At 34.6% G+C, this 115343-nt stretch carries 109 protein-coding genes (1 of these 109 cut by a window edge); 28 read left to right on the forward strand and 81 right to left on the reverse strand.

Annotation, left to right across the window (positions count from 1 at the left end):
- Positions 1–48: 48 nt before the first annotated feature.
- A complete protein-coding gene (locus ACJJVJ_RS06080) occupies positions 49–588 on the reverse strand; it encodes a hypothetical protein (protein ID WP_405369537.1) in 540 nt (179 codons plus the stop codon).
- Between the two features lie 144 nt (positions 589–732).
- Here ACJJVJ_RS06080 and rluF point away from each other — a divergent pair, with 144 nt between their 5' ends.
- Positions 733–1488: a 23S rRNA pseudouridine(2604) synthase RluF gene (gene rluF / locus ACJJVJ_RS06085; RefSeq protein ID WP_104515496.1), complete on the forward strand. Its 756-nt coding sequence runs from the start codon at positions 733–735 to the stop codon at positions 1486–1488.
- 16 nt (positions 1489–1504) lie between these two features.
- On the opposite strand, the gene ACJJVJ_RS06090 is transcribed toward rluF, so the two are convergent.
- Genes ACJJVJ_RS06090 through ACJJVJ_RS06105 form a run of 4 tightly spaced genes read right to left on the reverse strand, consistent with a single transcriptional unit; the run spans position 1505 to position 6659 of the window.
- The gene (locus ACJJVJ_RS06090; protein WP_104515497.1) at positions 1505–2968 is read right to left on the reverse strand and encodes a TolC family protein; all 1464 of its coding nucleotides are present in this window, start codon (positions 2966–2968) and stop codon (positions 1505–1507) included.
- Positions 2955–4310 (reverse strand): HlyD family secretion protein, encoded by a 1356-nt coding sequence (locus ACJJVJ_RS06095; RefSeq protein ID WP_104515498.1) that lies wholly within the window; start codon positions 4308–4310, stop codon positions 2955–2957. Before ACJJVJ_RS06095 ends, ACJJVJ_RS06090 begins: the two co-directional genes overlap by 14 nt.
- A gap of 2 nt (positions 4311–4312) precedes the next feature.
- The gene (locus tag ACJJVJ_RS06100) at positions 4313–5986 is read right to left on the reverse strand and encodes a peptidase domain-containing ABC transporter (RefSeq protein ID WP_405369538.1); all 1674 of its coding nucleotides are present in this window, start codon (positions 5984–5986) and stop codon (positions 4313–4315) included.
- Positions 5973–6659, reverse strand: a complete 687-nt coding sequence (locus ACJJVJ_RS06105; RefSeq protein ID WP_104515500.1) for a TetR/AcrR family transcriptional regulator — start codon at positions 6657–6659, stop codon at positions 5973–5975. The genes ACJJVJ_RS06100 and ACJJVJ_RS06105 overlap by 14 nt, the downstream gene beginning before the upstream one ends.
- A gap of 172 nt (positions 6660–6831) precedes the next feature.
- Here ACJJVJ_RS06105 and ACJJVJ_RS06110 point away from each other — a divergent pair, with 172 nt between their 5' ends.
- Positions 6832–7509 carry a M24 family metallopeptidase gene (locus tag ACJJVJ_RS06110; RefSeq protein WP_104515501.1) on the forward strand — a complete coding sequence of 226 codons (678 nt, stop codon included), beginning with the start codon at positions 6832–6834 and terminating at the stop codon, positions 7507–7509.
- A 99-nt stretch (positions 7510–7608) separates the two neighbouring features.
- On the opposite strand, the gene ACJJVJ_RS06115 is transcribed toward ACJJVJ_RS06110, so the two are convergent.
- The 7 genes from ACJJVJ_RS06115 to ACJJVJ_RS06145 form a co-directional block, all read right to left on the reverse strand.
- On the reverse strand, positions 7609–7884 hold the full coding sequence (locus ACJJVJ_RS06115) for an ATP-dependent Clp protease adaptor ClpS (protein ID WP_405369539.1): 276 nt from the start codon (positions 7882–7884) through the stop codon (positions 7609–7611).
- 58 nt (positions 7885–7942) lie between these two features.
- Positions 7943–8794 carry a 50S ribosomal protein L11 methyltransferase gene (gene prmA / locus ACJJVJ_RS06120; protein WP_405369540.1) on the reverse strand — a complete coding sequence of 284 codons (852 nt, stop codon included), beginning with the start codon at positions 8792–8794 and terminating at the stop codon, positions 7943–7945.
- Positions 8784–9368, reverse strand: a complete 585-nt coding sequence (locus ACJJVJ_RS06125) for a DUF1287 domain-containing protein (protein ID WP_405369541.1) — start codon at positions 9366–9368, stop codon at positions 8784–8786. The genes prmA and ACJJVJ_RS06125 overlap by 11 nt, the downstream gene beginning before the upstream one ends.
- Positions 9358–10110 carry a triose-phosphate isomerase gene (gene tpiA, locus ACJJVJ_RS06130; protein WP_405369542.1) on the reverse strand — a complete coding sequence of 251 codons (753 nt, stop codon included), beginning with the start codon at positions 10108–10110 and terminating at the stop codon, positions 9358–9360. Before tpiA ends, ACJJVJ_RS06125 begins: the two co-directional genes overlap by 11 nt.
- Positions 10111–10262: 152 nt before the next feature.
- Positions 10263–11336, reverse strand: a complete 1074-nt coding sequence (locus tag ACJJVJ_RS06135) for an ABC transporter permease (RefSeq protein WP_405369543.1) — start codon at positions 11334–11336, stop codon at positions 10263–10265.
- The gene (locus tag ACJJVJ_RS06140; RefSeq protein ID WP_405369544.1) at positions 11333–12424 is read right to left on the reverse strand and encodes a BT_3928 family protein; all 1092 of its coding nucleotides are present in this window, start codon (positions 12422–12424) and stop codon (positions 11333–11335) included. The genes ACJJVJ_RS06135 and ACJJVJ_RS06140 overlap by 4 nt, the downstream gene beginning before the upstream one ends.
- A 348-nt stretch (positions 12425–12772) precedes the next feature.
- On the reverse strand, positions 12773–13705 hold the full coding sequence (locus ACJJVJ_RS06145; protein WP_405369545.1) for a peptidylprolyl isomerase: 933 nt from the start codon (positions 13703–13705) through the stop codon (positions 12773–12775).
- Between the two features lie 127 nt (positions 13706–13832).
- On the opposite strand from ACJJVJ_RS06145, the gene ACJJVJ_RS06150 reads away from it, so the two are divergent.
- Positions 13833–14495 carry a hypothetical protein gene (locus ACJJVJ_RS06150; protein ID WP_405369546.1) on the forward strand — a complete coding sequence of 221 codons (663 nt, stop codon included), beginning with the start codon at positions 13833–13835 and terminating at the stop codon, positions 14493–14495.
- 84 nt (positions 14496–14579) lie between these two features.
- Here ACJJVJ_RS06150 and ACJJVJ_RS06155 read toward each other — a convergent pair whose 3' ends face one another.
- Both ACJJVJ_RS06155 and recQ read right to left on the reverse strand, forming a co-directional pair.
- Positions 14580–15188 (reverse strand): hypothetical protein, encoded by a 609-nt coding sequence (locus tag ACJJVJ_RS06155; RefSeq protein WP_104515508.1) that lies wholly within the window; start codon positions 15186–15188, stop codon positions 14580–14582.
- A 265-nt stretch (positions 15189–15453) separates the two neighbouring features.
- Complete coding sequence (gene recQ / locus ACJJVJ_RS06160) at positions 15454–17646, reverse strand: DNA helicase RecQ (RefSeq protein WP_405369547.1); 2193 nt, start codon at positions 17644–17646, stop codon at positions 15454–15456.
- An 86-nt stretch (positions 17647–17732) separates the two neighbouring features.
- Here recQ and ACJJVJ_RS06165 point away from each other — a divergent pair, with 86 nt between their 5' ends.
- The 3 genes from ACJJVJ_RS06165 to ACJJVJ_RS06175 are packed head-to-tail and all read left to right on the forward strand — an operon-like array spanning position 17733 to position 19904.
- Positions 17733–18698: an SIS domain-containing protein gene (locus ACJJVJ_RS06165; RefSeq protein WP_405369548.1), complete on the forward strand. Its 966-nt coding sequence runs from the start codon at positions 17733–17735 to the stop codon at positions 18696–18698.
- A 2-nt stretch (positions 18699–18700) separates the two neighbouring features.
- Positions 18701–19537: a twin-arginine translocase subunit TatC gene (tatC, locus tag ACJJVJ_RS06170; RefSeq protein ID WP_104515511.1), complete on the forward strand. Its 837-nt coding sequence runs from the start codon at positions 18701–18703 to the stop codon at positions 19535–19537.
- A gap of 4 nt (positions 19538–19541) precedes the next feature.
- Entirely contained in the window at positions 19542–19904 is a 363-nt protein-coding gene (locus ACJJVJ_RS06175; RefSeq protein WP_104515512.1) for a carboxymuconolactone decarboxylase family protein, read from the forward strand.
- An 81-nt stretch (positions 19905–19985) separates the two neighbouring features.
- On the opposite strand, the gene ACJJVJ_RS06180 is transcribed toward ACJJVJ_RS06175, so the two are convergent.
- From ACJJVJ_RS06180 to ACJJVJ_RS06295, 24 genes are all read right to left on the reverse strand, one after another.
- Positions 19986–21056, reverse strand: coding sequence for a glycosyltransferase (locus ACJJVJ_RS06180; RefSeq protein ID WP_405369549.1), 1071 nt, complete (start codon positions 21054–21056; stop codon positions 19986–19988).
- Positions 21053–22198, reverse strand: a complete 1146-nt coding sequence (locus ACJJVJ_RS06185) for a glycosyltransferase family 4 protein (RefSeq protein ID WP_405369550.1) — start codon at positions 22196–22198, stop codon at positions 21053–21055. The genes ACJJVJ_RS06180 and ACJJVJ_RS06185 overlap by 4 nt, the downstream gene beginning before the upstream one ends.
- A complete protein-coding gene (locus ACJJVJ_RS06190; protein ID WP_405369551.1) occupies positions 22195–22743 on the reverse strand; it encodes a serine O-acetyltransferase in 549 nt (182 codons plus the stop codon). Before ACJJVJ_RS06190 ends, ACJJVJ_RS06185 begins: the two co-directional genes overlap by 4 nt.
- The gene (locus ACJJVJ_RS06195; protein ID WP_405369552.1) at positions 22743–23744 is read right to left on the reverse strand and encodes a glycosyltransferase family 2 protein; all 1002 of its coding nucleotides are present in this window, start codon (positions 23742–23744) and stop codon (positions 22743–22745) included. Before ACJJVJ_RS06195 ends, ACJJVJ_RS06190 begins: the two co-directional genes overlap by 1 nt.
- Positions 23731–25215, reverse strand: a complete 1485-nt coding sequence (locus ACJJVJ_RS06200) for a glycosyltransferase family 2 protein (RefSeq protein WP_405369553.1) — start codon at positions 25213–25215, stop codon at positions 23731–23733. The genes ACJJVJ_RS06195 and ACJJVJ_RS06200 overlap by 14 nt, the downstream gene beginning before the upstream one ends.
- The gene (locus ACJJVJ_RS06205) at positions 25212–26354 is read right to left on the reverse strand and encodes a glycosyltransferase family 4 protein (RefSeq protein WP_405369554.1); all 1143 of its coding nucleotides are present in this window, start codon (positions 26352–26354) and stop codon (positions 25212–25214) included. The genes ACJJVJ_RS06200 and ACJJVJ_RS06205 overlap by 4 nt, the downstream gene beginning before the upstream one ends.
- A 5-nt stretch (positions 26355–26359) precedes the next feature.
- Complete coding sequence (locus tag ACJJVJ_RS06210; RefSeq protein ID WP_405369555.1) at positions 26360–27187, reverse strand: hypothetical protein; 828 nt, start codon at positions 27185–27187, stop codon at positions 26360–26362.
- Between the two features lie 38 nt (positions 27188–27225).
- Positions 27226–28659, reverse strand: coding sequence for an MBOAT family O-acyltransferase (locus ACJJVJ_RS06215; RefSeq protein ID WP_405369556.1), 1434 nt, complete (start codon positions 28657–28659; stop codon positions 27226–27228).
- 1 nt (position 28660) lies between these two features.
- Positions 28661–30067: a UDP-glycosyltransferase gene (locus ACJJVJ_RS06220; protein ID WP_405369557.1), complete on the reverse strand. Its 1407-nt coding sequence runs from the start codon at positions 30065–30067 to the stop codon at positions 28661–28663.
- Positions 30054–31187, reverse strand: a complete 1134-nt coding sequence (gene neuC / locus ACJJVJ_RS06225; protein ID WP_405369558.1) for a UDP-N-acetylglucosamine 2-epimerase — start codon at positions 31185–31187, stop codon at positions 30054–30056. The genes ACJJVJ_RS06220 and neuC overlap by 14 nt, the downstream gene beginning before the upstream one ends.
- Complete coding sequence (locus ACJJVJ_RS06230; RefSeq protein WP_405369559.1) at positions 31184–32230, reverse strand: N-acetylneuraminate synthase family protein; 1047 nt, start codon at positions 32228–32230, stop codon at positions 31184–31186. Before ACJJVJ_RS06230 ends, neuC begins: the two co-directional genes overlap by 4 nt.
- Before the next feature lie 9 nt (positions 32231–32239).
- The gene (locus ACJJVJ_RS06235; protein ID WP_405369560.1) at positions 32240–33172 is read right to left on the reverse strand and encodes a polysaccharide deacetylase family protein; all 933 of its coding nucleotides are present in this window, start codon (positions 33170–33172) and stop codon (positions 32240–32242) included.
- Positions 33169–33981, reverse strand: a complete 813-nt coding sequence (locus ACJJVJ_RS06240) for a formyl transferase (protein WP_405369561.1) — start codon at positions 33979–33981, stop codon at positions 33169–33171. The genes ACJJVJ_RS06235 and ACJJVJ_RS06240 overlap by 4 nt, the downstream gene beginning before the upstream one ends.
- Complete coding sequence (locus tag ACJJVJ_RS06245; protein WP_405369562.1) at positions 33978–34649, reverse strand: cytidylyltransferase domain-containing protein; 672 nt, start codon at positions 34647–34649, stop codon at positions 33978–33980. Before ACJJVJ_RS06245 ends, ACJJVJ_RS06240 begins: the two co-directional genes overlap by 4 nt.
- Positions 34636–35781 carry a glycosyltransferase gene (locus ACJJVJ_RS06250; protein ID WP_405369563.1) on the reverse strand — a complete coding sequence of 382 codons (1146 nt, stop codon included), beginning with the start codon at positions 35779–35781 and terminating at the stop codon, positions 34636–34638. Before ACJJVJ_RS06250 ends, ACJJVJ_RS06245 begins: the two co-directional genes overlap by 14 nt.
- An 8-nt stretch (positions 35782–35789) precedes the next feature.
- Complete coding sequence (locus tag ACJJVJ_RS06255; protein ID WP_405369564.1) at positions 35790–37274, reverse strand: hypothetical protein; 1485 nt, start codon at positions 37272–37274, stop codon at positions 35790–35792.
- Positions 37275–37410: 136 nt separating this feature from the next.
- Complete coding sequence (locus ACJJVJ_RS06260; protein WP_405369565.1) at positions 37411–38475, reverse strand: glycosyltransferase family 2 protein; 1065 nt, start codon at positions 38473–38475, stop codon at positions 37411–37413.
- A gap of 74 nt (positions 38476–38549) precedes the next feature.
- On the reverse strand, positions 38550–39329 hold the full coding sequence (locus ACJJVJ_RS06265) for a glycosyltransferase (RefSeq protein ID WP_405369566.1): 780 nt from the start codon (positions 39327–39329) through the stop codon (positions 38550–38552).
- The gene (locus ACJJVJ_RS06270) at positions 39326–40198 is read right to left on the reverse strand and encodes a glycosyltransferase family 2 protein (RefSeq protein ID WP_405369567.1); all 873 of its coding nucleotides are present in this window, start codon (positions 40196–40198) and stop codon (positions 39326–39328) included. Before ACJJVJ_RS06270 ends, ACJJVJ_RS06265 begins: the two co-directional genes overlap by 4 nt.
- Positions 40199–40287: 89 nt before the next feature.
- Positions 40288–41403 carry a non-hydrolyzing UDP-N-acetylglucosamine 2-epimerase gene (wecB, locus tag ACJJVJ_RS06275; RefSeq protein ID WP_405369568.1) on the reverse strand — a complete coding sequence of 372 codons (1116 nt, stop codon included), beginning with the start codon at positions 41401–41403 and terminating at the stop codon, positions 40288–40290.
- A 177-nt stretch (positions 41404–41580) separates the two neighbouring features.
- Complete coding sequence (locus tag ACJJVJ_RS06280) at positions 41581–42585, reverse strand: glycosyltransferase family 2 protein (protein WP_405369569.1); 1005 nt, start codon at positions 42583–42585, stop codon at positions 41581–41583.
- 179 nt (positions 42586–42764) lie between these two features.
- Positions 42765–43697 (reverse strand): glycosyltransferase family 2 protein, encoded by a 933-nt coding sequence (locus ACJJVJ_RS06285; protein ID WP_405369570.1) that lies wholly within the window; start codon positions 43695–43697, stop codon positions 42765–42767.
- Positions 43698–43701: 4 nt separating this feature from the next.
- Positions 43702–44538, reverse strand: a complete 837-nt coding sequence (locus tag ACJJVJ_RS06290) for a glycosyltransferase family 2 protein (protein ID WP_405369571.1) — start codon at positions 44536–44538, stop codon at positions 43702–43704.
- Positions 44539–44649: 111 nt separating this feature from the next.
- Positions 44650–45489, reverse strand: coding sequence for a glycosyltransferase family 2 protein (locus ACJJVJ_RS06295; protein WP_405369572.1), 840 nt, complete (start codon positions 45487–45489; stop codon positions 44650–44652).
- A 134-nt stretch (positions 45490–45623) separates the two neighbouring features.
- Here ACJJVJ_RS06295 and ACJJVJ_RS06300 point away from each other — a divergent pair, with 134 nt between their 5' ends.
- Positions 45624–46385, forward strand: coding sequence for an FkbM family methyltransferase (locus tag ACJJVJ_RS06300; RefSeq protein ID WP_405369573.1), 762 nt, complete (start codon positions 45624–45626; stop codon positions 46383–46385).
- Positions 46386–46413: 28 nt separating this feature from the next.
- Here the strand turns inward: ACJJVJ_RS06300 and ACJJVJ_RS06305 are convergent, their stop codons facing one another.
- Genes ACJJVJ_RS06305 through ACJJVJ_RS06325 form a run of 5 tightly spaced genes read right to left on the reverse strand, consistent with a single transcriptional unit; the run spans position 46414 to position 52658 of the window.
- Positions 46414–47706, reverse strand: coding sequence for a polysaccharide ABC transporter ATP-binding protein (locus ACJJVJ_RS06305; RefSeq protein ID WP_405369574.1), 1293 nt, complete (start codon positions 47704–47706; stop codon positions 46414–46416).
- Positions 47699–48526, reverse strand: a complete 828-nt coding sequence (locus ACJJVJ_RS06310; protein WP_405369575.1) for a polysaccharide pyruvyl transferase family protein — start codon at positions 48524–48526, stop codon at positions 47699–47701. Before ACJJVJ_RS06310 ends, ACJJVJ_RS06305 begins: the two co-directional genes overlap by 8 nt.
- The gene (locus ACJJVJ_RS06315; RefSeq protein ID WP_405369576.1) at positions 48526–49383 is read right to left on the reverse strand and encodes an ABC transporter permease; all 858 of its coding nucleotides are present in this window, start codon (positions 49381–49383) and stop codon (positions 48526–48528) included. The genes ACJJVJ_RS06310 and ACJJVJ_RS06315 overlap by 1 nt, the downstream gene beginning before the upstream one ends.
- Before the next feature lie 3 nt (positions 49384–49386).
- Complete coding sequence (locus tag ACJJVJ_RS06320) at positions 49387–51846, reverse strand: polysaccharide biosynthesis tyrosine autokinase (RefSeq protein ID WP_405369577.1); 2460 nt, start codon at positions 51844–51846, stop codon at positions 49387–49389.
- A 2-nt stretch (positions 51847–51848) separates the two neighbouring features.
- Complete coding sequence (locus tag ACJJVJ_RS06325) at positions 51849–52658, reverse strand: polysaccharide biosynthesis/export family protein (RefSeq protein WP_405369578.1); 810 nt, start codon at positions 52656–52658, stop codon at positions 51849–51851.
- 294 nt (positions 52659–52952) lie between these two features.
- Here ACJJVJ_RS06325 and ACJJVJ_RS06330 point away from each other — a divergent pair, with 294 nt between their 5' ends.
- Positions 52953–54839, forward strand: coding sequence for an ABC-F family ATP-binding cassette domain-containing protein (locus ACJJVJ_RS06330; protein ID WP_405369579.1), 1887 nt, complete (start codon positions 52953–52955; stop codon positions 54837–54839).
- 465 nt (positions 54840–55304) lie between these two features.
- Here ACJJVJ_RS06330 and rimO read toward each other — a convergent pair whose 3' ends face one another.
- Positions 55305–56615 carry a 30S ribosomal protein S12 methylthiotransferase RimO gene (gene rimO, locus ACJJVJ_RS06335; RefSeq protein WP_405369580.1) on the reverse strand — a complete coding sequence of 437 codons (1311 nt, stop codon included), beginning with the start codon at positions 56613–56615 and terminating at the stop codon, positions 55305–55307.
- A gap of 261 nt (positions 56616–56876) precedes the next feature.
- Between rimO and ACJJVJ_RS06340 the strand changes: the two genes are divergently transcribed.
- From ACJJVJ_RS06340 to ACJJVJ_RS06350, 3 genes are all read left to right on the forward strand, one after another.
- Positions 56877–58055: a hypothetical protein gene (locus ACJJVJ_RS06340; RefSeq protein WP_405369581.1), complete on the forward strand. Its 1179-nt coding sequence runs from the start codon at positions 56877–56879 to the stop codon at positions 58053–58055.
- A 123-nt stretch (positions 58056–58178) separates the two neighbouring features.
- Positions 58179–59042, forward strand: coding sequence for a carboxypeptidase-like regulatory domain-containing protein (locus ACJJVJ_RS06345; RefSeq protein WP_405369582.1), 864 nt, complete (start codon positions 58179–58181; stop codon positions 59040–59042).
- 13 nt (positions 59043–59055) lie between these two features.
- A complete protein-coding gene (locus ACJJVJ_RS06350) occupies positions 59056–59910 on the forward strand; it encodes a carboxypeptidase-like regulatory domain-containing protein (protein WP_405369583.1) in 855 nt (284 codons plus the stop codon).
- Here ACJJVJ_RS06350 and ACJJVJ_RS06355 read toward each other — a convergent pair.
- From ACJJVJ_RS06355 to guaB, 11 genes are all read right to left on the reverse strand, one after another.
- Complete coding sequence (locus ACJJVJ_RS06355; RefSeq protein ID WP_405369584.1) at positions 59907–60518, reverse strand: DUF1684 domain-containing protein; 612 nt, start codon at positions 60516–60518, stop codon at positions 59907–59909. The genes ACJJVJ_RS06350 and ACJJVJ_RS06355 overlap by 4 nt on opposite strands.
- A gap of 8 nt (positions 60519–60526) precedes the next feature.
- Positions 60527–60868: a hypothetical protein gene (locus ACJJVJ_RS06360; RefSeq protein ID WP_405369585.1), complete on the reverse strand. Its 342-nt coding sequence runs from the start codon at positions 60866–60868 to the stop codon at positions 60527–60529.
- 35 nt (positions 60869–60903) lie between these two features.
- Entirely contained in the window at positions 60904–62502 is a 1599-nt protein-coding gene (locus ACJJVJ_RS06365; protein ID WP_405369586.1) for an amidase family protein, read from the reverse strand.
- Between the two features lie 82 nt (positions 62503–62584).
- On the reverse strand, positions 62585–63538 hold the full coding sequence (ftsY, locus tag ACJJVJ_RS06370) for a signal recognition particle-docking protein FtsY (protein WP_104515549.1): 954 nt from the start codon (positions 63536–63538) through the stop codon (positions 62585–62587).
- 595 nt (positions 63539–64133) lie between these two features.
- The gene (locus ACJJVJ_RS06375; RefSeq protein WP_101012092.1) at positions 64134–64286 is read right to left on the reverse strand and encodes a DUF4295 domain-containing protein; all 153 of its coding nucleotides are present in this window, start codon (positions 64284–64286) and stop codon (positions 64134–64136) included.
- 8 nt (positions 64287–64294) lie between these two features.
- Positions 64295–64480, reverse strand: a complete 186-nt coding sequence (gene rpmG / locus ACJJVJ_RS06380) for a 50S ribosomal protein L33 (protein ID WP_104515550.1) — start codon at positions 64478–64480, stop codon at positions 64295–64297.
- Between the two features lie 20 nt (positions 64481–64500).
- Positions 64501–64740, reverse strand: coding sequence for a 50S ribosomal protein L28 (gene rpmB, locus ACJJVJ_RS06385; RefSeq protein ID WP_104515551.1), 240 nt, complete (start codon positions 64738–64740; stop codon positions 64501–64503).
- 59 nt (positions 64741–64799) lie between these two features.
- Positions 64800–66056, reverse strand: coding sequence for a CinA family nicotinamide mononucleotide deamidase-related protein (locus tag ACJJVJ_RS06390; RefSeq protein ID WP_405369587.1), 1257 nt, complete (start codon positions 66054–66056; stop codon positions 64800–64802).
- Positions 66057–66392 carry an Hpt domain-containing protein gene (locus tag ACJJVJ_RS06395; RefSeq protein ID WP_405369588.1) on the reverse strand — a complete coding sequence of 112 codons (336 nt, stop codon included), beginning with the start codon at positions 66390–66392 and terminating at the stop codon, positions 66057–66059.
- Positions 66389–67003, reverse strand: a complete 615-nt coding sequence (locus tag ACJJVJ_RS06400) for a fumarylacetoacetate hydrolase family protein (RefSeq protein ID WP_104515554.1) — start codon at positions 67001–67003, stop codon at positions 66389–66391. Before ACJJVJ_RS06400 ends, ACJJVJ_RS06395 begins: the two co-directional genes overlap by 4 nt.
- 3 nt (positions 67004–67006) lie before the next feature.
- Entirely contained in the window at positions 67007–68479 is a 1473-nt protein-coding gene (gene guaB, locus ACJJVJ_RS06405; protein ID WP_104515555.1) for an IMP dehydrogenase, read from the reverse strand.
- A 189-nt stretch (positions 68480–68668) separates the two neighbouring features.
- On the opposite strand from guaB, the gene ACJJVJ_RS06410 reads away from it, so the two are divergent.
- The gene (locus ACJJVJ_RS06410) at positions 68669–69757 is read left to right on the forward strand and encodes a DNA topoisomerase IB (protein ID WP_405369589.1); all 1089 of its coding nucleotides are present in this window, start codon (positions 68669–68671) and stop codon (positions 69755–69757) included.
- Positions 69758–69768: 11 nt separating this feature from the next.
- Here the strand turns inward: ACJJVJ_RS06410 and ACJJVJ_RS06415 are convergent, their stop codons facing one another.
- Both ACJJVJ_RS06415 and ACJJVJ_RS06420 read right to left on the reverse strand, forming a co-directional pair.
- The gene (locus ACJJVJ_RS06415; RefSeq protein WP_405369590.1) at positions 69769–72201 is read right to left on the reverse strand and encodes a hypothetical protein; all 2433 of its coding nucleotides are present in this window, start codon (positions 72199–72201) and stop codon (positions 69769–69771) included.
- 83 nt (positions 72202–72284) lie between these two features.
- A complete protein-coding gene (locus ACJJVJ_RS06420; RefSeq protein ID WP_405371234.1) occupies positions 72285–72866 on the reverse strand; it encodes a ribonuclease HII in 582 nt (193 codons plus the stop codon).
- A gap of 77 nt (positions 72867–72943) precedes the next feature.
- Here ACJJVJ_RS06420 and ACJJVJ_RS06425 point away from each other — a divergent pair, with 77 nt between their 5' ends.
- The 5 genes from ACJJVJ_RS06425 (at position 72944) to ACJJVJ_RS06445 (ending at position 79574) form a co-directional block, all read left to right on the forward strand.
- Positions 72944–74917, forward strand: a complete 1974-nt coding sequence (locus ACJJVJ_RS06425) for a putative porin (RefSeq protein ID WP_405369591.1) — start codon at positions 72944–72946, stop codon at positions 74915–74917.
- 169 nt (positions 74918–75086) lie between these two features.
- Positions 75087–76097: a hypothetical protein gene (locus ACJJVJ_RS06430; RefSeq protein ID WP_405369592.1), complete on the forward strand. Its 1011-nt coding sequence runs from the start codon at positions 75087–75089 to the stop codon at positions 76095–76097.
- Between the two features lie 99 nt (positions 76098–76196).
- Positions 76197–76484 (forward strand): hypothetical protein, encoded by a 288-nt coding sequence (locus tag ACJJVJ_RS06435; protein WP_146080406.1) that lies wholly within the window; start codon positions 76197–76199, stop codon positions 76482–76484.
- A 53-nt stretch (positions 76485–76537) separates the two neighbouring features.
- Positions 76538–79003, forward strand: coding sequence for a TonB-dependent receptor (locus ACJJVJ_RS06440; protein ID WP_405369593.1), 2466 nt, complete (start codon positions 76538–76540; stop codon positions 79001–79003).
- A gap of 19 nt (positions 79004–79022) precedes the next feature.
- Positions 79023–79574 carry a type 1 periplasmic binding fold superfamily protein gene (locus ACJJVJ_RS06445; RefSeq protein WP_405369594.1) on the forward strand — a complete coding sequence of 184 codons (552 nt, stop codon included), beginning with the start codon at positions 79023–79025 and terminating at the stop codon, positions 79572–79574.
- Between the two features lie 120 nt (positions 79575–79694).
- Here the strand turns inward: ACJJVJ_RS06445 and ACJJVJ_RS06450 are convergent, their stop codons facing one another.
- From ACJJVJ_RS06450 to ACJJVJ_RS06475, 6 genes are all read right to left on the reverse strand, one after another.
- Positions 79695–79826, reverse strand: coding sequence for a hypothetical protein (locus tag ACJJVJ_RS06450; protein WP_262497513.1), 132 nt, complete (start codon positions 79824–79826; stop codon positions 79695–79697).
- A gap of 36 nt (positions 79827–79862) precedes the next feature.
- Complete coding sequence (locus ACJJVJ_RS06455) at positions 79863–80030, reverse strand: lmo0937 family membrane protein (protein ID WP_104515563.1); 168 nt, start codon at positions 80028–80030, stop codon at positions 79863–79865.
- Between the two features lie 171 nt (positions 80031–80201).
- Positions 80202–81743, reverse strand: a complete 1542-nt coding sequence (locus ACJJVJ_RS06460) for a cryptochrome/photolyase family protein (RefSeq protein ID WP_405369595.1) — start codon at positions 81741–81743, stop codon at positions 80202–80204.
- 178 nt (positions 81744–81921) lie between these two features.
- Complete coding sequence (locus tag ACJJVJ_RS06465) at positions 81922–83250, reverse strand: DASH family cryptochrome (RefSeq protein ID WP_405369596.1); 1329 nt, start codon at positions 83248–83250, stop codon at positions 81922–81924.
- Between the two features lie 145 nt (positions 83251–83395).
- The gene (locus ACJJVJ_RS06470; RefSeq protein ID WP_104515565.1) at positions 83396–83527 is read right to left on the reverse strand and encodes a DUF2256 domain-containing protein; all 132 of its coding nucleotides are present in this window, start codon (positions 83525–83527) and stop codon (positions 83396–83398) included.
- A 3-nt stretch (positions 83528–83530) separates the two neighbouring features.
- Positions 83531–84166 carry a flavin reductase family protein gene (locus ACJJVJ_RS06475; RefSeq protein ID WP_104515566.1) on the reverse strand — a complete coding sequence of 212 codons (636 nt, stop codon included), beginning with the start codon at positions 84164–84166 and terminating at the stop codon, positions 83531–83533.
- 84 nt (positions 84167–84250) lie between these two features.
- Between ACJJVJ_RS06475 and ACJJVJ_RS06480 the strand changes: the two genes are divergently transcribed.
- Together ACJJVJ_RS06480 and ACJJVJ_RS06485 are read left to right on the forward strand one after the other, a co-directional pair.
- Complete coding sequence (locus ACJJVJ_RS06480; RefSeq protein WP_405369597.1) at positions 84251–85051, forward strand: class I SAM-dependent methyltransferase; 801 nt, start codon at positions 84251–84253, stop codon at positions 85049–85051.
- A gap of 23 nt (positions 85052–85074) precedes the next feature.
- Positions 85075–85671 (forward strand): hypothetical protein, encoded by a 597-nt coding sequence (locus ACJJVJ_RS06485; RefSeq protein WP_405369598.1) that lies wholly within the window; start codon positions 85075–85077, stop codon positions 85669–85671.
- 70 nt (positions 85672–85741) lie between these two features.
- On the opposite strand, the gene ACJJVJ_RS06490 is transcribed toward ACJJVJ_RS06485, so the two are convergent.
- The 7 genes from ACJJVJ_RS06490 to ACJJVJ_RS06520 form a co-directional block, all read right to left on the reverse strand.
- A complete protein-coding gene (locus ACJJVJ_RS06490) occupies positions 85742–86068 on the reverse strand; it encodes a YegP family protein (RefSeq protein ID WP_104515569.1) in 327 nt (108 codons plus the stop codon).
- 143 nt (positions 86069–86211) lie between these two features.
- Positions 86212–88638, reverse strand: coding sequence for a TonB-dependent receptor domain-containing protein (locus ACJJVJ_RS06495; protein ID WP_405369599.1), 2427 nt, complete (start codon positions 88636–88638; stop codon positions 86212–86214).
- Complete coding sequence (locus ACJJVJ_RS06500) at positions 88619–90010, reverse strand: HTTM domain-containing protein (protein WP_405369600.1); 1392 nt, start codon at positions 90008–90010, stop codon at positions 88619–88621. The genes ACJJVJ_RS06495 and ACJJVJ_RS06500 overlap by 20 nt, the downstream gene beginning before the upstream one ends.
- Positions 90011–90066: 56 nt before the next feature.
- Entirely contained in the window at positions 90067–91185 is a 1119-nt protein-coding gene (locus ACJJVJ_RS06505) for an imelysin family protein (RefSeq protein WP_405369601.1), read from the reverse strand.
- 150 nt (positions 91186–91335) lie between these two features.
- Positions 91336–92541, reverse strand: a complete 1206-nt coding sequence (locus ACJJVJ_RS06510) for a DUF4856 domain-containing protein (RefSeq protein ID WP_405369602.1) — start codon at positions 92539–92541, stop codon at positions 91336–91338.
- A 287-nt stretch (positions 92542–92828) separates the two neighbouring features.
- Positions 92829–93524 (reverse strand): lipoyl(octanoyl) transferase LipB, encoded by a 696-nt coding sequence (gene lipB / locus ACJJVJ_RS06515; RefSeq protein WP_405369603.1) that lies wholly within the window; start codon positions 93522–93524, stop codon positions 92829–92831.
- 52 nt (positions 93525–93576) lie between these two features.
- Positions 93577–93735: a YqaE/Pmp3 family membrane protein gene (locus tag ACJJVJ_RS06520; RefSeq protein ID WP_015362843.1), complete on the reverse strand. Its 159-nt coding sequence runs from the start codon at positions 93733–93735 to the stop codon at positions 93577–93579.
- A gap of 168 nt (positions 93736–93903) precedes the next feature.
- Between ACJJVJ_RS06520 and lysS the strand changes: the two genes are divergently transcribed.
- From lysS to ACJJVJ_RS06540, 4 genes are all read left to right on the forward strand, one after another.
- A complete protein-coding gene (lysS, locus tag ACJJVJ_RS06525; protein WP_104515575.1) occupies positions 93904–95595 on the forward strand; it encodes a lysine--tRNA ligase in 1692 nt (563 codons plus the stop codon).
- A 213-nt stretch (positions 95596–95808) separates the two neighbouring features.
- Positions 95809–96375 (forward strand): OmpH family outer membrane protein, encoded by a 567-nt coding sequence (locus ACJJVJ_RS06530; RefSeq protein ID WP_405369604.1) that lies wholly within the window; start codon positions 95809–95811, stop codon positions 96373–96375.
- Between the two features lie 143 nt (positions 96376–96518).
- A complete protein-coding gene (locus ACJJVJ_RS06535; RefSeq protein WP_405369605.1) occupies positions 96519–96941 on the forward strand; it encodes a hypothetical protein in 423 nt (140 codons plus the stop codon).
- 131 nt (positions 96942–97072) lie between these two features.
- A complete protein-coding gene (locus ACJJVJ_RS06540) occupies positions 97073–97444 on the forward strand; it encodes a hypothetical protein (RefSeq protein ID WP_405369606.1) in 372 nt (123 codons plus the stop codon).
- Positions 97445–97523: 79 nt separating this feature from the next.
- Here ACJJVJ_RS06540 and hemL read toward each other — a convergent pair whose 3' ends face one another.
- The 4 genes from hemL to ACJJVJ_RS06560 are packed head-to-tail and all read right to left on the reverse strand — an operon-like array spanning position 97524 to position 100937.
- Entirely contained in the window at positions 97524–98816 is a 1293-nt protein-coding gene (hemL, locus tag ACJJVJ_RS06545) for a glutamate-1-semialdehyde 2,1-aminomutase (protein WP_405369607.1), read from the reverse strand.
- Positions 98817–98829: 13 nt separating this feature from the next.
- Positions 98830–99672 carry a glucosaminidase domain-containing protein gene (locus ACJJVJ_RS06550; protein WP_405369608.1) on the reverse strand — a complete coding sequence of 281 codons (843 nt, stop codon included), beginning with the start codon at positions 99670–99672 and terminating at the stop codon, positions 98830–98832.
- Positions 99656–100603, reverse strand: coding sequence for a 1-aminocyclopropane-1-carboxylate deaminase/D-cysteine desulfhydrase (locus tag ACJJVJ_RS06555; RefSeq protein ID WP_405369609.1), 948 nt, complete (start codon positions 100601–100603; stop codon positions 99656–99658). Before ACJJVJ_RS06555 ends, ACJJVJ_RS06550 begins: the two co-directional genes overlap by 17 nt.
- Positions 100596–100937, reverse strand: coding sequence for a hypothetical protein (locus ACJJVJ_RS06560; protein WP_405369610.1), 342 nt, complete (start codon positions 100935–100937; stop codon positions 100596–100598). The genes ACJJVJ_RS06555 and ACJJVJ_RS06560 overlap by 8 nt, the downstream gene beginning before the upstream one ends.
- A gap of 118 nt (positions 100938–101055) precedes the next feature.
- Between ACJJVJ_RS06560 and ACJJVJ_RS06565 the strand changes: the two genes are divergently transcribed.
- The 3 genes from ACJJVJ_RS06565 to ACJJVJ_RS06575 are packed head-to-tail and all read left to right on the forward strand — an operon-like array spanning position 101056 to position 103824.
- Positions 101056–101217, forward strand: a complete 162-nt coding sequence (locus ACJJVJ_RS06565; protein WP_170034585.1) for a DUF5522 domain-containing protein — start codon at positions 101056–101058, stop codon at positions 101215–101217.
- A gap of 6 nt (positions 101218–101223) precedes the next feature.
- The gene (locus ACJJVJ_RS06570) at positions 101224–103227 is read left to right on the forward strand and encodes a urocanate hydratase (RefSeq protein ID WP_405369611.1); all 2004 of its coding nucleotides are present in this window, start codon (positions 101224–101226) and stop codon (positions 103225–103227) included.
- A gap of 60 nt (positions 103228–103287) precedes the next feature.
- The gene (locus ACJJVJ_RS06575) at positions 103288–103824 is read left to right on the forward strand and encodes a DUF4136 domain-containing protein (RefSeq protein ID WP_405369612.1); all 537 of its coding nucleotides are present in this window, start codon (positions 103288–103290) and stop codon (positions 103822–103824) included.
- Positions 103825–103881: 57 nt separating this feature from the next.
- On the opposite strand, the gene ACJJVJ_RS06580 is transcribed toward ACJJVJ_RS06575, so the two are convergent.
- The 6 genes from ACJJVJ_RS06580 to ACJJVJ_RS06605 form a co-directional block, all read right to left on the reverse strand.
- Positions 103882–106290 carry a hypothetical protein gene (locus ACJJVJ_RS06580; RefSeq protein WP_405369613.1) on the reverse strand — a complete coding sequence of 803 codons (2409 nt, stop codon included), beginning with the start codon at positions 106288–106290 and terminating at the stop codon, positions 103882–103884.
- The gene (locus tag ACJJVJ_RS06585; protein ID WP_405369614.1) at positions 106262–107299 is read right to left on the reverse strand and encodes a hypothetical protein; all 1038 of its coding nucleotides are present in this window, start codon (positions 107297–107299) and stop codon (positions 106262–106264) included. Before ACJJVJ_RS06585 ends, ACJJVJ_RS06580 begins: the two co-directional genes overlap by 29 nt.
- A 96-nt stretch (positions 107300–107395) precedes the next feature.
- On the reverse strand, positions 107396–107803 hold the full coding sequence (locus ACJJVJ_RS06590) for an OsmC family protein (protein ID WP_405369615.1): 408 nt from the start codon (positions 107801–107803) through the stop codon (positions 107396–107398).
- Between the two features lie 9 nt (positions 107804–107812).
- A complete protein-coding gene (locus ACJJVJ_RS06595) occupies positions 107813–109897 on the reverse strand; it encodes a thiamine pyrophosphate-dependent enzyme (protein WP_405369616.1) in 2085 nt (694 codons plus the stop codon).
- 56 nt (positions 109898–109953) lie between these two features.
- Entirely contained in the window at positions 109954–110271 is a 318-nt protein-coding gene (locus ACJJVJ_RS06600) for a GIY-YIG nuclease family protein (protein ID WP_042271818.1), read from the reverse strand.
- A gap of 47 nt (positions 110272–110318) precedes the next feature.
- Positions 110319–111632 (reverse strand): dihydrolipoamide acetyltransferase family protein, encoded by a 1314-nt coding sequence (locus ACJJVJ_RS06605; protein WP_405369617.1) that lies wholly within the window; start codon positions 111630–111632, stop codon positions 110319–110321.
- Between the two features lie 240 nt (positions 111633–111872).
- Here ACJJVJ_RS06605 and ACJJVJ_RS06610 point away from each other — a divergent pair, with 240 nt between their 5' ends.
- Positions 111873–114473, forward strand: coding sequence for a T9SS type B sorting domain-containing protein (locus tag ACJJVJ_RS06610; RefSeq protein ID WP_405369618.1), 2601 nt, complete (start codon positions 111873–111875; stop codon positions 114471–114473).
- Between the two features lie 159 nt (positions 114474–114632).
- Positions 114633–115001: a hypothetical protein gene (locus ACJJVJ_RS06615; protein WP_405369619.1), complete on the forward strand. Its 369-nt coding sequence runs from the start codon at positions 114633–114635 to the stop codon at positions 114999–115001.
- A gap of 1 nt (position 115002) precedes the next feature.
- On the opposite strand, the gene ACJJVJ_RS06620 is transcribed toward ACJJVJ_RS06615, so the two are convergent.
- A protein-coding gene (locus ACJJVJ_RS06620; RefSeq protein ID WP_405369620.1) for a transferase hexapeptide repeat family protein crosses the window boundary here: on the reverse strand, positions 115003–115343 show its 3' portion. Its footprint extends 256 nt past the window's final position; 341 of the gene's 597 nt are visible here — the last part of the coding sequence; the start codon falls outside the window, past its right edge; the stop codon is at positions 115003–115005.

Below are 115343 nucleotides of genomic sequence, written 5' to 3' on the forward strand. Positions count from 1 at the left end.
ATTAAAGATGGATGTAGATTCCGCTTTCGCGAAAGCGAAACACAAATATTACTGAATATTACCTAACGGATTTAAGGGATCATAACCAGGTTGAAACTGAGCTTGTACATGAGGTTTATTCAAATCTAATATGGTAAAAATACCTAAGACAATACCCAAAACTCCTGTGATACAGTTAATGATAGCTATCGCAAAAATGAAGTTGTAATTGCGTCTTTCCTTAATGTATTTACCTGCGAGGAGTGTCAAGATCCCAATAGTCACTGTTATTAAAAACCCTATCCCACCTATAATAACGAATATATTACCTGGATGAAAAGGCATATCTACATCGCCTTGCATAGGTGCAAACGTCATTGCAGTACCTATAAACATATATAATAGAAAGAATAATGAAAATAGTATGGTTAAGATACCTTTTACGAGGTGTAAAGTCGCAAAGGTGCTTAAATTATCTGTAGGCATGTAATTATAATAATGCTGCTGGTATTGCTGTGAACCAGAAGGTTGCCCATATTGTTGTTGTTGTTGTTGTTGTTGTTGTTGTTGTTGTTGTTGATTTGGATTGTTGTTTTGGTTCGTTTCCATAATGATAGCGTTTAACTATAAGTAGTCGCGATACTTATTTTGTTACATGGGTATATTAATGATCAAGGATTTATCAATTATATATAATCCTTAAAGTGTAAAAAGTAGAATGTAAAATATGGTACAAAATCCTACCTTTGCAACATGTCAGAAACTACAGGAATACGTATTAATAAATACTTAAGTGAGCAAGGGTTTTGCTCTCGTCGCGCTGCAGATAAATTAATCGAGCAAGAACGTGTAACTATTAATGGTAAAGTACCAGAAATGGGGACTAAAGTAATGCCCAATGATGCTGTTGCTGTAGATGGAGAATCTATCTCTAAGAAGAAAGAAAAGCCTGTTTACATAGCTTTTAACAAGCCTGTAGGTATTGTGTGTACTACAGACACACGTGTTGAAAAAGACAATATTATAGATTTTATCAACTACCCTACGCGTATTTTTCCTATCGGTAGACTGGATAAAATGAGTGAAGGATTAATTTTACTTACTAATGACGGCGATATCGTGAACAAGATATTGCGCTCTCGTAACAACCATGGTAAGGAATACATAGTTACCGTAGACCGTACAATTAATGAGGATTTTATTAGAAAAATGGCATCTGGAATACCTATTCTCGATACGGTTACTAAAGAATGTGAAGTGGAACAAATAGGTCGCAAGACTTTTAAAATAATTCTCACACAAGGACTTAACAGACAGATACGTCGCATGTGTGAATATCTAGACTATCGCGTGACTAAATTAAAACGTGTGCGCATCATGAATATTCCTCTAGATGTAGCGCATGGTACATATAGAGACCTGACTAAAGAAGAGTTAAATAAACTTAACGAGCTGACTAGTGAGAGTTCTAAAGAATACCATAGACAAAAAGCGCAAGGAAATAACTAACTGTTTAAACAGCTAGTTATAAATTCTCTGGCACTATAGCTAGGCTATTAAATAATCGAGCTTTTGAGCCCAATAATTTCATACCTACTTCTAGCCTTTTAAGACTGGCTTCTATTAATTTAGTCTCTCTAGAGTTGATTAAAAATAGAGAGCTATCTCCTAATTCAAATTTACGCTCCTCTGCAGTGAGCATGAGTCTAGAATCTTGCTCGATCTCTTGTGTGATTTCATTTTGCACGAGATAAGAATCGATCTCACTAAATATTCCTTTTATTTTATTCTCTATCGCTAGACTAGAAGATAGAATATCATATTCTGCATCCTGTAATTTAATTTGAGCTAGCTTTAAATCACCACGTTCTTTCCTTAAAAATAAAGGTACAGAAAATTTCACCCCAGCTTTATAATCACTTAATTTATATGAGCTTGCGTTATTCCAGTCTGGTGATAAAACATCATATTTTGCTTCTATTTTAGGCAACAATTTATTTGCTTTGAGTTTTTTATCTACCTCTAACTGATCCATTTTAAGATTTAATGCTAGAATTTTAGGATGATTATCTACCGTAAAAAGATCTAGAGACTGTCCCATGATTTCTAGTGCAGCATCTATTTGAGAAATAAGTTCTTCTTCTGGAATCACATTTTCTTGCAATTCTACTGGTACGTCATCTATCCATAGATAATTTGATAATTCTAGGCTTTTCTTTATAAAATCTATCTTTGCCTGCTCATAGCCCAAGAGTCTTTTTTTAACCGCAATGCGCGCTTCTACAGAATCTATAACGGCCTTATCTCCAGTTTCTACACTGCGTTTTACACCTCTTAATCTAGTTTTGGCATTTTTTAAAATACCATTAAATAGATCTATTTCTTGCGATGCTTGCCACCATTCAAAGTAAACTTGTGTCGCGTCATATATAACAGCATTAACTAGTAAATCTTTTTCTGACTGGGTTTGTTGTTTAAATAACTTTGCTTTTCTCAAAGTTGCCATACGGTCATTAATCCATAATCCCTGACCTAATTGTACACTAACACCAGCACTGTAAAGCCCATCTTCTGGAACAGTAAGTGATGGATCTAGAAACTCCCCTTTATTACGCTCTGCACCGGCTTTAAACTCTACACCGTACCATGTCGGAATTTTAAATGCGCCGCTTAACTCGTCATAATATTCTGTTCCTTTAAAATCTTTACGATTATAATCTACCTCTATTTTAGGGTCAAAACCACCACGAGCTTTTAACAATTGTGCCTGACCTTCGTCTATTACTAGATTTGCTTGTTTTACAACTGGGTGGTGCTTTTTTACGTAGCCTAAAAACTCTCTAAGACTCATTACCGTAGTATCTAGAGATATAGTTTCTGGAGGTTGTTGTAGGTCTCGCTTTCGCGAAAGCGGAGCCGCCATCACACTTAAGGAAACCATTAATAACACTATCGTAAAACAAATAGAGAATGATTTATTTCTTCCCATTCTGATCTTTTTTAGTAGTTTGAGGTGTGTAATAATTAGGTGGAAAACCGTTGAGTTTACGCCACAATTCATACCAGATAGGCACATCTTCTAACAAGGCAATGGTGCGCGCACCAGAACCTGGACGCAACGCATCTGGCCACTCATGGTCTTCCTCATCTGGAGCAAGTAGCACACGGTATTTACCATTGTTACTTATAAAGGTCTCTACAGCAACGACTTTTGCACCATAGGTTCCATAAGATGCGTTAGGCCATCCTGAAAATATAATCACTGGCCAGCCGTCAAATTGCACACGCACTTCTTCTCCTACGTGCATAAGTGGTAAATCTATAGGCTCGATAAATGTTTCTACAGCCAGATCATAATTAGTAGGCATGATATTGATAAGCGCCTCTCCATCCTTAAAAGTCTCACCTATACCACCTTTTATTGCTTTATTTATAAAACCATCTTGTGGTGCGGTAACAAAGTACAAGTCGTTTCTGATTTGATAATTAGTACGATCTGTCTCTAGTTTACTGACCTGCGCTTCTACATCTAACTGACTCGATTGTGCTGTGAACTGATCACTTCTCGCCTTTGCTATCTTCTCAGCATATTCTTGTCTTATGCGGTTAAGCTCTATCTCTGCATTAATTAATGAATTTCTACTTTGCAATAACTTTTGCTGCTGAGATATTGTTTTAGATTGGGTTGTTCTAGCTTTTAGGTTTTTCTCTTCTACGTCTGCCTGAGATTTGAAACCTTCTTTTTCTAACGTCTCTGTACGAGTTAATTGTGTTTGAGCAATTTGCTCGTCGTTTTTTGCTGCTTCTAGATCTGTACTGTCTTGAATAATTTTAAGTCGGGACTGGATCAACTTATTTTTTGCTTGATCTAACTTTAACTCGCGCTCTCTTCTTATAGCTACTATCTGGTTATCTAGCGCGGCTATTTTCTCACGATACGATTCTACACTAGCAGATTTTGCGTCTATTTGTTGTCCTGTACGATCTACTAGATTAGGGTCAAAGTATTCACTTTTAACCTCGCTTATTTTTAAAATGGTATCCCCTTTTACCACTCTATCACCTTCTTTTACATACCACTCTACAATACGACCTGCAATAGGAGACTGCAGCGTTAATGGTCTTTGATCTGGTGTTAATGTGGTAATAAATCCATTACTACTCACATTTTGAGTCCAAGGAAAAAACATTAATATGATGGCAAATATGGCAAAACCACCTAAAAATCTGTTGAAGAATTTAAAATGCTTGCGCTTCAATACTCTTCTACCAGCCTTAAAGTTATTTAAGTCCAGCTGTTCTGAAAGTTTATTTTTAGAAATATTAAGCATAGTTATTGATCTAAGATTAATTTACCGTTGTGTAATGTGATCATTCTACCACATCGTTTCATCCATTCTCTATTCTGACTAACCACTACAATAGACCAGCCATTAGACTTATCAGTTAAAAAGTCCATAATTCTAGCAGACTCTTCCTTTTCAAATTGATCTAACGGATCTTTGAGAATAAGCATCTTAGGATATCTAACGATACTGCGCGCCAAAACAATTTTCTTTGCTACCGTATAACTTAATTGTTTACCCTCTGGAAATATGACCGTATCCAGTCCTTTAGGTAATTTTTTAAGATAATTAACCAGTCCTAATTTTTCTAGTGCCCAGTATATACGCTCGTCATTAACTGAAGCATCTCCAAATGTTATGTTATCCCTCAAAGTACCTTCAAATGGGCTTTCTTCACTTAAGGATTGCCCTAAATTTGCTCTATAATAATTAAGATCTAGACCTCTTAAGTCTGAATTATTCACATAAATACTACCTTGAGTAGGCTCTATGATACCAGCTATTAACCTTAATAGGGTGGCTTTACCGCTACCGTTTGCGCCGTTTACTAAAATGGTACAGTTCTCTGATATTTTTAAAGATATATTATTAAGAATAGGTTGTGTTCTTTCTGGTACTGTAAAAGTTACTTGATCCAACTCTACACTAAAACTTTGATCCTGAGCAAAGGGATGCTCTCCTGATTGAGGTTCTAATTCTTTGTCTACGACTTCCCCTAATTTTTCTAATGAAGTAAGCATATCATAAAATGACTCTAGACCAGAGATTATTTTTTCAACCGCACCTATAATGATTAGGATAATAAGTTCTGCTGCGACAAATTGACCAATATTCATCTCCTGACTTAAAACTAATAAACCACCTATAATTAATAACCCTGCAGTGATTAAAACTTTAAATCCTATTAATTGAATGGCCTGTCGTACTAAAACTTTAAAATGTTGCTCTCTATAATTAAGGTAATTTGAAACTAAAGCATCATTTTTTTCCACGGCATGATTAGTCACTCCTGAGAGTTTAAAACTAACTAGTGACCTTGCAATTTCTTGTAGCCAGTGCGCTACTCTATACTTACTTTTTGACTCTAGAATACTGGTTTCTAGACCTTTTTCGGCTGTAAATTTAAATAATATATAAGCCAGACCTACTAGTAAAACACCGTAAACGATAAAGAATGGGTGATAAAACGATAGTAAAAGCAATCCTAATAAAATTTGTAATAACGCCGTAGGATAATCTACTAATAATTTAGAAAGACTTTTCTGTATAGTAAGGGTATCAAAAAATCTATTAGCTAGTTCTGGTGGGTACGTGCCGCGCAGCTCACTCATTCTAATTTTAGGAAATCTGAAAGCAAAATCAAATGAAGATCTTGTGAAAATCTTCTGCTGAATGTTTTCTGTAATTCTTATTTGCATAATTTGCAGCACACCACCAAAGGCAACACCAGCAGTTACCAAAACTACAAGAAGTATCCATGAGGTACTTATTTGCGCACCTTGTATAAGGTTAATAATAGCTTGTATCCCTAGTGGTAAGGATAACCCTACTATTCCTGCAAAAATAGCATAGTAAAAAATCTGTCTAATATCTTTTCTATCAACTTCTAACATGCGCATTAAACGCTGCCATGCTGTGAGTATATTTTTATCTTTTTTCATTTGTGATAATAAGTTGATTAATTAAGTTTAAAAAGTAATGTGTAGGTGTGGTATGACTATTACAGTCTGTGATTGCCGCAAAATGATCTTTAAGAAAATGTTGATGTAAAGCACCGTCTATAATCATACTACTTAAAGAAGAAGGGAATTTATACGTAGCATCTACTGCAGTAATTAAATCCTTAAGTCGCACCACGAGACGTTTGTAAATAGCAAAAAAACCTTCTTTATTCTCTTGATCTACCGATTTAGTCAGATATGATTTTGAGAACTCTGAAATGATTATTTTATTTAAAAGGACTTCATTTATATGACTGAAGTTAGAATCTTGAGAAACTTCTTGAGTTAAAATCTCTACCGCTTTAATTAACTTATCCTGGTCGGTAGTCATTACCATGGTTTCTAAAATCAACTGGTATTCTATCCAGCTCCAGTACCATGAGGTGAGATATAGTAAGAGTTTATGCTTACTCTCAAAATACCTATAAATAGAACTCTCGTTAGATTTTATAACAACACCTAACTTCTTAAAAGTAAATTGTTCAAAACCCAATTCATAAATCATTTCTATACTGTGACTTACTATGCGCTTACCTAAGTCAGAGCTTTCTGGATCTTTAAGATATAATTTATCATTAATCTCAACCTTTAGATTTTTAAGAAGTGAATGCATATTTTTCAATTATTAAACAAACATAATAGTATTACTATTAATCATAGTTAGTTTATATATTAATTAACACCTTAAGTGTTTTAGCTTAATGAATTAAAATAACAGAATCCCAGCTTAGTTAATTTAAAGCAAATTATAATGCTGCATATTAATGGAACATTATTTTTACTTTATGACAGACACCTTACTAGAACTTCAAAAAGCTGAAGAGAAAGCAGCGATTTTATTTCAAGAAATTGAAAATAAAGAACTTATAAAACCAGGTAAAACTGAAAAGCAAATTAATACTGAAGTTTTTGAACTAGCAGATGAGTTGTTCGGAATCAAAAAATACTGGCACAAACGCATAGTTAGAGCAGGTAAAAACACGCTACATCCTTATGATGAAAATCCAGAAGATCTTACTATTAAAGAGGACGACATACTATTTATAGACTTTGGTCCTATTATAGAAGATTGGGAGGCAGACTTTGGTAGAACTTATGTAGTGGGTAATGACATACGTAAGATAAAATTAATGCACGATGTAGAAAGCATGTGGAAAGATGCCAATGACTATCTAATTAAAAACCCAGATATCACTGGCGCACAACTCTACCAGTATTGCACCATTCTAGCTCTAAACAATGGATGGGAATACGGTGGTCCTATCGCCGGTCATTTAATAGGTCACTTCCCACATGAACAACTGGATGGTGAGGATAAGACTAATTACATACATCCTGAAAATCATACACCTATGAATCAAAAAGACACGAGCGGTAAGGATCGCTACTGGATTATAGAGATTCACCTCATTGATAGTAAGAATGAGATCGGTGCTTTTTATGAACAACTAGCAGGTTTTTAAAAATCTATCCTGAAATCACGTGACACACAAAATGCCTGCTATAAACAGGCATTTTTTATGTTTTTATTCTAATTGAATAAAAAGGGGAAAGCAAAATCTTTATTGAATCTCTGCAGTTAAACCGGCTTCTAGTAAAGCGGCACAACGCGGTTTTAAATCATCATAACCACCTGTTTTAACATTACATTTTCCTTTATAGTGAACTATAAGAGAACATTGCTCTGCCTGTACAGGCGTGTGATCACAGGCAGCTACTAGCATGTCTATCACGTGATCAAAGGTATTTACTTCGTCATTAAAAAGGACTATTTTATTTTCCTTTTGCTCCAAGACTTCCAAATCTAGTTCTGGAAGAACCTGGTCTTGTGTGCTCATTTTCATAGGCTAAATTTAATCAAATACATTGATAATATTCGTTTTTAAACCGATTAAATTAGGATTTAATCATTTTTGCAGCTATCCAGTTGTCTTTTTTGAGGTGAGAGTCATAAACAATACCACTCTCCATACATTTATTTTTAATATGAACTAAGTCCTCTTCATAAAACCCACTAAAAAGTATGGTACCGCCTTTTTTAAGGCTCTTTGCATAAACAGGAATATCCTGTAGCAGTATATTTCTATTAATATTGGCTATTATAAAATCATAAGATTTACCTTCCAGTTGCTCTGCACCACCTAGAATAACAGCGACTTTATCTGTTTTATTACGCTTTACATTTTCCAGTGCATTTTCATAACACCAGGTATCTATATCGATGGCATCTACTTTAACAGCACCTCTCATTTGCGCTAGAATACCTAGTACACCTGTCCCACTACCCATGTCTAAAACTTCTAGATTTTCCACATTTTCATTAAGTAAATGTTCTATCATCATATGTGTAGTCTGGTGGTGTCCCGTACCGAAACTCATCTTAGGCTCTATCACGATGTCATACTCTACACCACTAGCTTGGTGAAACGGCGCACGTACTTCACATCTATTATTAACCGTGATTGGGTTAAAATTCTTTTCCCATTCTGCATTCCAATTTGTTGATGGTATTTCCGCTTTCGCGAAAGCGATATCACATAAATCATTATTCATAATATCTACTGTATCGAGAATAGTAGCAGCGTCTGTAGTTTTTAAAACATATGCTTTAATCCCAGTTTCAGTCTCTATAAAGCTCTCAAAACCTACCTCACCTAGTTGTGCCATAAGAACATCATTCCACGGTAATTGTGGTGTAACTGTAAAGTCGTACTCTACATAAATCTGGTCGGTAGTATTATTTTCCATAACGGTAATGTCCTGTAATTTTAAAATTAAAAAGGCAGTCTTCTAACACTTGCCCTGCTCCTATATTATGTACCATTAGGTACCTTTTTTGATCTTTTGATTTGGTTTTAGAAACCATTCCTATATGTGTTAGTCCATTATTTAAGGTCCAACTTACTATATCACCAGGTAAATAATCGTTTGCATTTTGAGTTACCGCAATACTTAATCCTTTACGTTTAAAGAACGTACGCAAGTTGGGTACTCTTCTATGATCGATATTAGTATCTGTTTTTTTCAATCCCCAGTTATTTGGGTATTTTGAAAAATGTGCTTTCATATCTACATGAACTTCTTTCTGTAAATCAACACCTAACTTTCTGTAAGTTCTTATGACTACGTCAGTACACACTCCATATCCTGCAGGCACGTCACCATCTGGATAAGGAATGCTAAAATAGCTACCGTTATAAACCACGTGATCCTTTGTTAATTCTTGGGCAGCCGCAGCTACTTTTAAACCATAATCCGTTTGTGCTATTGCTGGTAGACCAATAGTGAGAAATAATAGTAGAATTAGTTTCTTAAAAAGCATTTGCTATATCAAGGAAAGATGATCCATCTAGAGATGCTCCACCTACTAGTCCACCGTCTACATCTGGTTTTGCAAAAATTTCAGCAGCATTTGCTGGTTTTACACTACCACCATAAAGAATACTGGTATTATTTGCCGTTTCTTTTCCAAATTTAGTTTCTATAAAAGAACGTAAATGCGCGTGCATTTCTTGAGCTTGCTCTGGACTTGCAGTTTCTCCTGTACCTATAGCCCATACTGGTTCATAAGCTACTACCACATTTTCCATTTGCGCAGCTGTAAGATCAAAGAGACCTAATTCTATTTGTTTAGTTACCGTATCAAAATGGTTACCAGCTTTACGATCTTCTAAATGTTCTCCACAACAAAAAATAACTCGCAATCCTTTATCAAGAGCTGCTTTCGTTTTGGCAGCAATTAATTGATCTGTTTCACCATAAGTATCTCTACGCTCAGAGTGACCTATAATAACTGTCTTAATACCTATACTTTGCAACATAGGTACAGAAATCTCTCCTGTATATGCACCACTGTCTGCTTCACAAACATTTTGTGCTACAACCTCAATTACGGTATCACAAGTACTGTTAAAAGCATTATATAAAAAAGGATGAGATGGCGCTATCATTAATTCACAGTTAACGTCATTAACTAGGCCTTTTTTTAAATCTGTTATTAAAGCTTGTGTCTGTGCAAGATCACAATTCATTTTCCAGTTTCCGGCTACTATATTTTTTCTCATCGCGTTTGTTTTAAGGTCATTAAGGTTTCAATAATACCAAAATTGATTATTTTAATACTCTTATGCAAGCAATTGCAAAGGTATTGCCTTTTAATTATTGAATAAAGTTTGTGTGCAGATGTTTATTAAGAAGACCGCAAGTATTTTATAATTTACTCTAACTTTACTCGTGGGTCTAACCACACGTAAATTAAATCTACCATAATATTGATAAGAATAAACAACGTTGCTATTACAAGAACCGCTCCTGTGATAACTGGCAAATCTTGTGTGTTGAGCGCCTCTACTATTTCTTTACCTATACCATTCCAGTTAAAGATATACTCTACAAAAACTGCTCCTGCTAGCATACTCGCAAACCAGCCACTTACTGCTGTAATTACAGGATTAAGTGCGTTTTTAAAAGCATGTCTTTTTATTACTTGTAATGTAGTAAGTCCTTTGGCATAAGCGGTAGTTATGTATTCTTGCCCCATGACTTCTAGCAAACTATTTCTCATTAATTGAGATACTACAGCTAGCGGTCTAATTCCTAAAACTAATGCTGGCAATATAAGGTTGCGCCACTGTAAATGCATCGCCTCACCATAATCATCCATCTCATATAGACTACCACTCATTTTAAGGCCAGTAAATTCATGAAGCACAAAACCGAAGATAAAAGCAAAAATAATAGCACTAAAAAAGCTAGGCACACTCATGCCCATAGTACTTATCACCTGTATCAATTGATCTATCCAGCTATTTTTATACAATGCCGAAATGACTCCTAAAATCAATCCTAGAATTAGAGCTACACTTATTGCTGCAAGTGCAAGAATCATCGTGTTAGGTAAGGTCTCTCCTATTATGTAGCTTACCTTTTTACCAGTTTTCTGAAACGATTCTCTTAAATAAGGCCATTTAAAATAAGTAGATGTAGTCCCTATAGTAAAGAGATCTACACCTGTATATTTACCATTATCATAAGTAAAATCACTCTCGTCAGTACTGTGAAAAGAAACTGGAGACAGGTCATTTAAAAAGTACATATACTGAGTACCTATAGATTTATCTAGCCCGTATTTTGCTCGCACATTTGCCAGCTGTTCTTCAGACTCATTTTGCCCCAACATCATTTGTGCTGGGTCACCAGGTAAGAGGTAAAATAATAAGAATATAACGGTTACCACTCCATAGAGCGTCAGTAAGGCATATCCTATTTTTTTAAGCACATAGCTTATCATAGAGATAAACTCTCAAAATCATTCCAGTGAGATTTACCTGCAACTACTCCTTTTTTAATAGTCATAACAGCTGGTGTAGAACGTACAGCAGTTTTTAATTGTGTTCCATCTGTCGTGTAAAACGGAATACTAAAATCATAAGATTTCATTAACGGCTCTAATTGCTCTATACCATTTGCGCTTAAACCTATAACCTCATAACCAGCCGCTTGTGCTCTCGTAGTAAAACTAGCGAGCTTTTCCATACCACCTTCCTCAATTTTTGAAACATCATAAATCATAACAAAGGCAACTTTTTCCTTATCTAGAATCACTTGCGTATAATCTTCTCCATCTTTTTCTATAGAAAAGTCATGAATTTTAGGAAGTGCTGCTTCTTGAATAATACGTGTTTCTACTTTATCATATCCTGGACGACCTTCTGGCACCTGACCATCTGTAGTAATTATCTCTTCTTTACCATCTACCGTGTAATACCAGTCATAACCATAAATATCTGGTTGACTAGGATCTTCTTGCATGGCCACCTCTATATCAGTACCTACCTTATAAGCTCTAAAATCTAAAATCGGTAAATGCATTAATACATAGTAAGCGATTATAAAACAAATGATAGTAGAAACGAGAATGATTATGGAGGACTTCGCTTTCGCGAAAGCGGATTTCCATTTATCCATATTGAAAAACAAAATCAATATCATCACTAATAGCACCACATCTTTTGCAAATGATTCCCATGGTACTAGAGGTATAGCGTCACCAAAACAGCCGCAGTCCGTTACTTTATCAAAATAAGCAGAATAAAAAGTTAGGAATGTAAAGAAACCGATCATCAATAAAAGTGACCAGATCGTAAATTTTCTTTGAAATCCTATTAATAACATGATTCCTAAGATCACCTCAAAAATCACTAAAAAGATAGCCAGAGGTAATGCAAATGGCTGTAAGAATTCTAACCCTAAAACCGCTGCACTAAAGTATTCATCTAGTTTATAAGAAAACCCTAAAGGATCATTTAACTTAATTAAACCACTAAAAATAAATAATACCCCAACGAACCAACGGCAAAATGTAACTAATCCTTTCATGCTTTTTTCTTTGTTGAGACAAATATAAGTATTAGGCATGAGGCATGTGGTATTAGAATGAGGTATTAGGTGTAGGATTTTTGGTCTTAGGTTATTGATTTTAGGAAAAACTAAATGCATTTCCCTTTTCCAAAAGTTTTATACTGAGCTTGTAGAAGTAGAAAACAGACTGACGACGATCTCGGCAAAGTCGAGTGAGCAACACAAAGGGTTTTACGGTTGTTTTAAATAGCTTTAAAGGTCAAAAAAAATTATTCCACATCCCAATCCCACATATACCTAATACCTAAACAGAAAAAAGCACTATTCCATAAAGAATAGGGCTTTTAAATTATAATTTAAAAATAATTACTTTACAGCAACTAACTCTACATCAAATACTAATGTTGCATCTGGCGGTATAACACCACCTGCACCAGCACTACCATAAGCGATATGCGATGGTATAACTAGACGTGCTTTATCACCTACTTTAAGTAAAGCGATACCTTCATCCCAACCAGCGATTACCTGTCCCATACCTAGTGCAAAGTCTATAGGTTGCTTGCGATCAAAACTAGAATCAAAAACTTTACCGTTAGGCAACATTCCTTTATAATGTACGCTTACTGTTTTACCTTTTTCAGCTTTTACTCCATCACCTTCTTGAATGATTTTATAACGTAAACCACTTTCTGTTTTATCAAAACCCATTGCGATGTCATCGATCTCTTGGTCAGCTTGTTTTCTAGCTTGCTCTTCACGTAGTTTTCCAGCTCCTTCAAACTGACGGAATTCTTCTACAGCATTAAATGCTTTTGCCGCATCACCTTCTCTTACAATAGTAACCGTTTTAATCTCGTCACCTTGTGCGATAGCATCTACCACATCCTGTCCTTCTATAACTTTACCAAAAACAGTATGCTTGTCATCTAGCCAGTCTGTAGCGATATGTGTAATGAAAAACTGAGAACCATTTGTTCCTGGTCCAGCATTTGCCATACTTAAAACACCAGGTCCGTCATGACGTAATTCTGGGTGAAATTCATCATCAAAATTATAACCAGGACCACCAGCACCAGTTCCCTGTGGGTCACCACCTTGGATCATGAAATCTGGAATTACTCTGTGAAACTTAAGATCATTATAATAAGGTGTTCCTTGATCTTTGGCTTTGTTCTCTAAATTACCTTCAGCTAGCGCTATAAAGTTACCTACAGTTCCAGGTGTTTTATCGTGATGAAGTTGAACAAGGATTTCTCCTTTACTTGTATCAAATTTTGCGTAAATTCCTTCTTGCATTTTTATAGTTTTTTAAGGCTGCAAAGATAATTCATTAGAATTCAGTCTTCAGAAAGCTGGTATAGTTTTTTTTACTTCTTATATTGTTAGCTTTTATCTCAAACCCAACCATAAAACCAACCTACCAATGACTCGAGAAGAACAAATTCTTTTTTGTGAAAAATGTACCAATAGAAAAATGGACATACAACAAGGCATGTTATGTGGACTAACAGGCCGCAAAGCAGATTTTCAAGGCCAATGTTTGCAATATGTGCCCGATACTAGCATCGTTGAAAGACGCGACCCATTAAATCCTGAAGATGACGTTAATCTTTACCGATTATCAGAAACGATGAATGAGAAATTAAGAGCTCAACAAAATTTACCTGTAGGAATTCTTGCTGGTATAGTCGCTGGACTAGTAGGCGCAGTAATCTGGGCAGCGGTAACCGTTGCTACTGGTTATCAAATAGGTTATATGGCTATAGGAATAGGATTTATAGTCGGTTATTCTGTAAGATTTATGGGTAAAGGTATCGACATGATATTTGGAATATCTGGTGCTGTAATAGCCGTTTTAAGTTGTTTCTTAGGTAATTTCTTAAGCTCCATAGGCTTCATGGCAGAGTATTCTGAAATAGGATATTTAGAAGCTTTAACTTCTTTTGACTATTCCTTCTTCATAGATTTAATGACAGAAACTTTCGGTTTCATGGACATACTTTTCTATGGATTTGCAGCTTATGAAGGTTTTAAGCTTGCATTCAGACAGGTTACTGCCCAAGAAATAGAAGAACTTAGAGACTAATATTACTTAATTAATCATAATCAAAAAACCTCTTAAGACATTCATCTTAAGAGGTTTTATCATTTATTCACTTACACAGCGATTTTATTTTTTAGAATTACGTTTAAAGTAAATTCCGTTATCCCAGTCTTGATTATCATCTTCCTGATCATGAAAATGACCAAAGTTATGATCGTTACAATCGTGTCCACGTCCATAGTTATTTCTAACAAGTACATGACCTCTTGCCGCAGTAATCTTACCGCGTCTATTATATTGTACCTCCAGGCCACCTACTTTACGCAAGACACCATTTCTGTAAGCTACATTTAATTTACCTACTCTAGCCACATCACCTCTACTGTTATAATAAATACGAGTATCCCCTATTTTCACGGCCTGTCCACTACGGTTATACCTCACATAGTTTCTTCTATAAGTAGAATAGTTAGACACACTATTAAGGCTATATCTTCGGTTCACACCTCGTCTATTAGTAGATCGCGCATTTCTATTAGGCAATTTAAATTCTATTTTACCATTAGGAAAAATGGCATAATCCACATTATTATAAGTAAATAATACCGGTTGTGCGCTACGGTATCTACTATCGGTAATTTTGAAATCATTTGATTCTTTCAGGTCGATTTCATTTGCCTGAGCAGTAATCGTCATCATCAGACCAGCTGCAATAAAAAGTAATATTCTTTTCATGATTTCTATATTTTAAATGTTGCCTACACTATCAGGTTTTCGGCTTGCCCTTGCTTACCTACTTTCAAGAGCCGTGCCATTTACTAAAACTTTTTAGAAATCAAATCAGATAAGAATATAACTTATTGATAATGTATCTATTAATTCCGCTTTCGCGAAAGCGGAATTAATAAAAAAACCCACTAAGAATAAATTTCCTTAATGGGTTTCTAATGATAAATGTATTTTTAAAAGCGTCTATCTATATAACATAATGATGTACTAATTAATTAGCTACTTCACTTATAAAGCGCAATCTATAAAGTCTTATTTCTTCTTCTTCATAATCGCCATCAAATTCTTCTACAGCTGCGTCTATTTTATCAGACTCTGACTCTATAAAGTATTCATGCAATTCTTCTTGTTGATCTTCGTCCAGCATTTCATCAATCCAGTAACCTACATTAAGTTTTGTACCGCTGTAAACGATACTCTCTAGCTCGTTGATTAATTGATCCATGTCCATGCCTTTTGCACTGGCCATATCGTCAAAACTAAGTTTGCGATCTATACTAGTAATAAAGTATAGTTTATTACCAGATTTTGCACCAGTACTTTTAATTACTAGATCATCTGGTCTAGTAATATCATTATCATCTACATATGTGGATATTAATTCTACAAAAGGTTTTCCATATTTTTTTGCTTTACCTTCTCCTACACCATGAATATTTGCCATTTCTTCCATATTCACAGGATACTTAGTAGCCATATCTTCTAAAGATGGATCTTGAAATACAATATATGGAGGTACATTCTTTTGCTTAGCTACTTTTTTACGCAGGTCTTTTAAAAACTTAACTAATTGTGCATCTACTGCGCCACCCTTTGCAGCACCTACTATTTGATCTGAAGACGCATTATAAGTATGATCATCGCTCATCATGAAAGTCTTCCCAGACTTAATAAACTCACGACCAGCATCTAGCACTTTTAAAGTACCATAAGTTTCTATATCTTTTTTAATAAGTCTAGCCACTAGAACCTGACGTATTAAGGCGGTCCAATAAGCTTTATCTTTATCCTTACCACTACCAAAGTATCCTTGTTGATCTACCTTATGGCTAGAAATCATGGCGTTATTTTTCCCCATCAGGATACTAACTATGTCCTTTGATTTATAGCGTTCACCAGCATCACCTATTAATTGAACTAATTTTTTAACCTCTTCTACTGCTTCTTTTTGTGGTTTAGGATTGCGCATGTTGTCATCCATATCACCACCAGCACCAGTAGCTGGATCAAATTTCTCACCAAAATAGTGGAGAATATACTGTCTACGACTCATGCTGGTTTCAGAATACCCTACCATTTCTTGTAGTAACGCATGACCTATCTCTTGCTCTGCAATAGGTTTACCTGACATGAATTTCTCTAATTTTTCTATATCTTTATATGCATAGTAAGCTAGACAGTGACCTTCACCACCATCACGACCAGCACGACCAGTTTCTTGATAATACGACTCTATACTTTTAGGTATATCGTGGTGTATCACAAAACGTACATCTGGTTTATCTATTCCCATACCGAATGCAATGGTAGCAACCACCACATCAGTATCTTCCATTAAGAACATGTCTTGATGCAGGACTCTAGTTTTAGAATCTAAACCAGCGTGATAAGGAACTGCTTTTATACCATTCACTTGTAATACTTGTGCAAGTTCTTCTACTCGTTTACGAGATAAACAATAAACGATACCAGATTTACCCTCATTTTGTTTGATAAAACGAGTAATATCTGCATCTACCGTAGCGGTTTTAGGACGCACTTCATAAAAAAGATTAGGCCTATTAAACGATGCTTTAAAGGTAGTAGCCTTTGTAATCTGTAAGTTTTTAAGAATATCTTCTTGCACTTTAGGCGTAGCAGTTGCGGTAAGACCTATGATAGGAATATCTTTTCCTATACGATCTATAATCCTGCGCAAGTTTCTATATTCAGGACGGAAATCGTGTCCCCATTCACTGATACAGTGCGCCTCATCCACAGCAAGAAAAGAAATCGTTTGCTCTTTTAAGAACTCTACATATTCTTCTTTGGTAAGTGATTCTGGTGCGACGTATAATAATTTTGTAATTCCACTAGTAATGTCATCTTTTACTCGCTGCACATCACCCTTTGATAAAGAAGAGTTTAATACATGAGCAACACCATCATGATCAGAAACACCACGTATAGCATCTACCTGATTCTTCATTAATGCAATAAGAGGTGAGACCACGATAGCGGTACCTTCTTGCATTAATGCTGGTAGTTGATAGCATAGTGATTTACCACCACCGGTGGGCATGATCACAAAAACATCTTCCTTATTTAATAAGGAGGTTATTACTTTCTTTTGCAATCCTCTAAATTGCCCGAATCCAAAATATTTCTTTAGATTTTCTTCTAATCCTATCTGCGTATCTGCCATGCGGCTGCTGCGTTTTTGTTTATCTTTGTAAGCTAAATTTACGATATAATTTGCTTATCGCAAATTATAGTTAAAAGTAATCAAGTTTGGATCAAGAAAATAAAGTATTAGAAGTTGCGAGGAGAACAATTCGCATTGAAGCACAAGCTATTACAGATCTTGTAGATGGAATCGATTCCGCTTTCGCGAAAGCGGTATTACACATACATCACTCAAAAGGTCGAGTAATTATCACTGGAATAGGTAAAAGTGCCATAATTGCGCAGAAAATAGTTGCCACAATGAACTCTACAGGTACGCCTGCGATTTTCATGCATGCTGCAGATGCTATTCATGGAGATTTAGGTATCGTACAAGATAATGATGTGGTGATCTGTATTTCAAAAAGTGGAAATACTCCAGAAATTAAGGTTTTAGTGCCGCTCATTAAAAACTTCAATAATAAATTAATTGCTATTACTAGTCATAAAGATTCTTTTCTAGGTCTAGAAGCAGACTATGTATTGCACGCTCCTATTAAAGAAGAGGCGTGCCCTAATGGTCTTGCTCCTACTACTAGCACAACCGCACAACTGGTTATAGGTGATGCACTTTCTGTTAGTTTATTAGAACTAAAAGGTTTTACCGACAAAGATTTTGCTAAGTACCACCCTGGTGGCGCACTAGGTAAAAAACTGTATTTAAGAGTGCAGGGAATTATAGACGGTAATAAAAAACCAGAGGTAAGTGCAAGCACATCGTTAAGAGATGTTATTGTAAACATATCAGAAAACATGCTGGGCATGACCGTAGTTACAGAAAATAATAATGCAATAGGTATTATTACAGATGGTGATTTAAGACGTATGCTCTCTAGTGGTAAGAATATAGACGATCTAGTTGCGAGCGATATTATGAGTAGTAATCCTAAAACTATTACTGCAGACTCGATGGCCGTACAGGCTCGTGAATTAATGGAAGAAAAAAACATCTCCCAATTAATTGCTGTAGATGATAAAGGATATGCTGGTGTCGTGCATATACACGATTTAATTAGAGAAGGAATCGTATAATCATGGCTCGTAAAAATCTAGACCCTAATAACATGTCATTTTTAGATCACGTAGAAGAACTGCGCTGGTGTTTGATACGTTCTATAGTCGGTATTCTGGCAGGTGCTATAATAGCTGGTGTCTTTACTGACTTTATTTTTGACACGATTATCTTCGGTCCTAAGAGAGGTACCTTTGTTACTTATGAATTCTTTTGTGAATTTGGGAATTACTTTGGAGTAGTTAGTGATTTTTGTAATCCTGACTTTAACTTTAAAGTACAGTCCAAAGAAATGTCTGACGAGTTTTCTACTCACATATGGACTTCTATTCTTGTAGGTTTTATAGTCGCTTTTCCATGGGTACTTTACCAAGTATGGAAATTTATATCGCCCGGTTTAAAAGCTAGTGAAAAGAAGTACAGCAGTGGTTTTATAATCGTTTGTTCTTTGCTCTTCTTTATAGGAGTGACTTTTGGGTATTTTGTCATAGCACCATTATCAGTTCATTTTATGATGACTTATAATTTGAGCCCAGAAATATCTACAGAGCCTAGTTTATCTAGTTATATAGGCTATATAAGAGCTTCTATATTATCTTCGGGACTATTATTTGAACTACCGGTAATTATTTATTTCCTTACTAAAATAGGACTAGCAACACCTGCTGGTTTAAGAAAAAATAGAAAATTTGCTCTAGTTATAGTCCTTATAGTTGCTGCAGTAATAACACCACCAGATGTGGCTAGTCAAATAATAGTTGCCATACCTGTGTTAATTTTATATGAAATGAGCATTTTCATATCTAAATTTGTCCTCTACCGTCAGGAAAAAAGAAATAAGAAATTAGGTACCCCTTAAAATTATGAGCAATCAAGTAGAAGAATTCAATGCGTATCGTGAGAAAATGAACGATGCCATTCTTGAAGACAATAATAAAATTATAAAACGCATCTTTAATCTAGATACCAATGCTTTTACAGCAGGTAAACTAGATAAGAGAACAAAGGAATTACTAGGTCTAGTAGCTAGTACTGTTTTAAGATGTGACGACTGTGTAAAGTACCATCTAGAAGCTAGTCATAAAGAAGGGATTTCTAAAGAAGAAGTGGTAGAAGCTCTTTCTATAGCTACTCTAGTAGGTGGAACAATTGTAATACCTCACTTGCGTCGTGCCTATGAATACTGGGATGCTGTAGAAGAAAAAGCTGCCTCAGAGAAAGCTTAAATCAATTCAACATCACATAGATACTATGTTAGAACTTTTTAGTTTTAGAAAGATCTAACATAGTTTTTTTATGCCCTAAAATCAAGCGCTCTGATAAATGCTTACTAGCTTATTTATATAACGCTTGCTCCCATATTGATCCATCACATGATTGTGAAACTTTGTAGCATAATCTTCTCGCTGTATTTTATTATCAATCAACTTTAAAATAGCTGCTGACAGCAATTGAGCATTTTCTGACTCTACAACTATTCCATAATCAGCAACGACTTCTTTACACGCTCCTACATCGGTCACTACCACTGGTAAATGATGCAGGCCGTATTCTAATAATGCTACTGGTAAACCTTCTGATCGAGAAGAAAGCACCGCTATATCACAAGTGTTTAAAACGGCTCCTACATCTGCTCGAGAACCTAACAGAAACACGTGATCCTTGAGATCTCTTTGTTCTATCGCTTGCTTTATCCTTAAAGAATAATCATCATTAAAATCTTGACCACATAAATGCAAGCTCCACTCTGGACACTCCTTTTTAAGAACTTCAAAAGCTTTTAATAAATTTAAATGATCTTTTTGTTCTCTTAGGTTGGCCAGACAGACGATTCTCTTATTCTCTCTACCAGCAAGTGGTGTTTGCAATTCTTGATTAAAAGTAGCCGTTGCAAAATTTTCTAAATACGTTACCGACTCACATTTCAACTCTTTTAAAGCCCAAGCTTTTAAAAGCTTATTTACACTAATCACCTGATTAAAATACCCAGATAAAAACCTCAACACTTTTAACGGTCGCGCTTCTAGTTGATTTGCCTTACCATAATGATCGTGCCAGATTAATTTAGGTTTATTTCTCAATAAAAGTAATATCATTACTGCAGTAAATGCAGATGTACTGTGGGCATGAAGTAGTTCTATTTGATGTTCTTTAATATATCTTTTCAGCTTACTTAAAGCTACCCATCCTAGTTTCCCCTTTTTTTCTATAAATATATATCCGACTTCATTACTTATAGCCGTTTTAAGAAGACCTTCTTTCCTTGTAACACACAAATGAGATTCATGTCCAGCTGCTTGCAACTCGTTTGCTATATTAACCGCCATACGCTCTGCACCACCAGCATCAAGACTATCTATGATTTGAAGTACTTTCATGAATGGATCAATTTAACTATTTCACGTTCAAACTTTTCAATGGTATACTCTTGAGACCAGGCCAGAGCATTTTGTGACATAACAGCCATTGCCTCAGGTTTACTTATTAGTTTTTTAATATCAAAAACTACCTGCTCTTTATTATTATAAATCAACCCTCTAGAGCCTATCTGTTCTAAACTGTCGTTTTCATAAGTTAGTTTTTCACCTATTCCAAGCATCCACGGTACGCAGCTTACTGGTGTCGCGATAGGTATACATCCATACCACATAGATTCTGCCACGGCTTTAGGCCAGCCTTCACTTTGAGACGCTAGAAAAGAAAAATGAACCTTTTTATAAGCCAATTTAAGAACCTCGCTATTTTGGTTTCCATAAAAATAACATGGTGTAGAATGAGAATCGGTCCTAGTTTTTAACTCTTCCATCATGGGACCATCACCATAAAAATGAGCTTGTACCGCAATACCTTCTTTATGAAATTGCTCCATAAGTTCTACTAACAATTGCGGATTCTTATTTTGAGAAAGTGTTCCTACAAAAATGAACTGATAGGGTTCATTAAGTTCTTTTGAAAAACCGCCCTTAACGCTTTCTGAATAAGTAGCCGTAAAAAATGATTTTATATTTTTAGTCTGTCCTGGCCATTCTCCATAAACCAGAACGTCTATATTTTTAGTTAACGTGGTGTTGGAGAGTATTTTCTTTTGCCATCTATAAGCTAAGGGTTGCGACGCATGAGGATCAAAATTCCCTGCATATTTAACTGTTTTACGCTTTCGCGGAAGCGTAACCTGTATCATACTAGCCAGCAAAGCAAGATTACCTGGACATCTTAGATGAATATGATCTGCCTTGCGCATGGCATTCCATAACACTATGGCTTGGTATGGAATCGTGATTAACGATATGAATGCCGAAAGTAATGTGTGAAATTCTAGTCTACGTAAACCTATTTGTTTGAAATCTTGTTTTTTGAAAGGTTGTGTCAGCAGCTTGCGATCATACTTTGTAGGACATACGAAAGAAACATCACTGGCATGTTGCATCCATAAATCCATTTCCTTTACATAAGGTGCATACGCTTCTTTCTTAGCAGAATTACTTAAAATAGGTGCGTCAGATATAATGAGTAATCTCATAAAATATAATCAGCTGAATCGTTATCACTTACTTTAATCGCCGGCACACCTACCACAGTGGTTCCCGCAACAACGTCTTTAACTACAAGACTATTGGCTCCTATCACCGCTTTATCTCCTACCATTATTTTTCCTGCTATTGTGGCATTTGCACCTATATAAACACGATCACCTATTACAGGAACTCCACGATTATCTCCACGACCACTTATACCTATGGTTACCCCTTGAGATATGTTACAATTCTTGCCTATAACAGCATTTGCATTAATTACAATACCAGAATGATGGCCTATATAAAAACCTTCTCCTATGGTTGCACTATATGGAATGGTTATCCCTGTTAAGATTTCTATGGCTTTTAATTTGAGAACTCCTATAGCCAATAGTGGCCATTTTAATATTTTAGGCAGCTTAGATGTATAAATCCAATTGAAAAAACGATACTGTAGTAACGCCCATAATCCTTGCTGAGTCAACAACATGACTAAAGCAGACTTACCACTGTAATCTGTATACCGTTTGATGTCTTTTGAAAACTTCATTATCTAGGTTTATTGAATAACAGACTTATAATCCCTACTGTTCTTCCTATAGATTCTGTAAACGCTTCTTTGCGCTCGCCCGTAGTAAAGATATTGAGAAATCTAATACCAGTAAGCAATATGGTGATTTGATACCACTTGAGTTTGTTTTTAAAAGAAGGTTGAGGATGTTTTACTCTCCATACGTACCAGCCGTTACGCACGACCATTTTACCGTAGGCATATTTATTAGGTCTACCTGCTGCATCGTGATGGTGTTCTAGTTGTGCAGCCGTATTCACAAACAAATCTCCTATATGAGATAAGCGCAATGTAAAATCTGCATCCTCGTAAAGACCATATCCTTCAAAATATTCTGAAAACTTATGTTCTCTTAAAACAGCAAGAGGAAAACTAGAAACACCTCCCATTAATTGTTCTACTTTATAAATCTTACCAGAAGGTGGCAAGAAACTTATCGATCTACCATGACCAAATTCAGGATAAATAGCTGGTTGGGTGGCTTGTGCCAGTCCTAATTTTCTTCTTAGTTTGTAACGACTACTCTCAGTTCTCCTATAACCATCGTAGTAATAATGATTTAAATCCTCAACTGTTTCCTGTTCTGTCTTCTCCCATGAAACTTCGTTTGTGATATAACCACCTACACCTATTGCCGCAGGAAAGTGACTGTATGTAGCTAATAATTGCTCAAAGTAATCTGGATTAAGGATCGTATCATCATCAAGAAATGCAACTATATCTATCTCATCATTGACTCTTGCTATTCCATAATTACGTTGTCTAGTAAGTCCGCGGTGTTCTTGTGGTACTTTATAATAGTGTATGATATTATTACCGTTTTCGCGAAAGCGTGCACTAGTATCATCATTAGTAGAACCATCGATAATCAATACCTCATCTGGTAACTTAGATTGTATCATCACACTATCCATTAACCTTGACAAAGGCTCTGGTCTCATGTAGGTGCAAATGATAAGACTTAGTTTATACGTTTGCATCTTGAGCTAATTTTTGTGACCAATAAATACTTTTACTCCACGCCTTTTTAAAGTATTTATAATAAGTAATAGGATTTTTAATCGAGTAGTGTTTATAGAACTTGATAAACAAAGTTAGCTTATAACCTAACAATTGCTTTGGAGTATAATTCTTTGAACGGTGATACATAATTTGTGGAGATGGCTTAGGTAAAACAGTATCTTCTTGCCATGAAAAAACATGTGGTTTTCTAAATCCTCCTACAGGCGCTTTTAAATGCAACATTTGGATATGTGAAGCATATATCACGTCATATCCAGCATTACGTATTTGCATTCCATAATCTACATCTTCACCATAACCATGCTCCAGCGCCATATCAAATTTACAACTCTCCGCTACTTCTCTATGCACCATAGAACATCCAGAACCAAATGCTGGCCATTGTAGGTAATTACTTTGCTTCTCTATTTCTCCTTTTTGCAAACAAGAAAAACTCACACATTTTACTTTGCTATCTTTTATGAAATCAAAAATTCTAGTAGAAAAATCATTTTCAAAACGCACGTCATCGTCAAATAATAAGATCCAGTTTGCACTACTCAAAGTTATTGCTCTATTACGAGCCCTACATGCTCCGGTGATATGAGTGAACTCATGAACTATTTCAAAATCCCATTGCTCATCCTTGACAAAACCAAGATCGCTCGTTGCATGACTGTCTGCATTTTGTTCAATAACTATAACTTTATTAGGTAGTATTTTTTGACTATTTAAATCAAGTAAAACATCCTTCAAATAACTAGCTCTTCCCATAGTAGGAATAACAACGTCATATTCAAAGTTTGCCTTAGCATGGATTTCTTTAAAGGCTTGTAGATCATTTACATCGATTTTCAATGAAGATTTTTTATTGAAAATTGTTCTTACAAAAGCAATTAAAGGAAAGCGTTTCTCATACCATAAATGACAGAGAAGTAAAATGAATATCCATCTAGTTTTATAATGCTGTTTTACAAACCTATACAGTTCGTATGTTTTAAATTCTTCATTTTGAATGGTTGTTGGTATTTGATAATTCAAGACACCTTGAGTTTGCGATAGTTTACCTATCGAATTTAACCAGTATAAATAATTCTTTATAGTAGCATGAGTATGAACACTTCCATTGATAAGGTTGGCATGCATACAAACTATAGCTGTTCCTTTTAACCAAGTAGGATACGTGACCTTTTTATTAATATTCAAAAAAGGACTATCTTCTACATAACCTATATCAGGATGTGCAATATTGTAATTAGAGAAAAAGTATGCCCGATGATTTAATTCAGCTAGCGCCGCTTTAAATGCATCAACATCTGCTGTTTTCTCATAAACCAATAAGTAATTATCAGGATTTTCTTGAGCACATTTATAAACCGCCTCAATTATTGGCAATCCATTATAATTACTAGTAATCGCAATACCTTTATGATGTACAAGAGAAATCATAAAGAACAAATACTTTTATAATACGCTATATTTTGATGAACAGTTTTGTTGATATCAAACTGCTCTTCTGTTTTCACTCTACCTGCCTCTCCTATTCTCTGTACTAATTCTTGATCGTCAAATAAGGTTTTAATGGTATGTACATAGGCATCAGAATCATCTGGATGATGCATAAAACCATTAACACCATGATCAATCAAATCTTGTGCCCATCCTATATCCGTATTTACAACTGCCTTCTTTAATGCCATAGATTCTATGGTTACCATTCCTAGCGTCTCAGCAAGCGATGGAAATACACAAACATGAGCTTTCTTGATCTGCCCTTGTACTTCATTATAAGGTATTTTGCCTAAATAAGAAATACGCGCAGCCGCATTGGTCGTCATTTTTTCTTTCATCAATTCCCATGTAGACGTTGATCCGGTTTGTACGTCGCCACTGTCTGCACCTATAAAAACCAATGTACTTTCAGGTTCTATTTTTACCAATTTATTGAAGGTTTCTATAAGTTGGAAAACGCCCTTTTTCCTGATCAAGGTTCCTATATTAAGAACGCGATACTTTTCATATTCACTTGGATGTGTATTGTTGAATTTCTCTAATTCTAAACCGTAATGAATGATTTTCAATTTATCCTTAGGCAAGTTAAAGAGCTCCATACTTTTTTCCCCTGCAAAATTTGTAGGTGCTATAAATGCCTTTGCTTTTCTAACGCCTAGCTTTTCAAACCATTTATTTTTAAGCTTTTGTTCTCTTTTTTCAATATGACAGAAATAAGTATCACTACCATGAAATCTTATAATTAAAGGGAGTTGCAACTTCATAAAAGCAGTGATTCCTGTCCAGTCAGGTGCTTCTAGTAATTCTATGTTACCTTTATTGGTATTGATATATTTTTCAATATGTTTTCTATAAAAATAAAAACCACCTAGTTGATACTTCTTTTGCGCTATTAAATGAAAGGTGATTTTATGATCTACAAACACAGCATCTACCGCCTGACCATAAACAAAAACCGTTATCTCATGACCTAATTTTACAAGTGTTTCTACTAGGTTTTTTATACTCGTACCCATGCCACCACCATTGCTGATTTTTTCATGAGGATATTCTGGTGTGAGGTAGGCAATATGCATTAAGTCTATAAATTAAAATCTTTAATAATTTGCTTAGTAAAAACTTGTGCTCCTTTATCATTCATATGCGTACAATTAGCAAAATAATCTGATTCATTGTAAAAAGAACTATAATTGATATACCCTGGATAAAAAGAAGTCAGTTTATTAAAAACAACTGTGTTATCCATATCAGGACAATAAGGTGAAGTAAAGAAATGGATTTTAGCTTTATCATTTACCGCCTCTTCTTTTATCAGTTCGGTAAATCTATTTTTTAAGGCAAAATCTTCTAACATGCCAGAGTTGCTATTACCTGTATGGTATTGCGGTACATATCCCAATTCTACGTATTCACTTGTATTTTTATATAGTTGTGCAAAGCATGCTCGTACACCATAAAGGTAGTCATACTTTGCATACTTGTAGAAAGGCAAATGATCTTCAGCTGGTGAGAAATTTAATGCTACATGATCAATTTGTATTTCATGACTATTTACAAAAGGAACTAATGAAGCTCTAAAGCTTTTTGTCATTGTCTCATTTTTCAAACTTGGATCTAGTTGAATAAATAAATGATCATAGGTGAGTCCACTTCTTTTGAGTAATTTAAGTAATACATAAGCATCTTGATAAGAACTACCACTCATTGCATAATTCTTACATATCTTACCGCTGACTGCTTCTATAATAGAACAATCTATATAATTCTCCACTCGAGAATTCCCTAAAAAAAGATAATCTATATGTTCTTGTTCTTGCTTAATAGCTAGCTGTAATTTACCTCTAGGTGAGGTCTTTAAAAAAACACAATCATACAAGTTATTCAAAACGACTACCCCTATGAATAACATTAGAATCAAAATGCTTATATGCTTAAAAAAACCTTTCATTAAAACTGAAAATAAATAAAATCTTGATGATTAGAATAAACACCTAAAGTAAGTAACATTAAGATCACGCTCGCTATTTTAATCCATTTCCATTTCCCAGTAAAAGGATGTTCTTCTTCTCTATGAAACCATTCATACATTACAAAAATGAATAGTATCAATAACATCTCAATATTATAACGTTCAATGTTTAGATACTCTATTTTAAAACTAGCTTCCGTAAAAACATTCTTAAGGTAATCAAATGCTGCTGCAATGTTCGGTGCTCTAAAGAATACCCAAGTTATACAAGCCAGTAGGAAAGTGAATAACATTTGTCCCATCTCTTTAAAGCTAGGTAATAATTTTCCTTTTGCTACTTGATCAAGATTATTTCTATTTCTATTTAAGAGCAATATTGGAACAAAGAACAGTGCATGAAGAAAACCCCAAAAAACAAATGTCCAGTTAGCACCATGCCATAAACCACTCACCAAAAATATGATAAACACATTACGCAACTGCATCCATTTAGAACCTCTAGAACCACCTAGTGGTATGTATAGATAATCTCTAAACCATGTCGATAATGAAATGTGCCAGCGTCGCCAAAACTCTGCCATGTCTCTGGAAAAATATGGATAATTAAAATTACGCATTAAATCAAAACCAAGTAAACGTGCTGTACCGATTGCGATATTTGAATACCCTGCAAAGTCACAATAAATTTGAAAAGCAAAATAGACAGCGCCTAGAATAAGACTCAAGCTGTTCATACTTTCGTAATTATTAAAAATACTATTTACATAAGGTGCGCAACTATCTGCTATGACCACTTTTTGAAATAAACCCCATAGAATAAGATTAACTCCAGAAATAGCTTGTTCTTCATTAAAGACGCGTTTCTTTGAGAATTGCGGTAATAAATTAGTCGCTCTCTCAATAGGACCAGCGACCAATTGAGGAAAAAAGGCTACATAAGCAGCAAAATTGATCAAGTTTTTAGAAGGCTCTAATTTCTCACGATAAACATCTATAGTATAACTTAATGTTTGAAAAGTGTAAAAAGAAATACCTACTGGTAATATAATATTTAAGGTACTCGCGTGCATCTCATAACCTAGAGAATTAAAAGCCTCTATCCATGAATCTACAAAGAAATTGAAGTACTTAAAGAAACCTAATAAACCTAGATTAATGGCTAGTGATATAAAAAGCAATAACTTCCTTCTAGACTTTACTTGTGATTTACTTATAGCGATTCCCAAGGAATAATCTATAACAGTACTAAAGGCTATTAGACCCAAAAAACGATAATCCCACCAACCATAAAAAAAATAACTCGCTACAAGAATAAAAGCATTTTGCAATTTCAAATTGCGGTTTACCACAAACCAATACAGGATAAAGCACAATGGTAAGAAGATTAAGAATTCTATAGAATTGAAAAACATATTATATCATCTCCTTTATCCCATCCCAAATACGCTCACTCGCTTTTTCTGGAGATTGTGGATGGTTCACGACCTTATACCATGCATTAGATGCTATAACCGAAGATGTTTTTTGATCTAATAAATCTTTAATCGATTTATAAATCTCACTTTTACTCTTTGCCCAAATTACTGCTTTCTCAACATCTGGCATAGATCTAAAATGCACATATTCATACACATGTTTTATATTACTCAAACTAGGTGTTAATTGTGGTTGCTCATAATTAGGATAAATGCATGATTTACCATGTATGGCAAAATCAAACACCATAGAAGACGCTATGTTCACAACAAACTCACTATGGAAACAAGTATTTACCAGTCGTTCAAAATCTTCTTTTGTGGGCATGATTTGATTCCACTCTTTACCTACCGGTTTCCATAAAGGCTCAATACTAGTAATTACATCTTTATATTTCTCTAATACGGCATCATACCTTCCCGTAAAATCAACAGGCACTTTACGATAAATAATTCCTAAGTTATACCCTTCAGAATTCAATTTCTCCACCGCTTGTGCGCAGTCTTCAAGATAATATTGATCTAATGGCGACGTTGTATAATCATCTCCAGAAAAACAGAAATATCTTTTATGAAGATCTAAAGAATGATCTTTAAAAAAGGCCTCCTTAGTTTTTATTATACCCTCATTATAATGAGGTTCAAATTGTGGTGTTCCTGTTATATATATGTCAGCATTCTTAGTTTCTGGATAATACTCCAGCAATTCCTTCTTCATTAATTCTGACCAGACATAATAAGCATCGGTAGTAATGGTCGACATTCCTTTGGGTAGATTATCCCAACTATACAACCACGTAGCCGTTTTAATACCTAAATCTTTTGCTGCAAGTATAGGCGCTATTCCCATAGTTGCCCGTTGTGTCGTAGAAAAAACCATTACCGGCTCATGTTCTTCTAGCTGACTCTTTAATTCCTTATAACGATCAGTAGAACGTTCTTTGTCATCGATTTTAATCAACAACTTTTCTAGCCCACTTTTTGAAGATCTAAAATTTTGATAATAAAGAACTATTAGATTTTTAAGCCCTTCTTTAATTCCTTTCCAGCGTAATGGAAATTTGTATGTATCATAGACTTTATCATTAGTTCGCTTTCGCGAAAGCGATAACTCTACACGTTTTCTTGCACGAGATAAAACTCCTGTTAAAGGATGAAGTCCTGTATTAGAAATCACCACTTCTTTAAATCCTAACTCTTCCTGAAGTGGAAATATAGTGTTGTTCCAAAAAACGACCTCAAAACCCATTTGCTCACCAATTTCTTTAAAATCAGTAAAAGCAAAATTCCTTAACCCCACACCATCTGGTAGAAGTACAAATATCTTAGGCTTATGGTCTGACATCTAGAAACTGTTTTTGATGGTTTAAATTCCATAAATCATCACTTTCTAGCGATTCCTTAAAAAGTGTTGCACTATTCCCTGTGCCAAATGTATTTTCGATTTCAAAACGCTCTTCTGGCAGATTTAAAATCGCCTCTAAAATTTCTTTTTTATCGGCATTTACATTGATCACTGCACTAGAAGTAACTCTATTTAACTGTCTTGATCCAATGTTTATGGATGGTATTCCATAATACGGTGCTTCTCGCACACCTGCACTGCTATTACCTATCATAAAAGAGGCATATTTAAGCGCTACTAGAAAATATTCAAATCTTAAAGAAGGTAGTATTCTAAATTGTTTATGAGACGCTATACTTTTCCAAGCATCTAGTATAATACTAGAACCGTGATCGTTATTAGGGTAAATGATTAAATAATTCTTACCAGATTCTATCATAGCATCTCTTAATGCATAGATTTGATCTTTTAATAAATCAACCTCGGTAGTTACTGGATGAAACATGCATATCGCATATTCTTTAAAATCGATGTCATAATAATTCTTCACTTCTTCTAGATCTGGAAGTTGATCTGAGAACATGATATCGACATCTGGAGAACCTATTACAGAAATTGCTTGTGGTAATTCTCCCATTTGCATCAGTCTGTTTTTTGCTTCTATGTTAGACACATAATGTACATGACAAAGCTTTGAAACCGCATGACGTATCAATTCGTCTATAGTACCGCTTAATTCTCCACCTTCTATATGAGCTACTAAAATATTATTCAAAGCTCCTACAGTTGCTGCTGCCAGCGCCTCTACTCTATCTCCATGAACGACTATTAAATCTGGCTCTACCTCTTTTACATAAGCACTAAAACCTTCTATAGTTTTAGCCAGTGTAAGATCCATCGTATTCTCACTTGTAAAGTTCTCAAATCGATAAAGATGAGGGAAATTACATCGTTCTATCTCTACAATCGTATCGCCATAAATAGGAATTAGATGCATACCAGTTGCAAATACATAGGGATCAAAACCATCGTGCTCCACAAGCATTTGAATCAAGGATTTTATTTTGCCAAAATCTGCTCGAGTACCTGTAAGAAATGCTATTTTTTTTATTCCAATCATGAAAGCTCTACATCACTTTTAAGCAACTGACTATCTATCTCTATATCTCTAAGAGCAACCTGACCTAAAACCTGATCATAATCTACTGCTAGTATTTCTCCTGTACCTGGTCTTTTTACCCAAATATTATCTTTAGAAAAAGCCTCTCCTTTTTTAATAGGTTGTATAGCACATACGGTTGCAAAGGCAAAATCTATAGTCACTTGCTCTTCGGCAGCTGGTTCTTTTGTCCCACCACGCATTTGTTGTAGTAACGCACTTCCTTCTATTAATTCTTTGGTTTCTTTCTCGTCCATAGAACACACTATATCTGGACCTGTGCGCTGCATGTGGTCTGTAAAGTGTCTTTCTAAAATAGATGCTCCTAACGCTACAGCACCAAAACACGCTAGATTAGAAACTGTATGATCTGACAGTCCAAAAACCAAATCTGGAAAAGCCTCATGCATCTCTACCATTGCTCCATAACGTACGAGATGTGCTGGTGTTGGATATAAATTGGTTGTATGTAAAATCGCTAGTGGTACGTTGTGTTTTTTAAATATAGCAACCGCTTTAGAAACACTCTCTATGGTATTCATTCCTGTACTGAGAATCACAGGTTTTTGAAAACTAGCGATATGTTCTAGTAAAGGATAATTATTACACTCACCACTACCTATTTTATAGCCTTCTACATCCATAGATTGCAATCTATTTGCAGCTGCTCTAGAAAAAGGGGTTGATATAAAGATCATTCCTTTTTCTTCTACATAGGCTTTTAATGCTCTTTCATCTTCTTCATTAAGAGCACAACGCTCCATTATTTCATAGATAGAAACGTCTGCATTACCTGGTATCACTTTCTTTGCAGCACCAGTCATCTCATCTTCTACGATATGCGTTTGGTGTTTAAGAACCTCTACACCAGCTCTCGCTGCTGCGTCTACCATTTCTTTTGCAGCTGTTAGACTACCTTCATGGTTAATACCTAATTCTGCGATTATTAATGGCGGATAATCTGGACCTATTTTACGTCCTGCTATTTCTATAAATGGATTCATAGTTAATTGTTAATTGCGGCATTTGCCATATGGAAACTCATTACAATCATATCGAGGTAACGCTTGTTTCCTATTGTGCAAATCATTTGATGTAATATCCCTAGATTCTACATTAAATGAAAACCGCACCTGATGCTTTTCTAGCAAGGATTCTGTTTCTTTTGTAAAGGTATGAAATCCTCCATAAGGGTAACAAAATGTCTTTATATCTAATGGAACAATATGAGTCATTAAATGTTCAAAGGAATCTACTATTTCTTCTTCTTGTCTAGCAAGACTTAACTTACTCATGATTAGATGATTTACCGTGTGACTACCTATGACCATTCCTTTTTCTTGCATCTCGATCATTTCTGTAGGTGATATATAAGTTTCAGAAAATAAGTGATCTTGGTTTTCAAAAAAATGATCCATTAACGCATCTAGAATAGACTCTCTATAGTCATAATCTATGTAATAATTTAATGTGCGTTTTACCAGTGCTGCATGAGCATCATTAACCTGTAATTGATAGGTATCTTCTTTAAAGGCGGTTATTTCTTCGTCCTTTAAATGCTTGTTTTCTAGAATTTCATTTAATTTGAGATACACTTCTTCACCACTGTTCTTACCCAATAATAAGTGTATGCGATGTACATCTAGTATTTTCTGCTGTTGATGTACTCCTGTGTTGATATAAAACAATCCCCATAGTTTTCTTTCTAACAGAATGGGCATTACATATTTATAATGATCTTTAAAGCCATCGTCAAAGGTTAGAACAACTCCTTGTACAGGTTGCCCAGTTTCTAAACTTTTCCAAAAATCATTTTTATCTACAAACCCATAAGTTTCTTCAAAAAAATCTAATTGTTTTTCAAAATCCTCTACATGTAGGTTTTTAAAAAACGGCAGGTTTGTAGAGTCAGGTCTTACATAATGATACATAACTGCTTTCATCATAAGGCACTATTTTCTATAATAGGTACAAGAAGATCTTTTTGTTTTTTATCTCTTAAGTAGTTGGTAATTCCGCTTTCGCGAAAGCGAGAATACAACATCTCTACACTACTCTCGTCAAACATTGCGTTTTTATAAATCTTATCTTTATTTGAATCTTTAATTTGAGGCATAGAAATTAATCGATCATATTGATTAATTAGGGATGCACAAGTCTTAAAAGATTTAATAAGCAATCGATTACATATCACATGAAAAGTATCTAGCGGATACATATCTGGACGTATTTGATGTATCACTTTTCCAGTATCTATTCCTCTATCTATATTCATAAAAGTGACACCGCAATATTCTGGTTCATCATTTACAAATGGCCAGAAGTTAGTCCCACTACCTCGATAATAGGGCGATAATCCTAAATGTATATTTATAAAACGATCTGGAAATGCCTCTATCAAAGGCGCTTTGATTATAGAGCAACCGTATGAAATTATTAAATCTGGAGACAACTCAATAATTTCTTGAACGATCTCTGGATCATTAATAGCTCCTTTTTCAATATGTTTAGATTGTGATAGATCTTGACTATACGCAACAAATATTGAAAAGAAATCGATCTCTGTTTGTTCTCTAGCCTGTAAATGTTGAAATCTAAGATGAGACTGCTTTGTATCTTTAATTTTAGAAACTAGATTTCTTTCAATACTCTCGCAGTAAGTCCTGACTACCTCTATTCCAGGCTGCAACGAGATGTACATCTTGAAAAAATCATGACGCAATTCTCCAGAAGTTAAAAGTACAACTCTTTTCATGAGGCATGCATTTCTAGCATTAACTCAGCAAATTTAAAATCGGTGATATCATCTATATCTACTCTAGAAAATGGATGATCTACGACCATAGCAAAATTATGTTCTGCAAGAATGTTTCCTTCTAAAATCTCACTCACCTTTGTGATATAAAGCAGCCCATTTTCTCGATACAATTGTGGCAAATCCTGACTTCTTTGTCCCATAATATAGTTTTCTGGCACAAATTTATCGCCCACTATTTTACCGAATTTTTCTTTTAGAAAATCCACCGTCATTAAACTATCTACTTTAGAACTCTCAAAAGATTCTAAAGATTCTTTCAGTAAATTCCCTGGTCGCAACGGATTTGTAGGTTGTAACAAGATGACATTTTCATAAGAACCTGATAGGGATTCCAGAGTATGCTGCATCGCACTTATAACAGGCTCATGATCACCAGATAGTTCTGTTGGCCTTTTGATCACTTCTACGCCACAATCCATAGCCACTTGCGCTATGTCATTACTGTCTGTGGTAACGACGATTTTATCAATTAGACTACCAGCTAATAAAGCATATTGTATACTATGCTGGATTAATGGTATACCATCTAATTCTTTTAAGTTTTTTCCAGGCAGCCTTTTTGAGCCACCGCGTGCTGGTATAATGACTAGGTTAGTTAGTTGCATAGTTGGGTTCTGTAGATTGATACATTAGTAGTACTTTCTTTGTAACAATTGTGCGAGATAAATGCTCTTGCGCATAGAGCTGATTGTATTCAAAAGCTTTTTGAATCATATCTAAGTTTTGTATAGTAAAAGTAATGTGTTGCTTAATTTCTTCCATATCCTCACAATCTTCAATAAGCAAGCCATTAGACTGATGCGTCAAAACCTCGGCCGTGGCGTTTCCTGGATTGCTTTGGATAGGAAAAGCACCGCTGCAAATAGCCTCTAACATGGTATTAGGCATACCGTCAGAATTGCTGTTACCTATATAAATTAGAGATGAAGACATAAGCTTAAGTATTTGATCATGACTCAAAATACCATTTACGGTTATGTCTAGTTCCTTCTGGTTTTGAAATGCTCTGACCTCAGGATTTGTAGCACCGAAAACGATAATTTTATAATCAATGAGTAATTTACTTATAGAAACTATTGCTTCTAAAACTGGCAATGCTCTACCAGATCTATTTTGATTTCCTTTTATGAGAATAACCTTCCTTTCTGCAACAGGTTTTATATATTTTTGAATAGCTGTTAGTTTAAAACCACCACCACCAGGAAAGGCACCTAAGAAATCTCCTTTAAAACCATGTTTAATTGCAATCTTATGATCTCTTAAACAGTCTGTAATTAGGTAATTGACTCGTGGTAATACTTTTTGAATATCATTTAAATACTCTGGTATATTTTGATAATAATACAAATCGCTACCCCATGAAGAATACATCCATTTTATATTCTCATGTTTTTTCATCACCTTAAAAATAGGTGTGCATGAAATATATAAAGCAAAACTATGAACTGCATCTGGTTGTATTTCTAAAAGCGCTTTTTCAAATGCTGTTTCTACAGACACGTCTAATTTTGATGATAGAAACGAGAAGAATTTAGGTAACCGTTTTTTAATAAAGGTTCTTCCTCTCTTCTTTAAAAACCCTTTTTTCCAGTCTACATATTGAGTCATCCAACTCAAAGCAGGAGAATATCCTTGATCTAATATATCAAACCAGAATACCTCATATCCACTTTCCTTCAACTGTTCAGACCAGCGAGTAAAGTGCAGATTATTCATGGAAACGAGAAGGATTTTCATATGTTAAATTAGGTTAGCGGATTATAAATAGGCTGATTAAAATTTATTTTATTATTTCTACTTAGTAATAAATCTAACTTCAAGATAAACTCATTAGACATAGGGTCTACATAATGAACCAAATCATCATTTAAGTAATTCTGGTAATGCATTAATCCAACCTTATGAAAAATAATAGTCGGTATATTTAAAAGCGTTGCTTCAATTAAACTGCCCGACCATAACGTTATATGGATTGACGCTTTAGTCATGGCAATGGACAACGACTCAATTTTTGGATCTTGAAATGAATATTTTGAACTATCAACTTTACTGTGATTTAAAAAATTGATATAAATTTCTTTATCATCACTATTCCTAGGATGAAACCTTAAAATAAAATGATAATTTCCAAATTTCATAGCGTGAAGAAGTGAATCTGGAAAAATTTCTTCAAGAGGCGAAAGGCTTAGAAGTTGTAATGTATATAAAACTTTAGCTGGAGTAGTCAAATCATTAGAGATACTCAAAGAAGTTTCTTTTAAGGAATAACCCAACCAAGGTTGATTCACTACTATGGCGCGATTAGGAGATTTTATCCAAAGATCAAAATTTCTTGCTGTGTATTGATCCCAAACCCAATAAGTGAGAGGCATAGTATTAAATCCTTTATTAGGAACTTTAGTCCAAAACGAATAAGCCATATGAAGATTAGACTGCGGCCCGTGTTGAAACTCTACTGTTTCTATTCCAAGATAATTAGCTGCCACCATAGCTGCAGCAGTGCTATCAAATCCGTAATAACTAACAAATATTATTTTTTGTGCTTTAGCTTTTATAAAACATTTTTTATAAAAAGGAATGTCCGAAGATACTTTACGCGTCCAATTTGTTATACTTTTTAAATCTAATCCCATTTCTTTAGTGAACCATGCTTGGTTTTTACAAAATTCAAAGAAGTCATTGTATAAACTTAGTGATGGAGTGCTCTTTTCAAATCTATATTTAAAAATCTTATTTTTTAATACTTGCACCCTTCTATAATGCCTTACTGCAGCAGTTAAATCTATAGTTTTTTTTCGATTATACACTGGCAATAAAAGTTTATCAAAATCAAAAGTAATAGAGTTTGATTGTAGGTTATGATGAGCAATCATACTATCAAAAAAACGATTGAAATAAAGAGAATTATTTATTATCCTATGCATACTATGACCAAAGAAAATCAATTTATTATTTCTTATTTGCTTATTTAATAAGACAAGCTCTTTGAAATCTTTCCACCATTGAATTCCTTTAGTACTATAATTTTCGTTTACTGTTTTTTGAAAAGGTTTTGTTGAAGTTTTTTGACCTGGTTTTAGGATATGTTGACATAAACGTATGTAGAGTTTAAATCTTATTTTAGGCCATACATGAATTCCATTTATTTCCCACTCATTTACTGGAAAAGTTTTTTCCAATTCAAGAATTAAATCCTTGATATCATAAAAAGAATTCACTTTATCTTTCATATAAGTCTTCACATTTATTTTTTATTATTGAAATCTAAAGCTTTTCTATTTGTTAAATTTATAGTACTTACTTAAAATAGGTTTTCATCAATGTTTTCTTTAAACACATTTTCTTGAATCCTTATTTAGTTTACCATTAAATGAGCACCTTTATAACCGCTAAATCTGTATCATACTCATAAAAGTACGGACGGTTGCGATAATGCAAGATAATCGTTTCTAGTAGTCTATCATTAACCAGATCCATATCTAGAACAGGTTTCGTTTTTTTGTTAAGGATTTTTTTAATTTTATCCTTATTATTTTTTAAAACCTTGGTTATTCTTATCTCCACAGGATTTTCTGGTGGCTGTACTATTAGGCTCGCAAATAAACCGATAATTTCTTGTTGATAGTTTTCAAATTCCCAGATTTCGGTAGGTTCTTTTAAACGTGTATATGCAGCAGGATCACAGGCCAAACCCCATTGATCATCTAAGTTGACTTTCGTTGTGTTACGCTTTCGCGAAAGCGTGTAATATTCATGATTCACCTTTTCTAAGTAGCTATGAAACGGTTGCTTACTTTTTTTATCTCTGTAGCCCTTTGCATGCCATTGATGCAATAACAAAACATCTTTCTTGTACAAATTAGTCTGTACACCGATGCGTTCTAGACGGTCAAACATATCGGCATCTTCGGCACCCCAACTGTGATAGAACTCATCAAAACCATTTATGGTTTGTAATTTCTCTGTATTAAAAATAGCTGTGCCGGTTAATCCACCTATAAAATCTATATGATAATCACTGAATGCTTTTAAGCTCTTACTTTCTTCTTCTTTTAAAAATCCATAAGGAAAATTAATCACCTCATTTTCTGAGGCTAGTATCAACGCCTTTTCTATAAATTCTGGATGCGCTATACAATCCATATCTAGCACCATAAAAAAGGTAGCTGTACAATCGCGCAATACCATATTAATAGCACGCGTTTTATGGAAAAGTTGACCTTGCGTAGGGCAAAGTATGAAATAAATTTTGGGAAAACTTTCTTCTAGTAATGCTTTAAATTTGTGTTGATAATCTATATCACTACCGTAATCTACAATTACTAATCGAGTTGTATCATTAAGTTGTGGCACTATCGATGCAATACTACGTCTAACCGTATTCAAATCACGATTGCGATTAGGTATGACTATGGTAACGCTTTTAGACATAAATAAGATTTGTTCTCGTGTTCATAAAATTATAAAGCTAGTAATTATAACAAGATATAATCACATCACTATATTTAAAATTTTTTAGGTTTATTATTAATAAATGAAATGATAAAAAAGTATCTTTTAAAAGCATAAAATATGTCCACAAACATATTCTTAATAGCACGATAAGAACTCATGACCAATCCTTTTGATGCAGATAAAAATTTAATATCTTCATGCCACAATTGATAGTTACCTATTACATCGTTTTTAAATCTAAAAAACAATTGCCCTTTAGAACGTTTAATTTGATAGTTAAAAATGGACGGTACAAAATCGATTTCATAACCTTTATCAAGAATTCTTTTAGACCATTCTTTATCTTCAAATGTGGAAACATCTTCATTAAAAGGATGCTTTTCCCAGACTTTTCTACTAAACGCTGATCCTGAAAATATCAATCCGGACCTGTTAGGATCATCTTTTGCTTTAATATCATTGATATAGTTCCTATAATCATTAGAATTATGTAAACACCGCACTCCTGCCAGATTATCGTTTTGATCAAACTTATCTTGAATTAACTTAAAGAAGTCGTGACTTACTGGATAAGAATGAGCACTAAAAATAACAATTATATCGTGAGTAGCTTTTTGTGCCGCAAAATTTGCACTGCCACCATAACTAAATTTTTTAATAGTTTCAAATCGTGTATTGTACTTTATGGATACTTCTTTGCTTCTATCGGTAGATAAGTTATCTATTACTACAATTTCAGCAATGTCATGTGTGTAGCGTTCTCTAAGATTTTTAAGTAAAAACTCTAAAGCTACATCTTGATTCTTGTTTCGTATGACTACAGTTATCATTTTACAGATGCTTTTTGTTCTTTTAAAATACCGATTAACTTCAATGGTTTCACGATAACTTTACCGATTTTATATTCTAAAGATTGTTGTAATCGCTGTTCTTTTTTCCTACTGGTAACTAGATGATGTGTAAATACTTTAATACAGTTATCAAAATCTTCTATATAGATTTCTCTATGTTTATGAATCAAATACTCTTTTACTTTTTCTGCTTTAGTTTTTATAGTTTGTACGAGCATAGATTGAGTTGCTTTACGGTAATAAAACAATGGTTTAGGTAAGATGTGGTATTTATAACCTCTTTTTGTTACGGAAAGCCAAAAATCCCAATCCTCAAAACCGTCCTTCATGGACTCATCATAACCGCCTACTTCTATCCAAAGTTCTTTTTTGTATAGGGATGTAGCCACTAATTGATTTACATAAAGTAGACTCTTATAAGAATTGCCTTTAGGCTTATGAACCATGACTACATTATCAATACTTTCTTTGAAGAATATGCTATAACAGCCTACGATAGCGACTTTTTTATTGGCGTTAAAAACGGCAATTGTTTCTTTTAAGTAGTTTGAATGTAATAAATCGTCTGCATCTAAGGGTAATATGAAATCTCCTTTTGCCACCGCGATTCCAGCATTTCTTGCACTAGAAAGGCCACCATTTTCTTTTTTAAGGTACCTAAAGCGAGCATCTTTCTCACACCACTTTTGTGCTACGGTCTCGGTTTGATCTGGACTACCGTCATTAACGATTATACATTCCCAGCTTTTACATGATTGATCAAGAACAGACTTCAATGAGGTATCTAGATAATGAGCTTGCTTGTAACAAGGAACAATTATAGATATCTGAGGCTGAGAGTCGATCATAAATTCGTTGAATAGGTTTTACTTTACAAATCTAATATGTTTTAAAGGAATGGTCCTTGACTATTATATTTATATATTAATCTAAATGTTTAAGCTTCATTGATAATCTTTATGATTTGAGAAACAGCTTTTCCATCACCGTAAGGATTTACGGCACTAGCCATACGATCATAATGACTTTTATTTAGAATTAGCTTTCTTGTCTCACTTACTATTCGTTCTTGGTCATTACCCACTAAAATAACAGCTCCACTATCTACAGCTTCCTGTCTTTCTGTAAATTCTCGAATAACTATCACAGGTTTATTGAGCGATGGTGCTTCTTCTTGAATCCCACCACTATCTGTAATAATTAGATAACTGCGTTTCATCAACCATATGAACAACTCATAATCTAGTGGTTTTAATAATATGATGTTATCTATTCCTTCTAGCTCTTCACCTACTGGATTTAGAATTTTCGGATTCAAATGAACTGGAAAAACGATATTATAATTCGGAAATTCATTTGCGATAGATTTTAATGCTTTACATATTTCTAGAATTCCATTACCTTGATTTTCTCTACGGTGGCTGGTAACTAGAATAACATTAGAATCACCTATAGATTTCTTAAAATCAAGTAGTCTTTGTGATGGTGTTTCTTCCACAATTTTCAAACCTAACAAAAGAGCATCTATAACTGTATTACCTGTTACAGTTATGGTTTGCTCATCTATTTTTTCATCTAATAATTCTTGTCTAGATTGTGCTGTAGGTGCCATGTGCAATGAGGCTAGTCTAGAAATGATTTGACGATTTGCTTCTTCTGGAAATGGAGAATAAATATTATGTGTACGCAACCCTGCTTCTATGTGTACAATTTTTTTTTGAACATAAAAAGATGCTAATGCCGTAATCATTGCCGTAGTTGTATCTCCATGCACAAATACATAATCAGGATTAAAATCATTGATAATATTAGAAACACCATCCATTAATTTACTTGACAAAGATGATAAACTCTGATTAGGTTTCATTAAATCTAAGTCACTATCCGCTACTAAATCAAAAAAAAGCATTACTTGGTCCAGCATTTGTCTATGCTGTGCTGTTATGCAAACATGCAGATTAAATACATCTGGCTTTGATTGAAATCCTTTTATTAAAGGTGCCATCTTAATAGCCTCTGGTCTAGTACCTATTACAACGAGTATTTTTTTCATAAATTAGTCTATTAAGTTTTGGCACTAATTAATTTCATGTATGACAAGTCTTATCTAACATTAAATACAATGTCTTATTTAAAAAATCACCTTTTCATCATAAGAAAAAAGTACCGTAGTAGTAGCCTGAATAATATATTGATATCTAAATTAAAAAAACATTTTCTATTGTTGATTTTAAACAATTATCCTTTTGATCCTTTTAAGAGAATAGAGAAACATCCATATAAGTGATGAACCACTTACCTCATACTTTTTCAAAATATTGAAACTCACCTTAAAAGACTTAGAGATTACTAAAAGATCCAATAGCTTCTCATAGTGCTTTATATGAGCATTGAAAACAGGAGCCAAGTTATACTGAAAACAATCCTGATCAACACTGAAAATGTCTTTAATAATGCCTTTGTGGTTTTTGAAAAAATAGTCTGAAGCCTCTTTCTTGTTTAATTGATTTAAAACTAAGAAACGCTTAGTAACTTCATTAAAACTAAATGTTTGTTGAAGTTTAGTAAACATATTATCAATTAAGTCATGTTTAAAACCACCTGAAGAACTAATCTCTGTTGTTAAAGAAGAACCGTGAACTCTATATTTATACACACTTTCCTCAATCTTATTACACTTCAGCTTAGTCAAATTTGATAACCAAAATGCATAATCCTCAATTCTGAACAAATCAACGTCATAATAATTATCTTTAAATAAACTCGCCTTTCCTAAAAAACTAGGACCTATAATGTTTTGAAATAATAATTCCCTTACAACACCTACTGATTGTTTTTTAATTAAGGTATTATTCTGATTCACAATATCGTAATTAGAAAAAACAAAATCTGATTCAGTTTGAGTTATACTTTTTAACAAAACTTCTAAATAATTACTCTTAAACACATTGTCATCGCTTGTCCAAGTGACATAATCACCTTTTGCTATAGCAAAACCTTTATTTAAAGTGTAAGGAAGTTGTTTATTTATCTCGTTTTGAATAATTTTTATTCTGTTATCTAATTTTTGATATTTAGTTGCAATATTCAGACTTTGATCGGTTGAGTAATCGTTAACTATTATAAGTTCCCAATTTTCTATAGTTTGATTCAAACAACTATCTAATGCCTGTGCAAGAAACTCTTCACCATTATAAAGAGGTAAAATTATAGAAATTAAAGGTGTAGTATTCACTTGGTCTATTTATAAATTTAGAATGTAACTAATGGAAATCTTAAACTTAGTTAACAAAGAGAATATAACTTCTATCACAAATAACTCTTAGCTTTATGACTTGCCAATGTTGTAATTCTATTCGTTTACACAGCGAAATTGCACTTAATTTATATATGATGCTTTTCTTCTATTAATTATTAAGAACGAATATACTTCATTATCACATAGCCTTTTCCAGTAAGATAAGTTACCCCTATCGCAAATGGGTAAAATACTCCTTTTATGCCAAAAAATTTAACCAAAAGTGAAGTAGTTTTCCAAATTTTATCTGGTAGAACTTTGAACTTTGCTAGTTCATAATTTATTAGCAATTGATTGGATAGCATCCATTTGTTCATCTCTATAGCATCTGTATTTTTAAAGTAATTTACAGTCTCTAAAAAATTGTCTGCAATTGTCGCTTTGAAAATATTCATGTCTTTTTTTGCCATCTCAACAATACCTTGATCATGAATTCTACGATGAGTTAAAATCTCATTTATCAAAAAACCATTTTCGGTCAATAACAACAGCTTTATATTATACTGGTATTCAGTAGCCTGATCTCTTAGACCAGCTAAAAAATCGATTTGATCTGCATATTTTCTTTTTACAAGAAGGTCATTAGTGATCCATGCCGTTTTAAAGTCTGCAAATCTCATGGCAGTTAGCTCTGCGGTAGTACGATCGATCTCATACGGTCTTTCTAATAGTCCAGTCTCGTCGAAATTGATACAATCACCTACGACGAAATCATAATTACCTTCCTTTAGGTACTTCATACTCGTCTCTAAATGATGTGGCAACATCACATCATCACTATCAAAAAACTTTACGTAATCTCCTTTTGATAAAGTATATCCATAATTCCTTGAGTAATTAGCACCCTTTGGTACACTTTCAGGTCTCTGTAAATAAGTAAATCGCTCATCGTTATTTACAAACTCTTGTACGATTTCGTCAGTATTATCCGTAGAACCATCATCCACTATAATACACTCAAAAGCACTATAAGTCTGATTTGCAATGGATGTAAGCGTCTCTATGATATACGCTGCTCGATTATAAGTTGCAATAATTATAGAAATCATATTATTAATTAGTCTTTACTATTTTTTTAAAACCTTCAGCAATTGTGATTATGGAACGACTCCATTTAAAAGATCTACTGTTTTTGATTCGCTGGTTTTCTTTTTTGAGCCTATTATTTTCCTTTATAAACTCTCTGAAAAAAAAGGCGTCGTGTTGCTTATAATCTTGACGATATTTATTGAATAATTGCATTCGCAATTCTAAGTCGTTGGATTCAGCAGTATCATTTCTAGAAAATTCTGTATCTGTATAGTTAAAGAGGACTTCTCGCACCACGCCATAACGATATCCTTCTTTTAAGATTCTTATATTCAAATCCCAATCTTCATAATTATCTTTCATTGCTACATCATAAAGTCCTGCTTCAAGTATGGCGCTCTTTTTAAATAACAAGCAAGAAAGAGCTCCGTTATTCATCAAACAAGATTGTAAAGATATTTCTTGAGGAATGTAAGGCATTATTTTCTTGCCTTTTACCACACGCACATAACCGCACATTACAGCTCCATATTGATCATTTTCGGCAAATTTATCAAGAGCTTTTTCTACAAAAGTGTCGTCAAAATAATCGTCTGCATCTAGCGTTAGAATATAATCCCCTGCAGCTTTGAGTATGCCATTATTTCTAGACACACAAACACCTTCATTTTTTTGATCAATAATTAAAATAGAATCATGAACTTTTTCAAGTTCTTTAATTACAGCAAGAGAATCATCTGTAGAGCCATCATTGACTACTATAATTTCATCGATAAAAACAGTTTGTTGTAGCAAACTATCTATGGCTATACTTATAGTAGATTGAGCATTATAGCATGGAATAACAGCAGATACTAACATGATTCAAAATTAAACTTTTAATACTTATGAATTCCTATAAGTAGGATTGTTTCGCTTTTTGGCGTGAGTATAATAAATTCAAATAAAGTAACCCTATATAACTTCTTCTTTTCAAGATCTTTTCTTCTCTAAAACAAACGCAAATAAGCTTATTATTAAATTTATAATTTTAATGAAAAAATTATTTGTAGATACAATTTCTATCTTCTCATTTACATTACTGTATACACTATCATGTAAGTGTTTCCCTTTGAGTAATTCATTGAAATTAGAATCGTAAAGATTATAATTCTCAATAAGAACTTTTTTGATTTCTGAATTATGGTTTTCTACATTAGCTACAGTAGTAGAGATGCCGCCTTCATAAAAGTTGGAAATAATCACATCTATTTTTTTATAACTTACATTTTCAACGCAAATGGTTTTCAAGAAAAATGCCCAGTCAGAAACTATTTTCAAATCTGTGCGGTAATTTCCATAAAGATCAAATAGTTCTTTTTTGATAAAAGTTGCTGGATGGCCTAGAGATGTGTTCTTGAAAAAATTAAAATCTAACTTTTTAGGATAGCGATGTATAAAATCAGGTCTATCATCACTTATTATAGATAAATCTCCATAAATTATACTCGTATTATTATCTAAATACGGCTGTACTTTATGAATAATGTAATTCTTGTATAGGGTATCCCCACTATTTAGAAAAAGAACATAATTTCCATTTGCCTGTGCAATTCCTTTATTCATTGCATCATAAATCCCTTTATCAGGCTCACTCACCCAATAACTATAATTATCTTTAGTTTTTTGAATCAGTTCTTTGCTACCATCACTACTATTCCCATCTATAATGATATGCTCAAAGTCTTTTACAGTCTGTTCTTGGACACTTTTTAGAGTACGTTGGAGACCTGTGATGTCATTATAATTGATAGTTATGATGGAAATATTCATATTTATTTATTCAGGTCAGAGCTGAAATATAATAATAAGTAAAGCCATATGGACTTTAGAAGTTGCAATAATGTATATTTTTTTTTAATTCAAAATTGATTAACCTATTTATATCTAAATAGAATGCCATATTTTTGGCAAAAAACCAATCCATGATTTTATATCGGATAAAGCGTAAAATAATTAATATTTTAAAGAAGCAATTCCATTTGGTTGAAAAATCATCGATTTCAATCGATGCATATCGTCGTAAAAAATTACAATTATATTGCGGTATAAATAAAATTTTAGATGTTGGAGCAAACAGCGGTCAATATGCCTTAGAACAGATCAATGATCTTCATTACCAAGGCTCAATAATTTCTTTTGAACCTATGAAAGAGCCTTTCCAACAACTCCTTGAAAAATCAAATAAATTCACTTCTTGGGATGTTGTAAATATAGGATTAGGTCTCAAAAAAGAATCAAAACACATTAACGTAGCTCAGAACTCTTATAGTAGCTCTTTATTAGAAATGCTACCATCCCATTTAAATAATGCTCCACAATCACAATATATTGATCAAGAAGAAATACAGCTAGACACTTTATCAAATGTATATCACACTCATTGTAATAAGAGTGATAATGTTTTTCTTAAAATAGACACTCAAGGATATGAATATCAAATCTTAAAAGGTGGTTTAGAAATTTTAAGTAATATCAAAATCATTCAACTAGAAATGTCATTAATTCCACTTTATGCTGGTGAGACCACATTTGAAGATATGAAGAATTATCTCTCCGATAAACACTTTAAACTTGTATCGATTGAGCCTGGTTTTTACAGTGAAAAAACAGGACAGTTACTTCAAATGGATGGTATATTTATAAATACCAAGCTTGTAAAGCTTTAATAAAATATTTCTGTTTAATTAATAAAATTTAATCTCTTAATACGTTCCATTTCAATCCTGGCATAATAACACCAGGCCTGTAACCAGTATAAACAGAATCCACTCCAGATGTATTTTCTACATCAAAAAGGTACACAAATTCATCGTCATTTATAATCCACCTTAAATTATGTATACTAGCTATAGGTTTAAGCGCATAGGATCCAGCTTTAAGTAAATTGTAAGGAATTTCTACTTGTAAATATTGATCGCCATCCTCAAGGGCTACTATCTCTTCTGATAAATCATCGTGATATGTACGCCATAAAACTACGCCAGATTTAAAATCGTATAAATCAAATCCTATACGCAAGCCTAAGGTAGATTTAAGTACTTCATATTTAAAAGAAACAACAATAGGCATATTAGAATAAAACACTTTGTGGTCAACATCTTTTTGATAAATGGACACGGCCTTTAAATTAAAAACTTCGTCATTTTGATTTTGCAAAAACTGAGATACTAATTCAGATTCAAAATTTGATAATCCAGACGATAAATACTTATCTATTGCAACACTTGACTCACCATCATATAATACACTTCCATCTTCTAATAACAAACATCTAGTACATAATTGTTGAATACTTCCCATATTGTGACTCACAAAAAGCACCGTCCTTCCACTAGTATTAGAAATGTCCTGCATTTTACCAATAGCCTTTTTCTGAAATTCGGCATCTCCTACGGCCAGTACCTCATCTACCACTAGAATATCTGGTTCGAGAAAGGCAGCTACTGCAAACCCTAATCGCACGCGCATACCGCTAGAATAACGCTTTACTGGTGTGTCGATGTACATCTGACAACCAGAGAACTCTACAATCTCATCAATCTTACTTGCTATCTCTGTTTTAGTCATTCCTAAAATAGCACCATTGAGATATACATTTTCTCTACCTGTAAGTTCTGGATGCATACCAGTACCTACTTCTAGTAAACTCGCGATGCGACCTTTAGTTTTTATAGAACCTGTTGTAGGGCTGGTTACTCTAGAAAGTATCTTTAATAAAGTAGATTTACCAGCACCATTCTTTCCAATAATACCTAGTATCTCGCCACGTTTTACCTCAAAGTTTATATCCTTTATCGCCCACACATAATCACTAGTGGCCGCAGCACTGCGATCATTTACAGCACCTATTTTAAGATAAGGGTCTTCTTTACCTCTTATCTTAGCCCAAAATCTATTTAAATCATGACTTAAGGTACCAGTTCCTACGGTTCCTAAACGGTACTGTTTAGAAACATTTACAGCTTTTAAAATAACATCATCACTCATCGCTTGTAGTTTTAAAAGGACACACAACCAGTAAGCCTTGCTGTATATTATGAATTACCTGATTAGATGGTAATGAACTTTCATGATTCTTTATGATAGTCACCGCTTCATTTACCCCTATCTCATTCTTTATAAATTCTGGTTGATAAGTATTTAAACCTACAGCCAATAAATAATCGTGATACTTAACACCATCACCATAAATATTATCTGAAAACTTAACCTGTACAGCCGGTATTTGATAAGCATGTGCCACTATAACACCGTGTAAAGAAGAAGATAAAATATGTTCACAACTTAGTATTTCACTAGTTGTTTCTTCTATATCGTTGGTATTAAAATCTATAATTTTGACACCTTTACGTTGCCCATAAAGTTTCTTTGCTGTTTCTAGGTCAGTAATATGTGGTATGATTCCTAATGTATATTTTTTATCTACTTTAGGCTGATAATATAACGGTAATAAAAGTGCCGGATCTCCATAGACCTCTGGACACTCATAACCTAGTTCGAGGATTCGCTTTCGCGAAAGCGGACCTCTAACAGACAAAAATCTAGCACTAGCTATAGATTCATCTTTATGGTTAATACCACTACCCCATACCGTGCAATAGGTATTGATATGAGCGAGTACACTACCAATCGTTACATATAAAGGACTAAATAGGTTTCTAATAGAAAATTTTTGAGCACGTACCCAAGTTACTTTTTTACCAGAAATTTTTTCTACTAGATATTTACCTAATAGATCGCCATAGTTTTCTTTCTGTTTTTTCTGGATAAAGATTTCACTCCACCAGTATAGTCGTATTGCTGCCATTATACGGTGTCGATAAAAGTTTTTTCGGTTCTATTAAAAATTACAAGACCTACTAAAAAAGCAATAATCGCTATACACGAACTGATCCCTAAACCAGAAAAAGAAATATCACCTGTACCTAATAATAGGTTTCTATATAGTTCTATCACTTGCGCTAGTGGATTTGCTTCTATAATCCATGCCCAATCTGGGCTTTTTATTTTTGCCTCGCTTAACGGATACATCACCGCACTTAAATACATTAATAGGTTGATACCAAAGGAAACTAATATAGTAAGATCTCGATACTTAGTAGTCATAGAACTCAAAATCATACCTATACCTAGTCCTAGTAAAGCCATATTGAGTATGGCCAATGGAAATAACCAAACGTATATAGATGGAACAATATCTCTATCTTTTACAAATACAAAATACAAGTAAAAGATGACAAATATAAGTAACTGTATACCATACTTAAACAGTCCTGACAGCACCTTAGAAGCCGGTACAATAAATCTAGGAAAATACACTTTACCAAATAAGCTCGCATTTGCTGTAAATGTGGAACTAGAAGAAGTTAGACATTCTTTAAAATAATTCCATAAGGTAATACCTGCCAGATTAAATAGAAATGGTGGTACACCGCTTGTTTTAATATCTGCAAATGTGTTAAAAACTAGCGTAAAAACCACACTCGTAAAAAGTGGCTGAATTAAAAACCATAAAGGCCCTAAAACGGTTTGTTTATAGACAGTGACAATATCTCGCTTAACAAAAAGAACTAGCAGGTCTCTATAACGCCATATTTCTTTTAGGTTCAGGTCAATTAATTTTCCTTTAGGCTTGATTTCATAAAGCCAGTCTTTATCTGACATAAATTAGCTCTTAAGTTTAAATATAGATCGTACGACTTTTTTAATTTTCATTAAAAAACCATCTTTCACATCATTTTCATGATATCCATTACCATAGGCTCCATAACCATAGCCGTAACCGTAACCGTAGCCATAACCGTAAGTCCCTTTATCACTAAAATGATTAAATATAAAACTCAGGTTTTTTATTTCATCCCTTTTATATCTATCATTCACCATATCTAGCATTCCCTTTTTAGTATAGCCCTGACGTACCATGTATAGAGATGCATCAGCATGTTTTGCTATTTCTAACGCATCTGCCACCAGGCCTAATGGTGGTGTGTCTAGAATGATGTAATCGTAATTCTTTTTAAATTCTTCTATCATGTCACCAGCACGCTTAGACATAATAAGCTCGCTAGGATTGGGCGGTACTGGACCAGAAAGCGCTATATCTAGATTTTCTATTCCTGCAGACCTTATAATATCATTTAAGGAGCAATCGTTTACTAAGTAGTTAGAAACTCCTAAATCATTATCGATCTCAAAATCATCAAATATCTTAGGCTTTCTTAAATCTAAACCTACCAGCAAGGTGCGTTTACCACTTAAAGCAAAAACAGTAGCAAGGTTGATACTGGTAAATGTCTTCCCTTCTCCACTTACACTACTGGTAACCATAATGGTACGTGAGTCGTGTTGTGATTCTTGATCGTAAATAAAGTGTAAACTAGAACGTATGCCTCTAAAAGATTCTGCTATCGTAGATTTAGGTTTGTCACGCACTATTAAATTAGTAGGATGATCCATTTTACCCACAACACCTAACACAGAAACTGGGCTCAGTTTTTCAAGGTCTTTAGGACTGTGCACATAATTATCTAAAACAGTAAGTACAAAAGCGACTGAAATAGGAGCTGCAAAAGCCACCATTAAAGCAATTAAGTAATTGATATTTGAGTCTTTGCGCTGTCCACCTCTACCTATATTTTTTGCTGCATCTATGACATAAATATCCGACACGTTTGCTGCTTTAACTAACTCTGCCTCTGCTCTTCTAGCTAGAAAGATATTATAAGCATTCTGTCTTAAATCAAACTGACGTTGTATTTTAAGATATTCTTGTTGTTCTTTAGGTAAGGTTTTAATCTGAGCTTCTATTTTATAAATCTCAGAGTTGAGTTGTTTTAACTCGCCATTAAGTTGAGCTTTTGAACTAGAAATATTTTCAAAAATAACTTCTTTAATAGCGTTGATATCGCGATCTATTTCTCTGAAAATAGGTGCGTCTTCTCTCATGGCAAACTGCCTGCGTTTACGCTCTTCAGATAATTGTATTAATCTGGCAACACTTCCTACTACACTACCTTCTGTAATACCAACTACGGTAGGTGCCTGTATGGCTGTGTAATCTGTTTTATCTCTTAGGTAATTGCGTAGGTTATTGTAATAATCTAATTTATTTTGAAGGTTAGTTCGCTGAAATTCAAAATCAGTAAGCTTTGTATTGAAATCACTATTTTGAACTGTTGCGTCTATTAACTGACTCTTAGATTGAAAATCTTCCAATTCATTTTCAGATGCTTTAATAGCTTCGGCTTGGGCTATAAGACTACTATCGATATACTTAATCGTACTGACAGCAAATTTATTCTTACGTTCTAGTTCTCCTTTTTCTAGAACAACAGAACTGGAGTTGATATAATCTACTAACCTATCTTTATTAGAACCTCTTAAGGAAAGTTGTATGATAGAAGAACCAGTAGGCTTTTGAAGGATAGATATACCTTTATAACGACTTACCGTACCCCAGTAGTCACCAAAATTAAATAACCAAGTCCCTTTTTGAATGGTACTGCTGGTCTTTTCTATAGTCACATGTAAAAAAGGCAGATCTATAGGCTTACCAAATTCAAATTTCTGTTTCCACTCTCCTTGTGGAATATCTACCTGACCTGCTTCTTTGGTAAAATAATTAAAAGCACCTGCTTTATTTGAACTAAAATTAGCACTTAACTCAAATTCTTTGTCGTTTAAAACATTAATACGTATGGAATTGCCTTTTATTTGCAAGGCATCTTCTACGGCATAAATAAAGAAAGGTGTTTGCTTATAGGCGTCTACATTATAATACTTACCTTCTTTAATGTAATTGATATAAAACTGAAGTTCGTCCACAACTTTCTCAGCATGAGAGCGTGATTTGAATTGAGTAATCGCTGTAGTAACCTTATCTGTAGTACCACCCCAATTAAAGGTAAGACTGGTATTGCTCGTAAATAACGGATTTGAATTGTCCTTAATACTAATTAAGGATTCCATATCATAGTAGGTCTGTATAAATTGGTTCTTATAATAGGCATAACCTATACCTACACCTAGGCAAAGTAATAACAACCACCACAAGCGTATCAGTTTACTAAAAAACTGTCTAATATCAAATATACCAGTTAGGCTGTTAACTTCATTTTCTTCTTCCATGGTTAATTAGAGATATTGTTAATCAATAAAACAGTTCCTACTAACGCAGTAAACACAGATAATATAGTTGTAAAGGAAGACAAGCCAGTTGTACCTGTACCAAGGGCTTTTTGCGGTAAAGGATTCACCACGATCATATCATTAGGTTGTATGTAATAATAAGGAGAGTACACCACATCTATACTTGTTAAATCTAGCTCGTGTGTTTTCACACCATCAGGATACTGTCTTACTATTTTTACAGCGGTTAAATCGCCCGTAATGGGCACACCACCACCGTCTGCAATAGCCTCTATAATACTTACCTGATCTCTATAGATGTTTTTTTGTCCTGTACCATTTACCTCTCCTACCATAGTATATCGCAAACCATCTAATTTTACGGTAACAAATAAATTTGCGTTTTCTTTAAAATATTCAGTCAGCAGTCTTTTTTCTATCAATTCACGCAACTCTTCCACCGTCATGCCTATCGCTTTTATTTTACCCAATTGCGGCACACGTATATCTCCATGTTGATCTACCGTATAACCTGTAAAATATAAACCACCAACCTGAGAATTTCCAACAGCACTACCATCACCTTGTACGTTAAACATCTTTACCAGATCTGGATCTATAGGTGCTTTAATTTGAATAGAAAGTATATCGTTAATTTGTAAACGATAAGGTGGTTGTATTTTCCTAATAACGATCAAAGAATCGTTTGCGGTATTATTAGACTCTTGTAAATAAGTAATCTTAGATGTAGGTACGCAAGAACTCGCTATTAATAATAAAAAAAGTACCAAAACGCCTAACAGCTTTCTCATGTATAGAAAATAAAGTAAGCTGCAAATATAGAATTATTGAAGTAAAAATCTCTTTTTGATTCCATTCATTAGTATATAATCGATACATATGTTAAAAGATGTATGATAATCTCGCTTTCGCGAAAGCGGAACAAACATAAAACAATCGAGACCACACTAGCCCATCCCTAACTAATTTGAATAACACTAATATAGGAATACCATCTCAAGAGACGTCAAATTTTATGGGATGACCACACTATACTAACACTTAACACCGTAATATTGCATTTCTTAATTTAAGCAGGATTACCAATGAATTATATAACTGTAGAAAACGTTTCCAGAGCATTTGCTGACAAAGTTCTTTTTAAAGACCTATCACTAGGTATCAACCAAGGACAGAAAATAGGTTTTGTAGCAAAAAACGGTTATGGTAAATCTACTTTGCTCAATATAATCACTCGCGCAGAAGAACCGGACAGCGGTAACGTAGCTTATAGAACAGATCTAAGAATGGCGTTCTTATCGCAAGAACCTAATCTTAATCCAGAAATGACTATTGAAGAAGTAATTCTAGATAGTGACGTACCTACGATGAAAATCATAGCAGATTATGAGCACTCGATGGCAAATCCTGATGATGCTGACATGATGCAAAAAGCTCTAGATGCCATGGACGCGGCAAACGCTTGGGATTTTGAAACTAAGTACCGCCAGATTCTTTCTAAATTAAAACTGGATGATCTGACTCAAAAAGTAGGTAAATTAAGCGGTGGACAAAAAAAACGTATCGCCATGGCTATGGCTTTACTGTCAGACCCACAACTTTTAATAATGGATGAACCTACTAACCACCTAGATCTAGAAATGATCGAGTGGCTAGAGGCATACTTTAAACAAGAAGACTACACCATACTTATGGTAACACACGACCGTTATTTCTTAGACCGTGTGTGTAATGAAATTATAGAATTAGATCAAGGACAACTATACACATACAAAGGAAACTACTCTTACTACGTTGAGAAAAAGCAAGAACGTTTAGAAATAGCTCAAACTAATCAAGAAAAAGCACAACAACTTTATAAAAAGGAATTAACGTGGATGCGTCGCCAGCCTAAAGCGCGTCGTACTAAATCAAAATCTCGTATAGACGACTTCTATGTAATTAAAGAAGCCGCTCATAACCGTCGTAAAGATCATCAGGTAGAACTAGAGATTAATATGCAACGTATGGGAACAAAGGTTGTAGAATTACACAAACTGAGTAAATCGTTCGGTGATAAACATTTGATTAAGGACTTTTCTTATAATTTCATACGTGGAGAACGACTAGGAATCATAGGCAAAAATGGTACTGGAAAATCTACGTTCTTAAACATGGTTACTGGTGCACTTACTCCAGATACTGGTAAAGTAGTTATAGGAGAAACAGTTAAAATAGGGTATTACACTCAAGGTGGTATTGAAGTAAAACCTGGTCAAAAAGTCATAGATGTCGTTAAAGAATACGGTGAGTACATCCCTTTAAATAAAGGTAAAATAATCAGCGCGAGCCAGTTACTGGAGCGTTTTATGTTTGACAACAAGAAAAAGCATGATTTTGTAGAAAAACTAAGTGGTGGAGAACGCAAACGTCTTTACTTATGTACAGTTCTCATTCAAAATCCTAATTTCTTAATTCTTGATGAACCTACTAACGATCTAGATATCCCTACACTAAATGTACTAGAGAACTTCCTAATGGATTTCCCTGGTTGTATTATAGTAGTAAGTCACGACCGTTACTTTATGGATAAGATAGTAGATCATTTATTTGTATTTAATCAGTCTGGTAATATTACAGACTTCCCTGGTAACTACAGTGATTTCAGAGCTTATGTAGGTAATACAGACATCGCTCTAGATAAGGATGCCACCGAAGAAGAAAAACCAGTAGTCGTAAAAAAGGTAGAAACCACAACTGCTGCCCCTACATCTGGACCGACTAGAGAGCAACAAAAAATGCTTTCTAGAATGGAGAATAAAATCAAGCAACTGGAAGAGTTAAAGAAAAAACTACAAGACAGCTTCTTAGATCCTAACATTCATGCAGACCAAATGACTGAAAACTCTATACAACTAGAAAAAACTAAAGCACAACAAGAAGAACTAGAGATGGAATGGTTAGAATTAAGTGAGCAAATTGCTAAAAACTGACCTATTTCACACCTTATTATAGATTTAAAACCTTCCTCTTAAAACAGGAAGGTTTTTTTTGTTTCCGTTCCTCAGCCCTAAAGGGTGCGGAAACAAAGGCTTTTTGCTGTTTTGTTGTTTCCATTCCCCAACCCTAAAGGATGCGGAAACAAACGTTTTTAACCTTTATACAAATAATATAAAAAAGGACTAGTAACTTTCCCTTATGCAATATGGGGTTTTGAGGTTCTAGAAGTTTTCTAAAATCTTTTAATCTGTTTCCGTGCCTCAATACAAAACTTTTACTTTGTTTCCATTTCCCAACCCTAAAGGGTGCGGAGACAAAGGCTTTTTGCTGTTTTGTTGTTTCCATTCCCCAGCCCTAAAGGGTGCGGAAACAACTTACATCCACAAAAAAAAGGGACAGAATTAATTCTGTCCCTTTTTGATATAAATTATTTAGTATTTATAGATGTTGCTATAAATCTATTTCTCTTCTACCGGCACGCCAAAAAGATCAAAATCTTCTGCCTCGGTGATTTTTACATTCACAAAAGAGCCAACTGATAAATAATGCTTTTCTGCATCGATAAGCACCTCGTTATCCACATCTGGACTATCAAATTCTGTACGGCCTACAAAGTGATTACCACGCTTGCGATCTATCATCACCTTAAATTCTTTACCTATTTTTTGTTGGTTCAGCTCCCAAGAGATTTGAGACTGAATTTCCATGATCTCATTAGCACGTTCTTGCTTTACATCTGCTGGGACATCGTCTTCTAACTTGTAAGCATGTGTATCTTCTTCATGAGAATAAGTAAAACATCCCATACGTTCAAAACGCTGATCTTTTACCCATTGCTTTAAAATCTCAAAATCCTCCTCAGTCTCGCCAGGGTAACCTACTATAAGAGTCGTACGTATTGCCATCTCCGGAACTAACGTTCTGAATTTCTCTAGAAGTGCATTAGTTTTTTCAAAAGTAGTACCTCGACGCATCGATTTAAGAACTGGTGTAGAAATGTGCTGTAAAGGAATGTCTAGGTAAAAACACACCTTAGGCTCATTTTTCATTACATCTAGAACATCTAGTGGGAAACCGGTAGGGAATGCATAATGCATACGTATCCACTCTATTCCTTCTACTTTTGCTAGCTCACGTAATAACTCTGCCAGTCTTCTTTCTTTATATAAATCAAGACCGTAATAGGTAAGGTCTTGAGCAATAAGAATTAATTCTTTAACACCTTTTGCTGCAAGCTTTTCAGCCTCAGTAATTAGGTCTTCAATAGGTGTACTTTTATGTCCGCCACGCATTAAAGGAATCGCGCAAAAAGAGCAGGGTCTATCACAACCTTCGGCTATTTTAAAATATGCATAGTTTTTAGGTGTGGTTGTAACACGCTCACCTATCAACTCGTGCTTATAGTCTGCACCCAGTGCTTTTAATAGAGATGGTAATTCTGTAGTACCAAAATACTGGTCTACATCTGGGATTTCATTTTGAAGATCTGGTTTATAACGCTCAGACAGACATCCAGAAACAAAAACCTGATCTACCTCTCCATTTTGCTTACGTTCTACAAAGTCTAAAATCGTATTCACCGACTCCTCTTTTGCATTATCAATAAAACCGCAAGTATTAATCACGACTATATTCCCTTCTTCTTCATGCACAACGTCCTTACCACTAGCCTTTAACTGGCCCATCAGCACCTCACTATCGTACACATTCTTAGAGCAACCTAATGTAATTACGTTGATCTTATTCTTTTTTCTTGTTTTTGTTCTCATAAGCGGCTGCAAATTTACGACTTAGCCCACTACTATGTACGGTTAATGGTTGTTTTTATCTCGCTTTCGCGAAAGCGCAACTTTTAAACGCATTTATGATAATGACTACTATTAAAATGACAAACAAACAGCTCTAGAACACATCCTTATTTCTAGTCCATGAAAAAATGAAAGCAACACTTAAATCTTAAATAAATATTAAAATTTAAAACCAATGTACTAGCAGGCGATATATTAGCAGCCAACCCAATCAAAATTATTATGAAAAATTTATTATTATTAACATTGTTAATGATCAGCTATTTATCCTTTTCACAATCTACATTCTACCCAGGAACCTTAACTAAAAACGATGGATCCAAAGAGACTGTATACTTTAAGAATAAAGAATATGTAATTGATTCTAACGGAGAATTAAATATTTACCAACAAGAAAGTGATGAAAGTAAAATAATTATCTCTGCAAATGATTTTACTGAAATAGTGTCTCATAATGATCAATTATTACTAGAAACAACAGTAATAAAAGAACTTAAAAGTACAGATAAGGTAATTTTAAAAAAGCTAGTTGAGGGTGATAACAACTTATACCTTATCCGGCTAGAGGAAAACAATTATTACGTTGATCAAAAAAATGGAATCTATACGTTACTAGAAAAAAGGAAGTCTCAAAACATCAATTCAATTATCTATAAAGAATGGCTTTTCAACAACTTTAATCCATCTAATTTAATGGCTGTTGATTTTTCAAGAATCTCGTACGATCAAGATGATCTAGTGGAATACTATACTGATAATAACCCTAATGGAAATGAGTTAACACTAGAAAATAGGGTTAAACCTATCAACATATCAATATTAGGTAATTATGTAAATAATGATATTTCTCTCAAAACTGCAAGTATTGCCCATGAGAATATCAACAGTTCTAATATCAAAATAGGCTTAAATATCAATTATAATATTGATAAATTAGAAAATAGAGTCACTGCATTTGGAGGATTAAACTATTACACTTCAATAGATGGTCAAGGCAATTCTGTAGTTTTCCCTGAATCAGATATACAACGTAGAAATGCCGTTAACCCTGTAGAATTTAATTACTGGTCATTTAATCTAGGTGTACAATATAACATAAACTTTAATCGATTCAGCTTATCTCCTTATTTGAGCTATGAGTCACTTTATTTAACATCTGACAACAGAATTGCTGCGATATTTGAAGATGGCACTACCTTTTATGATTCTAGTAATTTTATCAAGGACCCTACTGCAATCAACTTAGGTTTTAAAGTTACCGCATTTAAAAATATTATAGCGACAGTAGAATATAGTTATCTCACAGACATAGCTACAAAGTATACTAATGGTTTAGACAGTCAAATTATTGAGGCTAAAATTAACAGACTAAGTATAGGGATAGGCTATAAAATATTTTAATAACTAATCAGACTTCATTAAAAACGTATCAAAGAAACCTTTGATACGTTTTTTTTTGAGCTGAACTCAAATTATATTGATGGTTTAAAATTAATCAGTATCTTAAATGTTTTATTCTATTTTATGAAAAGTCTATTCATAATTTTAAGCCTTTTAACTACCATTTTTTGCTTCTCACAAAGAACAATTACTGGGACGGTTAGCGATGTTAATGGAAAACCTATTCTTGGTTCCACCATTAAAGTGAAAGGAACATTCATTACAACTGTATCAGACCTTAGTGGTAAATATTCCATTGCTATTAATCAAAATGATTTTTTAGAATTTTCATTTTTTGGATATAAGACCAAGGAAATTAAAGTAGAAAATCAAGAGGTGATCAACATTGAACTTAAGGAGGATCCGGCTTTTATAAACGTTTACATAGGAAGAGGAAGAGAACAAGATCTGAAATTAATCACAAGAATCAATTATGAAACTTATGGTTTTCATTTTTCTAGTAAACCCAGAATAATATCTAGACCTTATTCTTTTGATTTTGGAGCACAATCTGGTTTTAATGGAAACTATAATTATAATTTAGGTTTAGAACGTAACATAACTTTTAAAGATTACACTTCGATAGATCTAAAAGCCGCTTTTGAAACGGCAAATTTTAATGATAATCAGTATCATAGTTATAAAATAAGTCTGAGTAAATTATTTAGTATTATCTCAGCAACTAAGCATCAACAATTTAGCCTAATTAGTGGTTACATGAATTATGACGGGCGTTTTGATAGTAATCAAATAGGTTACGGTTTAGGATTGAAAAAAGAAATATGGAATTTAATCCTAAGTTCAAGTTTCATTTATTGGCAAGATTTCAATGAATTGAACGCCCAAATTGTTTACTACATTAATAATTTTAATTTAAATATAGGCTACAAACACCTCGCTAGTTATGAAGAATTTCAACTAGGCATTGGTTATCATTTTTATTTCTAACTTCACCCAACTTATGAAATCTCTCCTATTGCTTTTAAGCCTTTTAATTACCAGTTTTTGCTTCTCACCAAGAATAATTACCGGAACAGTTAGCGATGCTGACGATAGTCTTCTAGGAGCTATAGTTACAGTAAAAGGAAGTAAAATCTATACAGAAACTGATTTTGATGGAAACTATTCTATTGAAGCTAAGAGTACAGATACTTTAGTATTTTCTTATACTGGTTATGATTCTCAAGAAGTCATAGTCAAAAACCAAACTGTTATTAATGTTGAATTGTCATTTGATGGTATAATCGGTTGTCGTTTCCCATTAGCTGCAAAAGAAAACATTAAATTGATCTATGGTGTAAATTATAATACCTACGGTTTAAAATATCGCAGTGAAGAAATTTCTCTTTTTGATATCAAACCTAGTATTCAGTATTCAACTGGTTTTGATAGTAATTCATACAACTCATTTAGCTTAAGAAAAAACTTCTACATTAACAATGAAAAACTAACTGCTACAGTTGCTTTTGAAACAGCCGACTTCAATAACTTACAATATCATAGTTATAAGTTTGAGGCTGAAAAAGGTATTGAGGTATTTAATCGCTATGATTTTATACATTTCAAATTAATTACAGGTTATGTCAATTACGACAGCTCTTCTAATATGAATAAAATAGGAGTGGGCTTGGGAGTTGAGAAGAAATATTTTCACGATTACATTGTAGGTGCAAATTTCATCCATTGGCAAGAATTTAATGAATTCAATGCAAATGCTTCTTATAATTGGAGAAGATGGAATATTTCAGGCAATTACAAACACCTCGCTAGTTATGAAGAATTTCAACTAGGATTAGGATACTCCTTCTATTTCTAAAACTTCCTAAAACTCTTAAAACCTTTTTTAACACCTGCCGTTACTTCTAGTGGTAAATAATTCTCTGCAGAAGGAATCGGACATGAAAACCGATTACTATAAGCACAATAAGGATTATACGTATTATTGAAATTAAGAACTACTTTTTCACTTAATGGGGATCTCAATTCCATATAACGCCCAACGACATAAGAGCCTTTATCGTTAGTCATATCTGTAAAAAAAACCGATAGGTAATTGTAGTACTCTGGATCATCTTTTAAACTAGGGCTAGATAAAACTAGTAATTTACATTTCTTCCCTTTTAAGGTAAAGTGTAAATAGCCGTATTTTACATAAGAAGCAATGCGAGAGGTAGATGTTGCTAGCTTCACCTCTTCTGTATTATTTATTTTTTCAAATCGAGCCTCAACAACAAATTCAGGATCAAAATCATAGAAATTCAAATAGCCGAAGGTTTTTCTTTCTTTGGCTGTTAATACATTATTCTCTCCCGACTTATATTCGGCAGATAAATTCTTGCGGTAGTCTAATGATTCTTGCTCATAATCTTGTGCCGATAATCCTAAACTGAAAACTAATACTAAAAAGGTGAAAGTAATTTTCATAAGATCATTTAATAAAATGGTGTCGCACTTATATTCCAAATATACCCTGCTATTTCATTATAATAAAATCGAGACAGCGTGACGATTAATGCAGCAATAACCGTTACTATCCAATGGTAGTTTTTAAATAAAACGCTAGCGCCGGTTAGTATTAATACTATCAAATGAATAGCCGCCATTAAATAAAGTGGATAATAAGCATTTGATGGAGCAAGTGGATTATCCCACACCGGATTTGTAAAAATTTGTCCAATAACAACACATAAATAAAAAGCAGCATAAATAGCAATCACTTTAGTTACAGTCGCGATACTCTTACTATTCCATATAGGCGGTCTTGTTTCTTCCAATTTCTATGCTGTTATAAATTCTTAAAATGTATGTCCTAATTTTTATAATCTTGTGGCATGACTCTATGATGAGTCATTTTCTCATAAGCGGCAGCCCAATTAAAAAGTAGCCTGTCTTCTTCATTAGGTGCTATAAAAGTAAGTCCATAAGGTTCTCCTTTGTCGTCATAACCCATAGGAACTGTCATCGCTGGAAAAAAAGCAACAGCAGCGGTACCTGCGGTGTAATTATTAATGGAGATAAAACCACTTAAATCATGAGTCTTTATGAGTTTATCAAAATATTCTTGCGCTCTAGCCGTCATAGCGGTCTTAAATTCCCAAAACTCTCCATCTGTTATACTAGGCTCGTCAATAATACCCTGGAATAAACTTTGCCCATAAGGCATAGATCGTATCGAGTCTTTTTTATTTAAATCAATAACTGTTTTCACATCCCAACCGCGATACGTAGAATTAGACTGACCTGCAAAATAAGCAGGAAGATCTCTCTTCATATCGGCATTAAGCAATTTTAAAAAACCATCTAATTGCGGTCTTGTATCATTTAACTCTATAAGCACCGCACCAGCTTTTTCTAGATCTAACAATGCTTGTGCATATAAAGGATTCTCTCTGAAAGAGGTCCATACTCCAAAACGCACACCTTTTACAGTTGCATTTTCTAAATTATGAGCACCAGATCTCTCTATTAATTCAAATGGTACACCTAGTGCTTGAGATAAAATAGCATTATCTATAACATTTTTAGTCATAGGTCCTGCGGTATCTAAATAACTAGAAATAGGCACAATTCCAGAACCACTAAAAGTCCCTGTAGATGGCTTATAACCTACAACACTATTTTGAGACGATGGTGATAATATCGACCCAGAAGTCTCTGTACCAATAGCAGCAACAGCAAAATTTGCAGCAACTGCAACACCACTACCACTACTAGAACCACCTGTATCTAGAGACCTTCTTCCGTATGGATTTAAAGTCTGTCCACCTACTGCACTATAGCCACTAGGACAGTCCCCACAGAAAAAGTAAGCCCACTCACTTAAATTAGCTTTACCTAAAATAACAGCTCCTTCTTGTCTCAGGTTATTAACAATTTTAGCATTTTGAGAAGTTTGATTACCTATCAAAACAGCTGCACCAGCCGTGGTAGGCATATCTATTGTATTGATATTATCCTTGAGTAATAGAGGCATACCTCTCAAAGTATGGTAAACTATATCTGCACCATCTTCCTTTAGGAAAGCAAGGTCTTTGTCGGCTGCATCTGCTTGCTTTAAGACATTAGGATTAATGCTGATTACTGCATTAAGTGATTTTGAATTTTCTCTATCATACTTATAAATTCTTTTTAGATAAAACAGAGTAAGATCACGATAAGAAAGTTGCCCACTAGCAATGGATTCTTGGATTTCAGGAATACTCTTCTCTAGAATTAGATCTTTTAAGTTTCCGCTTTCGCGAAAGCTAACCACCTCATCTAGCAAATCGCCAAAAATCTGATCTTTTACCAGGTACTTAGAATCTATTACTTTAAATTCTCTAAAATCTTTACTTGATGATTTAACACCTGTATCTGAAGATTTACATGCTAAAAAAAGCAGCGGTAAGAAGTATAAAATTTTTCTCATTTGGTAATTTTGTATAAAAATAAAACTCTCGCAGATATAATTAACTATCTACGAGAGTTCTAAATATATGTTTTAATGTATTCTAATTGAAGAAACTGTCTACAAATTCTACTTTATTAAAAACCTGTAAATCTTCTACTCCTTCTCCCACACCTATATAACGTACAGGAATTTGAAATTGGTCAGAAATACCGATCACTACACCACCCTTTGCAGTACCATCCAGTTTTGTAACCGCAAGACTACTTACTTCGGTAGTAGCTGTAAATTGTTTTGCTTGTTCAAAAGCATTTTGCCCTGTAGATCCATCTAGCACTAACATAACGTCATGCGGTGCGTTAGGTATTATTTTTTGCATTACTCGCTTTACTTTAGAAAGCTCGTTCATCAGGTTGATTTTGTTATGCAAACGACCTGCGGTATCAAGAAGTACAACGTCTGCATTTTGAGCTACTGCACTTTGTAAAGTATCAAAAGCAACACTAGCAGGGTCACTACCCATATCTTGCTTAACGATTTCTACACCTACACGTTGCGCCCATATATCTAGTTGATCTACTGCCGCGGCTCTAAAAGTATCTCCTGCACCTAATACAACTTTTTTACCAGCCTTTTTAAGTTGGTAAGCCAGCTTACCTATGGTAGTCGTTTTACCAACACCGTTAACACCTACTATCATTATTACATAAGGACCGTCAGTTTCTGGAATAGTAAATTCTGTAGCATCGCCATGATTTACCTCACTCATTAATCCTGCAATCTCCTCACGTAAAATACCATCTAGCTCTGACGTACCTAAATACTTATCTCTTGCTACACGTGCCTCTATACGATCTATAATTTTTACCGTAGTAGCTACTCCTACATCACTAGAGATCAACACGTCCTCGAGATCATCGAGAACATCTGTATCTACAGTAGACTTTCCAGCTACGGCTTTACCTAATTTATCAAAAAAGCTGGTTTTAGACTTCTCCAGCCCTTTATCTAGGGTTTCTTTTTTTTCTTTAGAAAATATTTTTTTGAAAAAACTCATGGTTTGTTTAAAAGTGATACAAAAATAGGAAAGTTAATTGCAATAACGACTATCGATATGATTAAAGGATGGTTATAAGTAAATGAATGATAGATTTACAACCAGACAAGCCTATTTCAACACACTAACGGAACTAAAAATATGAATCTATTTAATATTGCTGGACGCACACAAGTAACTATGATAACAAATGTTAAAATTAAGACTTGAAATTGTTAGCCTAAAAAAAATATTAAATTCTTTTAAATAAGCACGAGAGCATATAATCCATTATTTAATTAAATAGAAGTAAAAATTAAAATACATGTAATTGCTACGTTTATAATTTACAGCTAGAGCTAAGAATACTCTATAACGTAGAAAAGGTCAACATTTAATTATAAAATTAATTTTACATTTAAATGAAGAGATAGAAAATAAAAAAACACCATAAACATGGTGCTGCAAAATACTTTAAAGAATGAAGTGTCTTACAAATAATGCCCTAATAGTGTATCAAATCTTAATGAGTAAGAATAGACTTTAAAACTAATAGGGATATAATAAAAAAACGTCTTACTTTTCAGCAAGACGTTTTTACGTTTTAATAACCAACTTATTTCTTATTCAAGAAATCGTTTACTAAATCTGGCGCCATAATAGCACTTACAAATGTATAAGCTCCTGTTTTAGGAGATTTTACCATTTTGATTGCTTTCGTTAATCTTACATTTCCCGTTTGTAGGGATGCGATGGATTTCTTTGCCATGTCTTAAATTATTTAATTTCTTTATGAACAGTCATACGCTTCAAAACCGGATTGAATTTTTTAATTTCAAGACGATCTGGCGTGTTCTTCTTATTCTTTGTCGTGATGTAACGAGACATACCTGGCATTCCAGATTCTTTGTGCTCTGTACATTGTAGAATCACTTGAATTCTATTTCCTTTACTTTTTGCCATCTTATATAACTTTTATAAAACTACTTAGTATAAAGACCCTTAGCACGGGCTTCTTTAATTACTTGAGTAATTCCTTTCTTGTTGATGTTTTTTATTGCTCTAGTAGACACTTTTAAAGTGATCCACTTATCTTCTTCAGGTAGATAGAATTTCTTCTTGAAAAGGTTAACGTTGAATCTACGCTTAGTTTTATTCATAGCGTGAGAAACGTTGTTCCCAGTCATCGCTCTTTTACCAGTAAGTTCACAAACTCGAGACATGATTATTGTTGTTTAAAATCGGAATGCAAAATAACGATATATTATTCGATCTCACAAGTCTATTGACCACCCTTTTTCAATAATTCTTTTTGAAGCAATTCAAACGCCTTATTTACCGTCTTCTGAATCACTCTTTCTCGATGATTTCCCATCATGAATTTTAACGCAAAACTCTCATCCTCTGTAGCTATACCAATGTATACAGTCCCTACCGGAGCATCGCTATCACCCTTTGAGGGACCAGCATTACCTGTGGTCGCAATAGCATAATTTGATTCAAATTTTTTCTTTGCAGCCACAGCCATCGCCTCTGCAACTTCATGACTTACTACCGAGTATTTATCTATTAACGTCTCGTCGATGCCTAAGATGTCCACTTTGGACGCTGTAGCATAAGTTATCGTGCTTCCTTTAAAAAATTGTGAAGCTCCAGGAATTTCGGTGATTAAATTTGCGATTTTACCGCCGGTACAACTCTCTGCAGTTGCTAGACTTTTATTCTGTTCTTTAAATAAACGACTCACCTGATCTACTAGACCTTCTTCATTACTTTCTCCCACAATAATATCTGGAATAAGTAAGTACAATTCTTTTATTTGATCATCTACACTTTTAAGAATGTGACCTTTATCCATTCCCTTACTACTCAACCTTAAACGGACTGTACCTAAACTAGGCAAGTAAGCTAACTTGATAGATGTTGGTAAATTATTCTCCCAATCTTCTAATCGAGTAGCTATGGTACTTTCTCCCTGTCCAGCCGTTAAAATAGTCCTGTGGTGTATAAATGGCAATCCCGGCATTGCTTTTAACCTAGGTAAAACTCCTGACAACATGATCTCCTTCATCTCAAAAGGAACTCCTGGCATAGATATTAATACAACACCGTTATTCTCAAACCACATTCCTGGTGCCGTACCAAAGTCGTTTTTAATAATCTGAGCCTGAGAAGGTACAAGAGCCTGATCTTTATTCATATCTACCATAGCATCTTTTACATATTTTGCAAATAATTGCGTCACATGATCTAGAACATCTTGATTAAGTACAAGAGTATCATTTGTATACTCACAGATTGTTTTCTTGGTTATATCATCTTTTGTAGGACCTAAACCACCAGTCATGAGCACGATGTCAGATTGGGATTCCGCTTTCGCGAAAGCGGACAAAATATGCTCTCTATTATCACTTATAGAAATAATCTCATACACATCTACTCCTATTTTATTGAGTTCTTGAGCCATCCATTCTGAATTAGTATCCACAATCTGACCGATGAGAATCTCATCACCTATAGTTATAATAGTCGCTTTCATTTAGAAATCTCTTTTGAGCTGGATTAATATTTCGCTTAAATTTTGATTAAGACGCAGGAAATCTTCTTTAATATTTAATTCTACATCGCTTTTACCCCACAATTCTAAGGCTGCAGCATGTCTAAAGGACTCTATACCGAATAGTTCTAGAGTCGGTTTTATCCTGTGAGCATAACGATGTACCCCAGCACGATCTTGCTCACTTACAGCTACTGCAAGACGTTCTAGATCGCGAGGTATATCTTTTATAAATGTATGCACCATGAGTTTAACAAAATCGCTGTCATTATCTGACATAGCTATAACGTTTGTTAAGTCGTAGGATATTTGTTTCATTTCACTTTAATATCAAACATCTCCTTACCGTGAAGAACACCTTTTAAAACGTCATTTTCTCTCACTTTTGAAACTCCGGCCGGAGTTCCTGTAAAGATCAAATCACCTATTTTAAGTGTAAAATATTGAGATACGTAAGCTATAATCTCATCGATTTTCCACAACATATGTGAGGAATTTCCATCTTGTTGCAACTGTCCGTTTTTAAACAATTGAAAATCGAGGTTATCCATTTCTGGAAGCTCTTTTTTATTTACAAACTCTCTAGAGACTACTGCTGCTCCGTCAAAAGCTTTTGCTTTTTCCCATGGCAGCCCTTTCCCTTTAAGTTTTTGTTGCACATCTCTAGCAGTAAAATCTATTCCTAAACCTATTTCTTCATAGTATTTATGAGCAAATTTTTGATCTATATGCTTCCCTATACGATTGATTTTCACAATAATCTCTACCTCATGGTGCACGTCATCTGTCCATGGTGGTATAAAAAACGGTTGTTTATGTAATAATATAGAAGTGTCTGGCTTTAAAAAAACGACAGGTTCTTCTGGACGCTCGTTTGCTAGTTCTTCTATATGATCTGTATAATTACGACCTATGCATATAATCTTCATATATTATCTACTATAATTAGGTGCCTCTTTTGTAATAGTAACGTCGTGTGGGTGACTTTCCATCATTCCTGCCGAAGTAATTTTAACAAAACGACCAGATGCTTTTAAAGACTCAATATCCTTTGCACCACAATACCCCATACCAGCTCTTAAACCACCTATGAATTGCGTCATGCTTTCTACTAAATCTCCTTTATAAGGAACACGTCCCACGATACCTTCTGGCACTAGTTTTTTAATATCATCTTCTACATCTTGGAAATAACGATCCTTAGAACCATGCTGCATCGCCTCTACAGAACCCATACCACGGTAAGATTTAAATTTACGACCGTCATAAATAATAGTTTCTCCAGGAGACTCTGTCGTACCAGCTAGCATAGAACCTAGCATAACACAGTCTGCTCCTGCTGCTATCGCTTTAGGAATATCACCTGTGTAACGTATACCACCATCTGCAATAACAGGTACACCAGTTCCTTTTAAAGCATGAGCTGCCTCCATGATCGCACTTAATTGCGGGAAACCAACTCCAGCGACTACACGAGTTGTACAAATAGATCCAGGACCTATTCCTACTTTTACAGCATCTGCACCAGCATCTGCCAAGTATTTTGCTGCCTCAGAAGTAGCTACATTACCTACCACTACTTCTAGTTGAGGGAATTTTGCTTTAACTATTTTTAAAACATCTACCACACCTTTAGTATGTCCATGAGCTGTATCGATAACAACAGCATCTACTCCAGCAGCAACTAGTGCAGCTGCTCTTTCTAACGCATCACCTGTTACACCTATGGCAGCTGCCACTCGCAAACGACCGAACTCATCCTTACTAGCATTAGGCTGTAAAGTAAGCTTAGTAATATCTCTAAAGGTGATTAAACCTTCTAATTTACCAGAATCATCTACGACTAATAATTTTTCTATTTTATGTTCTTGTAGAATCACCTCAGCTTCTTGTAAAGACGTACCAGTCTTTGCCGTAACTAGGTTTTCTGAAGTCATCACTTCCTTTACCGACCTATCATTATCTTTTTCAAAACGCAAATCACGATTAGTAATAATACCTTTTATAAATCCTTGCTCATCGATTATAGGTATACCACCTATACCATGTTCCCTCATACTAGCTTTGGCATCACCTATGGTAGCCTGTTCTGTAAGAGTAACCGGATCGATAATCATACCGCTCTCTGCACGTTTTACGCGACGTACTTTTTGTGCTTGCGCATCAATAGTCATGTTTTTATGCAAAATACCTATACCGCCTTCTTGAGCCATAGCAATAGCCATACGACTTTCTGTAACGGTATCCATGGCTGCCGATATAACCGGAGCGTTAAGCGTTATGTTTCTTGTAAATTTAGTTTTAATACTTACTTCTCTAGGAAGCACCTCGCTATATGCTGGTACTAGAAGTACGTCATCATAGGTTAAACCTTCACCTAAGAACTTGGAATCGTGGGAGATCATGCAATAGAATTTTATTGCACACAAAGGTAACTTTTTAATTGCTGCCTTTATAGGTAATTTTATATTAAAAACAAGATATGTTGAACTTTAACCTTTAAAATATCTTTAGTTAATAAACATAGAACTTAAATTATAGCCAATTACCTATTTATTAGGTCAGACAAAAAGAGTTCTTAATTAAATTTGAGTATGACACTGACCTCAAAGCAAATAAAAGAATGCCTTACTCAACCAGAGGCAGCTGCACATCTAGCAGACCTAGTTTATATTCAAGACCAACATCTTTCCATACATCGTAAAAAGCATGGAAAAGGCTTCACCTATTTAATAGATAACAAAGAAAGATTAAGTGACGCAAAGCAATTAAAAAGAATAAAATCACTTGTCATACCACCAGCATGGCAAGAGGTACGCATCAGTAAAATTCCTAATGGTCATTTACAAGTGGTAGGAAGAGATGATAAGGGTAGAAAAGTCTATTTATATCATAACATATGGACTTTGCTACGTAATCAGACTAAGTTTTTTAAAATGTCCGCTTTCGCGAAAGCGTTACCCAAAATAAGAAAAAGATTACAAAAAGACCTAGACCTAAATGGGATGCCTAGGGAGAAATGCCTAGCTCTAGTGCTATCTATCATGGATTTAACCTACATAAGGGTAGGTAACCAATACTATGCAGATAAAAACAAAACCTACGGACTTTCTACTTTGAGAACGAAGCATGTAGATGAAGAGGATGGCAAAATTCTATTTTCTTTTACCGGTAAAAAAGGTGTTCAACAAAATACAACAATAGAAAACCCAGAGTTAATAGAATTTATCCACCAGTGTGAAGAGATTCCTGGATGGGAACTTTTCAAGTATTATGACACAAACGGTAAACACCACGCTATAGACAGTGGTATGATTAACGATTATATGCATGAAATAGCTGGAGAAATATTCAGCGCAAAAGATTTTAGAACATGGGGAGCAACTAGAGAGTTCTTTGAAAAAATAATAGAATTACCCCAACCAAAGTCTGAAAAAGAATGCGATAAAAACATTTTAAAAGGTTATGACGCGGCAGCTGCGGCATTAGGAAACACGAGAGCTGTGTGCAAACAGTATTACGTACATCCTCAAATTTCAAATATTTATGGCACTGATCAATTTGCGGATTATAGAGATAAAATAAGGTCTTATAAAGACGATGCTCTTTTTAGCGCATCAGAAAAATGTATACAAGAAATTATTGATGAGTTTGAGATAACATTTTCCCTAACCAAGGAATAACCCTATTTAATTTACCATTTATAGATAATGACATCATCTCCATCTAGAGTAGACAAGTATCTATTTTTAGATTGTGCAACATCACTTTGTGATTTCCCGTACACTGGCAATGAAGATAATACCTCACCATCTTTATCTAAAACATACACTCTATGCTCTCCAGTTTCTACCACGTGGATAAAATCACCGCTAGATAAGTGTTCTACTTGTGCTGCCAGATACGTACCGTATGGCAGCGTTATTTTTTTATTATTAATGGTAATATTATTATTATCCTGTATCAATTTAATAGAACTCGTAGCATCTAGCCCAGCGTCTTTATGATAAGAACCTGTATACTTGAGAGTCCCTTTAACAGGATCTAACTCCATTAATTTACCGCTCTCTGTTAGGGCAATAGCTTTGTTTCTATACAAGAATATTTGAGAAGTTAGCTTCACTTTTTCTTTAACCTTTGTACGCACTCCACCTGTCCTGTTTAATAAAGCTATTGAGTTATCAGCTTTGGCAAAGGTTATATAATCCTTCTTCCCTACACGTATATGTTTAGGTTGAGTTTTTATAGCAGCATCTTTTTTATACTTAAAACCAGTTACCGTTTTACCATCTCGATCTAGCATTACCAGCTCTTCTCCTTGTGTAACTAAAAATCGATAATCTCTTTTATTATCATAATCAAATACACTTAAAGGTTGCGTAATAGCATCTTTAAATCTTTTAGGATATGCATTAACATCTTTACCATTTCTATCTAGAAAATAAACTGAACTACCGGTTGCAAACACCATCTGTTTACGACCATTCTTATAAGCGTCTGTCACTTCTATATTTCCTAGAATAAGACCATCTAACTTTTTACTCCACCATTTTACTCCTGTATCTGATAACAAATGCAAGGTAAAATCTTCATCTTGAAACGCTACATCATGCTTCTTATTTAAATGATTAGGAAATAAGAATGGACCAGCCACAATCTTCTTAGGTGATTTATAAGTACCTACCTGACTTACCTGTTGCTCTACATCATTAGAATTTACAATAGGAATAAGCATATGATAATGAGCGTACTCGTCTTCATGAACATACTGACTTACCATTAGTGGATAATCATCTTCATTTAACTTCTCAATGACTTTAAGATCATTCTTACTGCTCTTTGATGCGATATTCTTAAATTCCTTGAGACTAGTTATCTTGAGCAGACTACTGCTAGAACTTAAATATTCGCTCGTGTTTTCCCACCACGATTGCTCTGAAAGTACAGTTTTATTCTGAAAATTAGATATAAACTCTTCAGGTGTTGTGGAGCTGTTAGAAAAGATAAGATGCTCTTCTATAACCGTGACATATTTATATTCTCTAGCCATTACAAGCGGTTGTATCGCAGCAGTTTTCACAGGGTTAGTCAGTTCATAAACCACTTGATCTCTGTAAGTAAACTTTGCTGTAGAAAGACTATCTAGATTCATAAAGATGGCCTCATATGGTTTTAAAGTAAATACCAGAGCATTAGTTTTTTCTAGATAAACTTCACTCATTTCTTGAGTATTATCTAGAATCTCCATGAGCTGGCTGCCTACTTTTACATCGTTGCTATGAAACCTTCTCAGATTATCAACTAACTGTGATGGCTTCTTATAAGTAACTGACTTTACACTGCGCAAACTTACTGGCACAATTTCTTGTATGCGATTTTCAGTAGATTGAATATTATTATATAAATCGTGATCCATTCTTACACTATCGCGATAGGTGATCACACCATCTAACTGTAGTGCAACATCATTAGGTTGCACCTCTAGTTGATACCATTGTGCATGATTACCGTTGTCATTTATATTCTTACCTAATAAAAATTGTTCCAGCCATTTCTTTTCTGTAGCCTTTACAAAAAAGGTATTACCACTTTTTGTTCTTTTATAAATTTTCTTAAATCCATCGTCAAAAACATAATCATCTACATTTCTTCTTATCAAACTTTCTATCACCAATTGAGAAGAACTAGCCAGATGCATTCCCTTATGGTTTATAGCAAAATAAGCCCCATCAGGTTTTTGTGTTTTAATAATCTCTTCATTATTATAATTAATCAATGATGTGACACTAGTAGAGTCATTAACTTGCTCAATAGGTGACGTGATAAGTGTAATCACTACTTCATTTTTACCTTGCATACTCAATGCTATTAGAGAATCGTCTTCTAGATCGTAGTATTTTAAAAATGATGCTGCAGCTTTCAATTCTTTAACACGTGAGAGATCAGCTACATCTTGATACAATGGGCTCGTACTAAAAAACTGATCTAAATCTTCAAGATTATCTGTATGCACAATAACCTTAGAGTCTGTAGGAATGCGATTTATAAGATCATGATTAATAACCTGATCTTCTTTACAGCCGGTAATTGTTAAGATAATAATTATAAAGACTAAAAAATGACGCATAGAATTGATTTGGATAGACAAAAATAAAAATGAAATTACTTCTAAACCACATATTTAAGAACAACTTATGTAACTAATATGAATTAATCTGGCAGTAATTTAAAACTCACACGATGATAAGGCGTAGCACCGTATTTTTTAATTGCAGCTCTATGTTTCTTAGTAGGATAGCCTTGATTTTGTTCCCAACCATATTCAGGATGTTCTAGTGCGATGGCAGCCATATAATCATCTCTATATGTTTTGGCTAGTATAGATGCCGCAGCGATATGTAGATACTTACCATCACCTTTTATAACTGTTGTAGACTCTATATCAGGATAAGGATTAAATTTATTACCATCCACAGCAATATGTTCTGGCCTTAACTTTAGCCCATCTATAGCCTGGTGCATCGCAAGAATACTAGCTTGTAAAATATTAATACGGTCTATTTCACCCATCATAACATGGGATACATGATAATCTAGAGCCTGCTCTTCTATTAATGTTCTTAATTCATACCTACGCTTTCGCGAAAGCTTCTTACTATCATCTAAAAGATCAGATTCAAAATCTTGCGGTAATATTACGGCAGCAGCGGTTACTGGACCAGAAAGACACCCACGACCAGCCTCGTCTGTACCACATTCTATGATCCCTTTATGTATTTGATTTAAAAGCATTTTCAAAAGTACATAATAGCACGAGTTTAAAAACGTTTAAATGGTTACTTTTGAACCTTGAGAGTGTACCCTTTTTTATGAAACGTCTTTTATTTTTATTGTTTTTAATGCCATTAGTTCTTTTTTCTCAAGAAAGAGAAATTTTTGAGCAAAATGGAACAGGAACATATGATAACCTTAACAACCCTACTAATGAGAAGGAGGTCAGCGTAAAAGGAGAAAAACCACCTATTACTGATTATCTAATCATCACTCAAAAGCGAGATACTACACATCTAGATACAACGCTTACCATGGCAAAGGATTTTAAATTTAATTTTTTGCGCAAAGATGATTTTGAATACATTCCCTTTCATAACGTAGGTCAACCTTATAATCAATTAGGTAAAAGTTTTGATCTCGATCTACTATCACCTAGAATGGGGTCACAAGCCAGACATCAAAATTATTATGAGATAGATGACATACTAGACTATTACGTCCCTACTCCACTAACAGATTTATATTTTAAAACTGTTGTAAATCAAGGGCAGCAACTAGAAGCTCTCTTTACTTCAAACTTATCACCTCAATTTAATTTTTCTATAAGTTACAAAGGAGTACGTAGCGCAGGAGATTACATAAACACCTTAACTAGCTCTGGCAATTTTAAATTCACATCTAATTACACATCAAAGAATAAACGTTATAGATTAAGAGTTCATACCGTATTTCAAGATCATTTTAATGAAGAAAATGGCGGTCTAGAAGCAGCATCACTTCAAGGTTTTATAGATGACACAGAAGATTTAAGTAATCGAGGTCGTCTAGAACCTAATTTAACCGATGCAGAAAGCACCCTAGATGGTAAACGTTTCTATATAGACCATGATTATGAATTAATAGGCGACAAAGACAGTACTTCTTATTATAGCGGTCGTATTTACAACAAGGCCTACTATGAAGATAAATTCTATAGATATTCTCAAGACACTGCCGATGAAGACTTTTTAGGAGAATCCTATATTTCTACTAATCTAGAAGATAAAACCAATCTAGAAGAAGGTATGATAGAAGCTGGTGCGTCTTATGAACACCATTTATTAGGTTACTACAAAGCTGGTGTAGCTAGACATAAATACAATTATGGGTATGACCGATTAATTAATCAAGCTAGCGGAGTTATAAATAACAGACTGATAGGTGAACTTTATCAATTTAAAGCAGAATTTGCAAAGCGCGTCGGTAAATTTGATATTACCGCAAACGGTGGTGTAAATATAGCTGGCGACCTAGACGGACAGTTTATAAACGGTCAGGCCTCTTATAAATTTAAAGATTTTGATGTAAAAGCTGGAATTGCGATAAGCTCCAGAGCTCCTGATTTTATTTACACACTTCACCAAAGTGACTACATCAATTACAACTGGCAAAACAACTTTAATAACACAGAGAAACAAGAGTTTAACTTCCGCATCAACTCTGAAAAGTTTTTAAATGCCCAAGTAACTTTCACCACCTTACAAGATCATGTTTATTTCTCTCAAAATCTCGTGGTTGATACCGATGGTAATACAACTGGATATAATGCAACGCCTATTCAAACTACCGGAGATATCACCTATTTAAAAATTAAAGTAAATAAAGACATTAAGTTTTTAAGAAAATTTGGACTTGATAATACCATCATGTACCAAAACGTGACACAAACTGACGATGTAATTAACGTACCAGATTTTACAGCTCGCAGTACTTTTTATTACAAAAACAGATTGTTTAAAAATGCTCTATTACTTCAAACCGGTATCACAGCAAAATATTTTACCAAATACTACATGGATGGTTATGATCCTGTATTAGGTGAATTCTACAGTCAAAACACTGATGAGCTAGGTGGTTTTCCTATGGTAGATTTATTTGTCAATGCTAAAATAAGACAGACTAGAATCTTCTTTAAACTAGAACATGCTAATCAACTTTTTGCAAGTAATACCGATTATTTTAGCGCACCGCGCAATCCATATCGCGACTTTACGATACGTTTTGGTTTAGTTTGGAACTTCTTTTTATAAGAATAAATCATAATACCCATCCTCTTTATACTTTTAAAACGAGTTCATAGAACATCCATTTTCAATAGTTTACACCCTAAAAAGAATTAAAATTATACGGTTTTAGAATTATTAAAAACCAAGGTTGTTAGAATTACGTAAATACATAGAAATATTAAAACTATTAACTATGAAAACTAAAATTTTATCAATTTGCTTAATCGCCGGTTCACTTTTCTTTACATCATGTGATGATGACGATAACATCAATGAAGAAAGAGCTGACAGAGCAGAATTATACGCCACTAGTGTAAACAATGGAGACATTACCATTTATGACTTCAGTGAAAACAACAGCGTTTCTACAACTACTTTAACAACTACTTCTACTTCTAATGAAGGTATCCAGTACGACGGTTCTACTGATGAATTATTTGTTGCCTCTAGATCTTCAAATAATCTTAATACCTTTGTAAATGTAGAATCATTTTTAACTGGTGGAGTTTCTGCAGTAGTTGGTACGAGTGGATCAGTTGATTTTGCAAGCCCAAGAGCATTAGCTGTAAGCGGTAACTCTATAGTTGTTGCAGATAATTCTAACAATGTATTTTATGTTTACACTAGAACTGCAAGCGGCCTGCAACTAACTAACCAATTCGACATTAGTTTTCCAGTATGGGGTGTAGAATTTGTAGGTAACGATCTTTATGCAGTAGTGGATTCTTCTGGAGATCTTGCTATATTCAATAACTTCTTGAGTAATTCTTCTAATGGAGCACTAGCTGCAACTAAAACGATTACAATAGAAGGTATAGTAAGAACTCACGGTATCGCTTATGACGCAGAAGACAACTTATTAATCATGACTGACATAGGTGCTGCAACTGGTACTGACTTTGATACTGATGGTGGTTTTCACATCATTAGTAACGCAACTTCTTCTATAGGAGCTGTTGCAGATGGTGGTACTCTTGCTATCGCAGGAATTCAGACTAGAGTTGCCGGTGCTGCCACATTCATGGGTAACCCTATAGATGTAACTTATGATACTAACACAAATACTGTTCTTATTGCAGAAATTGCAAACGGTGGAGGACGTGTACTAGGATTTAGTAATGTAACTGCAGGTGGTAATATTGCACCTACGGTAAACAATACGCTTGCAGGTGCCAGTTCTGTAGATTTTTATTCTGAAGATTAATTCTTAATAAATTTAAAGTATTAAAAAGGCTGTCCTATCGGACAGCCTTTTTTTTGAATCTTAATTTTTTTTTAACATAACATAGTTTACATTTGGCACTTGACTAATTATAAATCCATAATAGCCTCTTTGCTGTTGCTACTTTTTACTGTAGCGCAACTTTCTGTGGTTCATGAACTTTCTCATGACGACCACAGTCAGGAGTGTGCGATTTGTATAGTTGCTCATGACTTTCAGTCACAATCTTTTGATCTATCGTCTCAGATAGATTTTCAGGTTTTAGAAATTACTCCTTTTACAGATAGGATAGTTGTAGCTATCGCGTTTACAAAAACCGACTCTCAGCCTACCATCCACACCACTAGGCCACCGCCTTTTACTATTTAAATATCTTAAAAGGACCTAAGTCCTTACATAAAATAGTAATTTAAATACCCCTAATGTTTACGAAACAACTCGTGGCAATGGCTTTATTTATAAGCTTTTGTTACACAAATGCGCAAGATTGTGATCTTGTGCTCAAAGGAAAAATAGTAGATTTTCACGATTCACAACCTTTAGAACTTGCACAAATTTATGTAGTCCAACTACAAAAAACCTATACATCTACAGGTGATGGATCTTACCTCATACCAGACTTATGTCCAGGTATTTATGAATTAAGCGTATCTCACTTTGATTGTGAGATTAAGAAACTATCTATTGAAATAGTTGCAAACAAAACTTTAAACATTGCTCTAGAACATCATGTAAATGAGCTGGAACAAGTAAAAGTAATTGCAGACGTGCATGATAATCATGCTAGTACACAATCTAGCACCAGAATAAATAAGGAAACGATAGAAACCTATAGTGGTGCTACCCTAGGCGATGCACTTTCTACTGTTGCAGGTGTCAGCTCTTTAAAAACTGGTAACAGCGTTGTAAAACCTATAGTTCATGGACTTTATGGTAGTCGTGTTGCTATTGTTAACGATGGCTTGCGACAGCAAGATCAAGAATGGGGCATCGAGCATGCACCTAATATAGACGTGAATACCGCCAGTAGTATTCAAGTGATAAAAGGAGCTAGTGCCTTGCGATATGGTGGTGATGCCATAGGCGGTACTATTCTTATAGAACCTAGCCGTATTATATCAAAAGATACTTTGAATGGTCATGTAATTTTACAAGGTCAGACTAATGGTCGCGGCGGTACTGCAACCACTACAGTAAATAATTATCGACAGTCTGGATGGTACCAGCAAGCAACCCTAACTTATAAAAAACTAGGTGATTATGACGCGCCTAATTACGTACTTAGTAATACTGGTAGTGAGACAGCAGCAGCAAATCTAGCTTTAGGTTTTAAAAAATTTGAATACGGTGCTAGTTTAAAATACTCTTTTTACAACACAGAAATAGGAATATTAAGAGCCTCTCATATAGGTAATGCAAGTGATCTAGTACGTAGCATTAACTCTGGAGAGCCTACAGTTATTAATGATTTTACCCATGATATAGATGTACCTAAACAAGAGGTTGCTCATCACGGTATTCAACTTAATGCTTATAAAAGGTTTACTGGTTTAGGTAAATTGAGTTTAGACTACTCGTTTCAATTTAACAATCGTAAGGAATTTGATATAAGACGTGGTGATAATGCAGGTCGTGCATCTTTAGATATAGATCTACAGACTCAAAATGTAAGTCTATATGGATTAATTGATCGATTTGAAAAGACCACCTATGAGGTAGGCATAGATTACATGAATCAAGTAAATAGTCCTGATTCTTCTACAGGAGTAAGAAGATTAATCCCAGATTACAATGCAAATAAAGCAGGAGCATTTGCTAGCGTTACTCATTTACCTTCAGAAAATTGGATTCTAGATGCTGGATTACGTTACGATTATTATAAAATAGATGCCGATAAGTTTTACCTGCAAAGCCGTTGGGAAGACTTAGGCTACGATCAACAATTTCCTGAATTTGAAGTAAATGAACAAGGAAATCAAATCCTTACTAACCCTCAATTTGATTATAACCTATTTGCATTTACAGCAGGTGCGAAGTATTTATTTGATGATCATTATGATCTTGCTATTAATTTGAGTACCGCAAACCGTGCTCCTAACCCTAGTGAATTATTCAGCGATGGATTACATCATGCACTTGCTACCATAGAATTAGGTAGACTGGATTTAAAGAAAGAACAATCCTTTAAAATCAATACCACTCTTCACGGTAATGTAGGTAAACTAGACTTTGAGATTAATCCATACGTGAACTTCATTAATGATTATGTCCAACTCGTACCTACAGGGCTAGAGACCACTACTCGTGGCGCATTCCCTGTGTATCAATATGAACAGATAGACGCAAGACTTTATGGTATAGATGCTAGTGCGACCTATGATTTCTGGATTAAAAAAAGGTCTACAGAAATGAATTCAACTTCTAACGAACTTGTTTATAATGCGGTAAAATTAATTAGTTTCAATACTAACTTCTCTTACATACATGGTACAGACTCTAATAACGATGTGCCGCTTATAGACATGCCGCCTGCACAATGGCAAAATCAATTGACATGGCACGATGCATTAATAGAAAATCTAGATTTTAAGCTTTCTAACCAGTTGGTGTTTCAACAAAATCGTTTTCCTGATAACAATTACGAAGTGAGTATTCCTAATGATCAAGGGGAATTAATCACCTCTACTGTAGATATTTCTAGCACACCAGATTCTTATAATTTATGGAATGCTGGTTTAAGTTACGCTTTCGCGAAAGCGAATACCAAAATAAATCTAACCGTAAACAACCTATTCAATACAGAATACAGAAATTATTTAAACCGACAGCGTTTTTATGCAGACGATGTAGGTAGAGATATTCAATTACAAATCCTTTATAACTTTTAAATTAAAAACAATGAAAACAATGAAAAATTCAATCCAAATTCTAGCCGCAGTAGCATTACTTTCTATCGCATCATGTTCTGACGATGATGACGTAACAATCATCAATGAAGAAGAGCTTATTACAACTGTAGAACTAGAACTTACTAACCAAGCAGATGCTACTAACGTTGCTTTATTTAAATCAGTAGATAGTGATGGTGATGGACCTAACGCTCCTGTAATTACTATTACTGGTACTGTAAATGCAAATGCTACTTATGATGGTACGGTGCGTTTTCTTAATGAATCTATAGCACCTTCAGAAAATATTACTGAAGAGGTTATTGAAGAAGCAGATGAGCATGAGGTTTTTTATATCTCTACTCTTAGCGATGTTAGTATTGCAAAAATAGATGTAGATTCTAACGGTAACCCATTAGGTGTACAGACTACATTCCAAACTGGAGCTGTAGGTACTGGTGTACTTAATGTAGTATTACGTCACGAGCCTACAAAACCTAATGACAACACTTTATCTGGTGCAGGTGGTGAGTCAGACGTTGAGGTTGCTTTTACTTTTGAAGTAGAATAATTTTAACTAGATACTAGATAGATAACAGCCATATTTATCTAGTTTAAAATAGTGAATAGATTTATTGCATAAAAAAACCGCTCTTTACAGAGCGGTTTTTAATTTTATAGCGGTAGAAAATTAATCTACTGCATCTTCTATATCATCAGCGACATCTTCTACCTTGTCCCCTAATGTTTTTTCTTCTCTACAGCTTACCGTTCCTAAAGTGAACATTGCTGCTATTGCGATAACTACAAATTTCTTGATCATAATAATTTAGTTTAGTTAGGTTAATTTAAGTTGTTATTATAGAGGCTTTCTACCTGAAATAATATTTATTAGTACGACGATTACAGCAATTACAAGTAAAATGTGAATTAATCCACTCTCTCCCATTCCGCCACCTATGCCTACTAGACCTAGTACCCAAATGATTACACAAATTACTGCTACTAGCCAAAGTATACTTCTCATAATATTTCTTTTTTATTGGTTCGATACAAATGTAGGAATAGTCTGAGCTTACCTTTGTTAACAAAATAGCAATTCACCATAGTTTAACAAATTATCGTAAGGTATTCATAAAATAACGACACTTATACACCTATAAACATCGTTTTTATATAAAAAGCATAATAATACACCTTAATACCTCTCTGGATGAGCAATCACATCTTTAGCACGTGACTGGTGTTTCTCCAACAACTCTGGATCCATTTTTTTAAGTAAAGCCATCATCATATTCATACGTTGATTGCCTTTAAAATGTTCTTTTTTCTCTTCAAGAAAATTCCAATAAAGAGAATTAAAAGGACAAGCATCTTCTTCGGCCTTCTTTTTAGAAACCTTATAAGCACAACCTTTACAGTAATTACTCATTTTATTGATATAACTACCGCTAGACACATAGGGCTTAGTCGCGACCAGACCACCGTCTGCCCATTGTGACATACCTCTCGTGTTAGTAATCTCTACCCATTCTATGGCGTCAATGTAGATTCCTAGATACCACTCATCCACATAACTAGGGTCAGTCATGGTGAGCAAGGCATAATTACCAGTCACCATTAATCGCTGTATGTGGTGCGCATAGGCATTATCTAATGAATTATTAATAGAGTGTTTTAAACAATTCATTTTAGTCTCTCCTGTCCAATAAAATTCTGGGAGTTTATTTCTATTCTCTAACTTATTATTAGTTTGATATCCAGGCATGTAACTCCAGTACATACCGCGCATGTATTCTCGCCAGCCTAGAATTTGCCTTATAAAACCTTCTACTTGTGAGATGTCTATTTGTGGTGTTCCGCTTTCGCGAAAGCGAGATAAAACAGTCTTAATCACTTCTAGCGGAGAAAGCAGTTTACAATTCATCGCAAAGCTCAACCTAGAATGGAATAAGTAATCTTGATCGGTATGCATCGCATCTTGAAAATCTCCAAAATGAACTAATAAATGCTCACAGAAATAATTTAAAACGTCCAGCCCATCTTGCCTAGTTGTAGGCCAATTGAAATTATTAGCATCGATGCGACCGATGGTTTTAACTCCTTCTTTTTCTAGTAAATCTGTTATTTCAGTTACTCCTTTTCTAAAGCCTCTTTCATGTGGTATAGCAGTTTTCTCGTCCCATTTTTTACGATTGCTCTGGTCATAATTCCATTTACCACCTTCTGGTTCTTTATCGCCTTCTATCATGATGTCGTATTTCTTGCGCATATCGCGATAGAAATACTCCATAGTCCAGCGCTTTTTCCCTTCAAAGAATTTTTCTACATCTTTTCTTTTAGTTAAAAAATGCTCGCTGTCATAACCCTGCCATTCTATTTCTAAGGATTTACAAAAATCACGTAATTGCTGGTCCAGTCGCCACTCATCTGGTGCGAGGTATTCAAATTTTTCAATCTTATGTTCTTTAATAAGTTCATTTAGATTTTCTATTAAATCCTGAGTATTGTCTTTATGATCTAATTGATAATAAACACTTTGCCAACCACGATCATTAATCCACTCATTAAAACCACGCATAGCCATAAAAAAGGCAACCACTTTCTGAATATGGTGCGTTACATAATCTGTTTCCTGACGCATCTCTGCCATGAAATAAATCACGTGTTCTTGATCTTCTTGAAACCAAGAGTGCTGGTGGTTCAATTGATCTCCTAATATTAATCGTAGTGTTTTCATGGTAGTTTATCTATTAAGTTTATTGCCAAGCCATCACAAAATGGAACTACATTATTATATACCAAGTTTTTAAACTTAAATCAAAACCTGAATTAAAAAAATAGTCAAATTAAAAGTCTATTAACTAATCTGTTTTTAAAGTCAAAAATTTATGAGATTCCCTTGCTAATTTTCAATTTTAAAATAACCCTTCTTGCAGCCACAGTCGTTGAAACTTTCTATCACTATCATAACGGCTGGCTTGCAACTGGATATTAAATGTTCTATTTCTAGGGTCATTTCCTACTCCACTGTTATACATCCAGTTACCATAATTAGAATGCACATCATAATCTATAAGAATGTGCTCAAAGTAGGCTGCTCCTATTCTCCAATCTTGTTCTCTGTGCATGGACCAGTAGCTGGCAACATTTTGCCTACCGCGATTACTCATCCATCCTGTTGTGGACAGCTCTTTCATATTTGCATTTACAAAAGCCTCGTGTGTAGTACCATTGATCCATTTATCCAGCTCTCGTAAACTAGATTTCCATTCATATTCCTTCTGTAAAATACCACCTAACATGAAAATCTGACTTTCATGTTTAAGGGATACAAACTTGAAAAAATCTCTCCATATCAATTCAAAGATTAACCAGTAGGTATCTTGATTCTTTTTGATCTCTTTTTCAAATCGTTGTACTTCGTGATAAATCTGTCGTGCAGATATACAACCTATCGCCAGCCACGCACTGAATTTGCTGCTGTAATCTATACCTAGAAGTCCATTTCTAGTCTTTTTATAGTATTGAAGTTTTTTAGTTTGCCAGAAATAATGATCGAGTCGTTCCCAGGCAGCAGTCTCGCCACCTTGCCATGGAAAAGCACTGCGAGTGTCTTTTTTAAAGTCTTCTAGCCCTAAGTCTTTTAAAGTTGGTATTTGGGTTTCTTCAATTTGTGGTTTTACTTGAGTATAACCGTCTATACCGACTAATTCTCTAACCGTAGATTGCTTCTCACACTTCTTGCGGAATTCAGTAAAAACACGCGGTATTTGATTCCAACTCTCAAAAGGTACATCTTCTGGATGAAATAAAAATTGATCGTAAACACGATGTCCTTTTACCTGATTTTTAAGTCCTGCTTTTTCTATGGCTTTACCTAGGTCTTCTTCTTGTTGCAATTCATCTCGAGTCCATTCCTTTTGTAAATAGATGTTTTTAATATCGAGTTTATCGATTAAATCTGGAATAACCTGAGCAGGCGAAGCATGAAAAACTAATAATGGAATATTATATTTATCTAAATTGACTCTTAAATCTTCTACGGCTTCTCTTATAAATTGCGCTCTATAGTTACCGGTCTTACCAAATGGCAACTCTATATCTAGATCAAATTTACTGTTCTCGTAAAAATTAGGATCAAAGAAATAAACGCCTATCACCGCACCGTCATTCTCACAAGCAGCTTTTAAACTTTGATTATCTTGTACTCTTAAGTCGTTTCTAAACCAAACTAAATTATTCATACGGTATAAATTAAAATCTAAACTTAAATTTAAACTCAGAAGAAATATTTTGAATTCAAATCTTTCTTATCTGTCAAGCCTTCGCAGGGCGACTTAGTTAAATTCTATCTCAATGTATTTTTTACATCATCGACATATTAACAAATCACTTATTAGAGCTACATTTTTTACTGCAATATTTTACTGTCTCCCAATTCTTCTCCCATTTTTTGCGCCATGTAAAATCACGATTACAGACAGGACAGGTTTTAGTAGGTAAATTGTGTTGATTGCGCATGGACTATAATTCCGTTAATTTTTTACCTACCTGAGCGTATGAAAGTCTCTTATCTACTTGTGCTGTGGCATAACCATCTAATCCATTAATAGTAACTGTACCAGCTTTTCCTAGATCTAACCATCCATCTTGTGACTGGATCTCTTCTTTAAAAAATATATCGGTGATTTTACAAATTACTAGAATGCAATTATTCTCTTCTAGAGGGTATTCATTCACATATTCGGCAGCAATTTGAACTGGAGATTCTTTTACAAATGGAGCGTTAAAACCATCTCTTTCTGACAGCTCTATGTTTAATTCTTCAAATTCTGAAATACTTGCATCATACTTAGCACTAGATTGATGTGCACGTTCTACAAGAGTTCTACTCACATGATTAAGCGTGATTTCACCAGTCTCTTTAAGATTATAATAGGTATGTCCCACACCATGACCTAGCGGTCTTTGGACAAAACTAAATAAGGCTGGATCGCTACCTAGATGTGTTACACTGCTAAAAATAGCCACATTATTCACACCATCTTTTGATCGCGTCGCAAGCAAGTTGGCGCTTTTAAAACCAGTAATACTATTTACAAGATTACCTCTATAAATGCGCTCGTAACTTTTAAGTTCTTGTTGGTCTATGTGTTTCATTTGTTTAACTTATCAGCTCAAAGGTAAAACAAAACAACCTCGGTAGCTGTTTTTTAACTGTTTAAACTTTCCTAAATTGCTATCATGGATTTACAGAAAGCATTTGAGACCAATAAAGAAACCTGGAATAAAAAGACAGAGATTCATTATGAGAGTGATTTTTATGATAAGCACGCTTTCGCGAAAGCGAGAAACTCATTAAACTCTTATGAATTAAACGCTCTAGGAGATGTAACCGGCAAGAGTTTACTGCATCTGCAATGTCATTTTGGCCAGGACTCTTTAAGCTGGGTCAACAAAGGTGCTCTAGTTACAGCTGTAGACCTATCTGACAAGGCTATCGATAGAGCTAGAAAACTGAGCGCCGAACTAGAACTACCAGCAAAATTTGTGTGTTGTAATGTATTAGAAACCTCGCAATATGTAAAAGAGCAATTTGACATAGTATTTGCTAGTTATGGAACTATAGGCTGGTTGCCCGATTTAAAACCATGGGCACAAATGATTGCAGAACGTTTAAAACCTGGAGGCATTTTTTACTTAGTGGAATTTCATCCTATATTATGGATGGTAGACTATACAGAAGAAGAGCCTTCTTTAAAATATCATTATGCACAAAATGAAGCTATCTACGAAGAATATCCAGGCACCTATGCCGACCAAAAATCTGAGATGATATCTAAAGAATACGGCTGGAATCATTCTCTAAGTGAAGTTATTCAATCCTTGATAAATGCAGGATTAACACTAGAGCTATTTGCCGAGCATGATGGCAGTCCATACAACGTATTCCCTGATATGGAATTAAGAGAAGACGGACTTTATTATATAAAAGATGGTTTGAGCCCAACTTTATTTGAGGTAAAGGTTAGGAAAGGTGAATGATAATTAATCATTAAAACTAAGCAATGAAAAATAGAAACTTGATCGCTATTTTTAGTTTATTTCTTACTCTGTTCACGTCGCTGCAATCTTTTTCTCAAACAGAAGAAGATTATAGATCACTTATTTCGATAACGTTAGATAGATTTGAAAAAGAAAATTTGCGAATTTATAAGAAATTTGAAAACAATTCTTTACTTGAAAAATTAGATGTTTCTTTTTCTAAAAAATTTGATGAAGTAAAGGTTCGTTTAGAGAAGAATAAGAATGATTCTTTAACTGAAAATGTTTATCTATTTGATATCGTGTTGAGTGATACATTACTAGTTAATGTAGGTGGTATTAAAGTTAATTATAATTCTACAGCAGAAAAACTCGAAAAAACCAATGGTGAAAAAATTAAACGTTATGTAAAGTCTGATTTTATAAAACGTAAAACAAATGAAAATCATGCATCTCTTTCTTTCCCCTTGCTTTCCTCGACTGGAACTAAAGCTATAATTTATGTACTAGTCAAAAACACGGTTTCAACTACTCAACTCCACCTCTTAGAATTTGAAAAAACCGACAACAAATGGATATTCTTAAAATCTGATATAATTTCATGGACTAGAGGATGTTAAATTAAGTAATCAAAAAAAATCCCTTTTCAATTAAAATTGAAAAGGGATTTTTTTTTAACCTAGAATAGTTCTAAGACTCTACCACCTTTGCTTCAGGCGCATTTTTCATAACGCTCTCGATTCCGTTATCTCTAGCGGCTTCAGAGTTATACATCTCGCTTTTACCTATTACCTGACCGTTAGTTGCAGTAAGGTTAAAATAAGGCTGATCTGATTTGCTAACTCCGTTTACAAAGCGTTTTTCATCTTGAGAATTCTTACGTACCGATTCTATACCATTATCTCTAGCGGCTTTGGTCGTATAACCTTCACTAGCAAGAATAGTCTGACCGTTAGATGCTTTAAGTCTAAAACGGAACTCTCCTGACTTATTTTTATATATTTCAAATTTTCCCATGTCTGTATTTTTTTTGAATAGCTAAAGGTAGTAAAAAGTAAAAGTTGTTTTGAGGTTTCAGCTTATTCTTCTCTACTCTACAAACTTTTCCAAAATCTTAAATCAGACAGGTTCTAGCTATTTACATTTTAACTTTTAAATACCTAGATTTTTATCTCTAGCGTCATGTAATAATTACGGTTAGGCGACGGTATGATTCCTGGTCCTGGATAACCAGTTGCTCTTCTTGTGAAGTAAGCGTTATCGAGCACATTATTGATTCCGGCCTCTAACTTAAATCGCTTATTAAACTTATAAGAGGTAGAAAAATCCATGATATCATAAGATGGTATAGAACCTATTACACCACTTAAATTACCGTCTACAGCATTTGTAGCATCTGTAAATTGCTCTGATAGATAAGAGTATTGAAGGCTAGCCAGAAAGTTCTTATAACCAAATTTTAAACCTGTCTTAAAATTAAATTCTGGTATAAATTCTACCTTATTACCTTCTACCCCATTCTCTTCAGAACTGGTGTATTCAGAACTTAAAACAGATGTGTTAAAAAACAGATTAAACACATAGTCTGTATCATTAATAAGCAATTTATTCAAATTAAAATCTACCAGACTCTCTAGTCCATAGATAAAAGCGTCACCTACATTACCTCTCTCACTTTTTACACGACCGTCAGACACGATCTGTCTAAAACCTATACGATCTTGATATACTAGTGCAAATACACTCGCGTCATAGGATACAAAATCATTAAAATTACCGCGAGCACCTACATCTGCTGTAAAACCTTTTTCATCATCAATATCTGGATTGATCTCAAAAGCTGGATTTGCTGTGCTTATATCTGTATAAGTAACAGATCGATAGTTTTGAGATATGTTTCCATAAAACTCTAAAGATTTATTTGCTTTATAACTAGACCCTAAACCTAGTAATACAAATGTTCTATCATTGACACGATTCTCATCTACACGTTCATTAAAAATGACATTTCCAGCAGCGTCTGTTCTTATTTCTCTCGAAAAACCATCACTTTCTGTTTTTATATATTCCAGTCTAAAACCAGGAGTAATGGATAGTTTATCATTCAGGTAAATGATATTCTCACCAAAAAGAGAAACATTTAAATTAGGGTATACAAATTCATTTTGATTGGGATAATTAGGAAATTCTTCAGTTTGAAAATCAAAGTTTGCATCACTACCATCACTTCCTGGACCTTGCTGGCTCGTATTATCTGCTTTATAGAATTTAGAACCTATCAAGAAAATTGATTTTTTACCAGCTAGCTCATAATTACTTAAGAAACGAGCCTCTGCACCAAAGTTGTTGAACTCTCCTTTTATTAAATCACGCTCTGTTCCTGGATCTACTTGATCTACTCTATTGGTTCTAAAACCTAAAGCATTTCTTTGTGCATCGAGTCCAAAGGCACTAAAAGTAAATTTAGTATCCTCAGAAAAATCATGAGAAAAAGTAACGTTATACAGTAACCAGTCTACTTCAAACCAGTTGCGCTCTCTATTACTTTGAAAAGGATCTTCTTGAAACTGATTATCATTTAAACCACCAGCCTGTTGCGCCAGGTAATTCAGGTAAGTAACCTCGGCAGTTACTTTAGTTTTCTTATTAAACTGGTAACCTACATGAGCATAAGCATTCTTTGATTCAAAACCAGAATTAGGTCTAAAACCATCACCACGCTTATAATTAAAAAAGGTATAATAACTCCATTTACCAGATGTACCACTAAGACTTGTGAAATTAGTATACAGTCCATTACTACCTACCGTATTGCGAGTAATTAACTCAATAGGTTGAGTAGCATTAGGCTTTTTAATAACAAAGTTTACTAACCCACCGAATTGTGTTCCATACTGTAAAGAAGCTGCTCCACGTATAATTTGTATGCTATTTAAAGCCTCAGTAGGTGGTGCATAATAACTTTCTGGATAACCTAAAACATCTGCACTGATGTCATAACCATTCTGGCGTGTGTTAAAATTTGCAGTTCTATTAGGATCTAGTCCACGGCCACCTATATTAAGCTGTAAACCTGCATCGTCATTTTGATAAATATTAAGCCCAGCAACTTGATTGTAAATTTGTCTCGCATTGTTAGTGGCTAGGTTTGCCGTAGAGTTTTCTATAAGGACAACTTCTGTCTTTTTACCGGCATAAATAGCCGTTCCTTCTACATCTTTTAAACGTTCTATCTGGAATATTTTTTCCTTTCTAGCCGTTATTTCTATAGCCGTTAATTGTTCAGATAGTTCCTTTAATTTAAAATTATGAACAGCATCGCTAGATATAGAAAGAGTGGTTTCTAACACATCATATTCATAAGTAAAGAAAACGAGAGTAAGAGCCGTTTTTTTAGTCTCAAAACGGTAATTACCACTTGCGTCTGTGGTAGCGAGTACACCAGCATCTTTATCATAAATATCCACATCGTTGATAGCGACGCCTGTTACAGCATCGGTTACTTTTCCAGATATTTGAAATTGTGCTATCGCACTGCAGCTCACTAATAGAGCTATTATTATAAAACTATAATCCTTTAATCTCATCGTTGAATGGTAAAATCCAGCTTTTATGCTGGAATGATTCTTTAATCGCGTACAAATTTACCGCTTTATCTACGTACGGCTGGCTTAATCTTCCATTAAGAGCTACATAACTATCCACATAAACTGCCACGTTCTTATGACCTTGTTTTGTAAAATGATCTCCTAAAAAGTGAGCGTACTGTAAAATAAAGTCTGGCTGATAACTCATTTGCTTTTCTTGAAATGGAGTTAAGAAGTCGCTGTTTTGTACATAAAATGACTTCCCATCTTCATCAACTATTTTAAACTGAGCGCTTCCCATTTTTTCCATAAGCATGACGCGCCATGAAAATCTGTATCCTTCTTCTGTCCAGAATAACTCTCCTGGATAGGCTAGATAACGCCAGGGCAATAGTAATTGTAAAGCAAAGAAAACTCCTAAAACTGGTAAAATGAATCGCTTGTATTTAAGTTCCATTGCTTTTTTGGGTACTCGCTTTCGCGAAAGCGGAATAAAAAACCTCTTTAATGGCAACAACAGTCTTCTTATATAACTAATGATTCTTTCATGCAGTCCAGAATCAAAAAAGATAAGTGCGCTTACTATCATTACAAATGGGAACATACCGATAGGAAATAAAACACGCGTCAACACATGAAAAATCACCACGGCTGCAAATGCGACAACTCTTGTTCTTTTATATAAAAGTAAAAATGGTATAAATAGATCGTACAACATTCCAGACCAGCTGAAGGCATAATGCACCCATTCTTGTTCCATGAGGTTTCCTAATAGCGGTATGTCATATTTAGAAGGCAACCATATTTTTAACGGCATGGCTTTTATAAGCCAGTCGCTATTTAATTTGGCCAGACCTGCATAGAAATAAACTACTCCTAAAAGAATTTTTATACTATCTATAGTCCATTTAGGGATTTGAGGAGTTTGTTTATTTTCATCCTTTGCAACAGTATTACCTAAAGTATCTATGGAAAAATAACGTGCTGCTGGTAAAAAAAGCAGTAAGAAACTTAATGCACTTATAAAGTAATAATGGTTGAGATAGGTAGTTTTATCCATCAACTCGATGTAGGTAAAACTAAGAAAAAACACCAGCATAGATATGCGATACTTATAACCTAAGGCTACAAATAATGCTGCCAGTCCACAAAGTGCAAAAATCAAATAGGTCGCATTACCTAGAGGCTGCACCCAACTGAACCCATAATAACTAAAATGAAATTGTGGTTCTATATATAAGGTATTGATCCAGCCGTGAGCTGCAAATCTTATAATACTATATAACATCATGACACCAAAACCAATACGGAAAACCGCCAGTGGCGCCGCAGATGTTGTCCTATTTAAATATGTATGAATTTTTGATTTCATTCCAAAAAAAAGGTTGCCACAAAGATGGGCAACCTTTTTTAAATATTAGTTATCGATTAGTCACCGTCTGCATCTACAAAGTCAACTCTTATATTTAGTGTTTGTAACATATCTATTTTAAATAAAACAGTAGCAACTTGCAACTCGTCATAAGTTCTAGTCATTAATGTGTTATCTGTATTTACTTGATTTGCAAAATTATCATCCAGTACATTCATTTGTGCTCTTGCTGCTGCTAGTTGGTTATTTATAGCAGTTGTAAGGTCTGAAGTACCGCTATTGGTTCTCAACTCTGTTACATAACTAGCATAACTAGGTCCTGTAGTTGATCCATCATAAGCTCTACCATTAAAGAAATCATCTACCGCTTGTAAACCTTCTAGAGCAAGCTCTTTAGAAAATTCTTCACTGTAAAAACCTTCTACTCTATCTGCTAGAGGTGTTGTAGAAAATACACCTGCTGGTATACCTACTTTATTAGCTCTCAGCCCTTTTTCGTAATAAAAGATAAAGTCATTTATCAATAAATTTACTGAACTAGTTACCGTATTTCCTGTACTATTAACAAATATATCTCTATAAGAACCTGTCCAGTCATTTAAAACTGTAGTGGTTAAGGCATCCATTTGATCAATAACATCACTTAAGTAATCTTTATATCCTTGAGCATTTGTATTATTTGTGTAGGTATCTAAAATACTAAGGTCGTCTGTTGCAACTCCATATAGTAAATAGTCTACTGCAGGAAAACCTACTGCGTCATTATTATTAGGACTTGTTAAATCATAAGATGCACTAGCAACATTGTTTTGAATATCAGTCACATTGGTAGGATAGATATTCATCTGGAAAGAATATAAAATCTCCTCTGCTCTACCTATGTTAAACATTTCTACATATTGCCATGTCATATAAGCATCTAACCACTCTTCTCTTAAATCATCTAGGTTTGCCTGGTTAGGCGTTGCGATAAAAAGATCTTTAGAAATTTTAAGCGAATTCAAGTCGTCACTTAAATCTTGTAATGCTGGGATAATAATATTATCTGCCGCATTTTCTAGCAAAGCTCTTCTATCAAAGCTGTCTGTAGTTGTTACTCCATCATCTTCAGACTCACTACATGATCCTATCGCGATCGCTGCAAAAAGTACTAATACTAAGTTTCTTAACTTCATTTTTTAATTTTAAAAAGTTTGCAAATTTAAGATGGTAGTCGGGAATGTGACTCATTAACAACACCAACTTAATGTTAATCTTTTAATCCAGAAAAATTTCAAAACTGCCCGAGGGCAATTTTGAAATTTTTCATTGGCTAATTATGACTTTTAGTCTGCTGCTTGTGCAGTAGTAAAAGTAAATCTTGCAGAAATCTCATCAGAGATTCTGTCTAGAGTTGCTGTATCTACATCCCAGAAACCGTTACCAGTCATTAATTCTGCTAGGTAAGCATCTACTTCAGTTTTTGTGAAGTAAGGTTGAGTAGTACCAGGCTGTCTAGTAAACTGTAAACTGTATATGAAACCATAAGCCTCAGAAAGTGCATGGAATGCTCTTGCAGGATCTGCTGTTAAGTTTCCTTTACCACTTTGAAGATAAAACACAGCTCTTACTGCTGGTATCATTGATATATTTTCTTTAATAATATTTGCTTGCTCATCTCTTAAATCATAATCACCTTCTACTATCGCAGCACGACCTAATTTAAAAGCGTCATATATAGTTGCAGCAATACCAGTAAAGTCGCTATCACCTTCTACACGGTCTAGATATTCACTTAAAAAGCTATCTTGATCTAAAACTGGTGCAGTAGCATCTGCCTCAGCACCGTATAGGTAACCAAAAGCCTCGTCCCACTTATGCTCCATAGTAGTATAGTTCTTACCAGATTCAAGAACAGCGTTATCATTATCAACTCTATTATCTCCTGCATCAAGAACAGCTGGACTTAAGTAGTTATTAAGAATTTGATCTGTCATTAGTGCACCTAGAAGACCTTTGGCAAACGCTTGATCATATTCTAGACCTTTTGCATTTACATATCTTACTGTACCACCACCAGCTTGTTGAATCTGTCCTGCAACACCTGCTGAAGCATTAGAATTCCATACTGGAAATACATCGTTTACTTGAGAAGAGATAAAACCATCAAAATCTGCTTTGATAGCTGCTGCAACCGTTGTGTTTGCAGAGAAAAAATCTGCACTCGCTGCTACTTTACTACGTACACTTTTATCAGATGCGTTTAAATCTGCATCAGTAAAATCACTTGCTCCTTCTATATGAGCAAACATATTATCTAATTGTGTTTCTGTAAGTGCTGTATTTTTAAAACCAGACTTAATTTCTTCGGCCATTGCGATTCTCGTAGACTGTCCAGAATAACTTACCGTTGTAGCACTATTTCTTTGGAAAGAATAAGTTGCAGGAGTTTCAACAGCGATAGTTGCCACGTCATCATCACTATCACAAGATGTGAATAATGTAGCTGTAATAGCTGCGATAGATAAAATAGATATTTTGGTAATTCTCATTTTAGGTTTATTTAGACTTGATATAAATAATTACTTGTTTGCGAGCGCAAAGATAAAACCCTTATTTAGATTAAATAAACATAAGTGATTCTTTTATCAATTGTTATTACTTATAATAAGCATCCGTACTATTGATAAAACATATAGAATGATTCTAAATAGAATAAAATAAACACATAAAAACCTTATTACTAAACAGGTAGTAATAAATTGATAGATAAAAAATTTGTATGATATATATGTGTTCTCGCTTTCGCGAAAGCGGAATGATCAAAAAAATAACTCTCTTAAACTAACTCTGCTTCAAAAAGCTCTACAAAGTATTGTTGAATTTTAGCCTTCACCTCTTCCATGTCAACCTCCCTTTTAAGTTCTGCAGCAAGAGACGTAACCGCCTTATCTTCTATACCACAAGGAATGATGTGATCAAAGTAACCCAAATTAGTATTTACATTAAATGCAAAGCCATGCATGGTAACCCAGCGACTAGCCCTTACACCTAGTGCACAAATTTTGCGTGCAAATGGAGTTGCTACGTCTAGCCATACACCTGTCTCACCATCGCTGCGTTCTCCTTTAAGTCCGTAATCGGCTAGGATTTTAATAAATACCTCTTCTAAAAAGCGCAGATATTTATGGATGTCGGTAAAGAAATTATCTAGATCGAGAATAGGGTAACCTGTAATCTGTCCAGGTCCATGATAGGTAATATCACCACCACGATTAATTTTATAAAAGGTCGCTCCTATATTTTTAAGTAAACCCTCGTTTGCTAGTAGATTTTCTAAGTCGCCACTTTTACCTAATGTATACACATGGTCATGCTCTACAAATAGTAAATGATTTTGAGTCTCTAGACCAGCGTCTTCTCTCCTATTCTTGATTTTAGTATCGAGAATATCTTTAAATAGTTGCTCCTGGTAGTCCCAAGTTTCTTTATAATCCTTGCGTCCTAGATCTTGAAAATTTACTTTCTTATTCATGTTGCAAAGGTAAAAGTAAGTAATCAGTTTACCTTATAGTAAGAGATAGTATTTACCTATCAGGATTATTCAAAATAATCAATGCCGCAATTACTCCAGGAATCCAACCTAGTAGTGTCAACAAGAATACTATAATTATAGAACCGCAGCCTTTACCTATAACGGCTAGTGGTGGAAAAATGATGGCCAAAATAACGCGCCAAATACTCATACTTTAAAGTCTTTTAATTAATGGTAAGCAACCATGTACATATTAACGTCTAGCAAATTATCAAAAAGTCGTGTTAATAAGAGCTGCCTATATAAAAGACTTACAGAATTCTATTTTGTTACACGGTTATACCAAGTTATCTTTGCAAGCTTAATTCAAATAAACATTATGCAACTTTCTGAACAAGAAATCGTACGCCGTGAGAAACTCGGCAAGCTGCGCGAGATGGGAATAGATCCTTATCCAGCGGCACTTTATCCAGTAGATAATACGTCTAAAAAGATTAAAGCCGATTTCCAGGAAGGTAAACAGGTAGTAATCGCTGGTCGATTAATGCGTAAGAAGATTCAAGGGAAAGCCTCTTTTGGTGAGATTCAAGATGCAGACGGTCGTATTCAAGTATATTTTAACCGCGACGAGATATGTCCTGGTGATGATAAATCTATGTATAATGACGTGTTTAAAAAGTTACTGGACCTAGGAGATTTTATAGGTATTAAAGGAGAGCTTTTTAAAACACAAGTAGGTGAGATTACGGTTAATATTAAAGAATATACTTTATTAAGTAAATCTTTAAAACCATTACCACTACCTAAAACAGATGCTGAAGGAAAGACTTATGACGAGTTTAATGATCCTGAAATGCGTTACAGACAGCGCTATGCTGACCTTGCCGTAAACCCACACGTTAAAGAGGTTTTTATTAAAAGAACTAAACTTTTTAATGCTATGCGATCGTTCTTTAACGACCGCGAATATTTTGAAGTAGAGACTCCTATTTTACAACCTATTCCAGGTGGAGCATCTGCACGTCCATTTATAACACACCACAACTCTCTAGACATGCCTCTTTATATGCGTATCGCAAATGAGCTGTATTTAAAGAGACTTATAGTAGGTGGTTTTGATGGTGTTTATGAATTCAGTAAAAACTTCCGTAATGAAGGAATGGATCGTACACACAATCCAGAATTTACTGCCATGGAAATCTATGTAGCCTATAAAGACTACAACTGGATGATGGATTTTACAGAAAAGTTATTAGAAAACTGTGCTGTAAAAGTAAATGGGGCAACGACGAGCCAATTTGGTGAGCATACTATAGAATGGAAAGCGCCTTACCCTAGAGTAACCATGCGCCAGTCTATCATTGATTTTACTGGGTTTGATATCCATGGAAAAAGTGAAGAAGAGTTGTTCGCTTTCGCGAAAGCGGAAGGAATAGAAGTAGATGCAACCATGGGTAAAGGAAAGCTTATCGATGAGATTTTTGGAGAAAAATGTGAAGGACAGTACATACAACCTACTTTTATCACAGACTATCCTAAAGAAATGTCACCGTTGTGTAAGCAACATCGTGATAATCCTGAATTAACAGAGCGTTTTGAATTAATGGTTTGTGGTAAAGAAATAGCAAACGCTTATTCTGAATTAAACGACCCTATAGATCAAAGAGAACGTTTTGAAGCACAATTAAAACTAGCAGATCGTGGTGATGACGAGGCTATGTTTATAGATCAAGATTTCTTGAGAGCTCTAGAATATGGAATGCCTCCTACCTCAGGGTTAGGAATAGGTATGGACCGTTTGATCATGTATCTTACAAACAACCCTTCTATACAAGAAGTACTTTTCTTCCCTCAAATGAAGCCAGAAAACACAACAAGTGTAGAGCTTAACGAAGATGAAAAACACGTTTTTGAACTACTTTCTAAGTCTGGTAAAATTGAGCTAGCTGCTCTTAAAGATCAAGCTGGTTTAAGCGGTAAGAAATGGGACAAATCTATTAAAGGACTTACAGGTAAAAAAGTCGCAAAGGTTTCTAAAACTGAAGACGGACTTTTTGTAGAAGTAGTTTAAAACTTCACTACTCCATTTAAAACCTGCTGATTTAAATAAATCAGCAGGTTTTTTTTTGATTTTTTTTCAGAAGCTCTCAAATTATATTTAATTCTAAAAAGACTTCTTAAATAAGTTTTTTGAAGCTTTTAATAAAATACACTTGATCATGATCCATGACGTTGTTTTAGATAATTAATATGAATACATTTGGCAAAATTTAAAAAACCACAAATGAAAAAATTTATCGCCCTAGCAGTTATTTTAATAGGCGCAGCATCTTGTCAAGAATCTCAAAAAATAGCATTTGTAGACAGTGAAAAAGTTTATGAAGAATATCAAGAAAAAATTGACCTTGAAGCAGTAATAATAAAGAAACAAGAAGATTTTAAAAAGAAGACAGATAGTCTAGGAATGGCTTACCAAATGGAAGCAGCACCTATGCAGGCAAAATTTAGTAGACTAAGCCAGCAGCAGCAACAAAACAATCCTGAGATAGTAGCATTTAGTCAAAAATGGCAAATGGTAGAGTCTCAAATGAAGGCTCAAGAGCAAAGTATGCAAGAGCAACTAGACAAAGATTTAAAAGAACTAAATACTCATGTAGAAGAGTTTATTGCATCTCATGCAAAAAAGAACAATTACTCTTTTGTATTCGGTAAAAATAACTCTGGCGGATTAGTTTATGGAAATAAAGCTAGTGATATTACTGAAACCGTAATCACAGAATTAAATAAAGCTTATAACAGTGAAGGTGATTCAAAAACGACAAGTTCTGAGACATCAACAAAAACTGATTAACCTGATCAAAACTGATCATTATCAACAGTTTACATATTGTTTAAATTATAAAGTCATGCCCAGTGCATGACTTTTTTTTGTGCTTTCATTAAACCTTATTGAAAATATCATGTCATAGAATTGTAACATTAAAACATAAACACATGAAAAAGATATTGTTTTTATTAGCTATTTTAAGTGTAGGAATTACACAAGCTAACAACGGAAAAAAAGATCGTACTCCAGAGCAAATTGCTTCTATACAATCTAAGAAAATGACTCTAGTTTTAGACCTAGACTCTAAACAACAATCTCAAGTTGAAAAATTATTATTAGTAGAAGCGAAAGATCGCAAGTCTAATAAAATGAAAAGAGAAGACAGAGAAAAACTTACTGAAGAACAAAGGTTTACAAAGTCTGAAGCTGCTCTTGAAAAAAAGATTGCCATGAAACGTGAAATGAAAAGCATTCTTAATGCTGATCAATATGCTAAATGGGAAAAGATGATAGCAAAGCGATCTAAAGGAAAAAAAAGAGGTGGCAAGCACAGAAAAGGACAAGATGAAAAAAGAGGAAATCGTAACTAGTCAATCTTAAAGTAATTAACTAACAACGTATTACTTTCCCTTTTTACTAAAGCTGGATTCTTAATTGAGTCCAGCTTTTTATTTTATTATCCAAATAAATTCTTATTTTTAGAAACTAGAAAACACCCATCATGAAAAAAGTATTATTTATTGCGGCTGTTCTTGCCAGTTCTGTGACGTTTGCACAACAAGAAATAAGCCCAGCACAACAAGAATTAAGTAGAAAAACTACTGCTAGAGTCCAAGATTTTAATTCTAAAATGGATGCTAAAGTTGATAAGATTATGGATATTACTAATTTAGAAAGTGATAAACGCAGTCAACTGAGTGAAATAGTCACTACTAAAGAAAGTAGACTAGATCGCCTTGCTCGTGAAGGAAAAGATGCTACCGATACTCAAGGGAGAAAAAACGACATCATGAATGCGTATCAAACACAATTAAAACAACTTTTAGGTGATTCTAAATACAATTTACTACAAAGTAAAGTAAGCCCTAAATAGTTGCTATTTTATAAGCATAAAAAAAACCGCTCTTGAAAAGAGCGGTTTTTTTATATCTGATAACGTTTAAATCTAATGTTTACCAGCTAGCAACTACTTCCTTAGTCGCTTGTATAGTCTTATCTAGATCTTCATAACTCAATGCATCATTTAAGAAGTAAGATTCAAAAGCACTAGGAGGCAAATAAATACCGCGGTCTAGTAATCCATGGAAAAATTTCTTGAACCATTCATTATTACCTGTTGCAGCACTTGCAAAATCTATTACTTCTCGATCTGTAAAATGAACAGACATCATAGAACCTATGCGGTTAATTTTATAATCCATTCCTTTTTCAGAAAGTACGGTATCAATTCCTTTGTGCAAATATTCTGTCTTTGCAGCTAGATTATCATATACACTAGGATTGTTATTTAAATGAGTCAGCATCGCAAGACCAGCACTCATCGCTAGCGGATTACCACTTAAAGTACCTGCTTGATAAACTGGACCTAATGGTGCTAGATGATTCATAATTTCTTGACGCGCTGCAAATGCTCCTACTGGTAAACCACCACCTATCACTTTACCATAAGTAACAATATCTGCTTTTACACCAGTAACTTCTTGAGCGCCACCACGAGCTAGCCTAAAACCAGTCATTACCTCATCAAAAACAAATAATGCTCCATGTTCGTCACATAAAGACCTTATACCTTCTAAGAAACCATCTTGTGGTAATACACAACCCATGTTACCTGCAATAGGCTCGATAATCACACAGGCTATTTCACCTTTATTTTGCTTAAATATATCTGCAACTTGCTCTAAGTTATTATAATCTGCAAGTAATGTATCTTTTGCAGTTCCTTGAGTAACACCAGGACTGTTAGGACTACCGAAGGTTACCGCACCACTACCAGCTTGTATCAAGAAAGAATCACTATGTCCATGATAGCAACCTGCAAATTTTATAATCTTATCACGACCAGTATAACCACGTGCCAGTCGCACAGCACTCATACAAGCCTCTGTACCAGAGTTAACCATTCTTATCTGGTCTACATTAGGCGCCATAGATACGGCTAGCTTTGCTATTTCAGTCTCAATAGCAGTAGGCATTCCATAAGAAGTACCTTTTTCTGTAGCTTTAATTACTGCCTCAACAACTGGTTCAAAAGCGTGACCCAAAATCATAGGTCCCCATGATGCGATGTAGTCTATAATCTGGTGTCCATCTTCTGTTTGTAAATACGCACCTTTTGCACGCTCTACAAATACAGGGTCTCCACCTACCGCATTAAACGCACGCACTGGAGAGTTGACTCCACCTGGAATATATTTTTTTGCTTCTTGAAAAAGCGCACTACTTCTTTGATATATAAATGACATGAAAAATGTATAATTATTTAACGATAAGTACCTGACCTACACTTAATACGTTAGTTTTTAATTTATTAAGTTTTTTAAGCTTATCAACAGTTGTATTGTACCTCTTAGACACGCTGTATAAGGTATCTCCTTTAACAACTACATGTTGCTTTGTAAATCCAGATGTATTGTTTTCTTTTACCTCTTCTATAACTCTAGGCTTCTCATCTACAGCTTTACCTAAAGCAATATTATCATATTGATACAATTCATATCTCTCGATAAGACTTATTAATTTTTGAGGATACCTCTTATCTGTAGCATAACCTGCTTTTCTTAAACCTCTAGCCCAGCCTTTATAATCGTCTTGATCTAGTTCAAAAAGACCTGCATATCTTTTACGGTCTTTTAAAAATAAGGAGTGATCGCGATAAGAATAACTCGCATCGTTATACGTACGGAAACATTCTTGATCTTCATCATCATCGTGATAGATGCGACCACCAGTCCAGCCCGTATGGCATTTGATACCGAAGTGATTATTTGCCTCTACAGCTAGTCTACCGTTTCCAGAGCCACTTTCTAATACTCCTTGCGCTAGTGTAATACTAGCAGGTATTTTATAAAGTTTCATTTCCTTCATTGCGATATCCTTAAAATCGTCTATGTAGTTAGCGACTTTATCTTTACTACGTGGGCTTGTGGTAGTAGTTACTTTATCTTCATCATCTGTAACAACTACTGGTGTTGTTTTATCAGCGGTGCTTGATGTTGTAGTTTTGGGCTTTGTTGTTCTTACACTCTTTTTTGATCCACATGAGGTAAGCAGCATTCCTGCTACCATTAAAGAGCAAAGTAGTCTATAGTTGGTTTTCATAGCTTATCTTAAGACGTCGTTTTTTTTCTAACACTTTGTTATATCCAGTGATAGATTGTAAACCACCAGTATGAATGGCTAAAATACGAGTTTTCCCATTGATAACGCTACTCTCCACCATTTGTTCTATGCCGTACATCATTTTTGCGGTATAAATAGGTTCTAGTGGTATTCCGCTTTCGCGAAAGCGGATATTCATATAATCAATCAATCGATCATCTGACTTTGCATAACCACCAAAAGCTGTTTCATCAATCACCTCAAATTCTTTTCCATGGGTATACCTTTCAATTTCAGATCGCATAAAATCTCCCTTTAAGGCAGAGAATACCATCACTTTTTGATGCGGCGCAGCACTGTTTATGATTCCAGCAGCTGTACCACCAGTTCCTGCAGCAACACAAATGATATCATAATTCTCTTTATCACTTTCTGTAAGAATCTCTTGTGTTCCTTTTACAGCAAGCTCATTAGTACCACCTTCTGGAATGTTGTAAAAATTACCGAATAAGACCTTCATTTCTTCCAGAAACAAATCTGTTTCTTTATCTCTGTATTGCTCACGCGTGACAAAATGAAATTTCATTCCATCTACATGCGCTTGTCTTAAAGTAGCATTTCCAGCAAGTGTTTTATTGAGGTCTGCTCCTAACTCTTCACCACGTATAACACCTATAGTTTTAATTCCCAATAATTTACCTGCAGCTGCAGTAGCCGCTATATGGTTAGAAAAAGCACCGCCATAAGTGAGTACGGTATCATGTCCTAATTCTTGCGCTGTGAGAAGATTGTATTTTAATTTACGCAACTTATTACCAGACACTTCTTTATGTAATAAATCGTCTCTCTTCATGTCCATCTCTATGTCTAGATCTCGATAAGATTTAAACTTCTCAATAACGGAATTTTGAGATTTAAAAAGTCTATTCATGCGCATACTTTTTACCATAGAATTTAAAAAAGGAAAACAGCTTTCTCTCTTTTAAATAATCTAAATTACTTTCATTTAAATATGCCTCTCTTTCAAACACTATGTTTCTATAAGCCTTATGATGGTTCATATATCGCATGAGATTAAATAGGTAATCGAGACCATACCATAAATAAAAAAATACGACTAATAATTCCTTTTGTTGAACGGCGTGAATGTTCTCATGATTCATAAAAACAGCATCCGTCAATTTACTTTTATTACTTACTAGTAAAAAAGGCCACAGCGTCATGCCGCTATATTTTTTAAGGTATTTTGATTTTAAAGGAATCATATCGCAAAGTTATTGAATTAGCTTGTGCTATCGTAAATCCCAAGAAATCATTTACTCTTACTTAAAACCAATCTCGTTGCAATTCTTATATCTCTAGCAACTATTGTATTTTTATAGCATGAAGAAGATTATTCCCGTAGAAGAAGGCGATTATTACTTAACACCAGAAGGATACCGCTGTTTTACAGAGCAATACCATCTTAAAAGAGGTTATTGTTGTGAGAGCGGTTGCCGTCACTGCCCATACGGATACGATAAAAAGACAAACAGCCAAAACTAAGAATTCATGAGTGAAGATATTTCTATAGCACGCTTTCGCGAAAGCATACAAACAGGAATTCCTGAAAAACTACCAGCACCACACGTTTATGATACTAATGTAAATCATGCCCCTAAACGTAAAAAAATACTCAATGCTGAAGAAGAGAAACTTGCATTGCGCAACGCACTGCGTTATTTTGACCCAAAACATCATGAAATTCTTTTACCAGAATTTAAAGAAGAGTTAGAGAAGTACGGTCGTATTTATATGTATCGTTTCATGCCTAAATATAAAATCAAGTCTAGAAATATTGCCGACTATCCAGCAAATTCTCAGCAAGCAGCAGGTATCATGCTTATGATACAGAATAACCTAGATCATGCCGTAGCACAACATCCACATGAACTAATTACTTATGGTGGTAATGGTGCTGTGTTTTCTAACTGGGCACAATATTTACTGACCATGAAGTACCTAAGCCAGATGACTGACGAGCAAACACTGGTTATGTATTCTGGTCACCCTATGGGATTATTCCCTTCTCATAAAATGGCGCCACGTTGTGTGGTAACTAACGGGATGATGATTCCTAATTACTCACAACCAGACGACTGGGAAAAGTTTAACGCTCTAGGTGTTACTCAGTATGGACAGATGACAGCAGGTTCTTTTATGTACATAGGGCCACAAGGTATCGTTCACGGTACAACGATTACGGTGCTCAATGCTTTTAGAAAAATAAAAAAAGAACCTACTGGTAACATATTTGTCACTTCTGGATTAGGTGGAATGAGCGGTGCACAACCTAAAGCTGGTAATATAGCTGGCTGTATCACTATTTGTGCAGAGATGAATCCTAAAGCTGTACACACCAGACACTCACAAGGTTGGGTAGATGTGGTTATTAAAAATACAACAGATTTAATCTCTCGCGTACAAAAAGCTCAAGAAGATAAAGAGACCGTATCGATAGCCTTTGAAGGAAATATAGTTCACGTTTGGGAAGCGCTTTACGATGCAGGTATTCACATATCGATAGGTAGTGACCAGACCAGTTTGCACAATCCATGGGCTGGCGGCTATTATCCAGTAGATCTTACTTTTGAAGAATCTAACGAGATGATGAGCAATCAACCAGACAACTTTAAAAAAGAGGTTCAAAGATCTTTACGTAGACATGTAGCTGCGATTAATAAACACACAGAAAAAGGAACGTATTTCTTTGACTACGGTAATGCATTTTTGCTAGAATCTAGCCGCGCAGATGCTGATATAAAAGGAACAGACACTGAGTTCCGTTATCCTTCTTATGTGCAAGATATTATGGGACCTATGTGTTTTGACTACGGTTTTGGTCCATTTAGATGGGTTTGCGCATCAAATGATCCAGAAGATCTTAAGAAAACAGATCAAATCGCGACTCAGGTATTAGAGCAATTGTCAAAAGAGGCTCCAGAGCGCATCCAGCAGCAAATGCAGGATAATATAAAATGGATTAAAGGAGCACAAGAGAACAAACTAGTAGTAGGGTCACAAGCTAGAATTTTATATGCAGACGCAATAGGTAGAATAGAAATTGCTCGTGCCTTTAATAAAGCCATAGAAGCTGGCGATATAGGACCTATAGTTCTAGGTCGTGACCACCACGATGTATCTGGAACTGATTCTCCATATAGAGAAACTTCTAATATATATGACGGCTCTAGATTTACTGCAGACATGGCTATACAAAACGTTATAGGTGACAGTTTTAGAGGCGCAACATGGGTCTCTATACATAATGGCGGCGGCGTGGGCTGGGGAGAAGTTATGAATGGCGGTTTTGGAATGGTAATTGATGGTACTAAGGAATCAGAAGATAAGCTAGAATCTATGCTATTTTGGGATGTAAATAATGGTATTGCTCGCAGAAACTGGGCGCGTAATGAAAATGCTGTTTTTGCTATTAAGAGAGCGATGGAAATAAATCCTGCTTTACAAGTCACGATACCACATATGGTAAGTGATGATTTGATCGATAATAATTAATCCGTTTTTAAGAAGGTGGTTTTAGGTTCCGCTTTCGCGAAAGCAAAAAAAACAAAAGCAATGAAAAAAGTATTAACTCTTCTCGCAGTAATTACATTATTAGTAAGCTGTCAAACAGTACGTGTTTCTCAAGACTATGCTATAGGAACCGAATTCAATAACTACAAGACCTATGCTTTCTTTAAAAAAGGAATAGACGAGGCTAAGATATCTGAGCTGGATAAGAAACGTATTCTTAGAGCTATCGATACAGAAATGGCAGCTAAAGGTTTTGTAAAGTCTGAAAACCCTGATATAATGGTAAGCATTTTTACCGACTCAAAAGAACGTGTAGACGTTTACAACAATAACTGGGGCTGGGGCTTTGGTTACGGTTGGGGCTGGGGCGGCGGTTTCTGGGGTAATAACAGGAATAGCGTTAATAGAACAACAGAAGGTATTCTATACATTGATTTAATCGATGCAAAAAAGAAGGAACTTATCTGGCAAGGTGTAGGAAAAGCACCTCTTAAATCTACACCAGAAGAAAAGGTAGAACGTACTAACGAGATCGTAAAAGAGATCTTAACGCAGTATCCACCGATGCCTAGCAATTAATAGTTAACCATAAATTATTTTAAATCCCATTTCATTGAGTTGAAATGGGATTTTTATTTAATTCACATAATTCTTAAACCAAGAACATTCTTTTAAGACCTCTCGATAATACTCCGTATCAGAATATTCATTATTTAATTGATTAAAATAATCTTTGTGCTGTCCACAAATATTAAAGGTGTACGTATTTGTATCATAGTCATAACGACCATCTTCACAGCTGTTTGTTTTGGCCAGCATAAACAAGATAGCTGCCTTAGTCTCTCTAGAACCGCTTTCTGCTCGTAGTCCTTTTAAGAAATAATCATTTGCTTGATACATGATAAAACTATCATCTATTTTACTCTCGTCACTGTCATCATCTCCATAGCTAGATCCTGCCAGTTCATTACGGTTATTATTACCTATATAGTAACTGTCATTCATAAACCAGCCTTTATAACTCATGTTGTACCAGGCATTACCTATCATGTAATAATAATCGGCAGTTTTACTGGGCTGTGTTTGTGCTAGCTGCTTTAATTTAATTAAAGTTTCTGCTAGCTTTATCTTATTATCCTTATAATTTTCACGTTCTAGATCTTCCCTTTCTATTACAGCGTTCTCTCCTAAAACAGCACTATAATCTTCATGAAAACCGTTAGACATAGAGGTAAATGGAACATTCATATATTCTTTAATAGATGCTGAGAATATTTCTGTACGCAAGCCTTTTTCCCAAAACACCTCAGGTTTTTTTATTTGTTTAAACTCAATTACAGCATCTTCTAGTAAATCCTTTCTCATGTAATAAGTACCTCTTAAATCATGAACATAATCCTTAGGTGCCGCTTTCATTCTTTTTAAAATCGTTTTTTCAAAAGCTGTAGGGTTAGAACGACTTATAAAAAGGTCAAAATTATTAATATAATCATCTCTTAAATAATGATATTTTGAATCGTATTCCCAACTATAACCGTGTGTTACACCTACTCCTGCCCAATCGTACTTTTCATTATTAGTATAAGAATCATAATTTATAGAAGTAAGAATACTAGCTATAGGATTTTCTGCATCATTATATAAGGCGCTTATATGATTAAAAAATGCTGCAACTGTAGGCTTGTGAGTATGCAAATCTAAATCGCTAGCTATAGTTTCATAACTGCGATTAATAGCCTGTCTATCTAGTGACTTAATGGCCATAAATGAAATAGCTGTATTAAGTCTCTTAAAATGCTTTTTAAACCCAACTGCTGGTTTATGATTTTCTAAAGTCACTAGTGCTTTATTATTTTCTTGATTATATAGTTGAGTAGTGGCAAGTATCAACGTCCATAAATCTCTATTCTTAAGGTTTTTATTTTTCAGTAAATCTTTAGCAAAGAAACCCAATGCTGCAGCATTAGAGTCAGCAGAATCTTCATCATCACCATAATAATAGTTAGAAGTATGCTCAAAAACCTCTGACTGCATCTGGTCCAGCCATCTTACTGCTAGTACATCCAGATAGGGAGAGTTCACATTCTCTCTAGAGATGTTCTCCATTTCTCTCAACACATTACCACGACCATGAAATGCTTTGAAAAAACTCTTCACATCGTTATTCTCATTAAACTTTTTAAAATCGTAACTATTTTCTAAAAGATTCCAATTTAAAAATCTCAGGCTCACACCTGCGGTATATCTTCTATCTGGTAATTGATCATAAACCTCTAGATAAGAAACTGCTGCAAGAACCTGATTATTGATATTAAAAGCTGCGCCAGCCATTTCTTCCATCGCGCGGTAATACATGTAATTACCTGTTGAAGACTTTTTAAGTATGGTATTAAAATATCTTATAGCTATCTCATTTTCTTGTAAATAATGAGACAGTTTTACCGCTTGAAAACCGGCACGATTACGCATAAAATCATCTGGTGCAGTAGCGACCAGCTCTAGTGCCTTAGAAAGTAATTCTCTTTTATCTATCTTTCCAGCATCACCACCATAATAATCAGTCTCTCCTTGATACCAGCCACTACCATTTGATTTATCACTAGAAGCATGTTGAGATATTTTAGCTAGCGCGAGGTATTTCTTGAAAAATAGGTTTTCTGGTTTATTTAATTTATCGCCTACCTCATCGTTATAAGATTCAAACCCTTCTTGATCTAGAAACCACCCTACAGGTCGTTTATAAATTATATCTATAAGCTCTTTTTCTGTAAAAACACCTTTGTAGTACGCTGTCCATTCTGCTATGTTTTGTGACCTTTGATCCTCTTCTTGGATAGAACAAAATGGTGAGTCTGGACAATTTAAAAACGCATGAAAATCTGGACTTACTAGAGAGAATTGATCTACAATAGGATAATAATTGTCTTCCCATGCAGGATCCCAACCGCAAAAAGCTCCATTGGTATTATTAACTGTATTCCCAAAAGCAACCACCGGCAACACCAGTAACCATAATTTACTTAGCAAAAGACGAAAGGTCATCATAAGAGAATTTTGAAGTTAATGAAGTATTGATATGGTAATATATAGTTTGATAATCTCTATTAGACGGCGCAGCTTCCTTAATCATAGCAGCCAGCTCTTCCAGTTTATCTTTGGTTATAGTTTCTACTCTTACATGATCTCCTTTATAAATAAAGATGCCATTGATGTAAGAGTCTGATGTTGCCGTATAGCTGTTTTCTTTTTCCGCTTTCGCGAAAGCGGACTCTAACAAACTAGGAGTAAGATCTCTTAAAAGACCTTTGAGTTTTCCGTCTCTGTATAAAACACCCCACTCAAAAAGAGGAAGCGCAACATCAAACGGTAACGGATATTCATCTAACTCTTCTAAATATTGAGCAGTAATCTCGTTGCTTAAAATAGAATTAATCTCCTCTACACTGCCCAAATTACCAACATTATAAGCCATCAAAACAACTTTATCTACTGGCGGCACACCAGTACGGTCTTTATATTTTACCTGGTGCAACCTCAACGTAGAACTGATGCTGTAACCAGGCATTTGATTTTTAAGGGATTTTAAGAATATGAAAAAACTATCTCTTGTGCTATCTGTCCAGTCGCAATCTATTTGTATTTCTCTTACTGCAACTTGACCAGTAAGATGCTTGTTCTGGATTCTTTTTATTTTATCGGCCGTGTTTAAAGCTAGTTTTTGAATATTATTCCCACTACCTTCTTTATGTAAAAACACCTCGTTACGTATATAGATAACAGGTACAATTTCAGTAGCGAGAAAACGTGTGTTTTCTTCAAACTGAACTGTTGCAACAGGATAAACTTTATCTACATTTTGATCTATAACAAGGTCAAAGAAACGCACATATTCTTTAAAAGTACCGCCATGTTTAATGAGCTGGTCCGTTTTATTAGTAGGCTTAAAGTTTGTACTCCAATGGTAAAAAGAATAATTTTTACCTTCATTTTTCACATCTTCTTTACAAGATATAAACAATAAAGCAGAGCATAATATTAGAAAAATATAGCGCATGTAATGGTATTGAAAATCAATGACAAATATACCATTTGCAACAAGTGATAATCAAAGAATTAACAAACTTAAAAATGATAAAATTTAATGAATTTATTAATTCACCTTAACCTCATAAGTAATCTCAACACACTTATCAAAACTCTTTGAAACAGAGCAGTATTTATCAAAACTTAAATCGGCTGCTTTTTGAGCTTTATCTGGATTGATGTCTCCTTCTAATTTCACAAGAACATGCATAGATTTAAATGGCTTAGAATCATCTAACTCATAACGCTCTCCAGTGACCTCTACTTTATAACTCGTAATGTCTTGGCGTTGCTTTTTAAGAATGGCAATAATATCTATCGCACTACAAGAACCTACACCCATAAGAAGTAACTCCATAGGACTCACGCCTTGAACGGTTTCCATACCGCTATGGTCTATCAATACAGTGTTTCCTGATGTTCCTTTTGCTTCAAGTAGGTATTCTGTGTTTTTTCTTTCTATTTGTACTTTCATTTTCGCTCTTTAATAATTAAGAATCTCCTCAATCTTAGCTTTTACTTTCTCTGTACTAGGAATCATCGTTTCCTCAAGAACAGAATTCAATGGAATCGCTGGCATATTTTCAGATCCTATGACCATTACCGGAGCGTCGATGTATTTGAAACATTCTTCTTGAATGCGACCTTGTAAAGCACGTGAGAAACTATTCTCACTAGGTTCTTCAGTAACTACCAGGCATTTACCACATTTCTTTACACTCGCAAAAACCGTTTCATAATCTAGTGGATGCAGCGTTCTTAAATCCACTACTTCTACTCTATCCTGTAAACCAAGTTCTTCTGTAGCATTCATTGCCCAGTGCACGCCCATTCCGTAAGTAATAATACTCAAGGTTTCTTCTTCCTCTTTTTTCCAGATTTCTTGTAGTACCCATGCTTTTCCAAACGGCAACACATAGTCCTCACTAGGTTCTACACTTGTAGCGCCTTTAGTTCCTTTTACTTTAGACCAGTACAAGCCTTTATGCTCAAAAATCACCACCGGATTAGGATCATAATAAGCAGCTTTCATCAATCCTTTTAAATCGGCACCATTTGATGGATAGGCGATTTTAAGACCTCTTATGTTAGAAACCACACTTTCCATAGAACTAGAATGGTAAGGACCACCAGAACCGTAAGCTCCTATAGGTACTCGCAATATCATAGAAACTGGCCATTTACCATTACTTAAGTAATTAGATCGCGACACCTCTGTAAACAGCTGGTTCAATCCAGGCCAAATGTAATCTGCAAATTGTACTTCTACGATAGGTTTCAAACCTGCAGCACTCATTCCTACCGTACTACCTACTATAAATGCTTCTTGAATAGGCGTGTTGAAAACTCTATTATCGCCAAATTTTTGTGCCAGCGTCGCCGCTTCTCTAAAAACACCACCTAATCTACCACCTACATCTTGCCCATATAACAAGCATTCTGGATGTTTTTTCATTAATTCCTCAATGGCAAATAGTGCACAATCTACCATCACTACTTTCTCCGCACCTAATGGAGAGCGCTCTCCTTTTTCTTCTGTTATCGGTGTTGGTGCAAAGTCATGTGTGAATAAATCTGCTGGCTCAGGATCGGGCATTTTCATTGCTTGCTCTAGAGCTTTTTTAGATTCCGCTTTCGCGAAAGCGTCATAACCATCCACATCTTGCTCACTAAATCCATTATTGAGCAATAACTGTCTCATACGCGGATATGGATCTCGAGTTCTTGCCTCTTCCAAATCATCGCGGTAAAACTCCATTCTTACACCACTGGTATGGTGATTTAATAATGGCACTTTAGCGTGAACCAAAAACGGTCTGCGCTCTGTTCTTATTTTTTCAATCACCTCGTTTAAGGTGTTGTAACTTTCTTCAAAATCTGTCCCATCGATAGAAATAGCTTCTATACCGTGGAATCCCGCAGCATATTCGGCAGCATTTTGCGCACGAGTTTCTGCAGCACTAGCACTAATATCCCAGCCGTTATCTTGCACTAGATATAAAATAGGTAATTGCTTTAAAGCCGCCATTTGAAAAGCCTCAGCAATCTCACCTTCAGTAACCGATGCGTCACCTAGAGAACAAACAACAATGGAATCAGAACTTGAACTTGAACTCGAACTTGAATCAATAGCTGCTCGTTGCTCGTCAGTTAAACTCTCACGATAATGAAAACCTAACGCTACACCAGTAGCAGGAATAGCCTGCATTCCTGTAGCACTAGATTGATGTGGTATTTTAGGTTTATCGATATCATTCAACGATGGATGTGAGTAGTAGGTACGTCCACCAGAGAAAGGATCATCTTTTTTAGCCAGCAATTGCAACATTAGATCATAAGGTTTCATACCTATGGATAGCAACATCGCGTCATCACGGTAATATGGAAAAGCATAATCCTGTGGCAACAACTGCATTCCTAGCGCCGTCTGAATCACCTCATGACCACGACTGGTGGCATGCACATACTTAGAAACTGTTTTAAAGTTCTCTTCGTAGAGCTCTGCCATAGATTTGGCAGTTGTTAGGTTTTTATATCCGAATTCTAAAATTTCTTTACTTATTTTCATAATATCTTGAATTTCCGCACTTGATGCGGAATCTGATTATACTTACTCCATACTAATTAATAATTCTCATCATCCCACCAAGCCTCTGCAAGATCTAGCCATTCTGGATTATCCTTTTCAATAAGGTCTATTTTCCATTGCCGTTTCCACTTCTTCAGCTTTTTCTCTCTTGCTTGTGCCTCTTGAACCCATTGAAATTCTTCAAAATAGACCAGTTTTTTAGTCTGGTATCGTTTTGAGAACGCTTTCTTATACCTTTCTTCTTTATGTTGTCCAGTTCTATGCTTCACATCATCTGTCATTCCAAGGTACAAAACACCATCTTTCTTATTAGAAAGTAAATAGACGTAATATTTGTGCTCATATCCAGCCATGAGATAAAACTAGCAGTTTCCGCATCGAGCGCGGAAAATCAATTTCATTAATAATCTTTATCAGGCGCTGCCTCTAGATTCAAAGCTACTTGCTTTAAAAAACTACCTCCTAAAAATCCATCTACTACTCTATGGTCAAATGATAATGATAACATCATCATACTTCTTATCTCAATACTGTCCACGCCATCTTTGGTCATGACCTCAGCACGTTTTTTAATGATTCCTGTTGCAAGAATTGCTACCTCTGGCTGATTGATAATAGGTGTTCCCATTAATGAACCAAAAGTTCCCACATTTGATATCGTAAAGGTTCCTCCTTTAATATCGTCGCCACCTAATTTATTTTCACGTGCTAGGTTTGCCATGCGATTCACATCTGCAGCGATTTCTTGTAGAGATTTCTGGTCTGCATTTTTAACCACAGGTACTATTAAGTTTCCTGAAGGTAATGCGGTCGCCATCCCAACATTGATATTTTCTTTAACGATGATATTGGAACCATCTACACTAGCGTTGATATTAGGATATTCCTTAATCGCTCTCGCTACTGCATCTACAAAAAGCGGTGTAAACGTTAATCGCTCATCGTATTTTTCCTGAAAAGGTGCTTTATTTTTATTACGCCAGTTCACTAAATCTGTAAGATCTGCCTCCACATAAGCAGTCACGTGTGGACTTGTATGCTTAGAATACACCATATGATCTGCAATCATAGAGCGCATGCGGTCCATTTTAATAATAGTACCTGTTCCTTTATCTAGTTTAAGTTGTGGTATACGATATGCTGTAGGATCTGGTTCATTATTTACAGCTTGTGCAAATTGAAATGGCCTACCTTCATTGATATAATTTACCACATCACTCTTGCGCAATCTACCTTCATGACCAGTTGCTGGTATGCGAGCAAGTTCCTCATAAGACATATGATTCTTACGAGCCATAGAATCTATAAGCGGACTCACAAAAAGATCCTGATTAACATAAGAGTTAGAAACAGAAGTAGTTTTTGAAGTTGTCTTTACTGGTTTAGGCTGCTTACTCACAGAAGATTCACTCTTAACTACCTTATTAGACTCAGCAGATTTTGGAGCGGCTACCGTCTTTACAGAACCATCTGATTCTTCAAATTGAGCAATCACGCTACCTATTTCGACAACATCACCGTTAGCGCATAAATGCTTAGACATTATCCCTGCCGCTGGTGCTGGCACTTCATTATCTACCTTATCTGTACCTACTTCAACAAGGATATCACCTTCTTCAAAAGCTTCTCCTTCTTGGACCAGCCAGTTAAGTATTGTTCCTTCTGTTATTGATTCTCCCATTTTTGGGAGCAAAAAATCCATAGTCTTTGCCATGGTATAAAAATAAGAAAACTAACGCTTGTTAGTTGCATAAATTTTGTTGTAATTCCGCTTTCGCGAAAGCGAGAAATACTTTAAACATAAAAGTTAAATTAAATAGGAGTAATTTTGCTTAAAACCAGCTAAATGAAATTTAAAATTGCCATCGTAATTTTGATTTATTCGTTAATATTTCCGTTTAAATCAAATTCACAAACTGTTGTTACTTACAATAATTGCGATATTGTCCAATCGATGAATTTTTCCTGCGCATACACACCATCATTTTATGCTAAAGATTATGATCTAAGAGATTTTGGGATCGGATCCAATGAAGAGTTTTTAATTGACAATATCGATTTCGCTGTAAACTATGCCGAATTAGGAGCTTATTACACCATTAACGTTTATGCCATCGACCAGAGCTTCCCTTCTTCATTTAATATAGGATCAGTACCTGCAATAGGCTCAAGTGGTATACAACCATTACCATATGTGAGTAGTAGAACCAACCCTGCTGTTAACATAAATACTGTTTTTAATACTCCTGTAAGAGTACCTGCTGGAACAAATAAAATACTTATTGAAATAATAAAAGGTTCTTACTATGGAAGTGGATTAATACACTTTGCGGGAACTACTGTTGACAACGGCCTAGATTGGTATTACGGTTGTCTTCCTAATGGAAACACCGGTATCATAAACACTTACCAAGACACAAACAATATAACATCTCAATATCCCGGCTCAGACTTTAATTGGTTCATGAGGGTTAATGGTAGTACAAACAATATTGCTGCTCCATACACGCTTAACTTTAATTCTGATTGCGGCTTAGATAAAAGTTTTAATCTAAATAATCTATCAAACATTCAGTCTGTCTCATGGGATTTTGACGATATTAATTCTGGATCTAATAATACATCTAACTTAGTTTCAACAAATCACACATTTACTAGTAGCGGAATTTATAATATTGTTGCTACAATAACCGATATTAATAACAACATATACACGATAAACCAAACCATAAACGTATTTGCAGCTCCTACAATAAACGTTATCAATGATCTATATGCATGTGAAAACAACCTACCTGGGTTCTCAAATGATTTTGACACAACAGGTTTAGTGAACTCAATTATTGGCTCTCAAAATAATGTAATTGTCACTTTCTATAGACAAAATGGAGTCCCTTTACCTTATCCTCTACCATCTAGAATATCAAATAACATAGCAAATTCAGAAACAATCACTGCTAGAGTGGCATACCTTTCTGATTTATGCTGCTATAGTGAAACAACCTTTAGTTTAATAACTAGACCAGCAGTAATAATTAATCCCATCCCAAACCTCGTAGCCTGCGAAACCACAACTACCAGCGGTTTCAGCAACTTTGATCTTAACCAAATAGTAAATACTCCTCAAAATAATATAACCCAACCGACATACGAATTTTATGATAGCAACAACAATTTAATACCGCTATCTAGTATTTCTTCATATCGTAATATTATATCAAACAATGATTTTATTACCGTTAGAATTACCGACGGAAATTCTAATTGTTACTCTGAGTCTAATGTATCTTTATCTGTAAACTCTTCTCCTATTTTACCTCCATTACCGACAATATATAGCTGTGACTCCGACAACGATGGAATATCAAATTCTTTTGATATATCGGGAGTAGAATCTACTCTACTTAATAATAGGACAGATTTGAGTGTTTCCTATTTTGACGCAAATGGAAACGATATTTCTTCAACTTTTATTAGTCCTTTTACAAACACAGTTGCATTTAATCAAATAATAACTATAGAAGTTACTGACAGTAACACAAATTGCTTATCTACCGCCTACTTAGCTCTAGAAACTATTAGTCAACCTATAGTGAATATTCCTAATAATATTTATTCGTGTGACGAAGGAAATGGTTTTTCAACTTTTGACATTAGTCAAGTTACACCTGAAATTCTGAATGGGCAAACAAACTTGACAGTTCAATATTATGATGACAATGGTCTAATAAATTCATTATCTAATTATCAAAACATTACTGCCTATAACCAATCTATAACTGCAATTGTCAGTTTCCTATCTAATGATCAATGCAATACTAGTATTACATTTGACTTAATTACCGAAGACTTACCAGAAATAAATTTAAATACTAATTACATAATTTGTGGTACCGATCCATATATAGACATAACTGTTTCCGGTGAATTTGACAACTATATTTGGACTCAACTAGATACAGGAATTGTCATCTCTAACTCTCCTGCAACTCAATTAATAGACAATGGAAATTATAGCCTAGAAATTTTCAAAACAAATAATGGTATTAATTGCTCTAATATATATTATACAAACTTGAATAGATCTCAATTACCTACCATCACATCTGTTAATATAGGATCTTTAGGGAATAATTATGCAGAGATTATTGCAATAGGAGATGGAGATTTTGAATACTCTGTTGATGGAATCAACTATTTTCAAACTAATTATTTTGATGATTTAGAAGGTGGAACACATCAAGTTTATGTTAGAGACAAGAACGGTTGTGGAAGTGATAGTCAAATTATAAACATTATAGATTACCCAAAATATTTTACTCCTAATGGTGATGGATACCATGATTATTGGAAAATTAAAGGTTTAAATAATGATGACTCCGCAAAAATTTATATTTACGATAGATACGGTAAACTCTTAAAACAAATCAGTGGAAATAGTGTAGGATGGAATGGAAATTTCAACTCATCTCCTTTACCATCAGACACCTATTGGTTCAATGTAATACTTGAGAACGGAACAGGGTTCAAAGGGTATTTTGCGTTAAAAAGATGATTAGTGAAAAATAACTTCTTTCACACACGGTATTGCAATGCGTTAACATTTTTGATTATTAACTGCTTTTTCCTAAGTAATTAATAATTCCGCTTTCGCGAAAGCGAGAAAAAAATCATATTACGTTAATTCACTAATTCCACTGTTTATTCACCAATCATGCAAATTCATTTCAAAGAAAAAGCGCTGCTAGCAAATCAATATAAAATAGAAAAAGCAGAACGCTCCAAAAATTGGATAGGACGAAACTGGATTAATGTTTTATTATTTGGTGTTTTTATCAGCTTTGTAGGACCTACTTATACAAGTGTTGCTGACGGTGTTTATAGGAAAGAGAGTGTCATGGCGTTAGATCTTAGCGATTTTGGATATTTCGGAACTGTACTATGCATCGCAATATGGTACGCTGCATGTATGACTATCGCTTATTTTGTCTGGAACTATCAAGACAATCGAAAAATTAAAAACCTGAAAAAACAAAGGACTGAACTATTAAAAGAACTAGAACTTTTAAAGGAAGGGTTTTAAGTTATCTCTTTTTGATTTCCTGTAAGGTCTTATAAAAATCTTCTTGAACTGGTCTATTTTCAGGGATTTCACTCAGCGGCTCTACTTCTCTCATAGTTTCATGACAGTCTGCAGGTAATTGTTGGTACAATTTAGTTCCAGCAGTTTTCCAAGCGATCATTTGATCAGAAACCTCTTTGATTTTTTTGGCTGGATTCCCTACAATTAAAGAACGTGATTCAAAAACAGCTTCGGCTTTTACAAATGCCATCGCTCCTACTATGCATTCGTCTCCTATAGTCGCATCATCCATTATGACACTATTCATACCTATCATGCAGTTGCGACCTAGGTTTGCACCGT

The organism is Nonlabens sp. Asnod2-A12 (genome assembly GCF_045063745.1).
GTDB lineage: Bacteria > Bacteroidota > Bacteroidia > Flavobacteriales > Flavobacteriaceae > Nonlabens > Nonlabens xylanidelens.

Coding starts and splice junctions, on each gene's coding strand:
- ACJJVJ_RS06330 (WP_405369579.1), top strand. CDS start 52,953: ATGAATTATATAACTGTAGAAAACGTTTCCAGAGCATTTGCTGACAAA.
- ACJJVJ_RS06180 (WP_405369549.1), bottom strand. CDS start 21,056: ATGAAAGTACTTCAAATCATAGATAGTCTTGATGCTGGTGGTGCAGAG.
- ACJJVJ_RS06490 (WP_104515569.1), bottom strand. CDS start 86,068: ATGGGAAAATTTGAAATATATAAAAATAAGTCAGGAGAGTTCCGTTTT.
- ACJJVJ_RS06585 (WP_405369614.1), bottom strand. CDS start 107,299: ATGCGCTATATTTTTCTAATATTATGCTCTGCTTTATTGTTTATATCT.
- ACJJVJ_RS06310 (WP_405369575.1), bottom strand. CDS start 48,526: ATGGCAGCAATACGACTATACTGGTGGAGTGAAATCTTTATCCAGAAA.
- ACJJVJ_RS06450 (WP_262497513.1), bottom strand. CDS start 79,826: ATGATCAAGAAATTTGTAGTTATCGCAATAGCAGCAATGTTCACTTTA.
- rluF (WP_104515496.1), top strand. CDS start 733: ATGTCAGAAACTACAGGAATACGTATTAATAAATACTTAAGTGAGCAA.
- ACJJVJ_RS06115 (WP_405369539.1), bottom strand. CDS start 7,884: ATGAGCACACAAGACCAGGTTCTTCCAGAACTAGATTTGGAAGTCTTG.
- ACJJVJ_RS06425 (WP_405369591.1), top strand. CDS start 72,944: ATGAAACGTCTTTTATTTTTATTGTTTTTAATGCCATTAGTTCTTTTT.
- rimO (WP_405369580.1), bottom strand. CDS start 56,615: ATGAGAACAAAAACAAGAAAAAAGAATAAGATCAACGTAATTACATTA.
- ACJJVJ_RS06555 (WP_405369609.1), bottom strand. CDS start 100,603: ATGAATAGACTTTTTAAATCTCAAAATTCCGTTATTGAGAAGTTTAAA.
- ACJJVJ_RS06520 (WP_015362843.1), bottom strand. CDS start 93,735: ATGAGTATTTGGCGCGTTATTTTGGCCATCATTTTTCCACCACTAGCC.
- ACJJVJ_RS06495 (WP_405369599.1), bottom strand. CDS start 88,638: ATGAGATTAAAGGATTATAGTTTTATAATAATAGCTCTATTAGTGAGC.
- ACJJVJ_RS06095 (WP_104515498.1), bottom strand. CDS start 4,310: ATGCTTAATATTTCTAAAAATAAACTTTCAGAACAGCTGGACTTAAAT.
- ACJJVJ_RS06215 (WP_405369556.1), bottom strand. CDS start 28,659: ATGTTTTTCAATTCTATAGAATTCTTAATCTTCTTACCATTGTGCTTT.
- ACJJVJ_RS06270 (WP_405369567.1), bottom strand. CDS start 40,198: ATGATCGACTCTCAGCCTCAGATATCTATAATTGTTCCTTGTTACAAG.
- ACJJVJ_RS06200 (WP_405369553.1), bottom strand. CDS start 25,215: ATGATTTCTCTTGTACATCATAAAGGTATTGCGATTACTAGTAATTAT.
- ACJJVJ_RS06410 (WP_405369589.1), top strand. CDS start 68,669: ATGACACTGACCTCAAAGCAAATAAAAGAATGCCTTACTCAACCAGAG.
- ACJJVJ_RS06340 (WP_405369581.1), top strand. CDS start 56,877: ATGAAAAATTTATTATTATTAACATTGTTAATGATCAGCTATTTATCC.
- ACJJVJ_RS06255 (WP_405369564.1), bottom strand. CDS start 37,274: ATGAAAGATAAAGTGAATTCTTTTTATGATATCAAGGATTTAATTCTT.
- ACJJVJ_RS06090 (WP_104515497.1), bottom strand. CDS start 2,968: ATGGGAAGAAATAAATCATTCTCTATTTGTTTTACGATAGTGTTATTA.
- ACJJVJ_RS06345 (WP_405369582.1), top strand. CDS start 58,179: ATGAAAAGTCTATTCATAATTTTAAGCCTTTTAACTACCATTTTTTGC.
- ACJJVJ_RS06500 (WP_405369600.1), bottom strand. CDS start 90,010: ATGAAATCAAAAATTCATACATATTTAAATAGGACAACATCTGCGGCG.
- ACJJVJ_RS06150 (WP_405369546.1), top strand. CDS start 13,833: ATGACTCGAGAAGAACAAATTCTTTTTTGTGAAAAATGTACCAATAGA.
- ACJJVJ_RS06245 (WP_405369562.1), bottom strand. CDS start 34,649: ATGCAACTAACTAACCTAGTCATTATACCAGCACGCGGTGGCTCAAAA.
- ACJJVJ_RS06605 (WP_405369617.1), bottom strand. CDS start 111,632: ATGGCAAAGACTATGGATTTTTTGCTCCCAAAAATGGGAGAATCAATA.
- rpmG (WP_104515550.1), bottom strand. CDS start 64,480: ATGGCAAAAAGTAAAGGAAATAGAATTCAAGTGATTCTACAATGTACA.
- ACJJVJ_RS06570 (WP_405369611.1), top strand. CDS start 101,224: ATGAGTGAAGATATTTCTATAGCACGCTTTCGCGAAAGCATACAAACA.
- ACJJVJ_RS06390 (WP_405369587.1), bottom strand. CDS start 66,056: ATGAAAGCGACTATTATAACTATAGGTGATGAGATTCTCATCGGTCAG.
- ACJJVJ_RS06195 (WP_405369552.1), bottom strand. CDS start 23,744: ATGCAAACGTATAAACTAAGTCTTATCATTTGCACCTACATGAGACCA.
- tpiA (WP_405369542.1), bottom strand. CDS start 10,110: ATGAGAAAAAATATAGTAGCCGGAAACTGGAAAATGAATTGTGATCTT.
- recQ (WP_405369547.1), bottom strand. CDS start 17,646: ATGGCAGATACGCAGATAGGATTAGAAGAAAATCTAAAGAAATATTTT.
- ACJJVJ_RS06235 (WP_405369560.1), bottom strand. CDS start 33,172: ATGATGAAAGCAGTTATGTATCATTATGTAAGACCTGACTCTACAAAC.
- ACJJVJ_RS06125 (WP_405369541.1), bottom strand. CDS start 9,368: ATGCTTTTTAAGAAACTAATTCTACTATTATTTCTCACTATTGGTCTA.
- ACJJVJ_RS06315 (WP_405369576.1), bottom strand. CDS start 49,383: ATGTCAGATAAAGACTGGCTTTATGAAATCAAGCCTAAAGGAAAATTA.
- wecB (WP_405369568.1), bottom strand. CDS start 41,403: ATGAAAAAAATACTCGTTGTAATAGGTACTAGACCAGAGGCTATTAAG.
- ACJJVJ_RS06505 (WP_405369601.1), bottom strand. CDS start 91,185: ATGAAGTTAAGAAACTTAGTATTAGTACTTTTTGCAGCGATCGCGATA.
- ACJJVJ_RS06565 (WP_170034585.1), top strand. CDS start 101,056: ATGAAGAAGATTATTCCCGTAGAAGAAGGCGATTATTACTTAACACCA.
- ACJJVJ_RS06365 (WP_405369586.1), bottom strand. CDS start 62,502: ATGAGAAAAATTTTATACTTCTTACCGCTGCTTTTTTTAGCATGTAAA.
- ACJJVJ_RS06305 (WP_405369574.1), bottom strand. CDS start 47,706: ATGAGTGATGATGTTATTTTAAAAGCTGTAAATGTTTCTAAACAGTAC.
- ACJJVJ_RS06110 (WP_104515501.1), top strand. CDS start 6,832: ATGACAGACACCTTACTAGAACTTCAAAAAGCTGAAGAGAAAGCAGCG.
- ACJJVJ_RS06600 (WP_042271818.1), bottom strand. CDS start 110,271: ATGGCTGGATATGAGCACAAATATTACGTCTATTTACTTTCTAATAAG.
- ACJJVJ_RS06465 (WP_405369596.1), bottom strand. CDS start 83,250: ATGAATAATTTAGTTTGGTTTAGAAACGACTTAAGAGTACAAGATAAT.
- ACJJVJ_RS06460 (WP_405369595.1), bottom strand. CDS start 81,743: ATGAAAACACTACGATTAATATTAGGAGATCAATTGAACCACCAGCAC.
- ACJJVJ_RS06440 (WP_405369593.1), top strand. CDS start 76,538: ATGTTTACGAAACAACTCGTGGCAATGGCTTTATTTATAAGCTTTTGT.
- prmA (WP_405369540.1), bottom strand. CDS start 8,794: ATGGAAAATAATACTACCGACCAGATTTATGTAGAGTACGACTTTACA.
- ACJJVJ_RS06375 (WP_101012092.1), bottom strand. CDS start 64,286: ATGGCAAAGAAATCCATCGCATCCCTACAAACGGGAAATGTAAGATTA.
- ACJJVJ_RS06320 (WP_405369577.1), bottom strand. CDS start 51,846: ATGGAAGAAGAAAATGAAGTTAACAGCCTAACTGGTATATTTGATATT.
- ftsY (WP_104515549.1), bottom strand. CDS start 63,538: ATGAGTTTTTTCAAAAAAATATTTTCTAAAGAAAAAAAAGAAACCCTA.
- ACJJVJ_RS06540 (WP_405369606.1), top strand. CDS start 97,073: ATGAAAAAAGTATTATTTATTGCGGCTGTTCTTGCCAGTTCTGTGACG.
- ACJJVJ_RS06135 (WP_405369543.1), bottom strand. CDS start 11,336: ATGATAAGCTATGTGCTTAAAAAAATAGGATATGCCTTACTGACGCTC.
- ACJJVJ_RS06445 (WP_405369594.1), top strand. CDS start 79,023: ATGAAAAATTCAATCCAAATTCTAGCCGCAGTAGCATTACTTTCTATC.
- ACJJVJ_RS06610 (WP_405369618.1), top strand. CDS start 111,873: ATGAATTTTTCCTGCGCATACACACCATCATTTTATGCTAAAGATTAT.
- ACJJVJ_RS06140 (WP_405369544.1), bottom strand. CDS start 12,424: ATGAAAGGATTAGTTACATTTTGCCGTTGGTTCGTTGGGGTATTATTT.
- ACJJVJ_RS06480 (WP_405369597.1), top strand. CDS start 84,251: ATGGATTTACAGAAAGCATTTGAGACCAATAAAGAAACCTGGAATAAA.
- ACJJVJ_RS06575 (WP_405369612.1), top strand. CDS start 103,288: ATGAAAAAAGTATTAACTCTTCTCGCAGTAATTACATTATTAGTAAGC.
- ACJJVJ_RS06220 (WP_405369557.1), bottom strand. CDS start 30,067: ATGTCAGACCATAAGCCTAAGATATTTGTACTTCTACCAGATGGTGTG.
- ACJJVJ_RS06105 (WP_104515500.1), bottom strand. CDS start 6,659: ATGCATTCACTTCTTAAAAATCTAAAGGTTGAGATTAATGATAAATTA.
- ACJJVJ_RS06470 (WP_104515565.1), bottom strand. CDS start 83,527: ATGCGCAATCAACACAATTTACCTACTAAAACCTGTCCTGTCTGTAAT.
- ACJJVJ_RS06560 (WP_405369610.1), bottom strand. CDS start 100,937: ATGATTCCTTTAAAATCAAAATACCTTAAAAAATATAGCGGCATGACG.
- ACJJVJ_RS06325 (WP_405369578.1), bottom strand. CDS start 52,658: ATGAGAAAGCTGTTAGGCGTTTTGGTACTTTTTTTATTATTAATAGCG.
- ACJJVJ_RS06475 (WP_104515566.1), bottom strand. CDS start 84,166: ATGAAACACATAGACCAACAAGAACTTAAAAGTTACGAGCGCATTTAT.
- ACJJVJ_RS06080 (WP_405369537.1), bottom strand. CDS start 588: ATGGAAACGAACCAAAACAACAATCCAAATCAACAACAACAACAACAA.
- hemL (WP_405369607.1), bottom strand. CDS start 98,816: ATGTCATTTATATATCAAAGAAGTAGTGCGCTTTTTCAAGAAGCAAAA.
- ACJJVJ_RS06400 (WP_104515554.1), bottom strand. CDS start 67,003: ATGAAGATTATATGCATAGGTCGTAATTATACAGATCATATAGAAGAA.
- ACJJVJ_RS06290 (WP_405369571.1), bottom strand. CDS start 44,538: ATGTTAGTATCTGCTGTTATTCCATGCTATAATGCTCAATCTACTATA.
- ACJJVJ_RS06420 (WP_405371234.1), bottom strand. CDS start 72,866: ATGCTTTTAAATCAAATACATAAAGGGATCATAGAATGTGGTACAGAC.
- neuC (WP_405369558.1), bottom strand. CDS start 31,187: ATGATTGGAATAAAAAAAATAGCATTTCTTACAGGTACTCGAGCAGAT.
- ACJJVJ_RS06190 (WP_405369551.1), bottom strand. CDS start 22,743: ATGAAGTTTTCAAAAGACATCAAACGGTATACAGATTACAGTGGTAAG.
- ACJJVJ_RS06615 (WP_405369619.1), top strand. CDS start 114,633: ATGCAAATTCATTTCAAAGAAAAAGCGCTGCTAGCAAATCAATATAAA.
- ACJJVJ_RS06295 (WP_405369572.1), bottom strand. CDS start 45,489: ATGAATATTTCCATCATAACTATCAATTATAATGACATCACAGGTCTC.
- ACJJVJ_RS06530 (WP_405369604.1), top strand. CDS start 95,809: ATGAAAAAATTTATCGCCCTAGCAGTTATTTTAATAGGCGCAGCATCT.
- ACJJVJ_RS06240 (WP_405369561.1), bottom strand. CDS start 33,981: ATGAAAAGAGTTGTACTTTTAACTTCTGGAGAATTGCGTCATGATTTT.
- lysS (WP_104515575.1), top strand. CDS start 93,904: ATGCAACTTTCTGAACAAGAAATCGTACGCCGTGAGAAACTCGGCAAG.
- ACJJVJ_RS06155 (WP_104515508.1), bottom strand. CDS start 15,188: ATGAAAAGAATATTACTTTTTATTGCAGCTGGTCTGATGATGACGATT.
- ACJJVJ_RS06535 (WP_405369605.1), top strand. CDS start 96,519: ATGAAAAAGATATTGTTTTTATTAGCTATTTTAAGTGTAGGAATTACA.
- lipB (WP_405369603.1), bottom strand. CDS start 93,524: ATGAATAAGAAAGTAAATTTTCAAGATCTAGGACGCAAGGATTATAAA.
- ACJJVJ_RS06250 (WP_405369563.1), bottom strand. CDS start 35,781: ATGAAAATCCTTCTCGTTTCCATGAATAATCTGCACTTTACTCGCTGG.
- rpmB (WP_104515551.1), bottom strand. CDS start 64,740: ATGTCTCGAGTTTGTGAACTTACTGGTAAAAGAGCGATGACTGGGAAC.
- ACJJVJ_RS06355 (WP_405369584.1), bottom strand. CDS start 60,518: ATGAAAATTACTTTCACCTTTTTAGTATTAGTTTTCAGTTTAGGATTA.
- ACJJVJ_RS06260 (WP_405369565.1), bottom strand. CDS start 38,475: ATGTCTAAAAGCGTTACCATAGTCATACCTAATCGCAATCGTGATTTG.
- ACJJVJ_RS06550 (WP_405369608.1), bottom strand. CDS start 99,672: ATGAAAACCAACTATAGACTACTTTGCTCTTTAATGGTAGCAGGAATG.
- ACJJVJ_RS06590 (WP_405369615.1), bottom strand. CDS start 107,803: ATGAAAGTACAAATAGAAAGAAAAAACACAGAATACCTACTTGAAGCA.
- ACJJVJ_RS06175 (WP_104515512.1), top strand. CDS start 19,542: ATGAGCAATCAAGTAGAAGAATTCAATGCGTATCGTGAGAAAATGAAC.
- ACJJVJ_RS06185 (WP_405369550.1), bottom strand. CDS start 22,198: ATGAGATTACTCATTATATCTGACGCACCTATTTTAAGTAATTCTGCT.
- ACJJVJ_RS06230 (WP_405369559.1), bottom strand. CDS start 32,230: ATGAATCCATTTATAGAAATAGCAGGACGTAAAATAGGTCCAGATTAT.
- ACJJVJ_RS06205 (WP_405369554.1), bottom strand. CDS start 26,354: ATGCATATTGCCTACCTCACACCAGAATATCCTCATGAAAAAATCAGC.
- ACJJVJ_RS06415 (WP_405369590.1), bottom strand. CDS start 72,201: ATGCGTCATTTTTTAGTCTTTATAATTATTATCTTAACAATTACCGGC.
- ACJJVJ_RS06595 (WP_405369616.1), bottom strand. CDS start 109,897: ATGAAAATAAGTAAAGAAATTTTAGAATTCGGATATAAAAACCTAACA.
- tatC (WP_104515511.1), top strand. CDS start 18,701: ATGGCTCGTAAAAATCTAGACCCTAATAACATGTCATTTTTAGATCAC.
- ACJJVJ_RS06285 (WP_405369570.1), bottom strand. CDS start 43,697: ATGATTTCTATAATTATTGCAACTTATAATCGAGCAGCGTATATCATA.
- ACJJVJ_RS06510 (WP_405369602.1), bottom strand. CDS start 92,541: ATGAGAATTACCAAAATATCTATTTTATCTATCGCAGCTATTACAGCT.
- ACJJVJ_RS06485 (WP_405369598.1), top strand. CDS start 85,075: ATGAAAAATAGAAACTTGATCGCTATTTTTAGTTTATTTCTTACTCTG.
- ACJJVJ_RS06145 (WP_405369545.1), bottom strand. CDS start 13,705: ATGCAAGAAGGAATTTACGCAAAATTTGATACAAGTAAAGGAGAAATC.
- ACJJVJ_RS06350 (WP_405369583.1), top strand. CDS start 59,056: ATGAAATCTCTCCTATTGCTTTTAAGCCTTTTAATTACCAGTTTTTGC.
- ACJJVJ_RS06580 (WP_405369613.1), bottom strand. CDS start 106,290: ATGATGACCTTTCGTCTTTTGCTAAGTAAATTATGGTTACTGGTGTTG.
- ACJJVJ_RS06455 (WP_104515563.1), bottom strand. CDS start 80,030: ATGAGAAGTATACTTTGGCTAGTAGCAGTAATTTGTGTAATCATTTGG.
- ACJJVJ_RS06100 (WP_405369538.1), bottom strand. CDS start 5,986: ATGAAAAAAGATAAAAATATACTCACAGCATGGCAGCGTTTAATGCGC.
- ACJJVJ_RS06395 (WP_405369588.1), bottom strand. CDS start 66,392: ATGAAACAAATATCCTACGACTTAACAAACGTTATAGCTATGTCAGAT.
- ACJJVJ_RS06265 (WP_405369566.1), bottom strand. CDS start 39,329: ATGATAACTGTAGTCATACGAAACAAGAATCAAGATGTAGCTTTAGAG.
- ACJJVJ_RS06430 (WP_405369592.1), top strand. CDS start 75,087: ATGAAAACTAAAATTTTATCAATTTGCTTAATCGCCGGTTCACTTTTC.
- guaB (WP_104515555.1), bottom strand. CDS start 68,479: ATGATCTCCCACGATTCCAAGTTCTTAGGTGAAGGTTTAACCTATGAT.
- ACJJVJ_RS06210 (WP_405369555.1), bottom strand. CDS start 27,187: ATGTTATTCATAGGGGTAGTCGTTTTGAATAACTTGTATGATTGTGTT.